A 113,974-nucleotide genomic window follows, 5' to 3' on the forward strand; every position below is an offset into this window, starting at 1 on the left:
CACCGGGCAGGCGTCACACCCTATACGTCCACTTTCGTGTTTGCAGAGTGCTGTGTTTTTGATAAACAGTCGCAGCGGCCTGGTCACTGCGGCCCTTCTCAGCTATGAACCAAAAAGGGCGCACCTTCTCCCGAAGTTACGGTGCTATTTTGCCTAGTTCCTTCACCCGAGTTCTCTCAAGCGCCTGAGAATTCTCATCCTGCCCACCTGTGTCGGTTTACGGTACGGTCTGCGTAAGCTGAAGCTTAGGAGCTTTTCCTGGAAGCGTGATATCGGCAGCTTAGTCCTAAAGGACTCGTCCTTAGTCTCAACGTTGCCCCCCCGGATTTGCCTAAGGGGACCGCCTCAACTCTCTCACCGGGACAACCAACGCCCGGCCTGCCTAACCTTCTCCGTCCCTCCATCGCACTTACGCGAGGTGCTGGAATATTAACCAGCTTCCCATCGACTACGCATTTCTGCCTCGCCTTAGGGGCCGACTCACCCTGCGTCGATTAACGTTGCGCAAGGAAACCTTGGGCTTTCGGCGTGCGGGCTTTTCACCCGCATTATCGTTACTCATGTCAGCATTCGCACTTCCGATACCTCCAGCGGACTTCTCAATCCACCTTCATCGGCTTACGGAACGCTCCTCTACCGCGCACACAAAGTGTGCACCCCAAGCTTCGGTTCCGTGCTTAGCCCCGTTAAATCTTCCGCGCAGACCGACTCGACCAGTGAGCTATTACGCTTTCTTTAAAGGGTGGCTGCTTCTAAGCCAACCTCCTGGCTGTCTGTGCCTTTCCACATCGTTTTCCACTTAGCACGAAATTTGGGACCTTAGCTGTGGGTCTGGGTTGTTTCCCTTTTCACGACGGACGTTAGCACCCGCCGTGTGTCTCCCATGCAGTCTGTCCTGGTATTCGGAGTTTGCCATGGTTTGGTAAGTCGCAATGACCCCCTAGCCATAACAGTGCTCTACCCCCAGGAAGATTCACATGAGGCGCTACCTAAATAGCTTTCGAGGAGAACCAGCTATCTCCGGGTTCGATTAGCTTTTCACTCCTAATCACACCTCATCCCCTACCTTTGCAACGGGAGTGGGTTCGGGCCTCCAGTTGATGTTACTCAACCTTCACCCTGGGCATGACTAGATCACCCGGTTTCGGGTCTACTGCCCGCGACTATGCGCCCTTATCAGACTCGGTTTCCCTTCGCCTCCCCTATACGGTTAAGCTCGCCACGAACAGTAAGTCGCTGACCCATTATACAAAAGGTACGCCGTCACCCTTGCGGGCTCCGACTGCTTGTACGCACACGGTTTCAGGGTCTATTTCACTCCCCTCTCCGGGGTTCTTTTCGCCTTTCCCTCACGGTACTGGTTCACTATCGGTCGGTCAGGAGTATTTAGCCTTGGAGGATGGTCCCCCCATGTTCAGACAGGGTTTCTCGTGCCCCGCCTTACTCGATTTCATCGAAAGAGCTCTTTCGCATACCGGGCTGTCACCGTCTATGGCCAACCTTTCCAGGTTGTTTTGCTAGAACTCAATCAACTTAAGGGCTGGTCCCCGTTCGCTCGTCACTACTTAGGGAATCTCGGTTGATTTCTTTTCCTCCGGGTACTTAGATATTTCAGTTCTCCGGGTTTGCTTCCAGCAGCTATGTATTCACTGCAGGATACCTATTGCTAGGTGGGTTTCCCCATTCGGACATTGCGGGATCAATGCTTGTTGCCAGCTCCCCCGCACTTTTCGCAGGCTGCCACGTCCTTCATCGCCTCTGACCGCCAAGGCATCCACCGTGTGCGCTTATTCGCTTGACCATATAACCCCAAGTCGCCTCAGGGTCGTCTGTGTTCGGGGGTACAAAGCCCAAACGCGAATTCAACGACTCAATTATAAGGTGCCTTTCGGCACCCGCCTTAGCCTCACGACACGTCATGGACATTCGTCTCAAAACGCTCGCTACTTTCCCAGTTTTCAAAGAACGCGATCCGGCCTCAGCGCCGTACCGCTTCAATTCTTGATGTGTGCGCAATCTAGTTTCGTTCGGGAGTGGTGGGTCTGGGAGGACTCGAACCACCGGCCTCACCCTTATCAGGGGTGCGCTCTAACCACCTGAGCTACAGACCCAAAAGTCGTGCACGGCTGGTTTGGTGGAGCTTGTCGGGATCGAACCGACGACCCCCTGCTTGCAAAGCAGGTGCTCTCCCAGCTGAGCTAAAGCCCCTTGTTCAAACGAGGGACGCTCCCGCGGACTTCCCCCTTGGGAGGTCCCGGAACTAGATGCAGGTCACTTGTGCGGACGTCCGGCCAGCAATTTGCTGTCTTTAGTCTCTAAAGGAGGTGATCCAGCCGCACCTTCCGATACGGCTACCTTGTTACGACTTCACCCCAGTCATCGGCCACACCGTGGCAAGCGCCCCCCCGAAGGTTAAGCTACCTGCTTCTGGTGCAACAAACTCCCATGGTGTGACGGGCGGTGTGTACAAGGCCCGGGAACGTATTCACCGCAGCAATGCTGATCTGCGATTACTAGCGATTCCGACTTCATGGAGTCGAGTTGCAGACTCCAATCCGGACTGAGATAGGGTTTCTGGGATTGGCTTGCCCTCGCGGGTTTGCAGCCCTCTGTCCCTACCATTGTAGTACGTGTGTAGCCCTGGCCGTAAGGGCCATGATGACTTGACGTCATCCCCACCTTCCTCCGGTTTGTCACCGGCGGTCTCCTTAGAGTTCCCACCATTACGTGCTGGCAACTAAGGACAAGGGTTGCGCTCGTTGCGGGACTTAACCCAACATCTCACGACACGAGCTGACGACAGCCATGCAGCACCTGTGTCACGGTTCCCGAAGGCACCAATCCATCTCTGGAAAGTTCCGTGCATGTCAAGGCCAGGTAAGGTTCTTCGCGTTGCATCGAATTAAACCACATACTCCACCGCTTGTGCGGGCCCCCGTCAATTCCTTTGAGTTTCAGTCTTGCGACCGTACTTCCCAGGCGGCGAACTTAACGCGTTAGCTTCGATACTGAGGGCCAAGTTGCCCCCAACATCCAGTTCGCATCGTTTAGGGCGTGGACTACCAGGGTATCTAATCCTGTTTGCTCCCCACGCTTTCGTGCCTCAGTGTCAGTGCTGGTCCAGGGTGTCGCCTTCGCCACAGATGTTCCTCCCGATATCTACGCATTTCACTGCTACACCGGGAATTCCACACCCCTCTACCGCACTCTAGTAAGCCAGTTTCCAATGCAGTTCCCAGGTTGAGCCCAGGGCTTTCACATCAGACTTAACAAACCACCTACGCACGCTTTACGCCCAGTAATTCCGAGTAACGCTTGCACCCTTCGTATTACCGCGGCTGCTGGCACGAAGTTAGCCGGTGCTTATTCTTCCGGTACCGTCATAACACCCGAGTATTAATCGAGCGCTTTTCTTTCCGGACAAAAGTGCTTTACAACCCGAAGGCCTTCTTCACACACGCGGCATGGCTGGATCAGGCTTGCGCCCATTGTCCAATATTCCCCACTGCTGCCTCCCGTAGGAGTCTGGACCGTGTCTCAGTTCCAGTGTGGCTGATCATCCTCTCAGACCAGCTACGGATCGTCGCCTTGGTGGGCCTTTACCCCGCCAACTAGCTAATCCGGCATCGGCTCATCTATCTGCGTGAGGCCCGAAGGTCCCCCACTTTCTCCCGTAGGACGTATGCGGTATTAGCGTAAGTTTCCCTACGTTATCCCCCACAAATAGGCAGATTCCGATGCATTCCTCACCCGTCCGCCACTCGCCACCCAAGGAGCAAGCTCCTCTGTGCTGCCGTTCGACTTGCATGTGTTAGGCCTGCCGCCAGCGTTCACTCTGAGCCAGGATCAAACTCTTCACTTAAAATTGCAGAACCCGAAGGTTCAATATCTTGAGTGCAGAGCCCGTTCCAGGCATCAATTACTCGCTTGCATTTGCATGCTTTGAATCATTAATGCTTGTTACAGGACATCTGCTGATGGACAACCATCCACTAGCCAGACGCCCGCACAAGTCACCTGCGCACACTGTCAAAGATCTCGGGGCCGGCCTCAGCGCCTTTCCCTTGCCTCACCCCGCCGCACCGAAGTGCCCGAGGGAGCCGACTACTATACAGCGAATTTCGATTCCGTCAACACCGTGTCGAGATCTTTTTCGCTGCCCCCGCCTCCCGTTCAGCGCCTCGTTTCAAGGCCGTCCCGTCAGCAGGGCCGCGCATCTTACAGCACCTTCGAAGTTCGTCAACCGCCCTTCGAACAACGCCGCTTCAACCGCGTCCCGCGTCAGTGATTCACCTCGGCGGGGCGCGCATTGTGCACACGCACAATCGGAATTGGAAGAGGTTTACGAAGAAATTTTTTGAAGCTTCATGAACGCCGCGCACAACATCGATGCGCGCGTTCAATAACGCATGGAATAAGACGTCAGGCCGCGATCAGGCGAACGCGCGCGAACGTGCGCTTGCCCACCGCAAGCACGCCTTCGAAGCCCGGCACGAACACACGCTGCACGTCTTCGATGACTTCGCCGTCGAGTCGCACCGCACGTTCCTTCAGCTTGCGGTTCGCCTCTGAATTGCTGGGCGTCAGGCCCGCCGCCGTCAGCAACGCCGCGATGCGCACGCCTTCGGCGGGCACGGCGACGTCGTTGATGGGCAGCGACGCGATATCGCCCTCGCCGCGCACCGCGGCATTCCACCCGGCGATCGCCAGTTCCGCAGCCGATTCGCCGTGGAAACGCGCTGCAAGCTCGCGTGCCAGGCGCAGCTTCAGGTCGCGCGGATTGAGCTGTCCGCCCTCGATATCGCGCTTCAACTGCGCGGCCTCGGCGATGCCGATCTCGAAGCTGAGCAGGTCGATCCAGCGCCACATGAGCACGTCGTCGATCTTCATCGTCTTGGTGACCATGTCGATGGCCGGCTCGTTGATGCCGATGTAGTTGCCCAGCGACTTAGACATCTTGTTGACGCCGTCCAAGCCTTCGAGCAACGGCATCGTCAGCACGATCTGTGGCGGCTGGCCGTAATGCTCCTGCAGGCCGCGCCCCATGAGCAGGTTGAACTTCTGATCGGTACCGCCGAGTTCTACGTCGGCCTTCAACGCGACCGAGTCGTAACCCTGCACCAGCGGATACAGGAACTCATGGATGGCGATGGACTGCTGCGCCGCGTAGCGCTTGGCGAAATCGTCTCGTTCGAGCATGCGCGCGACGGTGTGCTGCGCGGCGAGCTTGATCATGTCGGCCGCGCCCATCTGGCCGAACCATTCGGAGTTGAAGCGCACTTCCGTGCGCTCCTTGTCCAGCACCTTGAAGACCTGGTCGGCGTAGGTCTGCGCGTTGGCGAGCACGTCTTCGCGGGTGAGCGGCTTGCGGGTGACGTTCTTGCCGGTCGGATCGCCGATCATTCCGGTGAAATCGCCAATCAGGAAGATCACCTGATGCCCCAGGTCCTGGAACTGGCGCATCTTGTTCAGCAGCACCGTGTGGCCCAGATGCAGGTCGGGCGCGGTCGGGTCGAAGCCGGCCTTGATCCGTAGGGGGCGACCGAGCTTGAGGCGGGCCTCCAGCTCCTCGCGCTTGAGGATCTCGTCGGCGCCGCGGCCGATCAGGTCGAGGGCATCTTGGACAGGGGCGGAAATCTGGGGGGACAAAGTGAGACTCGCTGGTGAATGGTGAACGCGCAATGCGATCACGATCATGGATTCGGGTTAAATCATGGTTAAACATAACCGCCGGGGCACGTGAAGAAAAACCCTATTCAGTTCAAGGGTTTGACGCACACTGCTCGCGCCTCTATGGTAACGCCGCTACATGGCCTTCACACCTGCGCGCGGGACACACACATGACGACTTCCGAGACCGGTACGGATCGGCGCCAACGACTCAAGGCGCTGCGTGAAGCCGCTCTACACCGTCCGGTCGCCGCAAGCCAGGTGTCCCGGGGTTTCAATGGCCGCTGGACGCGCCGCCACTGGGCGCACGCAAGCCTGTTCGCCACCCTTGGAGTGCTTGTTGCTGCGATCGTGCCCGGCTTTGGCCCCACTTCCAATGTGCCGGTGCCGGTCCATGCCCAGCGCAGCTCGCTGGCGCTGGCGCTGCCGCCGCTCCCGCTGTCGCGCCTGAAGGGGCACAGCGGCGACAGCTGGCAGATCGTGCGCGTGGAGCGCGGCCAGACGCTCGGCGCGGTCTTCGAGGACATGGACCTTCCGGCCTCGACGATGCACCAGATCCTGGAGGCCGTCCCGGGCGACAAGTCCGTCCTGACGCGCCTGAAGCCCGGCACCGAGCTCGCCTTCGACCTGCCGGTCAGCGGCGAACTGCGCACCTTCCGCTACGACCGCGACGACAGCCACCGCGTCGAGCTGGCGATCGCCGGCGACAAGGTCACCGAGAAGGTGACCGTCCGCCCGACCGAAACCCGCACCGTGGTGATCAGCGGCAAGGTCGGCAAGTCGCTGTTCCGTTCGGCCCGCAAGCTGGGCCTGTCGGGCAACAACATCAACACCCTGACCGACGACATCTTCAAGTACGACATCGACTTCAACGAAGACGTCGGCGCCGACGACCGCTTCAGCGTGGTGGTCGAGCAGACCTGGCGCGAAGGCGAACTGCTGCGCACCGGTCCGGTGCTGGCGGCGACCTTCACCACCGGCGGCAAGCTGCACACCGGTTTCCGCTTCGAGCGCGACGGCAAGGCCGAGTACTTCACCGGCGACGGCCGCCCGCTGAAGAAGAGCTTCATCCGCATGCCGATCCCGTACGCGCGCCTGACCTCGAACTTCGGCACGCGCAAGCACCCGGTGCTGGGCCGCACGCGCATGCACAAGGGCGTGGACTACGCGGCGCGCACCGGTACGCCCATCATGGCCGCCGGCGACGCGCGCGTCGTCTCGGCCGGCTGGCAGGGCGGCTACGGCAACGCCGTCGTGCTGGACCACGGCCGCGGCTACAGCACGCTGTACGGCCACATGTCGCGCATCGGCAAGATCCGCCCGGGCCAGCGCATCGCGCAGGGCACGGTGATCGGCTACGTCGGCAGCACCGGCATGTCGACCGGTCCGCACCTGCATTACGAATTCCGCGTCAACGGCGTGCACCGCAACCCGCTGTCGATCACCATGCCGCCGCCGGAGCCGCTGTCGGGCAACGCGCTGGCGCAGTTCCGCGCGCAGACGTCCGTCGCGCTGGCGCGGATCCAGAAGGTCGAGAACATCATCTACGCCGACGCGTCCGAGCCCTCGCCGGCCGCGCGCAAGCCGGCCAAGACCGCGAAGACCAAGGCCTGACGTGCCGGCTTCCGCGGCCGGGTCTTCGGGCCCGCCGGTCGACGGACTCTTCGTCGGCCTGATCTCCGGCACCAGCGCGGACGGCATCGACGCCGCGCTCGTCCGCTTCGAACGACACCCCGACGGCCGCGACGCCGTCGAACTGCTGCTGGGCCGCACTTACGCCTGGGACGACGCGCTGCGCGCGCGGCTGGTCGCGCTAGGCCAGGGGTCCGATGCGCAGTCGCTGGACGAACTGGGCACGCTGGATGTGCAGATCGCTGAGTCCTTCGCCGATGCCACGCAGCGCCTGCTCGCCGAAGCCGGCGTGCCGGCCGGCGACGTGCGCGCGATCGGCTCGCACGGCCAGACGGTTCGCCACCGCCCGGAGGGGGCGCGCTTCGACGGCCGCCACCCCTTTACCTGGCAGATGGGCGACGGCGGGCTGATCGCCGAACGCACCGGCATCGCGACGGCCTCCGATTTCCGCCGCCGCGACGTCGCCGCTGGCGGCCACGGCGCGCCGCTGCTGCCCGCACTGCACGCGGCGCTGTTGGCCGACGCGGACGAAGACCGCGCGGTGCTGAACCTCGGCGGCATCGCCAATTTCACCCTGCTGCCGGTCGACGGCCCCGTGCGCGGCTTCGATACCGGCCCGGCGAACTGCCTGCTCGACGCGTGGTGCCTGCGCCACACGGGCGCCGCGTACGACGCCGGTGGCGCCTTCGCGGCGCAAGGCGAACTCGATGCCGAGCTGCTGGCGCGCCTGCTGGATGAACCCTGGTTCATGCTGCCGCCGCCCAAAAGCACCGGCCGCGAGCAGTTCCACCTGCGCTGGGTCGAACGCCGCCTCGATGGCGACGAGTCGCCTGCCGACGTGCAGGCCACGCTGCTGGAACTGAGTGCCATCACCATCGCCGACGCGTTGCGCGCGCACCAGCCGACGACGCGTCGCGTGCTCGCCTGTGGCGGGGGCGTGCATAACCCGCGCCTGCTGGAGCGTATCGGCGCGCATCTGCCGGAGGCGGTTGTCGAATCCACCGCGCGTCATCGCGTGGATCCGGATTTCGTCGAGGCGATGGGGTTCGCATGGCTGGCGCGGCAGACGCTGTCGGGCCTGCCCGGCAACCTCGCCAGCGTGACCGGCGCGCGCGGCCCGCGCGTGCTCGGCGTGGTGCATCCGGCCACCTGAGGCGGGGCTTTCCGCGAATCCGCGGGAATCAGCCCTTCTGGGCGTAGGCCATCAGGTCGCGGTCGACGTCGGTCAAGCCGGCACTTTCGAGCGGGGCGACGCTGACGTCCGAAGGCCGCTCCATTCGGCCGATCTTCGAGAAACCCGGATCGCTCGGAATGTGCTCCAGCGCGGCGATGGCGGCCTGCAGCGCCATGGCATCGGAATCGGTGAAACGCGCGGCGAGCTCGGCCTCGCACGCGAACAGGCCGTGCTCGAGCAGGTGCATCAGCGCCTCCTGCAACGGCCAGCTGCGTGCCTGCGCGACGCGCTTGACGCGGTCCAGCAGCAGCGGGTCGATGTCGTGAAGGATGATGTCGGTCATTCGGATTTCCTTCCAGGCCGGTGCCTGGTCATTCCACCGCAGATGCGCGGGCGCCCGTGCGGCGAGCGGCCAGGACCAGGCACAGTAGCAGTGCGGGTATCCCGATCAAGGCCGTTCCGGCGAAGAATAGCGAATACGCCTCGAGCAAACTGCGGCCCACTTCCAGTTGTTCGATCGTCCAGCCGGACATTCCCTTCAGTACCTTGCCCGGCAGCGCGTAGAACGAGCTGAGCAGGGCGTACTGCGTGGCCGTGTAGCCGGCGCTGGTCAGGCTGGACATGTAGCCGATCAGCGCCACGCCGGCGAAGCCCGAGCAGAAGTTGTCGATCACCATCACCGCCGTGAAGACGCCGGCATCGGCGCCGTGCAGCGCCAGGTACGAGAAGGCCAGGTTCGATCCCGGACCGAGCACCGCGCCCGCCATCAGGGTCGTGAAGAAGCCGAAGCGCACCGCGCACAGGCCGGCGGCGGCAATGCCCAGCGTGGTCGCCAGCAGGCCGAAGCTGCCGCGGACGGCGCCGACGGTTTCCTTGTCCATTCCGAGATCGGCGTAAAAGGGATTTGCCATCGGACCGAGGACGAAGTCCGGCAGGCGATACAGGCTGATCGCCAGCAGCATCACCAGCGCCCACTTGCCGTGCTCGCGGAAGAACACGACGAACGGGGCAACGATCGCGTCGTAGATCCCTTGCGCCGACAGCATCGAGCCATGCGATGCGGCCGCAGCCTGCACGCTGGCGGCGGGCTCGCGCGCCAGGAAGGTGGCGAGGATGCCGACGCCCATCAGCGCCGCCATCACCTCGTACGACAGCGACCAGCCGATGTGCGCGGCGAAGATCAGGATCAGCGAGTCGGTGACCAGCAGCGCGCCACGGTATCCGAGCGCGGACGTCGCCGTCAGCAGGCCCTGCTGCTCGTTGCTGGAGGCGATCTCGATGCGCCAGGCGTCGATCACGATGTCCTGCGTCGCCGACGCGAAGGCCACCACCAGCGCCAGCACGCCGAATACCACCAGCTGGTCCAGCGTCTGGCCCCACAGCACCAGCTGGCCTTCCTGCGGCTGCACGTTCGCCATGCCGAACAGTGCGATCGCCACGATGACCTGCGACAACAACATCCAGCCGCGACGGCGCCCCAGCCACTTGCCGAGCACCGGCGCGTCGAGCTTGTCGATGAGTGGCGCCCACAGGAATTTCAGCGAATACGCGAGGCCGACCCACGAGAGGAAACCGATCGTCGACAGCTCGATCGCGTTCTCACGCATCCAGTAGCCGAGCGTGTTGCCGACCAGGTAGATCGGGATGCCCGAGCTGAAGCCCAGCAGCAGCATCACCAGCACTTTCGGCTCGCGCAGGTTCGCGGCGACCAGGCGCCAGCCCTTCAGTTTCGGCTCGGCAGCCGGCGCGGCTTCAGAGGTCATAGTCGACGCTGAAAGGCGCGTGGTCAGAGAAACGCGGCTCGCGCAGGATCGAACACGCCTTCAGCTTCGAGGCGAGCGATGGCGTGCACAGCTGGTAGTCGATGCGCCATCCGACGTTATTTGCGCGCGCGGCGCCGCGGTTGCTCCACCAGGTGTAGTCCTGGCCCTCGGCGTGCAGCGCGCGGTAGGCATCGACCCAGCCCGAGGTGTCCACGCACAGCCCGTTGAGCCACTCGCGCTCCGGCGGCAGGCAGCCGGAATTCTTCTGGTTGCTCGTCCAGTTCCTGATGTCGAGCTTCGAGCGCACGATGTTCCAGTCGCCGCACAGCACATAGTCGCGGCCGCTGGCGAGCCATTGATCGAGATGCGGCTTCAGCCATTCCATCACTTCGAACTTGAAGCCCTGCCGCAGCTCGCCCGACGAGCCCGACGGGATGTAGAACGACACCACGCTCAGGTTGCCGAAGCGCGCCTCGATGTAGCGGCCTTCGTCGTCGAACGGCGCCCAGCCCATGCTCGTGCGAACTTCATCGGGCTCGCGCCGGCTGTAGATCGCCACGCCGCTGTAGCCCTTCTTCGTGATCGCGTCCTTGAACCACGCGCGATACCGCTCGGGCAAGAACTGCGGGCCAGCGAGCTGGTGCTCCTGCGCCTTTGTTTCCTGAACGCACAACACGTCGGCGTCCTGCGTGCGGAACCAGTCGAAGAAGCCCTTGTTGGCGGCCGAACGCAGGCCGTTGGCGTTGAAGCTGATGATGCGCATGCGCACTCCACGACGATGTGCCGGCGATCATAGCCCCTCGCGCGTCAGCGTCGGCCCGGCGTGCGGTAACGCCGCGGCAGGGCGGTTCAAATGGCCCCGGGGCTATCATTCCCGCCATGTCCGCCGTCACCGCCAGCGTCCGCGTCGAACCGATCGTGGATCCCGACTCCGCCCCAGCGCGCGCCGTGCGTGCGCTGCGCGTGGCGCCGGACCAGTACCGGTACGTCGGCGACACGGCCTTCAATCTTGGCGACACGCTGCGCGACCCGATGAGCGAAGCGATGGCGGTGATCGCCGAAGACGCGATCGTCGGCTTCTACCGTCTCGATTTCGCGCCCAATGCGGTCGTCGGCCGTTCGCTCGGCATGCCGAGCGTCGGCCTGCGCGCGTTCGTGATCGATCACCGCCAGCAGGGCCGCGGCTACGGCCGAATGGCGATGAACGCCTGCTGCGACGACCTGCGCGCGCGCCATCCCGGCCGCGAGGTGCTGGTGCTCACGGTCAACTGCATCAACGCGCCGGCGATCTCGGTGTACCTGAAGTCCGGTTTCATCGACACCGGCGAGCTTTTCCACGGCGGCAGCGCCGGCCCGCAGCACGTGATGCTGCAGTTCCTCCATCCGCACACGACGACATGACCCAAGACCACCGCGCCCGTTTCCTCGACCTCGCCCTGCGCGCCGACGCCCTGCGCTTCGGCGCCTTCACGCTGAAGTCCGGGCGCCAAAGCCCGTACTTCTTCAACGCGGGACGCTTCGATTCCGGCGCCGCGCTGGCCGGGCTGGCCGCGTGCTACGCCGATGCGATCGATGCGCACGGCGTCGCGTTCGATCTTCTCTTCGGCCCGGCCTACAAGGGCATTCCGCTGGCGACCGCGCTGGCGTGCGAGTACGCACGTCGCGGCCGCGACCTGCCGGTGGCGTTCAACCGCAAGGAAGCCAAGACCCATGGCGAGGGCGGCAACCTGATCGGTGCACCGCTCCAGGGCCGCCGCGTGCTGATCGTCGATGACGTGATCACCGCCGGCACCGCGATCCGCGAGGCGCTCGGACTGATTCGTGACGCAGGTGGCGAAACCGCCGGCATTGTCATTGCACTCGATCGACAGGAGGCCATCGACCCGGCCAAAACCCGACGCTCAGCGGCACAATCGGTCGCGGCCGACCATGGCTTGCCGGTCATCGCGGTCGCAACGCTGTCCGACTTGCTGGACTTCGCCGGCGGCAACGCGGAGCTGGCGGCGCAACGCGAGCGCCTGCTGGCCTATCGGCAGGCCTACGGCAGCGACTCGGCCGGCTGATGCCGGGCACTGTCGTCCCGGCCGGTGCTGGCGTGACTCTTGCATGATTCTGGGGGAATCCCGACAGATCCTTCGGACTTTGCTGACGTGACGAACCGCAACGTGATCCATCGCACCCTGATGAGCCGCACCGTGCCGCTGCTCGCCTGCACGCTGATGTTCGCCACCGCCGGCGTTGCGATCGCCCAGAAGGCGCCCGCCGCCGGCAAGAAGCTGTACTGCTGGAACGAGAACGGCGCCCGGGTGTGCGGCGATGCCCTGCCCGCCCATGCGGTGGACAGCGCGCGCACCGAGATCAATGCCAAGAGCGGCCTGGCCACCAAGCAGATCGCCCGGGCGCTGACGCCCGAGGAGCGCGCCGCCGCCGAGGCTCAGGCGAAGCTCGACAAGGAGAGCGCCGCGATCGCCGAAGCGAACAGCCGTCGCGAGCAGGCGATGGTCGAGTCCTACGCCACCGAGGACGACCTGCGCCGCGCATTCGGCGAACGCCAGGCGGTGATGGACGAGGCGATCAAGGCCTCGCGTCTGGGCGTCGTGGGCCGCCGCGACACGCTCGTCGCCCTGCTTCGTCGCGCCGGCGAGAACGAGCTGTCCGGCAAGCCGGTGCCCAAGCCCGCGCAGCAGAACGTGCGCATCCAGCACGACCAGCTGATCCGTCAGCAGGAACTGCTTGTCCAGCAGCTCGCCGAACGCGAAATGATCGACGAGGAACTCGCCGCCGCGCTGGAGCGCTACCACGCGCTGAAGCAACCCTCCAAGGGCTGACGCCGGACGGTCCAGGACCGGGATCGTTCAAACCAGCGCGGAAAGAAAAAGGCCGGCGGTTCGCACCGTCGGCCTTCTTCATTCCGGGGCGGCGGCCGCGTTAGAACGGCAGCGCCAGATCCGGCCGCAGCGCCAGCAGCTGGGTGCGGAAATCGGCCTTGATGCGCGCGAGCGCTTCGGGCGAATCCGCATCGAAGCGCATCACGAGCACCGGCGTGGTGTTCGACGCGCGCACCAGCCCCCAGCCGTCCGGGAAGTCCACGCGCAGGCCGTCGATCGTCGACAGGCGCGCGCCCTCGAACTTGGCCTCGTCGCGGAACCACTCCACGAAGCTGTGCGGGTCGCCATCGGGCGCGTCGACCTTGATCTCGGGCGTCGAGATGCCGTTGGGCAGCGCGCCGAGGGTTTCGCTCGGGCTGCGCGGCGACGCGGCCAGGATCTCCAGCAGGCGCGCGGCGGCGTAGATACCGTCGTCGAAGCCGTACCAGCGCTCCTTGAAGAAGAAGTGGCCGCTCATCTCGCCGGCCAGTTCCGCGTCGGTCTCGCGCATCTTGGCCTTGATCAGCGAATGGCCCGTCTTCCACATCAGCGGGCTGCCGCCGTGGCGCAGGATGTGCCCCGGCAGGCGACCGGTGCACTTCACGTCGAACAGGATGACCGCGCCCGGGTTGCGTTCGAGCACGTCGGCGGCGAACAGCATCAGCAGGCGGTCCGGGAAGATGTTCTCCCCCTCGCGCGTCACCACGCCCAGGCGGTCGCCGTCGCCGTCGAAGGCGATGCCGACGTCCGCTTCCAGGCGCTGCACCATGCGGATCAGGTCGGTGAGGTTGTGCGGCTCGCTCGGGTCCGGATGGTGGTTCGGGAACGTGCCGTCGATGTCGCAGTACAGCGGCGTCACGTCGGCGCCGATGGCGGCCAGCACGCGCGGGCCGATCTCGCCGGCCACGCCGTTGCCCGCATCGACGACCACGCGCAGCGGGCGGTCGATCTGCACGTCCGAGGCGATGCGCTGGACGTAGTCCTCGGAGATGTCGCGCTGGACGAGCGAACCCAGATCGCCCAGGTGCAGGCGGTCGTCGGCGATGCGCGCGTAGAGGTCGGTGATCGTGTCGCCGGAGAGCGTCTCGCCGCCGACCACGATCTTGAAGCCGTTGTAGTCCGGCGGATTGTGGCTGCCGGTCACCGACACGCAGGAGCCCGCGCGCAGGTGGTAGGCGCCGAAGTACACGACCGGCGTCGGCGCCAGGCCGATGTCGATGACGTTGCGCCCGGCCTTGCGCAGGCCGGCGATCAGGCCTTCGACCAGCGCCGGACCGGACAGGCGGCCGTCGCGGCCGACGACGATGTCGGTCAGGCCCTTCTCGTGCATCAGCGAACCGATCGCATGGCCGATGAGCTCGGCGACGCCGGCGTCCAGCGTCTGCCCGACCACGCCGCGGATGTCGTAGGCGCGGAAGATGCCGCGGTCGATGGCGATGGACGGAACAGGGGCGGCGGGCTTGGGCGGAGTCACGGGAGCGGTGGCCTGGACAGGGGGATTGGCCTCCATGCTCTCCGCAAGCGTCTGAACGGCTCCTTCATCTTCCTCAGCGGCCGCCTTGCCCCTGGCGGCGAATTTCGGCGCGCGCCACGCGAGGAAGGCCAGCAGCACGAACACCGCCGCGGCAATGAAGCATCCCAGCGCCTCCATGCCGAACGGGCCGCCAGCCACATCAGGCACTGCGGCGGCCACGCGCAGGTCGCTGCCCGGAACCTTGGCCGCCAGCGCCTCGGCGCCGCCGGACAGGCCCTTGTCGCCACGCTCGATCGCGCTGTAGCCGCCCTGGCGCAGGGCGAGGTAGCTGTCATCGGACACATCGACCTGCGACAGGCCGGCCCCGATACGGCTGATGGGCAGGCGCACATACGCCACGCCGACGGTCTTGTCGCCGACGTGCGCCGGCGCTGCCAGCGCCAACTGCGGGCCGCCGTTGTGCTGGACCAGGCCGGAGACCGGACGCCCCGCGGCGACCGCTGCTTCAATCACGCCCAGCCGACCGTAGCCGCCCTTCGGCAATGCCGCGTACTCGGCAGCGAGGTCCAGCGGCAACACCGCGGCATCGCTTGCGCCGTTCCAGCCCTTCCCCAGCTCCTGCGAAGCTGCCGCCAGATCGCCGGCAGCGAGCGCCGCCTGCAGCGTCGGCGACGCGAGACGATCGGTGAGCTGCCTCTGTTCCACGCCCAGCGCCTTCACGGCGCCTTCGACGGCGGCGTTGCGCGCCTCGGTGATCGACAGCCGGCGCGAGCCGTCCCGGTGAAGCTGGTAGCCGCTCCACGCGAAGAACGCCGCCAGCAGCGCGAACAGCGCGATCACCGCCGGGATCAGCACCTTGAGCTGCGCGGCGCCGGCGGCCAGTTGTCCCTTTTCCAGACCCTTCATTCCCATCCCCTTTGTCAGCGCACGCCCGTGTGGCCAAAGCCACCCGTGCCGCGGGCGCTGGTTTCGAATTCGTCCACCACCGCAAGCTCGGCCCGCACGATCGGCAGGATCACCAGCTGCGCGATACGGTCCCCCGGCTGGATCGTAAAAGCCTCACGGCCCCGGTTCCAAACGCTGATCAGCAGCGGCCCCTGGTAGTCGGCGTCGATCAGCCCCGTGCCGTTGCCAAGCACGATGCCGTGCTTATGCCCCAGGCCCGAGCGTGGCAGGATCACCGCGCACATCGTCGGATCGCCCAGGTGGATCGCCAGCCCCGACGGCACCAGCGCCGCATCGCCCGGCTGAAGCGCCAGCGGCTCCTCCAGCGCGGCGCGCAGGTCGAGCCCGGCGCTCGCCGGCGTGGCGTAGCTCGGCAGCGGCCATTCCCCGCCGAAGCGTGGGTCGAGGATCTTCAGTTCGAGCGTGTGGTTCATGCGGTCCGTCGTGAAGGTGCGCGCGGTATCGTACCCACGCGATGTCGTGTTGGAGACGCAAGCATCGTGCCAACGGCACGGTCAGGCGGGCATTCGCGCGGCGATCAGTTCCAGCAGGTCGTCGGCGAGCGACGTCTTCGGCGCGGGGCCGAGCACGTGGCTGGCACCGTCGACCGCGAAGACCGACAGCATGTTGTCGTCGCTCTCGAAACCGCTGCCCGATACGCCGACGCGGTTGGCGGCGATCAGGTCCAGGCGCTTGTTCTCGAGCTTGCCGCGCGCGTAGGCCTCGACGTGGTCGGTTTCGGCCGCGAACCCCACCACCAGCCGCGGCCGCTGCGCGTGCGAGGCGATGTCAGCCAGAATGTCGCGCGTGCGGACCAGCGTCAGGTTCAGCGTGTCCTGTCCGGCGGTCTTCTTGATCTTGTTCGACGCCGCCTGCGCGGGCGCGAAATCCGCGACCGCCGCGGCGCCGATGTAGATGTCGGCCGGCAACTGCGAAAGCACCGCCGCGTGCATCTGCGCGGCCGAACGCACGTCGATTCGCGTCACGCCCGCAGGCGTCGGCAGCGACACGGGGCCGGCGACCAGCACGACGTTGGCACCGAGCCGCGCGGCCGATTGCGCCACGGCGAAGCCCATCTTCCCGCTGCTGCGGTTGCCGATGAAGCGGACCGGATCGATGTCCTCGTAGGTCGGACCGGCGCTGACGACGATGCGCAACCCGCGCAGGCGTTCGGCCGCGCTCATGCGAGGGCCTGCCCGATTGCAATGAGGATTTCCGCCGGCTCGCTCATGCGTCCCGGCCCGGACTCGCCTTCGGCGAGCGGCCCGTCGTTCGGTCCGACGATCTGCACGCCGCGCTCGCGCAATGTCGCGATGTTCGCCTGCGTGGCCGGATGCAGCCACATGCGGTGGTTCATCGCCGGCGCTACGGTGATGGGCGCGGTTGTCGCCAGGCACAACGTCGTGACGAGGTCGTCGGCGAATCCGTGCGCGAGCTTGGCGAGCGTGTTCGCCGTTGCCGGCGCGATGACGACGCGGTCGGCCCAGCGCGCCAGTTCGATGTGGCCCATCGCGGCTTCGGCCGCGGCATCCCACAGCGAGGTGCGCACCGGCACGCCCGAGAGCGCCTGGAAGGTCGTCGTGCCGACGAACTGCTGCGCGTTCTGCGTCATCGCCACGGTCACCTCGCAGCCGGCCTCGCGCAGGCGGCGTACCAGTTCGGCCGACTTGTAGGCGGCGATCCCGCCGCACACGCACAGCAGGATCTTGGTTCCGCTCAGGGAGCGAGGCTCGACCATCTGGAAAATACCTACCGCCGAATCAGCGTTTAGCTTACCCGAACGACCTGCCCAGCCCGCCTGTGCGCGCCGCGACGACGCGATGGAATACGCATACGGCGGGCGGCCGTCACACGAACGCGGTGGTGCGGGTTCGGCGTGCGGCGCCGCGGGTGGTGCTCAGTGGTGCATCGCCTGCAGCGGCGCAACGGCGGCCGCCCGCCCACTTCCGCGCAGCACTGCCGGTCTTTCCCAGCATTCGGTCACCATGGACGCATCCATCCGCCCCCTCCACATCCGCGAATGGCCGACGGACGAACGTCCGCGCGAACGGCTGCGCGCCTATGGCGCCAAGGCGTTGTCCGACGCCCAGTTGCTGGCGATCTTCCTGGGCTCCGGGCTGCGCGGCCGAGATGCGGTGACTACCGCACGCGACCTGCTGCACGCGCATGGACCGCTGCGCACGTTGCTGGAACAGCCGGCCGATGCGTTGTCGAAGCTGCCGGGGCTGGGGCCGGCGCGCGCGTGCCGGCTCGCCGCGGCGCTCGAACTCGGGCATCGCTTCCTCGGCGCGGAGCTCGAACGGGGCGCGGTGCTGAGCGATCCGCATGCGGCCGGTCGCTATTTCGCGCAGCGCCTTCGCGGCCGGCCACATGAGGTCTTTGCCGTGCTGTTCCTGGATACCCGCCATCGGGCGATCGCGTTCGAGGAGCTGTTCCAGGGCACCATCGACGGCGCCCAGGTTCATCCGCGCGAAGTGGTGCGTCGCGCGCTTTCCCTCAACGCGGCCGCCGCGATCTGCGGACATAACCACCCCAGCGGCAATCCCGAGCCCAGCGCGGCGGACCGCACCATCACCGCGCGCCTGAAGGAGTCGTTGGCGCTGGTCGACGTGCGGCTGCTCGATCACATCGTGGTCGGCGACGGGACGCTGGTCTCGCTGGCGGCGCGAGGCTGGGTGTGAACGGCCGGCTCCGCGGGCCCGCTCGCGTACAATGCCCGGTCCCGCAGCACCCCGCAGAATCCCGTGAAATCCACTCTCCGCGCCCTCGTGGCGCAGGCGATCGACGCCCTCCGCGCCGCCGGCACCCTGCCGGCCGACCTCGTCACGCCCGAGTTCGTCATCGAGCGTCCCAAGAACGCAGGTCAAGGCGATTTCTCCACCAACGCCGCCATGCTGCTCGCCAAACCCGCGCGCTCGAATCCGCGCGCGATGGCGCAGGCGCTGGTCGATGCGCTGCCGGCGAACGCCGACCTGGCCAATGTCGAGATCGCCGGCCCCGGCTTCATCAACTTCCACGTCGACGAAGCCGCGTGGCGGCGCCAGATCGGCCAGGTGCTCGAACAGGGCGCGGCCTACGGTCGCAACGAGAGCGGCAAGGGCCATCGTGCCGGCGTGGAATACGTGTCGGCCAATCCGACCGGTCCGCTACACGTGGGCCACGGTCGGGCGGCGGTGATCGGCGACTGCATCGCGCGCGTGCTCGATGCCAACGGCTGGAACGTGGCGCGCGAGTTCTACTACAACGATGCCGGCGCGCAGATCAACAACCTCGCCATTTCGGTGCAGGCACGCGCGCAGGGCCACGGTCCGGAACATCCCGACTGGCCGGAAGACGGCTATCGCGGCGACTACATCAAGGACGTCGCGGCGGCCTACCTGCGCGGCGACAGCGTCGAGGTGGAAGGCCACGTCGTGACGGGCGCGAAGGACGCGAACGATCTCGATGCGATCCGGCAGTTCGCCGTCGCATACCTGCGTCGCGAACAGAACCTGGACCTGGAAGCCTATGGCGTCTCGTTCGACGTCTACTTCCTGGAGTCCTCGCTCTACACCGACGGCAAGGTCGAGGAGACCGTGCGCGAGCTCGTCGCCCACGGCCACACCTACGAGGAAGGCGGCGCGCTGTGGCTGCGCACCACCGACTTCGGCGACGACAAGGACCGCGTGATGCGCAAGTCCGACGGCACGTACACCTACTTCCTGCCGGACGTCGCCTATCACCTCAGCAAGTGGCAGCGCGGCTACGAGCGCGCGATCACCGAGCTGGGCGCCGACCACCACGGCTCGCTCGCCCGCGTGCGCGCCGGCCTGCAGGCGCTGGATTGCGGCATCCCGACCGGCTGGCCGGAATACGTGCTGCACCAGATGGTCACTGTCATGCGCGGCGGCGAGGAAGTGAAGCTGTCCAAGCGCGCCGGCAGCTACGTCACGCTGCGCGACCTGGTCGACGAAGTCGGCCGCGATGCGACGCGCTGGTTCCTGATCGCCCGCAAGCCCGATTCGCAGCTGACTTTCGACATCGACTTCGCGCGCAGCCAGTCGCTCGACAACCCGGTGTACTACGTGCAGGTCTCGCATGCGCGCATGTACGGCCTGATGCGCCAGCTCAAGGAGCGCGGATTGTCGTTCGACGCGGCCAACGGCCTCGCCCAGCCACTGGATCTGGACGACGTCGCCGCGCGCGAACTCATCGCCACGCTGCTGCGCTATTCCGACGTCGTCGAGACCGCCGGCCGCGACCTGGAACCGCACCAGATCGCTGCCTACCTGCTCGAACTGGCGCAGACGTTCCAGACGTACTACAACGACCACCAGTTCCTGGTCGACGACGCCAACACCCGCGATGCGCGTCTCGTGCTCGCGATGGCGACGCGGCAGGTACTGGCCAACGGTCTCGAACTGCTGGGCGTCAGCGCCCCCGAGGTGATGTAAGTGGCGGCGAAACGAGGCAAGTCCCAGGCACGACGCAATTCCGGCGGCGACAGCGGCCTGCCCGGCTGGGCCTGGATGGTGCTGGGCATCCTGCTGGCGGTGGTCGCGATCCTAGTCGCGCCGAAGTACTTCAAGTCCGGCGGTGACGGCTTCTTCCGCCCGCAGCCCAACCCCGACGCGCAGCCGGCCACGGCCAGTGGCGCGGACGAGGAGGCCATCGCCGAAGACGCCACGCCTGTCCCGGCCAAGGGGAAAGGAAAGAGCACGCAGGACGAAGCGGCGAAGAAGGACACCGACTACGACTTCTACACGCTGCTGCCGGGCAAGGAAGTGCCGATGACGGATGCCGAGCTCGCGGCCAGCGAAAAGGCCGAGGCGAAGCGTGCCGCGGAGCGCGAGAAGCAGGCGCGCCCGTCGGCCGATGACGCCGACGCCGCGGCGACGCCGGCAACGACTGCGCAGACCGCTGCGCTGCCGCGCCCTGTCGAGACCGACACCGTCCCGTCGCGGACGCCGACCACGGGCAGCGCCGCCACGCCGGCGGCCACGGCGTCGAGCGCGCCGTCCGAGGCGAAGGCCGCGACGACCGCCGCCACGCCGGCCACGTCCTCAGCGGCTACCGACGACGGCACCCGCTACCTGCTGCAGGCCGGTGCGTTCCAGGCGTCGGGCCAGGCAGAGGAAATGAAGGCGCGCATCGCGATGCTCGGCCTCAGCGCGCGCGTCGAATCGGCGGCCATCAACGGCAGCACGGTGTACCGCGTTCGCATGGGACCGTACGGCACGGCGAGCGATCTCGCGGATGCCAAACGCAAGCTCGCCGGCGGTGGCCTGCAGGCGATGGCCATCAAGGTGAAGTAGCACCTGCCATCGGCCGCGGCCCATCCGCGCCAATGACGAATCGGGGGCCCGCGCACGCGGGCCCTTTTTTCTCCAGGAGCTTGCCGTTGACGGAAGTGGCGGCGCCTTCCCGCGCGGGCGAGGGGTTGGGGTTTAGGGCCGGGGCGTTCGCGCTGCTCTCCACGCTCGCGCGGATGGCAGAAGCAAAATGGATTCCAGCGTTCGCTGGAATGACGCTGGTGTTTCGGCTGGCCGAACAGACGGCCCCAAACCGATCAGCCACCACAAACCACCGTTGATCCGGTCAACGCGTGCACAAACCGGCGAGGCGCGACCGCGGTCACCGCCGTCGCGTCATTCCGCGGCTAGACTGCCGGCCGCGACGGGATCTCTGGGGAACGGATGGACAAGCGCACTCTGTCGGGCTGCATCGCCGCGTTGGTCGGCTTGATGCTGTTCACGCTCATCGGCTACGTGTTCGGCGCGAAGCTGCAACACGTGCAGGCCACGCCGTGGGGCCAGTTGCCGCTGCTGGACGTAATCGGCGTATTCGTTTCGATGGTTGCAGGCGGCGTCCTCGCCGGCCGCCGCTTCGCGTGGTTCGCCGTCGGCCTGATCGCCCTGATGTGGTTCGCGATCGTGTTCGTGCTGGTGTCGGTGCAACCGGAAATGACGCTCGCGAAGGTGCTGCGCTTCAATCGCCTGGCGATCGGATCGAGCCTGCTGCTCGCATGGCTCGGCGCCTTCGTGGGCGCGCGCCTGAAGGAACGGCCCAGCGCCCGGCGCGGGACCGCGTAATCGAGCGCCTCAGCCGCCGCGCTTGAGCGTGATCAGCGCGGACGTATCCGATTCGCCCTGTCCGCGTTCGATCAGTTCGGCGTAATCGGCCAGCGCCTGTTCGACCGTGCTCATGCGCACACCGGTATCGCGGGCGATCGCCGCGACGATGCGCAGGTCCTTGAGCATGTGCGCGCACTTGAAGCCGGGGCTGAACTCGTCGCGCAGCATCGTCGCGCCGCGTTTGTCGAGGAACCAGTTGTTCGCCGCGCCAGCCAGCAGCGTCGGCAGCAGCTTTTCGGGATCCAGCCCCAGCTTCTCGCCCAGCGCCAGGCCTTCGCAGACGGCTTCGTTGATACCTGCCACGAGCACCTGGTTCACGGCCTTCGTCGCCTGGCCGGCGCCGGTCGCGCCCATGTGGCTGATGCGCGCCGCGTAGCTTTCGATCACCGGGCGTGCGACTTCCAGCACGTCCGCGTCGCCGCCGACCATCACCGACAGCTTGCCGTTCCGCGCGCCTTCCACGCCGCCGGACACCGGCGCGTCCAGGAAACCGATGTTGTGCTGCGCCAGCTGCGCGGCGCAGCGGCGTGCGGTATCCACGGCGACGGTGGAATGGTCGATTACGATCGCGCCCGGCTTCAGCACGTCCGCGAGCGCGGCGACGTTTTCCAGCACGTCGGCATCGAGCGACACGCACAGCACCACGACATCGCAATCGGCGAAGTTCGCGCCGGAGCGCGCCGCGCGCACGTTCAGCTCCGCGGCGAGCGCGTCGGCCTTGGCCTGGGTGCGGTTGCCCACCGCGGTGAGCAGGCCCTTGGCGTGCACGTAGCGGGCCATCGGGGCGCCCATCGCACCGAGGCCAATGAAGCCAACTTTCATCTGCTTGTTCCGTTGATTGATTGAGAAGAGCGCCGGCCGTTCAGGGCGCGGCGTTCCATTCGTGCACGGTCACTTCCGAGGAACCGCGGACGTGGAGCGGATCGGCGAACGCGATGGCTTCAGCCTCCGCCAGACTACCCGCCCGGACGATGTACGCGCCGCCACTCCTGTCGGAAAACGGACCGGCCAGCTCCAGCCGGCCTTGCCCGCGCAGCGCGTCCAGGTGCGCGTGGTGCGGGCCGATCACCGCCTCGTCGAAGGCCGCCGTGCGGCGTGCCAGGACGAGGTACCGCCTTCGTTCCCCGCTCATGCCAGCGGCACGTCGTCGAGGTAGGTGTAACCGGTGAGACCGCTTTCCAGCGCGGCGTCCAGACGCGCCGACTCGTCGGACGGCAAGCTGGCGGCGGCGACCTTCTCGCGATACGCCGCGCGCAGGTCGTCGAGCCGGTAGCCGACGTAGTCGAGCATCACGTCGGTCGTGTCGCCGCGACGCTGCTGCGTCAGCCTGTAGCCCTTGCCCTGCGTGTCGCCGTCGCCTTCGATACGCACTTCCACGGCGTCGGTGTCGCCGAACAGGTTGTGGATGTCGCCCAGGATTTCCTGGTACGCGCCGACGAGGAAGAACCCGATGCGGTACGTCTCGCCCGGACGCTGCGCGTGCAGCGGCAGCGAGGTGTCCAGGCCCTCGTTCTCGACGTAGGTCTTCACCGTGCCGTCGGAATCGCAGGTCATGTCGGCCAGCACGCCGCGGCGCGTGGGTTCCTCGTCCAGGCGTTCGATCGGAACGATCGGGAACACCTGGTCGATCGCCCACACGTCCGGGATCGATTCGAACACGCTGAAGTTGACGAAGTACTTGTCGACGAGGCGGTCGTTGAGTTCGTCCAGCAGCTCGCGGTGGCTCTTCTCGTCGTAGCTCAGGCGCTTACGCACCGAGTGCGCGATCGCGTAGAACAGGTCGTCGATGCGCGCGCGATGCACCAGGTCGAGCTGGCCCAGCGCGTACAGCTGCAGGCCTTCGGCGTGGTGGTGCTGCGCCTCGTGGAACAGCTCCACCGGCGGGCGCTGCTCCAGCTCGCTGTAGACCTCGCGCAGGTGGCGGATCACCGCCGGCTCGTCGTCGTGCACGTCGGGGATGCGGCCTTCCGGCGCTTCCTCGACTTCGGCCACATTTGCCACCAGCACGGCGTGGTGCGCGGTCATCGCGCGGCCGCATTCGGTGACGATGCGCGGCGGCACCAGCCCGTGCTCGGCGCAGGCGTCCGACAGCGGCTGCACGATGGAGTTGGCGTACTGCTGCACGCCATAGTTGATCGAGCAGAAGCCGCGCGAACGCGTGCCTTCGTAATCGATGCCCAAGCCACCGCCGACGTCCATGTAGCGCACGTTGGCGCCCAGGCGCGAGAGCTCGACGAAATAGCGCGTCGCCTCGCGCATGCCGTTGGCGATGTCGCGCACGTTGGAGATCTGCGAGCCCATGTGGAAGTGCAGCAGCTGCAGCGAATCGGTCATGTCCGAATCGCGCAGCTTCTTCCACAGATCCAGCACCTGGCGCGGCGAGAGGCCGAACTTCGCCTTGTCGCCGCCGCTGTTCTGCCACTTGCCCGCGCCAAGCGAGGCGAGGCGCATGCGCACGCCGAGGCCCGGCTTCACGCCGAGCGCCGCGGCTTCATCCATCACCAGCGCCAGTTCGGAGGGCTTCTCGATGACGATGAAGGTCTCCAGCCCGAGCTTGCGGCCGATCAGCGCCAGGCGGATGTATTCGCGGTCCTTGTAACCGTTGCAGACGATCAGGCCGCCCGGCCGCGACAGCGCGAGCACGGCCATCAGTTCCGGCTTGCTGCCCGCTTCGAGGCCGAAGCCTTCGCCGGTGTGCGACGCGAGCGTGCCGGCGACGCCGCGATGCTGGTTCACCTTGATCGGATACACCGCCGTGTAGCCGCCGGCGTAGCCCCAGTCGGCCTGCGCCTGCGCGAAGGCGCCCTGCAGCTTGCCCAGGCGGTCGCCGAGGATGTCCGGGAAGCGCACCAGCAGCGGCAGCTTGGCGCCGTTGGCCTTGGCGGCGTCGACGACCTGCGGAAGCGAGATCGCCGGGCCCTTCTCGCCGCGCGGCCGCACGACGACCTGCCCGTTCGCGCCCACGTCGAAATAGCCTTCCGACCAGTGCGGGATCGAGTAGGTCTTGCGGGCCTGATCGAGCGACCAGTGGGACATCGGCGCGGTTCCGGGGGAGGCGGGGGGACGCGCATTCTACAGCCCGGGGACGGACGGTCCCGTCGCCCGGGCCGATCGGCGACGAATCCGGCCCGTAACACGCTCTCCGCTACAATGCCGCCCCTTTTCCCGCCGCCCCGGCCCGTCGACGACGGCGTTCGGACGGCCTTTCCCCTGGGACGCGCGCATGAGCACCAACACTTCCTGGCATTACGAGAACTTCGACCCGACCGGTTCGGCGATCGGCTACCGCATCACCCGGAAGCTGGACGAAGTGCAGTCGCCGTTCCAGAAGATCGAGATCTTCGAGAGCACCGACTGGGGCAACCTGATGCTCATCGACGGCGCGATGATGCTGACCACGAAGGACAACTTCTTCTATCACGAGATGATGTCCCACCCGGCGTTGTTCACGCACACCAACCCCGAGAACGTGGTGATCATCGGCGGCGGCGACTGCGGCACGCTGCGCGAGGTGCTCAAGCACAAGGGCGTGAAGAAGGCCGTCCAGTGCGACATCGACGAGCAGGTCACGCGCATGGCCCAGAAGTGGTTCCCGGAACTGTGCGACGCCAACGACGACCCGCGCGCGACGCTGCTGTTCGACGACGGCATCGCCTACATGAAGAACTGCGAACCGGGCTCGCTGGACGTGGTGATCGTGGACTCCACCGACCCGGTCGGCCCGGCCGAGGGCCTGTTCAACAAGGCCTTCTTCGAAAGCTGCTTCCGCGCGCTGAAGGACGACGGCATCCTGGTCCAGCAGTCCGAATCGCCGCTGATGCTGCTCTCGCTCATCAAGGAAATGCGCGCCGAGATGGGCAAGGCCGGCTTCACCACGTTCCAGACGCTGCCCTTCCCGCAGCCGTGCTACCCGACGGGCTGGTGGAGCTGCACGCTGGCGCGCAAGGGACAGGGTTTCGATTTCCGCGTGGCGGACGCCCGCGCGAAGGACTTCGACACCAAGTACTACACCGCCGACGCGCACCAGGGCGCCGCGGTGCTGCCGCCGTTCGTGGCGGCGGAGCTGGACGGCCGCTGAGGTTCCCGCTCCGATCCATCCAAGGCCCCGCTCCGGCGGGGCTTTTTTATTGGCGCGAACCGATGCGTGCCTTGTGCCAAATGTGGTGCGGCCGCGGAACGGTGAGTGCCGCAGGGGCGCGTCGACGACTTCGGTCGCGTCATTAAAATTTCAATAACTGAACCGTCCGGTTCAGAGAACCGCCGCGCCGCCCTCCCCCGAGCACGACGCGCGTCGCCGGATCCCCCGATGAACGCCTCCACCCTGCCGCGCGACCCCCGGTCGCTGCCGCCCGATGTTCGCCTGCTCAAGCGTGGCGAACGTTTCCTCGAACCCGACGTCTACGTGCTCGACGTCGACGGACGCCCCGCCGTGGTCAAGGACTACGGGCGGTATCGCCGCACGCCACTGTCGCTGCCCGCGCGGCTGCTCGTGCGGCGCGAGGCGCGCGTCCTCGACCGCCTGCGCGGCTGGCGCCATGCGCCGGCGCTGCTGGGCACGATCGGTGGCCTCGCGCTGGGCATCGAGTTCATTCCTGGCCAGACGCTGGGCGAGGTCGCCCTCGACGCCGGTTCGCACGTGTTCCAGCAACTGCGCGGCGCGGTCGCCTCGCTGCACGCGGCGGGGATCACGCACAACGACCTGCATCCGGCGAACGTGCTGGTTGCCGGCTCGACACCAGTGCTGATCGATTTCGCCTCCGCCATGCGCACCCCGCGGTGGCTGCGCTGGTTGCCGCTCGCGCGCGAGCTGCGCCGCAGCGACCTGGCCAACGTCGCGAAGATGCGCCAGCGCCTGACCGGGCAGGGCCCCAGCGCGCGCGAGGCCGAACTGCTCGCGCCGCCGCGCTGGGTCGACGCGATCCGCCTGGGGTGGAAGCGCGTCTACCGGCGGATCAAGGGCGGCTGACTCAGGCCGCCGCGTCGGCCAGCCGCAACCGTGCGGCGTGGCGACGACGTTCGCGCAGGCGCAGGAAGGGGCGCTCGACGGCGTAATGCAGCGCGGCGCCACCGGCGAGCGTCGCCACCGCATATACGGCGAACGTCGCGAAGCCCTGTCCCACGAGCGCGTCGCCCCACGTGCGATCCACCGCGGCGAACACGAGCTTGTGGCTCAGGTAGAGGCTGTAGGAGATCGCGGCTATCCACCCCGCGCCGGGCAGCGCGCGGCGTCCGATCCAGCTTCGCGAACTCGCGCCGGCCACCACGAGGCAGGCAATGGACCACGACAGCACCGGCCAGCCGACCGCATTGCCCACCAGACCGGTGCGCTGCGCGAACAGCCAGAACGCCAGCGCCATGCCGGCCAGGCCGAGCATCAGGAACGCGTTGCCCGAGCGCGTCAGGCGCTCCCACGTGGCCGGGCGGTACACCGCGATCACGGCGAGCACCACGCCCGCGAGCAGCCCGTCGAGGCGGCACCACGTCGGGTAATACAGGTCCTCGACGAACCACGGCCGGTCGGGCTGCACGGCGTCGTAGTGAAGCCACGTGCCGGTACGCACCGCGATGCCGGCGACCACGACGAACGCGCACAGGCCGACGAACTTCGCGACCGAAGGCCGCTTCGCCATGAATACGGCAAGCGCGGGGAACACGAGATAGAAGTGCTCCTCCACGCAGAGCGACCACGCGTGCGAGAACGCCTGCTGGGTGCCGTAGTCGACCAGCAGGTTGAAGGTGAAGGTCGCGAACATCCACCACGGCGCCAGGCCGTCGGCTTCACGCCATTGCGGCAACGCGACGTAGATCGCGAGCACCACGACGAACGCCGGCAGGATCCGCCAGGCGCGCCGCGCGTAGAAGTCGCCGAAGGAGAGGCGCTCGCCGCGCGCGAGCGGCGCCAGCACCTGGCGGCCGATGAGGAAGCCGCTCAGCACGAAGAAGATGTCCACGCCCATCCAGCCGTAGCGCTCGAGCCATTTGAAGTCCGGCCCGAGTCCGCCGACGAGGAAGGAATGGAACAGCATCACCCACACCACCGCGATCGCGCGGAGCAGGTCGAGTCCGGGAAGGCGCGTCATGACGTCCTTTTCGATGGATGGCCTGCCGGCGTCGCCGGCGTACGGCGGAGTGGAGTTACAGCGCGTCGCCGTCCAGCTCGCCGGTGCGGATGCGCACGGCGCGTTCCAGGTCCCAGACGAAGATCTTGCCGTCGCCGATCTTGCCCGTGCCGGCGGCCTTCATGATCGCCTCGACGACGCCGTCGACCTGCTCGTCGGTCACGGCGACTTCCAGCTTGATCTTGGGCAGGAAGTCGACCACGTACTCGGCGCCGCGGTAGAGCTCGGTATGACCCTTCTGGCGCCCGAAGCCCTTCACCTCGGTCGCGGTGATGCCCGCCACGCCGGCCTCGGCGAGCGCTTCGCGCACGTCGTCGAGCTTGAACGGCTTGATCACCGCCATGACCATCTTCATCGCTACGTTCTCCTGCGATCGCCTTCGATCGTGGCGGGAGGATAACGAAGACGGTGCCGCCCCGGGTGGGGTCTCGGGTAGAGTGACGCCACTTTCGGACTTCCCCCACATTCCGCCGCGGCCCATGCCGACGGCGTCCTCACGGCCGACCCCCCACTCTGGCGGGAACACCCGAGGACCATCCCTCACCATGATCGACCTGAATCCCATCGACGATCTCGCCCGCCGCCTGAGCACCCTGGTTCCCCCGAGCGTCCGCGAAGGGCGCGAGGAACTGCAGCAGAACTTCAAGGCCGTGCTGCAGTCCGGGCTGGCCAAGCTCGATCTGGTGACGCGCGAGGAGTTCGAAGTCCAGCGCGCGGTCCTGCTGCGCACACGCGAGAAGCTCGAAGAGCTGCAGCGCACCGTCGCCGAACTGGAGACGCAGCTCTCGCAGTCCGAGCCGCCGTCCTCGCAGTCCGGGACGCTTTCGCAGCCGCACCACTAAGCGGCCAAATCCCATGAACCTGGCACTCGTGCACAGCCGTGCACGATCGGGCGTCCGTGCGCCCGCGGTACGCGTTGAAGTGCATCTGGCGGGCGGATTGCCCGCGATGTCGATCGTCGGATTGCCCGAGGCGGCGGTACGCGAATCGAAGGATCGCGTGCGCGCGGCGATCCTTTGCGCGCAGTTCGAATTCCCCGCGCGCCGCATCACGGTGAACCTCGCGCCGGCCGACCTGCCCAAGGACGGAGGCCGCTTCGACCTGCCCATCGCGCTGGGCATCCTCGCGGCCAGCGGGCAGATCCCGCTGGAGGCGCTGGCCGACGGCGAATTCCTTGGCGAGCTCGGACTCACGGGCGAACTGCGCGCGGTCGACGGCGTGCTGCCGGCCGCGCTGGCCGCCGGCGATGCCGGACGCCAACTGATCGTCCCGGCCGGGAACGGCCCCGAGGCCGCGCTGGCCAGCCGCGTCGAAGTCCGCACGGCGCGCACGTTGCTGGAAGTCTGCGCACACCTCACGGGTCGCAAGCCGCTTCCGTTCGCCGAAGCACCCGCACTTGAACGCACGCCCGGACCGGACCTCGCCGACGTGCGCGGCCAGTCCCAGGCGCGACGCGCGCTGGAGATTGCCGCGGCCGGCGGTCACCACCTTCTTCTGATCGGCCCGCCCGGTTGCGGCAAGACGTTGCTGGCGTCTCGCCTCCCGGGCCTGTTGCCGGAGGCGACCGAAAGCGAAGCGCTGGAAGCGGCGGCGATCGCGTCCGTCAGCGGACGCGGGCTCGATCCGGCGCGTTGGCGCGAGCGGCCCTTCCGATCGCCGCACCACACCGCCAGTGCGGTCGCGCTGGTCGGCGGTGGCGCGCAGCCGCGGCCGGGCGAGATCTCGCTTGCGCACCAAGGCGTGCTCTTTCTGGACGAATTGCCCGAATGGGATCGCCGCGCACTGGAAGTCCTGCGCGAACCGTTGGAGTCCGGCGTCATCACCGTGTCGCGCGCGGCGCGCAGTGCGGAATTTCCGGCGCGATTTCAGCTCGTGGCGGCAATGAATCCCTGCCCCTGCGGCTGGGCCGGCGACCCGTCCGGGCGATGCCGCTGCAGTCCGGACGCGGTGCGACGCTATCGAGGCCGCGTGTCGGGGCCGCTGCTCGATCGCATCGACCTGCATGTCGAAGTCGCGCGCCTACCGCCCGCCGCGCTGCGACCCGACGCGCCCGCCGGCGAATCCACCGGCACCGTCCGCACACGCGTCGTCGAAGCCCGCGCGCGGCAGCATGCGCGGGCAGGCAAGACCAACGCCGTGCTCGACCAGCCCGAGACCGCAGCCGCGTGTCGGCTCGCCGACGCCGATCGGCTGCTGCTAGAACGCGCCGTGGACGCCCTGCAGCTGTCGGCACGCTCGATGCACCGGATCATGCGTGTCGCACGAACGATCGCCGATCTCGATGGCGCGGACGCCATCGGTACGGCGCACCTGACGGAAGCTATTTCGCTACGGCGCGCAACGCGCGCGATCGAAGCCGCGGTGGCGTGAGCCGCGATCGTGTGGAATTGCTGGATCGATCGCACCGCGGCTGGCGGGCAACAGCGCCCACCCGAACCCGCTCATGGACGTATCGCGTTGCGTCGGCTAGAACCCCTGGCGGTGATCAGCCGCAGCGATCGCCGCACACCTTCGGGCGATCCAGGTAGTCGCGCGCGCCTTCGCGTGCCTCGCGCTTCTCGGCTTCGGTGCCACAGCGGGTCACCTTCATCGTGGTACCGGACGCGCGCTCACGCCAGCAGACCTGCTTTTCATCGTAGCCGGCGCGTGTGTTCTTCACTTCGGCGTTGATCCGCTCCAGTGCGTTCTCGAGCCGGACCTTGTCGTCCATCGACAGTTGATCGAGCGTGGTCTTGCCTTCCGTTACCGCGAAGACATCCACCTGCGCCTTGCGGATCGCGTTGACCTGGCGCGTCGTCAGGCCGTCGGTCTTGCCAGCGTCGAGATCGCGCTTGAGTTCCTGCTGCTGCGCGAGGATGCGTTCGAGCTTCTGCGGTGGCGGCGAAGCGTCGTCCTGTGCGATCGCTGCGAGCGGCGACGAGCACGCGATCGCCAAGGCCAGCCACACTCCCCAGTGCGCTTGCTTGTTCATGCAATCCCCCTGCCGATGCCGCAGGAGCCGGCGGGCCGGCTCCGGTTACGACGCCAGATGCGTCGCGATCAGTTGCTCTTGCAGTCCATGCAGCTGCCGCGGGAATCCATCATGTTGCGTGCCGCTTCGCGCTCTTCGCGCCACTGGGTAGCGGTCTTGCAGACGCGCTCCTTGCGGGTGCTGCCGAGCACCGGGCGACGTTCGCAGACCATGCGGTCTTCGCCATCGTTGTTCACAACCGCTTCGATCCACTCCAGCGTGTTGAAGACTTCGGTCTTCTGCTGGTCGTTCAGTTCGGCCGTGGAATGCTTGCCTTCGATGGTCTGCAGCATGCGCGCCTGCTTGGTCAGCAGCTCGTTGCGCTGCGAGCTCGACAGGTCCTTGTAGCGACCGGTGCGCGCTTCCACGCCGTCGCGGATCTCGGTCTGCTGGGTACGGATGTCGTCGAGCATCAGCACGCGGCTGTCGACGGACGCGAACGCGGCCGGGGCGACGAGCGCCAGGCTCAGGAGGGCGGCGGAAACGAAGCGGATGGCACGCATTGCGACAATCCTTGTGGTGGGCCTCCAAACATAGCGCGCCAGATTTGGCAATGTCGACTGCCTAGACCCGCAAAATCGGCCATTCAGCCGCGAAGCGCCGGCTTTTGATAGTCGCCCGGCGCCGCAGCCTTCGGCGTCAGCCGTCCGCCCGTTGCCAGACACGCTCTGCCGGGTCCAGCTCGGCCGTCTCCATCACGGGCCCGCGCCAGCCGAAACCGCAGATCGCCAGGGCGCCCTGGTGGATCGGGTCCAGGCCGAAAGCCTGCTCCAGCTCGACCTCGTTGATCGCGCCGGTGATGAACGCGCCGAGTCCGGCGTCGGTCGCGGCCAGGTACAGCGTCTGCGACAGGTGACCGCCCTCCAGCGCGATTACGCGATAGCCCTTCGCGTGGTGCCGGTATTTCCAGAAGGTTCGATCGAAGCGCGGAGAGAGCAGCACCACGACGTGCGCGTCGGCGAACCAGTGCTGCTGCGCGACCATGTCCATTACGAACTCGCGCAGCGGCTTGGCAGGCGACGGCAACGGTTCGAGCGCGTGCTCCTGCGACTGGTAGTGATACAGGCCGGGCGCGACGCCGTCGACGTGCTGCACGATCAGGTAGCACTCCATCGGGTGCAGGCCGCCGCCGGACGGCACGTTCTTCTTCAGGAACACCGTGTCGTCGGTGACGCGCACTTCCGCCTGCGCGGCGAACACGCGCTGCAGCACCTGCGCGAACGTGTCGAACGGCAACGTGCGCGACGCATCGAAATTGCGGCAGGTCGCGCGACGCGCCAGCAGGTCGTCGAACGAGGTCGGCGCGATGCGCGGAAGCCGCACGCGCGCATCGTCATCGACGCGGCGCGCCGCTTCCACCGGCGGCGCACCCAGCACCTGCCGCATTGCGACCGCGGTTTCGGTGCCGCTGTCCTTCTGGTTCTGCACGGTGTCCACGCCGCTCCATCGCGTGAACGCGTGCAGCGTTGCGGCGAGCGGATGCCAGTACGTGCGACGCAGCGATTCGTCGCGTCCGCGCAGGTCGGCGTGTTCGGGCGCGTCGCTGACCACCAGGCCTTCGCGCAGCAGGCGCGCGAGCGTATCCGCCTCGGCCTCTATCGAATCCGCGTCGATCCATTGACCAGGGCTAAGCACGCCGAGCAGTTCGCGCTCGTCGCCATCGACCTCGACTTCCTGGCCCAGATGCGGCGCGAGCGCGAGCCAGCGCCGCTCGCGATTGAGCCCATCGCCGCCGGTCAACAGGAGGGAAAGATCGAACTCGACCTGTTCCCGCGGCTCGAAATACACCACTCCACAACGACGGATACGCATGCCTGGTTCCCTTCGGCGAAGCCGCTACTGTGCGTGCGCGCGCTGTTCCGCGGAAGGGGGAGCGCACCGTCGAAACGCAAGCCGACATGCAGAGTCGGCGAAACCTGTTAGCGCTCCCTGGCCGGGCATTTGCCTTCCGCACGTCGGACGCCATACGTCCGCGGTTGTGACAGCACGCACATACCGGTTAGATTTTGCCGGATTGGCCCGCAACGGGCTCTTTGACGGGGAAGATTGGGGATGAACAAGCCGCTGACCGCACCGCTGGACCCGGCTCTGGCCGACCGGCTCCTGGATCTGCTGAGCACCGATGACCTGTTCCGCGAGCGCTTCCAGCGCGACCACCTCGCCGCGCTGCGCACGATCGGCTACGAATCGCCGACGCCGGGGCAGATGACGGCGTGCGGCGAAGTGTCGCCGGCGGTCGCGATGGAGCCGTTCCGGGACTGCAAGGTTCGTGATCTGGTGTCGAAGGAAGTGGTCAAGGCCGCTCGTGAGGAGATCCGCACGATGCTACTGCGCGGCTTGAATCAGACGGTTCCCAATCTGGACGTGGTCACCGCTGACTCGCGCTGGGTGCGCAAGTAACTCGGAAGGGCTTCGGTCGCCCACCAGGCGTCGAAGCTCTTCAGTTTGGCATCGGCCTCGTTCGCCTTGCCCATTTTTTTCAGGAACTGCGCTTCCAAAAGCGCAGCGATGTTGCTGTCGGCCACATTCAGCGCTTGTAGGCACTGGCCGCACTTGAGTTCCATGAAGGCCGCGCCGCGCTTACGTTGCAACCACTGCGCGTGTTCGACGGCTTCGGCGAACTCGCCGGCATCCGCCGCAGCGTGCATTAGAACCACCCTCGTCTGATAGCGCTCATTGCCGGTCAAATACGGCCGCAGCAGCGCCAGTGCTTCATTGGGCTTCTTCTGCGCACGCAGTCGGGCGGCGCGCATCACTTCGGAGAGCTCGCGCAGGCTCGTCGCAACCATAAGGGAAGATTGGCGCTGCAACGCTTCCTCCACCTTCGCCGCCACGGAATCGTCACCGACACGCAATGCAATCAGCGCGGCCCCAATGGCGAGCGCAGCGTCATCTTCCGCATACGGGTTGGCGCTGTCGTTCAAGGCCAAGATGGCCCGCTCCGCGGCCTGCCGAGCCATTCGTCGTGCACCGGATTCGTCATCGGCCAGCCAGCTTGCGGTCGCAGCAGGGATCAGGAAGGCGCGAGCATCGAAGCCGCCAGCCTCCTCTGCCATTCTCAGTGCGGTTCGAGCCGACTTTTGCGCTTCGTTCCAGTCAGCCCTGTCGACTGCGACCGACACCTTTTCAATGTAGCCGTGGAGATCCTGCAGCGGGACCTTCTGCAGGGCCTTTTCGGCGCTGTCGTAGCGTCGTTGCGTGGCGCTTAGTGCAGCCTGCCTGCGAAGACTGCCTTGGCGCCCCAGCGCTACTGCACGGTCGAACGAGGCGGAAGCATCGGCGTATTTTTCAGTCGCCAATTGGAGGCGCCCGAGAATATCGAGGTTGCTGCCGATGTATTCATATTGTTCGGAAGTCGCTGCCTTCGCATAAGGCAATGCTTCTTCGTACCGGTTGTCTTCGTAGAGCCATAGGGCAGCATTGCCCTGGGCCGGGTGGTAGTCAGGATAGACCTTCGCCAGTTCGATCCACTTCGCTGCGGCCTTTGCCGGTGCGTCAAACCGTGCTGACCACGCATCGAGGTACATGCGTTCGCGCGGTGCTAGGTGGTCGCGGAATTTTTGAGCCTCACGGAGGGGCACGAGCGCCTTGTTCAGGTCCTCCCGGCCGAAGGTGACACGCACCTGACCCAGCCAAGCCAACGCGAACTTCGGGTCGAGGGCCGTCGCGCGTTCGAAGAATTGCTGGGCCTCGTCGTAGTCGCCGCGCGAAAGCGAGCGCTGACCGAGACCGAATGCCCGCAATGCGTCGAGGCTTCCCGTGGTGACGGTTGGCAGGGGCGCCGAATCATCCTTTATAGAGGCAAGCTGCTCTCCGAGTCGCTCGCGTAGAACACTGGTCACCGCATCGATGGATGTCAGCGTCGAGTCGGCTCCAACACCTTCGTTTGATTCGGCATAGATCGTCGTCTGCGTATGCGGATCGATGATCTCCGCGCTCACGCGCACCTTGCCGCCCACTTCGGCGACCGTCGGCAGGATCACCGCACGCGCTCCATCACGCAGCGCGATTTCCGATGCGATGGCGCGGTCGAGGATGGTGTCGGGCTTGAGCTGCATGCGCGCGAGCGTGTCGCGTGCCTTCAGGTCGCTCAGCACGTTGACGTAGCGCGACTGCTCCAGGCTGATGCGGAACGCCTGTTCGAGCGAGTCGTCGAGCACGCTCTGCCCGGTGAGGTTGCGAAGGTCCGCAACGACGACCCAGTCACGCTGGTTGAAGGCGATCGCCGGCGCCGGGCGCGTGGCGAACCAGACGCCCACGCCGATGCCGGCGATTATCGCGGCCTCGGCGGCGAGCGCGGCGGGGCGACGCCACAGCGGCAGGTCGCGCCAGGCCTTGGGCGTGTTCGGCGGCATGCGCAGCGGCGCAATGCCGGGTTCGCCGACTTCGTAGATCTGCTGCCCGTCGGGCACGCCCTTGAAGCGCCAGCGGCCGTGCGATTTCCACAGCAGGTGCTGGCCGCGTTCGCCCAGTTCGCGCGCGGCGCGATGCGCCAGCGGTTCGGCGACGGCCGACAGCAGGATCTGCCCGGGGCGCGCCATCGCCATCAGGCGCGCGGCCATGGGCTTGGCGAGGCCTTCGACTTCGAGCGGCTTGGCGCCGACCTGCACCGCTTCGTCGCTGTTGCGCCAGGTGAGCACTTCGCCGACATGCAGGCCAGCGCGCGCGCGCAGCTCAAGCCGGCGCGCGTCGCCCATCTCGCGCAGTTCGCGCACGTAGTCGAGCGCGAAGCCCAGCCCGTCGATGGGGCGTTCGAACAGCAGCAGCAGGCCGTCGGACCGGTCGATCAACCGTCCGCGCCAGCGCTGCTGCAGATCCAGCACCAGTCGATCGTGGTCGCGGAACAGCGTGGCCGCCTGCACGTCGCCGATGCGCTCGACCAGCGTGGTCGAATCGCACAGGTCGGTCAGCAGCAGCGTGCGCAGCTGTGGCGCTTCGATCGAGGGGCGATGGGTCATCTCGTTCATCGCGTCCTTCCGCTCCGTCGGCTCAGGCCGAAGTCAGTTCCATGTCGTGCCAGTGCACGCGGTTGCCGCCCAGGCGCTTGGCCTGGTACAGCGCCGCGTCGGCGTGGGCGTATCCATCGTTCCAGTCGCGCGCGGGGTCGATGAGGCAGGCACCGACGCTCAGCGGGCACATCAGCGGCGTGCCGTGCGACATCTGCATCAGGCCCTGCGCGGTGGAGACGATGAAGTCGCCGAAGCGCATCACCTCCTCGCGCTGGTCCGACACCACCAGCAGGCAGAACTCGTCGCCGCCGATGCGGCAGGCGAGATCCTCGGGCCCCGCGACCGAGCGCAGGATGTTCGCCACGCCCTGCAGCACGCGATCGCCGATCAGATGGCCGTGGTCGTCGTTGACCTGCTTGAAGCGGTCGCAGTCCACCAGCAGCAGGCCCATGCTTCGCTGGGCGCCCTGTTCGCGACGTTCCTGCAGGTGCAGCGTGAGGCCGCGACGGTTGTACAAACGCGTGAGTTCGTCCGTGCGGACGAGCTCTTCGGTCTGGTTGAGCTGATGCGTCGCGGCGTACAGGCTGTCGAGCGCGGACTGGAGCTCTTCGTTGCGACGACGCAGGCGGCGGATCAGGCTCTGCTCGTTCAGCACCACGCGCAGGATCGCGCGGCGCAGGAAATACGACACCAGCCCCGGGTCGCGATCGACCAGACGCTGGAATTCCTCGTGGCGCAGTTCGATCAGCAGGCCGTCGCTGGCGGCCACGGCGTCGGCGCTCCGGACGTGGTCGCCGATTAGCAGGCCGAGTTCGCCGAAGAATTCGCTGGGGCCCAGGCGCTTGCCGACGAGGTCGTCGCCGAAATCCAGGTCCACCACGCCGCGGGCGATGACGAACATCGTCGTGCCCAGTTCACCCCGGCGGAACAGCAACTGGCCGGCTTCGACACGGCGCGGGCGACCCAGTTCGGCGAACAGCTCGTATTCCGCTTCGGTGAGCACCGCCGTCGCCACGTCCGCAGGCGCCGAGCCGTACTTGCCGGAGTTGATGGAATCGCGCGTCCGGAGAGACGCCGCGCTGTCACGAGTCATCCAACGAGGGCCCAGTCCCTGGGGAGGCTGGAGAATAGCACCGGAATCCAGTGTGAAACGGACTGGGCCGCCGGGACCGGACGCGTGGGCCTGAATGCGCTGGAGCGCGGGGTCGACCGCTGTCTTGAAGCCCCTCTCCCGCTTGCGGGAGAGGGGTTGGGGCGAGGGGCGACGCCCGCCCTCATCCGCCCTGCGGGCACCTTCTCCCGCGCGCGGGAGAAGGGAAGCGTTACGCAGCCGCAGCCCGCTTCTCGTGGAACTGCTCTTCCTCGGTCGAACCCTTCAGCGCGACGGTCGAGGACTGGCCGCCCTGGATGGTCTGCGTCACCGCGTCGAAATAGCCAGTGCCGACCTCGCGCTGGTGCTTCACCGCGGTGAAGCCCTTCTCGGCCGCGGCGAACTCCGCTTCCTGCAGCTCGACGAAGGCGCTCATCTGGCGGCGCGCGTAGCCGTGCGCCAGGTTGAACATGCCGTAGTTCAGGCTGTGGAAGCCGGCCAGCGTGATGAACTGGAACTTGTAGCCGTAGGAGGCGATTTCCTTCTGGAACTTCGCGATCGTCGCGTCGTCCAGGTTCTTCTTCCAGTTGAAGCTCGGCGAACAGTTGTAGGCCAGCAGCTTGCCCGGGAACTTCGCGTGGATCGCCTCGGCGAATTTGCGGGCGAATTCCAGGTCCGGCTTGCCGGTCTCGCACCACACCAGGTCGGCGTACGGCGCGTAGGCGAGGCCGCGGCTGATCGCCTGGTCCAGGCCCTTGCTGGTCTTGTAGAAGCCTTCGATCGTGCGCTCGCCCGTGCAGAAGGGCTTGTCGTTGTCGTCGATGTCGGAGGTGATGAGGTCGGCGGCTTCGGCGTCGGTGCGGGCGACGATCAGGGTCGGCACGCCCATGACGTCGGCGGCCAGGCGCGCGGCGACGAGCTTTTCCACCGCCTCGCGCGTGGGCACCAGCACCTTGCCGCCCATGTGGCCGCACTTCTTCACGCTGGCGAGCTGGTCTTCGAAGTGAACGCCCGCAGCGCCGGCCTCGATCATGCCCTTCATCAGTTCGAACGCATTGAGTACGCCGCCGAAACCGGCTTCGGCGTCGGCGACGATCGGCTGCAGGAAGTCGACGTTGCCCGTGCCTTCGGCGCACTGGATCTGGTCGGCGCGCAGCAGCGTGTTGTTGATGCGGCGCACGACCTGCGGCACGGAGTTGGCCGGATACAGCGACTGGTCGGGGTACATCTCGCCGGCGATGTTCGCGTCGGCCGCGACCTGCCAACCCGACAGATAGATCGCCTTCAGGCCGGCCTTCACCTGCTGCATCGCCTGGTTGCCGGTGAGCGCGCCGAGCGCGTTGACGAACGGCTCGCTGTGCAGCGAATTCCACAGCTTCTCCGCGCCGAGCTTGGCGATCGAATGCTCGACCTGCACCGTGCCGCGCAGGCGCACGACGTCCTGCGGGCAGTACGGACGCGTGATGCCGGCCCAGCGCGGGTTGGTCGCCCAGTCGTGGCGGAGTTGTTCGGCGGTCTGCAGCGTGGTGCTCATGGCGGTGTTCCTTTCGGTATCGATGATGGAAAAGCGGAACAGCTCAGGCGTGTTGCGAATGAGGAGTCAGTCCAGGCGCGCGTACGCCGGCAACGTGAGGAAGTCCTCCAGCTCGTCGGCGTGCGTGAGGCGATCGAGCACGCCGATCGCTTCGTTGATGCGGCTTCCGCCTGGAATGCGCGTGCGATCGCCGAGGCGCGAAGGCAGGTTCAGGAAAGCGCGCTCGAGCAGCGCGAAGTCGACCGGCGTGCCATCGTCGAGGAACAAACCGTCGCTATGCAGCCACTGCCACAGTTGCGTGCGGGCGATTTCCGCCGTCGCCGCGTCTTCCATCAGCCAGTGGATCGGCACGCAACCGTTGCCGTCGAGCCACGCGGCCAGATAGCGCACGCACACCTCGACGTTGCCTTCGAAACCGGCACGCGTGATCGTGCCGAGCGAGGGCTTGATGAGATCGTCGCGCGTGACCCACACGTCCTCGCGCAGCACGTGGCGCTGGTTCGGCGTGGGCATGCGTTCGTCGAAGATCGCCTGCGCCAGCGGAATCAGCGCCGGATGCGCGACCCACGTGCCATCGTGGCCGGCGGTGACTTCGCGCAGCTTGTCGGCGCGCACCTTCGCGAGCGCGGCTTCGTTTGCCTCTTCGTCGCCGCTGATCGGGATCTGCGCCGCCATGCCGCCCATCGCATGCGCGCCGCGCTTGTGACAGGTCTGGATCAGCAGTTCCGAATACGACTTCAGGAACGGCTGCGTCATCGTCACCTGCGCGCGCTCGGGAAGCACCTTGTCGCGATGCGCGCGGAAGGTCTTGATGTACGAGAACACGTAATCCCAGCGGCCGCAGTTCAGGCCGGCGATGCGCGTGCGCAACGCGTGCAGGATCTCGTCCATCTCGAACACCGCCGGCAGCGTCTCGATCAGCACGGTGACCTTGAGCTGGCCCGGCGGCAGGCGCAGTTCGCGCTCGATGTGGTCGAGCGCGTCGTTCCACAGCTGCGCCTCTTCCATCGACTGCAGCTTGGGCAGGTAGAAGTACGGGCCGCGGTCCTTCGCCATCAGCTCGCGCGCGTTGTGGAACGCGAACAGGCCAAGGTCGAACAGACCGGCGGACATCGGCGTGCCGTCGACGAGCACGTGCTTCTCGTCCAGGTGCCAGCCGCGCGGCCGGACCATCAGCACCGCCTGCTCCTCGAACGGACGCAGCGCGTAATGCTTGCCGGTGTCGGCCGTGAATTCGAGCGTGCCGCGCACCGCATCGAACAGCGCGCGCTGGCCGGCGACCAGGTTCGACCACGTCGGCGAGGTGCTGTCCTCGAAGTCGGCCATGTAGACCTTCGCGCCCGAGTTCAGCGCGTTGATCACCATCTTCGGATCGACCGGGCCGGTGATCTCGACGCGGCGGTCGAGCAGCGCCTTCGGCAGAGGGGCCACCTTCCACTCGCCCGCGCGGATGGCCCTGGTGTCCTCACGGAAGTCCGGCAGCCCGCCGGCGTCGAAGAACGCCTGGCGTTCGCGGCGGGCGGCAAGGCGCGCCTGGCGGACGGGTTCGAACCGCGCGTGGAGCCCGGCGAGGAACGACAGGGCGGCCGGCGTCAGTACGTCGGTCTGGCCGGGGGCCTGTGCGATGACCTCGATGCGGGCCTGCTCGAAATCCGCCTGCTGGGGATGCGCCATGACTGCCGACATGCTGTAACTCCGTGGTAACCGTGGGGAGCCACCATGCGCTGGCGTTTGTTATTTGACAATGAAGGTTTGTCAATGCATATCATTTGCTCAGCTAATACGGGATTGAGGAAATGGGCTCGAACGCCGCCGGCACGCCGCGCTTCGCCTACAAGGGCGATCGCCTCAAGCCCCTTCGTGCCTTCTGCCAGACGGCGCGACTGGGTTCGGTCTCCCGCGCGGCCGAGGCGCTGTACCTCAGCCAGCCGGCCGTGACGCTGCAATTGCAGGCGCTGGAACGGGAACTGGGCGTGCGGCTGCTCGAACGGACCGGCCGCCGCATCGCACTCACCCGCGAAGGCCAGGAGCTGTACGACCTCGCCCGCCCGCTGGTCGAAGGCCTCGATGGCCTCGACGCGGCCTTCCACGAGCGCATCCGCGGGCTGGATGCCGGCGAGCTGAACGTCGCCGCGGGCAGTTCGACGATCCTCTACCTGCTGCCGCGGATCGTCGAAGCCTTCCGCGCCGCGCACCCGGAGGTCCGGCTGAGCCTGCACAACGTTACCGGCGCGGGCGGCCTCGACCTGCTGCGTTCGGACGGCGTGGACCTGGCCGTGGGCTCGATGCTCGACGTCCCGGCCGACCTCAGCTACGAGCCGGTCTACCGCTTCGAGCCGATGCTGATCACGCCGCGCGACCATCCGCTGGCGCAGAAGGCGACGATCGCGCTCGATGACCTCTCGCCCTACGGCCTGATCCTGCCGCCGCAGCGGCTCACGACGTATCGCCTGATCGACCTCGTGTTCCAGCAGAACCGCGTGCCCTACACCGTGGCGCTGGAAGTCGGCGGCTGGGAGGTCATCAAGCAGTACGTGGCGATGGGCCTGGGCATCAGCATCGTCACGGCGATCTGCCTCACGGAAGCCGATCGCGAGCGGCTCTGCGCCCGCTCGCTGGCCGAGTATTTCCCCTCGCGCACCTACGGCGTGGTGGTCCGGAAGGGGAAGTATTTGTCCCCGCAGGCGCGGGCATTTGTGGAGCTTATAAAGCCCGCGCTATTCGAACGCGGGGATTATTACTCGACCGGTCAGTCCGAGCGCTGACGTTCAAGCAGCGATCAGCGACCTCACGCGCACGTGAGCGTCAGGCGTCGTGGTTCTTGCCGTTGGACACGCTCCGGTACCACTCACGGATGCGGGCCACGTCGGATTCGTAATGGTCGGTCAGCTCGAACGGCGCGCCGATGCCGATGGTGCGGCGCCCGTAGTGGAAGTACGCCGGCACGACCGGCACCGCGGCGGCCTTGGCGATGCGCCAGAAGCCCGGCTTCCACTTCTCCACGACCTTGCGCGTGCCTTCCGGCGCCAGGCCGTACCAGAACTTGTCGGCGCCGCGGATCATCTGCGCGGCCTGTTCGACCACGCCCTGCGCCGCCTTGCGGTCCACCGGGATCACGCCCAGGCGCTTGAGGATCGGCCCGACCACCGGCGCCTTGAGCAGGGTGTCCTTGCCGAGCACCTTCAGGTCCAGGCCCGTGGCCATCACCACCGCGAAGCCCCACACGCCATCCCAGTTGGACGAGTGCGGCGCGCCGATCAGGACCAGTTTGGGCAGGTCGGGGAACGCGCCTTCCATGCGCCAGCCGCCGAGTCGGAGGATGGTCCGCCCGATCCAGCGGACAAGGGCGTTGCGGTGGATGCGCGGCGCGCTGGGCGGCAGCGGCAGCACCGGAGAAGCGGCGTCGGACATGTCCCCTCGTTGGATCCTGCGGTGGTTCGGTGCGTCGATCAGTCCCAGTCCCGCCGGGTCCGCTCGCGCTTGATCGTACCGCGTTCGCGCTTTCCGCTGAGCCGGCGCTCCTTTGACGCACGGGTCGGACGGGTCGCGATGCGCGGTGCCGCGACGGCCAGGCCGCCCGCGATGAACGCCGCGAGCCGCTCGCGCGCGTCCTCGCGATTACGGTCCTGCGTGCGGAACCGCTGCGCGCTGATCACCAGCACGCCCTCGTCGGTGATGCGGCGGTCGCGCTTGGCCAGCAGCCGCTCACGCAACGGCTCGGGCAGCGACGGCGAGGTGGCGATGTCGAAACGCAACTCGACCGCCGTGGCGACCTTGTTGACGTTCTGCCCACCCGGACCGGACGAACGCACGAAGCGCTCGACCAGTTCCGAGTCGGGAATCGACAGACGGGGCGTGATCTCGAGCATGGGGCGCGACTTTAGCCGAATCGGGATGACGCGGGCTTCGGCAACGCCTTATGCGGCGGTGAATCCGTCGAACAACGCCAGCGCCTTGGCGAATTCCGCATCGACCGGCGCTACCGCTTCCACGCGCGCGCCGCTGCCGGGATGCACGAACGCGAGCCGCCGCGAGTGCAACAGCATCCGGTGGATTCCCATCATGCGGAAATTGCGGTTGTGGCGACCGTCGCCGTGGCTGGTATCGCCGATCAGGTGATGCGACAGGTGCTTCAGGTGGCGCCGGATCTGCCGGAATCGCCCCGTATCGAGCGTCGCGCTCAACAGCGCATATCGCGAGGTGTCGAAGCCCGCCGAGGGCATCGACAGCTCCGTGGTCGCCAGCCGCCGGAAGTGCGTGATCGCCGGCTTCTTCTGCGGCTTGCCCGGGCCGCCGTCGAGCGGATGGTCGACGGTGAACGCCTCCTCCGGCCAGCCGCGGCACACGGCCCAGTATTCCTTCTCGACCTCGCGCGACATCAGCACCTTGCCGAGCGCCGATGCGGTTTCGCGATCGAACGCCAGCAGCAGGCAGCCGCTGGTGGCGCGATCGAGGCGATGCACCAGGAAGATGGGCTTGCCGAACTGCTCGCGAAGACGGTCCGCCGCGAAGTCCGTCTCGCCGCGCGCCAGCGCACTGTCGTGCACCATCAGCCCCGCGGGCTTGTTGACGATGGCGAGCGTGTCGTCGGCGTGGATGACGTCGAGCGCTTCGAATGCATCGCTCGCGCCTTCGACGCTCGTTGCTTCTGCCTCCTCCCCTGCTTGCAGGGGAGGGTTGGGGAGGGGTGAAGTGTTCACCGGGAGCGCTCCCGCAGATGAATCAGCACTTCTTCAAGCACGAGGTTTGTCCTCAGCAGTACATCGTCGTTCCAGAAGCGCAGTACGTGATAGCCGTTGGTGTTCATGCGTTGCGTGCGCCGTTCATCGTAGTGCTGTGCTTGGAGATGCTGTCCGCCGTCCAGTTCGATGACGAGCTTGCCTTCGACACAGGCGAAGTCGGCGATGTAGCCGGCGATGGGGAACTGGCGGCGGAATCTGTGGCCATCGAGTTGCCGCCCTTGAGGTGATACCAGAGCAAACGCTCGGCGTCGGTAGCGGCTCTACGCAGGCGGCGGGCGTTTCGCCAGATGGGTTCCACATGCGCTCTGCGGAAAGGATGCGGGTACCCACTTCACCCCTCCCCAGCCCTCCCCTGCAAGCAGGGGAGGGAGCAACAGCGCGTCGGCATTCTTCACATCTGCGCGTAAGTCTCAGCGCCCACGCGGCCACGCCGCGAGCAGCGCCCAGAGGCCGCCGAGGCCCGCGATCCACGCCGACGCCGGTACCGACCAGAAACGCGGGCCGCCGGCTTCCAGGCCGTAGAGCACGGCCGCGCAGATCAGCAGGCCGACGCCGAGCACGGCCGCCACGGTCTTTCGCTGCGCGGTGTGGATCGTGCGGTTGAGTTCGACCAGGTCGCGCGAACGCAGGTTCAACTCATGCCTGCCTTCGACCTGCTGCGTCAGCCACGCGTGCAGCAGGCGCGGCATTTCCGGCGCGTGCGTCACCAGTTCCGGCAGGCGCTTGCGGAATTCCGTCGCCAGTCGCTGGGGGCTGTAACGCTCGACGAGGATCCGCTGAAGCACCGGTCGCGCCACCGCCCAGATGTCCAGCTTCGGATCGAGCAGGCGGCCGACGCCCTCGATGTTCAGCAGCGTCTTCTGCAGCAGGATCAGCTGCGGCTGCAGCGTCAGTTCATAACGCTGCGCCGTGCGGAACAGCTTCAGCAGCACCTCGGCCAGCGAGATCTCGCTCAGCGGCCGTGTGAAATACGGCTCGCACACGGCGCGCGCGGCGGCTTCGAGTTCGTCGATGCGGATGTACGACGGCATCCAGCCGGCACGCACGTGCAGCTCGGCGATGCGACGGTAATCGCGGTTGAAGATCGCCATGAAGTTCTCGGCGAGGTAGTACTGGTCCTCGTCCGAAAGCTGGCCGACGATGCCGAAATCCAGCGCGATGAAACGCGGGTTCGCGCGGCGCGCGGGATCGCTGTCGACCCAGATGTTGCCGGCGTGCGCGTCGGCGTGAAAGAAGTTGTCGCGGAAGACTTCGGTGTAGAACACGCGCACGCCCTTCGCGGCGAGCGCACGACGGTCGATGCCGGCCGCGTCCAGCGCGGCGATGTCGTCCGACGGAATGCCGTACACGCGCTCGAGCGTCAGCACGCGCTCGGCGGTGTGCGACCAGATCACCTCCGGCACGTAGAGGTCGTCGCTGTCCTGCCAGAAACGCCGCAGCACGCTCGCGTTGGCGCCTTCGCGCTGCAGGTCGAGTTCGGCGGCGAGCGTGTTCTCGATTTCCTCGACGATCAGGTGCGGGCGGATCTTGTCGGCCGCCGGATGCGTGCGATTGACGACGCCCGCGACCGCCTTCAGCAGCGCGATGTCGCCGGCGATCTGCTTCTCGATGTCCGGACGCAGCACCTTCACCACGATCTCGCGCGAGACGCCGTTGGCGTCCGGCGGCAACGTCGCCGCGTGCACCTGCGCGATCGACGCCGACGCCAGCGGCGTGGTGTCGAACGTCGCGAAGGCCTGGCTCACCGGCATCTGCAACGCGTTCTCGACGATCGCGCGCGCAGTCTCACCGTCGAAGGGCAGCACGCGATCCTGCAGCAGCGCGAGTTCCTCGGCGACATCCGGCGGCACCAGGTCGCGTCGCGTCGACAGGATCTGGCCGAACTTGACGAAGATCGGCCCGAGCTCCTGCAACGCCATGCGCAGACGGGCGCCGCGCGAGAGATTCGCGACCTCGGCCGATGCACGCGGCACGAACGGGCGCGCGAGCTTCAGCCAGCCTTCGACGGGCGTGTCGTCGAGCAGGTCGTCCAGGCGGTAGCGCAGCAGCACGCGGCCGATGCGCCAGGCGCGGAAGACCGGCTTCATGCGGCGCCCCGCGCGCGCGTGCGCAGCCGCGATACGCGCGCGGCCAGGCGCTCGACGTCGTCGCGCAGCGTGTCGACGTCGTCGTGGAAGGCGTTGAGTTCCTCGCGCGGCACGACGTCGCGCGATTCCTCGGTCACGAATTCGGCGGCATTCGTCGCGAAAGCACCGGCCGCGCCGCGCGCATGGCGTAAGCCGGCGGCGACGGCATTGGCGACCTGCACGCCGACGATCTCGCCGAACACGCGCACGAAGGGCTGTTGCCAGTCGGGATCGAATCGTTCGGCGAGGCGTTGCAGGCGCCGCGCGAGGTCGGCATCACCTTCGATGCGGAGCTTGCCGACGGGCGGCGCGTCGTCGTTGCGAAGGAACGGGAGCTGCGACAACAGCCCGCCGAGCGTGGCGCGCACGGACAGATCGGGTTCGTCTTCGGCGACGGGGCCGACTTCCAGCCGTTCGCCGGCCACACGCACCTGCAGGGCGAGCGCGGGCGCGGACAGGCGCAGCACGACGCGGCGCTCGTCGAGGGCGCGCAACTGGTCGCGGGTGTCGGGATCGAGCGCAAGGGCGCGGTTGAGGGCGGTTTCGAGGGCGCGCCCGGCCAGTGGCTTCAGAGCGGCCAGCGGCGAGGAAGTCGGGTCGGTCATGCGGTCATTGTAGCCGCGGCCCGAACCCGGTCCCCGCACCGGCCGCTCGCGCCGGACGGCCCCCTCGAGGCAGCCGTCCGGCGCGGGTGTTGCAGGGTTGGATCAGCAGGTCAGATCAGCAGGTTCGATCGATGGATCGATCCGCCGGTCAGACCCTGCGGCCGCGCAGCATCGAGATGACGGCCAGCACCAGGAACACGACGAACAGGATCCAGGCGATGTTGCTGGCAGCGCCGGCGATACCACTGAAGCCGAGGACCGCGGCGATGATCGCGATGACGAAGAAGATGACAGCGTAGCTAAGCATCGGTGCACTCCGTGGCGCGGTGCGCCTGACTGGGTGTAATCGATGCTAGGCACGGGGCAGTCGGCAAAAAGTGACGATCCGAACGCCTGCGCGCCTCTACGCCCGTCCCATGCAGGCCACCTTCAGTCGGGTGAGCCCTTCGTGAATGCTGACCGATGGCACGTAGCCGAAATCGCGTCGCGCCGGCGCCATGTCGTACCAGTGCGTCGTGCTGAGCTGTTCGGCGAGGAAGCGCGTCATCGGTGGCTCGCCCTTCAGCGGCAACGCATGCCACAACCCTTCGCACAACACGCCCGCCGCGTATGCGACGCCGAAGGGAATCGTCTTGTCGACCTGCGGTGCGCCGGCGGCATCGAGCAGGCCGTTGAGGATCTCGCGCACCGTGCGCGGTTCGCCATTGCTGATGAAGTATGCGCGGCCCGCGCATGCGGCGCCGGGTGCGAGATGTTCGAACGCGTCGAAGTGCGCCTGCGCGGCGTTGTCGACGTAGGTCGTGTCGATGCGGTTGTTGCCGTCGCCGACGATACGCAGCCGGCCCGCGTGCGCGCGTTCGACCAGACGCGGCAGCAGCTGGTTGTCGCCCACGCCCCAGATCAGCCGCGGTCGCAGCGACACGGTGGCGAGCGCGGTGTCGTTGGCGGCGATGACGAGCTTCTCGGCGATCTGCTTGGTTGCCGCGTACGGCGCCTTGAGGTGGTCGCCGTACGGCACGGTCTCGGCGGTGCCGCCTTCGACCGGATGCGTCTTGCGGTGCGTGACGCTCGGCGTGGAGGTGTAGACGAGCCGGCCGATGCCGTGCGCGCGGCAGGCGTCAATGACGTTCTGCGTGCCAACGACGTTGGCGAGGTGGTAGCTCTCGTAACTGCCCCAGGCGCCGGCCTTGGCGGCGTTGTGGAAGATCGCCTCGCAGCCCGCGGCCGCGGCGATGACGGCGTCGCGCTGGGCGAGGTCGCCCTGCACCTGCGTCACACCGAGGCGGTCGAGTGCGTCGTAGCGGCCGCGGTTGAAGCTGACGACCTCATGGCCGCGTTCTCGCAGGCCACGGCAAAGCACCTGCCCGAGGAAGCCGCCGCCGCCGGTCACCAGGATCTTCATCGGCCGTCTCCGTGCGAAAAGGGGTCACACCATAACGGGGCCGGCGGCAGGTTCCAACGCCCTGCCGGCGGGGGCAAAAGCCGCCCGATAGCGGGCTTCACAATTCTTCATTCGCATTTCAGGCACTTCATCGAGGCCCGGCAGCCAATGGCCGCTCCAACCAAGGAGCCTGCCGATGCGTCGCCTGTTCGCCCTGCCCCTGCTTGTCCTGTTCGCCACCAGCGCCGTCACCGCGGCCCCGCCGGCCGCGCGCGATGATGGATGGCCCGTCGCCGACGCCGCGAGCGCAGGCTTCGACGCCGCGACCCTCGCCGCCATGGACGCTGCCATCGCCGCCGGGCAGGCCCCCGACACGACCAGCGTGCTCATCGCCCGCGACGGCCGCCTGGTCTACGAACGCTATTTCGGCACGGGCGGGCCCGATGTGCTCAACGACACGCGCTCGGCGACCAAGTCCGTCACCGCGTTGCTGGTCGGCGCGGCGGTCGACCGCAAGCTGATCGACGGCGCGCAGGCGCCCATCTACGGCTACTTCGCCGACCGGACGTGGCTTCATCCCGATCCCCGCAAGGCGCGCTTCACCGTCGAGGACCTGCTGACGATGAGCTCGCAATGGGAATGCGACGACGACAACCAATTCTCCGCCGGCAACGAGGAGCGCATGTACGTGGCCGAAAACTGGACGCAGTTCGCGCTGGACCTGCCGATCAAGGGCTACGCACCGTGGATGAAGCGTCCGGAGGATAGCCCGCACGGTCGCGCGTTCTCGTATTGCACCGCGGGCTCGTTCCTGCTGGGCGCTGCGGTCGAACGCCTCAGCGGCAAGCCGCTTGCGACGTTCGCGCGCGAGACACTGGAAGCACCGCTCGGCATCCGCGAGAGCCAGTGGCAGCGTTCGTCCGAAGGCATCGGCATGGGCGGCGGCGGCACGCGTTACCGCAGCCGCGATCTGGCGAAACTCGGGCAGTTGCTGCTCGACGGCGGACGCTGGAACGGCAAACAGGTGATCGCCGCCGACTGGATCCGCGCGATGACGACGGTGCATGCGCAGGCGCGCGACGATGCGGACTACGGCTACCTGCTGTGGCGCTTCCGCTTCGACGTGCGCGGCGAGGAGGAAGCGGCCTGGGCGATGTCGGGCAACGGCGGCAATTACGTGTTCGTGGTTCCGTCGCAGCGACTCGTCGCGGTGATCACGCGCACGCGCTACAACCAGCGCGACATGCACGCGCAGTCGCAGCGGCTGATGTCGGACTACATCCTCAAGGCGCTGCCCTGATATCGAGCTTGCGCGAACGCACGGCCTCGCGTTCGCGCGCGATGGCCGTGTCGATCGCGACCAGCGCCTCGTCGAAACCCGGCGACTCGCGAAGTCCTGCGAACAACGGCGATGCACGCAGGTACGCCGCGTCGCGATAGCCCATCGCGATGGCGTCACGCACTGCGGCGATTGCGGCATCGCGGTCGCCCGCCGTGTCGAGCAGCAAGGCGGCGTCGATACCGTCGATCGGATCGCTGCCATCGCGCAGACCCGCCCGCAACGATTCGGCCTGCGCGCGCAGCATCGCCGGCTGCGGTTGCACTTGCGCGAAGGCGTACTGCACGCTGCGCGGGAAACTGCTGTGCGGTCGCAGCGCCACGGCACGCGCGGCTTCCTCGCGCGCGGTGTCGCGATCATCGCGCGACCACGCGAGTTCCGCCGCCAGCACGTGCAGGCCTGCGTGATCCGTGCCGCGCTTCATCGCTTCGTCGAGCGCCGCTTGAGCTTCGGCATGACGCCCGTGCCGCATCAGGAACGACGGCCACGCCAGGTTCGAGAACACGTTGTCCGGATAAAGCTGGAAACTGCGGCGATAGCGCGATTCCGCTTCGGCCGTGTAACCGAGCAGGTCGAGATTCGCGGCGATCTGGATCTGCAGGAAGCGCACACGCGACGGATCGCGAACGGCGAGGTTCGCTGCGAGCGCATCGGCCAGCCTCCCGCGCCGTTCGTACAGGTACGCCGCCGAGGCACGCGCGCCGTCGTTCGATGGATCCAGCGACAGCGCGCGCTCGTAACCGCGAAGTGCGTCGTCGATGCGTCCGCGGCAATCGAACGAATAGCCCAGCGCCGCGTGCGCCGCAGCATTGCGCGGATCGGCGGCGATCACGCGTTCGGCCATCGCCTGCGCACGGTCGAGTTGCGTGGCGTCGCCGTTATACAGGCACGCGTCCGCGCTGAGTGCGCGGCTCAGCCCGATCATCGCGTCGCGATCGTCCGGCGCTTCCTGCAGCCGCTGTCGATACAGCGCGATCGCGCGCTCGTTGTCGTCGCGCTGGCCGATGCCGGCGTAGTACGCCGCGCGCTGCAGGAGCGGCGATTGCGGCTTCTTCGTTTCGTCCGGCCGCTGCATCCACCAGGCGATGACGCCGATGACGAGCGCGATGAGCGCCATCCCTACAAAGGCAATGTGGCGCTTGCGTCGCGCGGGCGGCATTGCGTCGCCGCGCGTTTCATCCTCGCGCTGCGGCGCGACGCACAACTGGTAACCACGCCCGCGCACCGAACGCAGGTAGCGCGAGTTCCGTCCGTCGTCGCCCAGCGCCTGCCGCAGCAGCCGCACGCGCTGCGTGACGGTTTCCTCGTTCACCACTGCCGGCGCCCACACACGCTCGATCAACTCGTCGAAACCGACGACGCGCTGGCCCTGTTCGAGCATGAATTCCAGCAGCCGGAAGCTCAGCCCGCCGACGTCGAGCGGCGCGCCATCACGCTCCACGCGCTGGCGCGGCACGTCGATGATCAGATCGTCGAGCCGGTAGCGCGCCGTCATGCGTCAGCGCACCCGCGTCGCCGCCCAGACGGCGAGTTTCTCGCGGCCGATCTTGGCGTTGTGGCGGATGTCGACCGGGAATTTCGGATGGCGCAGGAACGTGTCGATGCCGGACGTATGCGCGTGCGCCGATGCGATCCAGCGCAGCTCACGCTCGATGCGTGGCCATTCGCTCGCGTCGACGCCATGGGCCAGCTCGACGCACAACACCGGCCGTTGCGCGCCCATCGCGCCGATGCCGACCAGCGCGGTGCGGCGCACGTTCTCGTGCACGTTGAACACCGGCTCGACCTGTTCGGTATACAGCGGGCCCTGCGCGGTTTCGACGCGATGCGTCTTTCGCCCGCAGAACCACAGGCGACCCTGCGCATCGAGATAGCCGACATCGCCCATGCGATGCACGACGCGTTCGCTGCCGTCGGCAACGCGTTCGCGGATCTTCGCAGCCTTCGTCTGCGCAGGACGGTTGAAGTAGGTGTCGGTCGCGGTGGGACCGGCGACGGTGATCTCGCCGACGACGCCTGCTTCCACGATGCGCGCGTCGGTCCAGTCTTCGATCGCCTCGTCCGTGATCGCGATGATGCGCACCTCGTTCGGCGCTACCGCGCGGCCGACGCAGGTGCCCGCGCCGTTTTCCGTCGCCGCACGCGTGGATTGCAGCTCGCGGCTTTCGATGACCGCGACAGGCAGGCATTCGGTCGCGCCGTAGGGCGTCCAGAAACCGGCGTCCTCTGGCAGCAGTTCGCGCATCTTCGCCACGACGTCGGCCGGCACCGGGGCGCCGGCGGACGTCACGCGCTTCACCGTCGGCAACTTCGCGCCGAAGTTCGCCAGCACCGCCATCAGCGCGGGCGAGCCGAACAGCTGGTCCACGTCGAATCGCGCGATGGCTTCGTGCAGCTTGTGCGGGTCGGCCAGCGCGGGCTTGGTCGGATCCATGTCGGGAATGATCGACGTCAGCCCCAGCGCGGGATCGAACAAGGCGAACGGCGGGAACGTCGGCAGATCGACGCCGCCGGCCTCGATGCCCAGCGCATCGCGCAGCATCGCGATCTGCGCGACGAAATGCCGATGCCGGTACACCACGCCCTTCGGCACGCCGGTGGAGCCGCTGGTGAACAGGATTGCGGCAACCTCGTCGGGCTGCGTCGCGGCGAGCTGCGAGCCGGCGTTCGCGCCGTCGCGTTCGACCTGCGCGAGCGTCGCGTCGCTGAGCCACGCGCGCGTGCCGGTGGTGATGCGGATGCGCGCCGATCTTGCCCAGCGCAGCACGACGCGGGCGATGTGCGCCAGCGGGATGCCGATGAAGGCCTCCGGTTGCGCTTCATCCAGGCACTGCTTCAGCGCGCGCTTGTCGATGCCCGGATCGACGAGCACCGGCACCGCGCCGGCCTTGAACAGCGCGAACATCAGCAGGAAGAACTCCGGCGACGGCCGCACCATCACCACCGTGCGCGTGCCGCGGACGATGCCGCGACGCGCCAGGCCGGCGGCGATCGCGTCGCTGCGCGCGTCGAGCTCGCGGTAGGTCAGGGTGAGGTCGAAGCGGGCCATGCCGTCCGGCCCGCGCGTGCCGGGGCAGCGCATGGCGATGCGGTCGGGAAAGCGGGCGGCCAGCCCGGGGAGGGTCGCGGCGATGTTGCACACGTCGGTCATGCCTCATTTTCGCCTGAACGGGCGGCGCTGCGTCCGGCCTGCTTGCACGGGCCGCGCAAAGCCTCAGAATTCCGCACCCGGCGCCGTTTCGCCGGACCTCGTGACGGTCCTTCCATGCACCACCCCTGCCTGACCTGCGGCGCCTGCTGCGCCTTCTTCCGCGTGAGTTTCCACTGGTCGGAAGCCGACCCGGAACTCGGCGGGCAGGTGCCGCCCGAGCTGACCGAATCGCTGCGCACGCACGAACGCGTCATGCGCGGGACGTCGCAGTCGAACCCGCGCTGCGTCGCGCTCGACGCCGACATCGGCCGCTACAGCCGTTGCACGATCCATGATCGGCGCCCGTCGGTGTGCGCGCTGGTGCCAGCGTCATGGGAGTTCGGCCAGGCGAGCGCGCAGTGTGACAAGGCGCGCCTCGCGCACGGCTTGCCGCTGCTCACGCCGGACGACTGGATCGGCGTGGGCGAGGACGAGAAGAATCCGTTGCCGGAGGTTTGAGGGTGCGCTGCTTTCGATGCGAGGGCGCATCGCAAGTGCGAGCTTGATCGCGCGTCCCGACCCTCACCCCAACCCCTCTCCCGCAGGGAGAGGGCCAAATCCCCGACTTAGAGCGGGTTCGCGTCCAGGAACGCCCGCATCTTCGGCACGAGGACATCGGCCTTGTCTTCGAGCACGTAGTGGCCCGCGTCCTCGAACGCATGCACCTGCGCGTTCGGCAGCGCGTCGGTGAAGCCCTTCAGGAAGTGCCTGTCGAAGACGAAGTCGCGCAGGCCCCAGGCGATGAACGCCGGGCGGTCGGCGTACTCGGGCAACTTGCGACCCATCGCCTGGACCAGCGGCCATGCGGCGTCGCCTTCGCCCAGCGGGATGTCCTGCACGAAGCGCGAGGTCGCGATGCGGTTGGCCCAGGTGTCGTACGGCGCGACGTAAGCGCGTCGCACGTCGGCGGGCATGCGGTTCTCGACGCCGACGTACGAGGCGACCGACGAGAACGCGTTGACGCCGCGGATCAGAAGCGTGCCCAGACCCGAATCGCGGCCGAACTTCAGCGACTTCGGCAACGGCTTGCTCGCCGGCAGCGGGAACGAACCGGTGTTGGTGACGATGAGCCGGCGGATGCGCGACGAATGCCTGAGGCCCCAGCCGAAGCCGATGCCGCCGCCCCAATCGTGCACGGCGAGCGTGACGTCGCCTTCGATTCCGAGGCGGTCGAGCAGCGTCTCGACGTCGTCGATGCGCGATTGCAGCGTGTAGCGGTAGCGATCGTCGGACGGCTTGTCCGACAGGCCCATGCCAACGTGGTCGGGGACGATGCAGCGGTAGCGATCGCGCAGGCCGAGCACGAGCTTGCGCCAATAGAAGCTCCACGACGGATTGCCGTGCAGCATCACCACCACTTCGCCGTCGCGCGGGCCTTCGTCGAGGTAGCTCATCGCGATGCCGGGGCGCACGTCGAAGCGCTGCGGCGTGAAGGGGTAATCAGGGAGCGGCAGGTGGATCGTCATCGTTGGTTTCCTGCTCATCATTCCCGCCAGCGTGGGAATCCGGCGCCTTTCGCTACGTCGCTTGGAGTGGCTGGGTCGCCGCTTTCGCGCGGATGACGGAGTGGGTGTATTCGGGTCGTGGTGCCGGGCGGGCCGCATTCGCGTCGCCCAAGAAAAACCCGGCACGCGGCCGGGTTCTTCGATGTGACGCGGGCGGCGCTTACCAGACCACTTCGGCCATCGAGCAGTTCAGGCCCGAGCCGATGCCCAGCAGCGCGATGCGCGTGCCCTTCTTGACGCGGCCGCCTTCGCGCAGCTTGCTCAGCACGATCGGCACCGACGCCGGGCCGATGTTGCCGTGCTCGCCGAAGATGGTCAGCACCTTCTTCGGATCGATGCGGAAGGCCTTCAGGAAGGCCTTGGTGTGCGCCTTGCTGACCTGGTGGATGACGAATTCGTCGAGCTCTTCCACCACCCAGCCGAGCGCGGCGCGCGCGGCGGCAAAGGTCTTCTGGCCGAGCTTGAGGCCTTCGATCATCAGCATGCGGCCGTCGGCGATCATGCGGTCGTGCACGAGGTCGCCGCGGCAGAGCTGGTTCCACTCGGTCGCCGAGCGCGTGACGCTGCCGCGGTAACGCGGCGCGCCCGGGGCGAGTTCGCTGCGCGCCAGGACCATCGCGGCGGCGCCGCTGCCCAGCGTCAGCGTGGCCATTTCATCGCGGAACTGCTCTTCGGTGACGTCGTCGCGGCTGAGGCGGTCGAGCGTCTTCTCGTAGGCCAGCTCGGCGGTCTCGCCGTTGACGACCAGCGCATAGTCGATCTCGCCGCGCTCGATCATCCGGCTGGCGATGTCCATGCCGTTGAGAAACGCGAGGCACGCGTTGGCGACGTCGAAGTTCTGGCAGGTGTCGGGCAGGCGTAGGTTGCCGGACACGATGGAGGCCGTGGACGGCTCCAGGTAGTCGCGGCTGACGGAGGTGTTGACCAGCAGGCCGACGCGGTCGGCATCGATGCCGGCATCGGCCAAGGCCTTGACGCCCGCCAGCGTGGCGGCGTCGGAGGCCTTGACCTCGCCGTCCCACAAGCGGCGTTCGCGAACGCCGGCGACTTCCTCAAGCACGTTGTACTTGATGCCGAGGCGATCGAGCGTGGGCTTGAGACGGGCGTGGATTTCGTCCGAGGTCAGCCGGCGGGGTGCATCGATATGAGCAAGACCGGCGATGGCGACGTGCTGGAACAACATGGGCGGCTGACCGGAAACGGAAAAGAACACGCCATGTTAACGCTTAAATCCCGCCCTCCGCCATCCGGCCCCGTATGGTTGGGGCGTTCGGACGACGGACGGCGCGAATCGATTAAGCGCTGTGAAGCTCAGCCGCCGATCGGATAGGTCTGGGCGCTGCCGGTGGCCGGCTGGACCGCCGGCGCAGTCGCGCCACGACGTGCCCCGCAACGCCAGGCGGCGAAGCGCTGCGAGCCGTTCATCGGCCCACCCATCGGCTGGACGGTGTCGGCCTGCAGGCCGATGGCCTCGTTGCGGGCGAGGGTTTCCAGCTCCTCACGGACGCGCAGCTGGTTGCGCTCGTAGAAGGCCACCTTGTTCTTGACCGTCACCTCGACCTCGCCGCGCTTCTCGCAGCCGGCCGGCGGACCGCTGCCGTCGATCACGCGCACCGACGACGCGCCCGGCGCCATGTCGACCCACGTGCAGCCGCCAGCGACCAGCGCCGAGACCATAACCATCCCCACCATCGACTTGCGCATCGTGACCCCTGATTCGCGCGACGCCGTCGCCGCGCATGAATGGACGGGCGCGATTGTCGCCGCACCCGCCATCGTTGTGAACGCCGGGCGGTGAACCACGACTGAGGCGGTTGTCGCGGTTTGCCGCTTCTGTCGGACAGCGCGTTCTGACAGAGGCGGCGTCACGAGCGGGCGATGGCGGCGGGTACCGGGGTCAATGGCGTGCGCTTCAAGGCGTGCCCGTCACCGCGTTGCCGTCGGCGTCGAGCACCTGCACGTCGCCCAGCTTGAGCGCGCGCACCGGCTTCTCGATCTGCTTGAGGTCGCCGACGACCACCCAGGTCAGCGCATTGGGGTCGATCGTCGACGCGGCGGCCTTCACCTGTTCGGGCGTGAGCGCTTCGATCTGCGCCTTGCGCTTGAACACGTAGTCGTCCGGACGGTCGTAGCGGACGATGCCGCTGATGGCGCCCATCACCGACGAGGCCGTCTCGAACGCGCCCGGCAGGCTCAGGATTTCGGTCGCCTGGATCTTCGCCACTTCTTCCGGCTTCGGCGGCGCCTTGCCGGTGGCGTAGTCGGTGATCTCGCGGTTCAGTTCCTTGAGCGAATCGGCCGTCTTGTCGATCTGCACCGGCGCGAACGCCATCCACGGGCGCTGGCCCAGCGCGTTGGCCGAGAAGCTGTAGGCACCGTAGGCCCAGTGCTTGTTCTCGCGCAGGTTCATGTTGAGGCGCGAGGAGAACTCGCCGCCCAGGACGGAGTTGGCGATGTCGAAGCGGACCGAGTCGGCGTCCTTCGTCGAGGGCACGACTTCGCCCGCGAAGATGTTGGCCTGCACCGCGCCGGGCTGGTCGATCAGGTACACGCGCGGCTTGGCCGGGCGCGCGACCTCGCCGATCTGCGGACGCGCCGGCGCATTGCCGGCTGGCTTCCAGTCTCCCAGGTGCTTGTCGAGCAATGGGACGATCTCCTTCAGCGTCGTGTCGCCCACGACGATCAACGTGGCGCCTTCCGGGCGCACCCAGTCGCGATGGAAGGCGAGCAGGTCATCGCGCGTCAAAGACGCGATGGAGGCCTCGGTGCCGCTGCCACTGAAGGGAATCGCGTACGCGTGGCCGGCGCCGTACAGCAGCGGCGGCAGTACGCGCATGGCGGCGCCATTCGGACGCGCCTTCTCCTGCTTGATGCCGGCGACCCAGCTCGCCTTTACCCGGTCGATTTCCTTCTGGTCGAAGCGCGGCTCGCGCAGCATCTTGGCGAACAGCCCGACCGACGGATCGAGGTTCTGCTTCAGCGCCGAGAGGTAGGCCTTGCCGCCGTCGAGCGACGCGCCGGCGCCGAGATTCGCACCCAGCGATTCGGCGCGATCGCCGAACGCGAGCGAATCCAGCTCGCCCGCGCCCTCGTCCATCATGCCCATCGCGAAGCTGGACGTACCCAGCTTGCGGCCCTGGTCGGCGCTGAAGCCGCCGGCGAACTCGTAGCTCATCTGCACGACGGGAACGTCATGGCGCTCGGCAAGGATCACCGTCGTGCCGTTCTTCAGCGTCGCACGTTGCAGCGAAGGGAAGCGAAGGTCCGGGAACTGGCTGGTCTTCGGCGGCCCCGCACTGCGGTCGACGGTGCTCGCCGTGGTGGTGAACCTGGGATCGACCGCGGGCAGCTTCATCGGTGCCGGCGTGACCGAGGGATCCTCGGCAACGAGGGTGCGATCGCCCGGCACGACGACGAGCGTGTGGCTGCCCTTGGTCAGCCAGTTGTTCGCAACGGCCGTGAGGTCGCGCGCGCTGGCGGTGTCGATGATCTTCAGGCTGTCGCGGAAGCACCCCGGATCGCCGGTGTAGACCGTGCACTCGGCGAGCGCGTCGGCCTTGCCGCCGGAGCCGCCGATGCGTTCGATGCCGCGCACGAAGCCGGCCTTGAAGACGGTACGCGCCTGTTCCAGTTCGGCCTTGGTCGGGCCGTCCTTCAGCAGATTCTGCAGCTCCTCGTCGATGATCGCCTCGACTTTCGCCGGGTCCACGCCCTGCTTCACGTCGGCGGTAATGACGAAGTTTGAACTGAGCTGCATGGAGTACGCCGCGGCGGACACGTTATCGACCAGCTTCTCCTCGTGCAGCAGGCGCTTGTCCAGGCGCGAGGACTTGCTGCCGCCCAGCACCTGCGCGAACAGCTGCAGCTTGTCGAGGTCCGGCGTGCCGGCCTGCGCGACGTTCCACACGCGATGCACGCGCGCCTGCGGCACCTTGTCGGTCATCGTGCTGCGGGTGGACTTGGCCAGCGGCGCGACGTCGACCTGCGGCTGCGCCATGGTCGGCGTGGCGGGAATGTCGCCGAAGTACTTCGTCACCTTTTCCTTCGCCGTCGCGACATCGATGTCGCCGGCCAGCACGAGCACGGCGTTGTTCGGCCCGTACCACGTGCGGAACCAGCCCTTCACGTCGTCGAGCGAGGCGGCGTCGAGGTCGGCCATCGAGCCGATGGTGCTGTGGTGGTACGGGTGCGTCTTCGGATACAGCGCCTTGCCCAGCGCGTCCCAGACCTGGCCGTACGGCTGGTTCTCGCCCTCGCGCTTCTCGTTCTGGACGACGCCGCGCTGCTCGTCGAGCGTCTTCTGGTCGATCGCGCCGAGCAGATGGCCCATGCGGTCGGATTCCATCCACAGCGCCATGTCCAGCGCGGTGGTCGGCACGTTCTGGAAGTAGTTGGTGCGGTCGGAATTGGTGGTGCCGTTCATGTCGGTGGCGCCGACCAGTTCGAACGGTTCGAAGTACTCGCCGCGGTGGTTTTCCGAACCGTTGAACATCAGGTGTTCGAACAGGTGCGCGAAGCCGGTGCGGCCGGCCGGTTCGTCCTTGCTGCCCACGTGGTACCAGAGGTTCACCGCGACGATCGGCGCCTTGCGGTCCGTGTGCACCACCACCCGCAGCCCGTTGGGCAGGGTGAATTCCTCGAAGGGGATGTCGACCGTCGTCTTGGGTGCGGCCATCGCGGCCACCGGCGTGAGCGCGGCGACCCCGCCGAAGGTGGCGGCCAGGGCCAGGGCAAGCGCGGCCAGGCGCGGGCGGGACGAAGCGGACATGACGGACTCCTGTGATTCGAACAGGCATCCTAGCCGTCGCCCGCGAGGCGGAGCACTAGGCCACAAGTCCCATCGGGCGTAGGAGTTTGGCTCGTGTTCGGGTCGGGCGGCCGTCGTCGGACGCTCACATGAACGCCCCTACACTGCCCGCCCGACCTTCCGGAACTCGTGCGATGACGTCCCGACAGCCGCCACGTCGCAGTCTGGTCACCGGCGCCAACCGCGGGCTGGGCCTGGAATTCGCGCGACAACTGCTCGCGCACGGCGACCACGTCGTCGCCACCTGTCGCCATCCCGGGCGCGCGAATGCGCTCAACCAGCTGGTCGGCGAACACCCCGGCCGCCTGCACGTATTGCCGCTGGACGTCGGCGATCCCAAATCGCACGCCGAACTGGCGCGCGAGCTGCCGCTGGTAATGGACGGCATCGACCTGCTGATCAACAACGCCGGCGTGCTGCATTCGGGCGAGCGTTTCGGCCACGTGCCGCCGGCCAATCTCGACGACAGCCTGCGCACCAACGCGAGCGGCCCGTTCCTGCTCACGCAGACGCTGGCCGAGCGCCTCGTCGATGGCGCGACAGTCGCGAACCTGTCCTCCGTGCTGGGCTCGATCGCCTCGACCACCAGCTTCAGCACGCCGAGTTACGCGATGTCGAAGGCCGCGCAGAACATGGCGACCGTGCTGCTCGCCTCCGCGCTGCGCGAGCGCGGGATCGCCGTGATCGCGCTGCATCCGGGCTGGGTGCAGACCGACATGGGCGGCAGCGGCGCGCAGATAACGCCGGTCGATTCGGTGCGCGGGCTGCTCAAGGTCATCGACGGCGTGCGCATCGGCGACAGCGGAACGTTCCTGGATTACCGCGGAAAGCCCGTGCCTTGGTGACGCCGGCGCGCGCGAAGGCGATCATGGGCGCATGTTCGACGTCATCCTCTTCCAGCCGGAAATCCCGCCCAACACGGGCAACGTGATCCGCCTGTGCGCCAACACCGGCGCGCGGCTGCATCTCATCGAACCGCTCGGCTTCACGCTGGAAGACAAGCAGCTCAAGCGCGCGGGGCTGGACTACCACGAGTACGCGACGCTGCAGGTGCATGCGGACCTGTCCGCGGCGCTGGCGTCGATCACCGCCGCGAACCAGGCGCCGCCGCGGTTGTTCGCGCTGAGCACGCGCGGCACGGTGCGCTTCGACACGCCGCGCTACCAGCCGGGCGATGCGTTCCTGTTCGGGCCGGAAACGCGCGGCCTTCCGGCCGACGTGCTGGAAAGCGTGCCGGCCGCGCAGCGCCTGCGGCTGCCGATGCGACCGGACAACCGCAGCCTCAATCTTTCGAACGCGGTGGCGGTGTGCGTGTTCGAGGCGTGGCGGCAGCGGGGGTTCGAAGGGAGCGCGTAAGCGTTACGCCATCCCCACCCAACCCTCCCTTGAAGGGGAGGGCTTTTAGGCACGTGACCTAGCGCGCGTCGGCAACCGCGGCGGCCGACGTCGGCGAATGCAGATAGTCCAGCGTTACCTGCAGCAGCGCGCGCAGGCCGAGGTCGAGCGACGCTTCGTCCAGCGCGAACTTCGGCGAATGGTTGCTCGGCGCGGTGACCGGATCGATGCCCTTCGCGGTCGCGCCGACGAAGAAGAACATCGACGGCACTTCCTTCGCGTAGAACGAGAAGTCCTCCGCGCCCATCTGCAGCGGCGGTTCGATGACGTTGTCGGCGCCGGCCACGGCCTTCAGGCTCGGGATCATGCGCGCGGTCAGCGCCGGGTCGTTCACCGTCACCGGGTTGCCGTCCTGGTCGGGAACGCTCGCTTCCGCCGTCGCGCCGTTCGCGGCGCTGACGTGTTCGGCCACGTTCTTCAGGTCGCCGAAGATCTTCTGGCGCATGCCTTCATCGAAGGTGCGGATGGTGCCGACCAGTTCCACTTCGTCGGGAATGATGTTGTAGCGGATGCCGCCCTTGATCGCGCCGAAGCTCACCACCGCCGGCAGTTTCGCGATGTCGGTGCGACGGCTGACGATGGTCTGCGCGGTGCCGATCACGTCGGCGGCGGCGACGATCGGATCGATGCCGCCCCACGGGCGCGAACCGTGCGTCTGGCGGCCCTTCACCTTGATGGTGAACTTGTCGGACGCGGCCATCAGCGGTCCCTGGCGCACGCCGATCTGGCCGACGGGCAGCGTCGAGAACACGTGCAGGCCGAACATCGCGTCGGGCTTGAAGTCCTTGAACAGGCCCTCTTCGAGCATCAGCGACGCACCGCCTTCCTCGCCGTCCGGCGCGCCTTCTTCCGATGGCTGGAACACCAGCATCACCGAGCCCGGAAGATCGGCCTTCATCTTCACCAGCGCGTCGGCGATGCCGAGCAGGATGCTGGTGTGCGCGTCGTGGCCACAGGCGTGCATGACGCCGACGGTCTCGCCGCGGAAGGTCGCGGTGGCCTTCGATGCGAACGGCAGGTCGACCTGCTCGGTCACCGGCAGAGCGTCCATGTCGGCGCGCAGCGCGACCTTCGGGCCGGGCTTGCCGCCCTGGATGATGGCGACCACGCCGTGGTGCGCGATGCCGACCTTCGGCTTCAGGCCCAGCGCGCGCAGGTGTTCGGCCACCTTCGCGGCGGTGCGCTCCTCGCGGTTGGACAACTCCGGATGCTGGTGGAAATCGCGTCGCCACGTGACGACCTTCTGCTGCACGGACTTCGCGGCGGCGGCGACTTCCGGCCGCTCGCCGGCAGGCGCGGCCTGCGCGTGGGCGCCGTGCGAGGTCATGAACAAGGGCGTGGCAAGCAGTGCGCTGCTCAGCAGCGCGGGCATCAGGCGCATCGACGGTGACTCCCCGGAGTGATGCGTCGATCCTAGCCGAAGCGGCTGTGCCGGATCGGGCCGCGTCCGCTCTTTCGTGCGCTCGCGCGGCCGCCGGCGTCATCCGGCGCTACTTCGCGCCGAGGTAATCCAGCGCCACCTGCAGCATCGAGCGCACGCCGACGTCGAGCGCGCCTTCGTCGAGCAGGAACTGCGGCGAATGGTTGATCGGCGCCTTCGCGGGATCGGTGCCCTTCGCGGTGGAGCCGACGAAGAAGTACACGCCCGGCACGACGTTGGCGAACTGCGCGAAGTCCTCGGCGACCGTCTGCAACGGCATCTCGACGACGTTCGACTCGCCCACCGCGCGTTGCAGCGACGGGCGCACGCGCGTGGTGAGCGCGGGATCGTTGACCGTCGCCGGCGCGTTCGCGGCGACATCGAGCTGCGCCGTCGCGCCACTGGCATGCGCGAAATCCTCGGCCGTCCGGCGGAAGCGGGCGATGATGTCCTCGCGCTGCGCCGCATCGAACGTGCGCAGCGTGCCGACGAGCTTCGCCTCGTCGGGAATGATGTTGAAGCGCACGCCGGCATTGAACTGCCCCGCGGTGAGCACCGCCGGAGACGCGGCGACGTTGACCTGGCGTGCGATGACGCTCTGCGTGCCGAGCAGGATCTGCGCCGCGACGGTGATCGGATCCACGCCATCCCAGGGACGCGAGCCGTGCGTCTGCGCGCCGCGCACGGTCAGGCTCCATTCGTCGGCTGCGGCGAGCATCGGCCCGCTGCGCACGCCGACCTGGCCCACCGGCAATCCCGCCCAGACATGCAGGCCGAAAACGGCATCGGGCTTGAAATCGCGGAAGACGCCTTCGTCGAGCATGAGCTTGGCGCCGAAGGTTTCGCCAGCGTTCGGCGGGCCTTCCTCCGACGGCTGGAAGACGAACATCACCTCGCCCGGCAAGGTCGCCTTCTGCGCGGCGAGCGCGGTCGCGACGCCGAGCAGGATCGCGACGTGCGCATCGTGGCCGCAGGCGTGCATGACGCCGACGTCCTGTCCGCGGTACGTCGTGCGCACTTTCGATGCGAACGGCAGGCCGGTCTGTTCGGTCACCGGCAGCGCGTCCATGTCGGCGCGCAAGGCGATGCGCGGACCGGGCTTGCCGCCCTTCAGTACCGCGACGACGCCCGTGTGCGCGATGCCGGTTTTCACCTGCAGGCCGAGCTTGCGCAGCTGGTCGGCGACGACCTTCGCGGTGCGGACTTCGTTGTTGCCGAGTTCGGGATGCTGGTGGATGTCGCGACGCCACGCGACGACGTCCTTCTGCACCGCCTGTGCGGCGGCGGCGGTGTCGGGCGGGATCTGCTGGGCGGATTGCGCGAAAGCCGGCGCGGCGAGCAGGGAAGCGGTCAGGAGAGCGAGCAGGTTCGGGCGCATGGCGGGCGACGGTCAGAGAGACCCGGCGATCCTAGCCCGACCCGGCGCGGCGCACGATGCGGCATCTGGCGCGCGTTCTGCGATGCGCGACTGGCCTCATGCGCAATCGTCATGTGTCGGGAGCGAGCGTGAAGACTGAAACGTCAGCGGCACCCTGCCCTCATCCGTCCCGGATCAAGCTCCGGATCAAGTCCGGGGCAGGCTCCGCCGGGACCTTCTCCCGCGCGCGGGAGAAGGGATCGCCCTGAACGACGGCGCGGGAACTAGCTCTTCTTCGCCTTCGCGAAGGCAGCCGCGAGCGCGTTGTTCATCGGCGGCGGGGTGTTCGCGCGCGCGGCGTTGAAACCGCCACCGCGCGCGTCGCGGCCGCCATCGCGTCCACCACGCGGCGCATTGCCACGCGGCGCGTTGCGGTCATCGCGATCGCCACGCGGTGCAGGCGCGGTGTCGTCGAGGCGACGCGTCAGCGCGATGCGCTTGCGCGGCACGTCGACCTCCAGCACCTTCACCTTGACGATGTCGCCCGCCTTCACCACTTCGCGCGGATCCTTCACGTACTTGTCCGACAGCGCCGAGATGTGGATCAGGCCGTCCTGGTGCACGCCGATGTCGACGAAAGCGCCGAACGCGGCGACGTTGCTCACCACGCCTTCCAGGATCATGCCTTCGCGCAGGTCCTTGATGTCTTCCACGCCGTCGGCGAAGCGCGCGGCCTTGAACTCCGGACGCGGGTCGCGGCCCGGCTTTTCCAGTTCCTTCAGGATGTCGCGCACCGTCGGCACGCCGAAGGTTTCATCGATGAACTGCTCGGCCTTGAGCGAACGCAACAGCGACGCGTCGCCGATCAACTGCTTCACCTCGCGGCCGCACTGCTTGAGGATGCGCTCGACCACCGGATAGGCCTCCGGATGCACCGACGAAGCATCCAGCGGCTGGTCGCCATCGGCGATGCGCAGGAAGCCCGCGCACTGCTCGAACGTCTTGTCGCCCAGGCGCGGCACCTTCAGCAGTTCCTTGCGCGACTTGAACGCGCCGTTCGCATCGCGATACACGACGATGTTCTGCGCGATCGTCGACGACAGGCCCGACACGCGCGTGAGCAACGCCGCCGAGGCGGTATTCACGTCGACGCCGACGGCGTTCACGCAGTCCTCGACCTTCGCGTCGAGTGCGCGCGCGAGCTTGAACTGGTCCACGTCGTGCTGGTACTGGCCGACGCCGATCGCCTTGGGTTCGATCTTCACCAGTTCCGCGAGCGGATCCTGCAAGCGGCGTGCGATCGACACCGCGCCGCGGATCGACACGTCGAGGTCCGGGAACTCCTTCGCCGCGAACTCCGACGCCGAATACACCGACGCACCGGCCTCGCTCACGACGATCTTCTGCATCTTCAGCTCCGGCGCGAGCTTGATGAGATCGCCGGCGAGCTTGTCGGTCTCGCGCGAGGCGGTGCCGTTGCCGATGGCGATCAGTTCCACCGAATGCTTCGCGCACAGCGCGCGCAGGATCATCAGCGACTGGTCCCACTGGCGCTTGGGTTCGTGCGGATAGATCGTCGCGGTATCGACGAGCTTGCCGGTGCGATCGACCACCGCGACCTTCACGCCGGTGCGCAGGCCCGGATCGAGGCCGAGCACGGCCTTCGGGCCGGCGGGCGCGGCGAGCAGCAGGTCCTTGAGGTTGTCGCCGAAGACGTCGATGGCCTCGGCCTCGGCCTTTTCGCGCGCTTGCGAGAACAGGTCGAGCGTGAGGTGAAGATGCAGCTTCGCCTTCCACGTCAGGCGGCACGAATCCATCAGCCACTTGTCGGCGGCGCGACCCTGCGCCTTGATGCCGGCGTGGTGCGCGACGCGGCCTTCGCCCTGCAGGTGACCGGCGTCGGCATCGGTGCCGGGATCGAGGTCGATGAACAGGAACTCCTCGCGACGACCGCGGAACAGCGCGAGCAACCGGTGCGACGGGATCTTCGACAGCGGTTCGGCGTGGTCGAAGTAATCGCGGAACTTCTCGCCGGCCGCTTCCTTGCCTTCGGCCACGCGCGAGCGGATCACGCCGACTTCGGCCAGCCAGTTGCGCAGTTCGCCGACGAGCGCGGCGTCCTCACCCCAGCGTTCCATCAGGATCGCGCGTGCGCCGTCGAGCGCGGCCTTCGCGTCGGCGACGCCCTTCTCGGCATCGACGTAAGTCGCCGCAAGCGTTTCGGGAACCTGCGTCGGATCGGCCAGCAGCCCGTCGGCGAGCGGCTCCAGGCCGGCTTCGCGCGCGATCTGCGCACGCGTACGGCGCTTCTGCTTGTACGGCAGGTAGAGGTCTTCCAGGCGCGCCTTGCTGTCGGCAGCGATGATGTCGGCGCGCAGCGCGTCGGTCATCTTGCCCTGCTCCTCGATGCTGGCCAGCACCGCGACGCGGCGATCTTCCAGTTCGCGCAGGTACGTCAAGCGCGTTTCGAGGTTGCGCAGCTGCGTGTCGTCGAGGCCGCCGGTGACTTCCTTGCGGTAGCGCGCGATGAACGGAACGGTCGCGCCCTCGTCGAGCAGCGCGATGGCGGAGAGCGCCTGCTGCGGTTGTGCGTTGATTTCCTCGGCGATGAGGCGGGCGATCTTTGCGGCGACTTGCGGGGTGTGCTGCATTGCTTCCAATCGTCAAAGCCCGGCAATCCGGGAGAAGGCCGATTGTCGCAATGTGCACCGCGGCGCGGTACCCGTTGACATCGCGGCGCACTTCATTCGGCGAAGTCGAGCACCGGAAGGCCGGATTCGGCGCACCAGGCCTCGTATGCGCGCCGTTGCGAATGCGCATCCGCGCGCGAGGTCACCACGCCGCCCGGCCCGAGGAACTCCACTGCGCCGATGACGACCACCAGCGCGGTCATTTCCGCGTCGCCCGTGACGCGCCACCAGTCGGTGTTGCCAGGCGGCTCGTAGACGTAATCGCCGGGGCCGATCACCTCGCCGGTGCACAGCGTGCGCGTGCCGGCGAGGTTGTAGGCGTGGATTTCGCCGGTGTGGCGATGCAGCGGCATGATCGCGCCCGGCGCCATGCGCAGCAGTTCGACAAAACCCCGGCCGTCTTCGAGAAATCGCAGCGGCGTCCAGGACTTTTCGGCCGACATCGGAATCCACGGCGTGTCGCCGGCGGCAGCGACGCGGGCGGGCAGGAAGTCGTCGATCGGTCGATGGCGTGCGGTCATGGCGGCGCTCCGGGTGCGGGGTCGATGGCCATACCGTAGGCTTGGGCTGGACCCACGCGCAGGCCAGTTGCCATGACTTCGATGGAACCAGTTTTCGAGTTCCCGCTGGACCTGGCGGCGGTCGCCACGACCGGCCGCACGCGCGCCCTGCATGAGGCGCTGCGCGAGGCGATCCTCGATCGCCGACTGCGCGCGGGCGCCGAACTGCCCTCGACGCGTCGCGTCGCCACCGCCTACGGCCTGGCGCGCAACACGGTGATCGCCGCGTACGACCTGCTGGTCGCGGAGGGCTACGTGATCACGCGCGCGGGCGCTAAGGCGGTGGTCGCCGACGTCGCCACGCGTCCGGCGGCGCGCACGCCGCGTCTGGCCGACGGTCATTTGCGCACGCGATGGCAGGCGCCGTCGTGGAGCAGCGCCGTCGCGAGCGACGACGCGTGGACGTCGAACTTCCGCCTCGGCGTGCCGGACCATCGCGAGATTCCATTCGACGTGTGGCGGCGCCTGCTGTCGCGCGCGTTCCACCCGCGCAACGGCGCGGCGTTCGCGTACCAACCGCCGCATGGGCGGCCGCGCCTGCGCGAGGCCATCGCCGGGCATGTGTTGTTCGCGCGTGCGGTGGCGTGCCGCGCGGAGGACGTGATCGTGACCTCCGGCGCGCGGCAGGCGTTCGCCCTGCTCGCGCGGTTGCTGGTGACGCCCGGTCGCACGGTGGTCGCGGTCGAAGATCCCGGCTATCCGACCGCGGGCGCGGCGATGACCGCGGCCGGTGCGGACGTCGTACCGGTGCCCGTGGACGACGAAGGCCTGCGTGTGGATGCATTGCCGCGCGAGGCGCGCATCGTCTACGTGACGCCATCGCACCAGTATCCGACGGGCGTTGCGATGTCGATGGCGCGTCGGCGCGCATTGCTCGAGTTCGCGCGCGAACGCGACGCGCTGGTCATCGAGGACGACTACGACGGCGAGTTCCGCTACGGCGCGCGTCCGCTCGACGCACTGCAGACGCTCGATCGCGACGGGCGCGTGGTCTACGTCGGCACGTTCTCGAAAAGCCTGTTTCCCTCGCTGCGCGTGGGCTACGTGGTGGCGCCGGAATGGCTGCGCGACGCGCTCGCCGCGGCGAAGGAAGGCGCCGACACCTGCGGCAACGCGCAGGTGCAGGACGCGCTGGCGGACTTCATCCTCGAAGGCCATCTCGCGCGCCACGTGAGGCGCATGCGGCGCGTGTATGCCGGCCGGCGCGCGGCGTTGTTCGAGATGCTCGACGGACCGCTGTCGCGCTGGCTTTCAGCCATTCCGTCGGAAGCGGGGATCCATGTCGCGGCGCGGTTCGTCGATGCGGAGGCCGCGGACGTGCTGCTGCCGCGCGTGCGCGAGCATGCTATCGGTGCGATGCCGCTGCGCGCGTTGTCGCGGCGCGAGGATGGAGTGTGTGGCGTGGCGTTCGGGTTGGGGTGCGTGGGCGAAGAGGAGATTCGCGAGCGCCTGGCGTCGCTGGAGAAAGCGTTGCGGCGGTGAGTGCTCGAGCTGAACGATTGGGGCGTCGCGAATGTGGGCGTGGTCGCATGCCCCGACCCTCACCCCAACCCCTCTCCCGTGGGGAGAGGGGCTCAAGCCGCGAGGTCGAGAGAGTTATGCGGCCACGGCCGCCAGATGCCGCTCGAACGACGCGTCCACCGCGGCGCGCCCGCCTCCGAGAATGTTGCGGCCCCAGGTGAAGCCGTACACGTCGGCGAAATCGAGGCCGTCCAGCAGCGCGCGCATCGCGTGCACGTCGCGCGTCTTCATCGGGATGTAGTTCGGGTAGCTGTACATGAAGGTCACGTGGCGGCGATCGAGCACGACCTGCAGCGCGTCGCCCGGGAACAGGGCGCCGCCGTCGCGCGGGCCGTCCTTCCAGTGCAGCGCGGTGCTGCCGTCGAAGTGGCCGCCCACGCGCAGCAGCGTGACGTCGTCGGACAGCCGCAACGCATCGCCGCGCCAGAATTCGATGCGATCGGACGGACGCTGCACCCACTGTCGATCGGCCTCATGCAGCAGGATCGGAATGCCGCCGAGCGCGTCGCTCCATTCCACCATCGCGCTGTAGAAATGCGGGTGCGAAATGACGATGCGATCCACGCCGCCGCGCGCCTTCAACGCGGCGACGGCGGCGTCGGTCACCAGGCTCACGCATTCCCACATCAGGTGGCCGGCGCCCGTCGGCAGCAGCAGCGCGCGCTGCGGGATGGCGAAATCGCCGTCGATGCCCATGCCGAGCAGGCCGGCGTCCTCTTCGACGCGAAGGCTGAAGCGTTGCGCGAGTTCGCCGTGCGTGGTCCAGCGCTGACCGTTCCAGCCGACGTACTGGCGCTCGTCCTCGCAGATCGGGCAATGTGGTGGCGGCGATGCGCGTTCGGCGAACTGGGTGCCGCAGGTCTCGCAGATGAAGCAGGGCATGGTCGTGGCCTCGAGGGAGTCGAAGCCAGCGTAGAGAGCGTTCGGTACGACGCGTGGTCCGGTTTCGGCGGATCCGGAGGAACCAGTCCGGCGCGCCCCGCTACTGCGGCGGCGCCAGTAGTTCCTGCGCGTCGAGATAGCCGTCGCGGTTGCGATCCTGGCGCGCGAAGCGCTCGGCCACCGTCTGGCGATGGTCGGCCAGCATGACGGGCTTGCCGCGGCCGCCGGGAAGTTCATCGGCCGAGAGCACGCCGTCGCGGTTGGCGTCCATGCGCGTGAAGGCGTAGCTCAGCCAATCCTGGTATTCGGCGAGCGAGACGCGGCCGTCGCGGTCGGCGTCCATGCGCGCGACGTAGTCGGTGCTTGCGTCCACCGCGCCGAGGTTCGTTTCCACTGGCGCCGGGGCGGGCTCCGGTGCGGGTGTCGTCGCCGTCGCGGGCGCGCGGTTGAGGCGAAGCGGAATCGACTGGGCGGATGCGCTGCCGATGCCGGCCAGCGCGAGGAGCAAAACAAAGCCCGCGCGTTTCGGCGCGGGCTTGTGCGTGGCGATGCGATCCGTCGCGACCATCGGCGATGTCAGGCGATGCGTGCGGGCGCGATCGCGTAACCCTTCAGGCGCGCGGAGAACTGCTGCAGCGCATGGATGCCGCTGGCTTCGGCCTCGGTGCACCACGCGTGCAGCTTCTGCAGCGTCGCCTGCGCGTCGTGCGAACGGTCGTCGAGCACCTGCGCAAGGCGCTGGCGGAACTCGGCGAGCGTCGCCATCTTCGGGCGCTCGGCCAGCCAGGCCTGCAGCTTCGCGCGCTTGTCGTCGTCGAGCCAGCGGCCGTCGTCGGCCAGGCCCTGGCGAAGGTTGCGCGGCAGCTTCAGCTTGGCTTCGCGCAGCGCCGGCAGCGTGACGTTGCGGTAGTAATCGGTCATCGCCTGGAAGCGGATGGCCAGCAGCGCCTTCAGCGTTTCGCCGTCCGGCATGGCGATGTTCGGACGCACGTCCAGCGTCGGCGCCACGCGCAGCACCTTCGCCAGGCGCACCTTTTCCAGCAGCTTGATCGCGCTCCAGCCGATGTCGAATTCCCACTTGCGCAGCGCGAACTTCGCCGACGACGGGAACGCATGGTGGTTGTTGTGCAGTTCCTCGCCGCCGATCCAGAAGCCCCACGGCGTGAGGTTGGTCGCGGTGTCGGTGGTTTCGAAATTCCGATAGCCCCACCAGTGGCCCAGGCCATTGACGACGCCTGCGGCCCAGAACGGGATCCACACCATCTGGATGGCCCACAGCGCCACGCCCCACAGGCCGAACAGCGCGGTGTTGATCACCAGCATCAGCACCGGGCCCATCGTCGCGTGCGGCGTGTACAGGTGGCGCTCGATCCAGTCGTCCGGGCAGCCCTTGCCGTACTTTTCGATGTCCTCGCGCTGGCCGCGCGCGTCACGGTACAGCTCGACGCCGCGCCACATCACCGTGTCGATGCCCTTGAACTGCGGGCTGTGCGGGTCTTCCTCGGTCTCGCACTTGGCGTGGTGCTTGCGATGGATCGCGGCCCACTCGCGCGTGATCATCGAGGTGGTGAGCCAGCTCCAGAACCGGAAGAAGTGCGCGAGCACCGGGTGGAAATCCACCGAGCGATGCGCCATCGAACGATGCAGGTAGAGCGTGACGGAGAAGATCGTCAGCTGGGTGACCACCAGCAGGTAGATCAGCAGTTCACCCCAGCTGGCCTGCAGCAAACCGCCAGCGATGAGGTCGAGCACGGACAGGGACATTCTTCGACTCCGGAAACGCCGGTGCAGCACATTGCCGGCAGGAAGTGACCGGCTTTCGCGCGGTACGAACCGGATCATGCCAGCCCGGACGCACCCTTCGCGCCGGTATGGCGTGGTTATGTGATGGGGTCGTTCAGTCGGTCGGGCAAGCGTCGCGGCGTTCAGCCACCTGGCGCGCAATGCGCCGCCTCGCGCGCTGCAGCGGCGGTCGCGCACGCGCACGAAGGGCGTCGCGATCGTCCTTGCTGAATGGGGAGTCGCGGCGGCAGTGATCGAGCAGCAGCGCGAGATCCTGCGCTTCGCCCAGCCGGTGTGTGGTGCGTTTGTCGAAGCGGTCCGAATCCTCGGGAGCCGCCAATCCCACGGCCTCCATCGCGCGGCGCTGGTGCGAGGCGCGGCGGACGCGACGGCGCCAGCGATGCCAGTCGTCGTCATCGCCGCCCTCGCATGCGCGAAGGCGCGCTTCGTGCGAGCGAAGGTCGCTGTCGGCGATGGCCATGCGCAGCCCGGCCGGCGTCGGGCGCGACCAGTCCAGTGCGGTCAACGCGGCGCGGAGCACGTCGAGCATCCCGCGGCGCGAGACGAGGCCGGGGTCCGACCGCGTCGCGACGTTGGCGACCTGCGTGCGCGTGGCGACGGCGGCCTCGCGGGCGCGCTGGAGCACCTCGCGCGCGTCGTCGCGGCGTTCGCGCTTGAGCAGCCGGTCGATCACCTCCACCAGCGCGTGCGCATCGCGCAGGTTCGACAGGCCGTCGTTGAGCGCGCGCAGTTCGCGGTCGACCAGGCCGGCACCGGGCCCGAGCAGGCCGTCGCCCATCGCGAGCACGGCGCGGGCGCGGCGGATCGCCTTGCGCGCCTGGTGGACGCCTTCGTGCAGGTCGGGATCGCCCAGCGCGGCATGCGCGAGGTCCAGCTCGCCACGCGTGTAGTCGCGCAGCGCCGCACCCAGCGCGGGCTGGAGCACGGACGTCGGGGTGGCCTTGTCGTTGCCCGTTCCCGAACCCATCCCTCGGTCTCCGGTCGCCAAACCCGACCTTCGCCAGGATGACGGCGAAAGCCGGAGGGAACGGCCCCGATAGTACGCTCGCCCCATGCCCGAACTTCCCGAAGTCGAAACCACCCGTCGCGGACTTGCGCCGCATGTCGAAGGCCGCCGCGTCTCCAACGTCGTCCTGCGCCGGCCGGACCTGCGCTGGCCGATCCCGTACGAGGTGGTGAGCCTGCTTCCCGGCCAGCGCGTGACGGCGGTGCGCCGCCGCGCCAAGTACCTGCTGCTGGACACCGCCGCCGGCAGCGCGCTGCTGCACCTGGGGATGTCCGGCAGCCTGCGCGTGCTGCCCGCCGACACGCCGGTGCGCGCGCACGACCACGTGGACATCGCGCTGGAACCCAGCGGGCGGCAGGGCGCGCGCGTGCTGCGCTTCAACGACCCGCGCCGGTTCGGCTGCCTGCTGTGGCAGCCGCCGGGCGAGACGCACGAACTGCTCGCCGACCTGGGTCCGGAACCCCTGTCGGACCAGTTCGACGGCGACTACCTGTTCGCCCTGAGCCGCGGCCGCAGCGCGCCGGTGAAGACTTTCCTGATGGACCAGCGGGTCGTGGTCGGCGTCGGCAACATCTACGTGGCCGAGGCGCTGTTCGCCGCCGGCATCTCGCCGCTGCGCGCCGCCGGCAAGGTCTCGCGTGAGCGCTACCAGCGGCTGGCGGAGGAAATCCGCCGCATCCTCGGCCACGCGATCGAACGCGGCGGGACGACGCTGCGGGACTTCCTGGCGCCGGATGGCGCGCCCGGGTACTTCGAGCAGGAACTGTCCGCCTACGGCCGCGGGGGCGAACCCTGCCCGCGTTGCGGGCGGCCGCTGAAGCAGGCGTCGATCGGCCAGCGCACCACCGTCTGGTGCGGGCACTGTCAGAAATAACTCCGGATCGGGACGCTTTTTTCCGGAGCGTGTCGGAAAAAACTGAAAGCCATCGCGCGCTATCCCTACACGACTATTTCGTGGTGACAATCACGGAAAAGCGTATAGTCCGGAGCACTGCGCACGGGGCGTCCCATGGCCGATACCGCCGATATCACGCTGCTGCTGGATGCCGCACGGGAAGGGGACCGGGGTGCCCTGGACCGCGTCCTGGCGACGCTCTACCAGGAACTCCACACGATGGCCCGCCGGCAACTCGCCGGACAGCACGGCCAGACGCTCGATGCGACGGCGCTGGTGCACGAGGCCTACCTGAAGCTCATCGGCCGCCGCGAGGCGCAGTTCGACGATCGCGCCCATTTCTTCGCCTATGCCGCCTCCGCGATGCGCAGCGTCGTGGTCGACTACGCGCGCCAGCGGCTGGCCCAGAAGCGTGGCGGCGACCTGCATCGCGTCACCGAGTTGCCCGACGACGTCGAGGGCGGCCTGCGTCTGGACGAGGACACCCTCGGGCTCGACACCGCGCTGACCAAGCTCGCCGCGGTCGATCCGCGCCTGGCGCAGGTCGTCGAACTGCGCTATTTCGCCGGGCTGTCGGAACTGGAAATCGCCGCGCTGCTGGAACGCTCCGAGCGCAGCATCCGCCGCGACTGGCAGAAGGCGCGGCTGTTCCTGCTCGCGTCGTTGAAGGAGTGAGGCCGGAGGCCGCGCGCCGACCGCTCTCCCGATCCCTGGCCCCCGGACCCTGACCGATGGATCCCGAGCGCTGGCAACGCATCTCCCCGCTGCTCGACGCGCTCTTCGAACTGGAGCCGCCGGCGCGCGAGCTGCGCCTGGCGCAGTTGCGCGAGGAAGATCCCGCGCTCGCCGATGAGCTGCAGACGCTCATCACGCTGGACGAAAGCCACGAGGATTTCCTTTCCGAACCGCTGATCCCGCCGCTGTCCGCGCTGCGCGCCGGTGGCGAGGTCGGGCCGTATCGCCTGGAACGCCTGCTCGGCGAAGGCGGCATGGGCCAGGTGTGGCTGGCCGCGCGCGCCGACGGCCTGTACCAGCGCCGCGTCGCGCTGAAACTGCTGCGCCCGGGCTTGGCCGACAGCAACCTGCGCCTGCGCTTCTCGCGCGAGCGGCAGATCCTCGCGCGGCTCGCGCATCCGCACATCGCGCGCCTGCTCGATGCCGGCATCAGCAGCGACGGCCTGCCGTACCTCGCGCTGGAATACGTCGAAGGCGAGCCGATCACCGATTACTGCCGCAACCACCAGCTGCCGCTGGAACAGCGGCTGCGCATGTTCCACCAGATCTGCGACGCGGTCAGCCACGCGCACGCGAACCTGATCGTGCATCGCGACCTCAAGCCGTCGAACATCCTGGTGACGCCCAGCGGCGACGTGCGCCTGCTCGATTTCGGCATCGCGAAACTGCTCGACTCCGACGCGCCGATGATCGAGCAGACGCGCACCGGCGTACGCGCGTTCACCCTGCACTACGCGGCGCCCGAACAGGTCCGCGGCGAACCGGTCACGACGATGACCGACGTCTACGCGCTGGGCGTGGTGCTGTTCGAGCTGCTCACCGACACCAAGCCGTATCGACTGAAGCGGCAGACCGATGCGGAATGGGAGGAAGCGATCCTCGCCGCCGATCCGCAGCGTCCTTCGCACACCGTGCTGCGTCGCGCCGAAGACGCCGGCGCCGACGTGCACGCGCTGCGCCGGCACGCGCGGATGCTGTCGGGCGACCTCGACAACATCGTGCTCAAGACGCTGTCCAAGCGGCCAGAACATCGCTATCCGTCGGTCGAGGCGCTCGCGCTGGATCTGAGCCGCTACGAAGCCGGGCGCCCGGTGCAGGCACGCCCGCAGAACCTCGGGTATCGCTTCGGCAAGTATCTGCGGCGTCATCGCTGGGCGCTGGCGACCGGCACGCTCGTCGCGGTCGTGCTGACCGCAGCGCTGGCGATCGTCGCGTGGCAGGCGAGGCAGGCGGTCGCGGAAGCCGGTCGCGCACAGGCGATGCAGGACTTCATGGTCGGCGTGTTCGAGAGCGCGCGCGGCACGCCGGAAGGACAGGCGCTTGATCTGCGCGGATTGCTCGACGACTCGCTCGATCGCGGCAACCGCGAACTCGCGCTGCAACCCCGCGCGCGCGCCGAACTGCTGGGCGTGATCGCGCGCCTGCGCATCGGCCTGGGCGATTACCGCGAAGCACTGGTGCTGCTCAACCGGCAGGCGGGCGTGCTGGAAACCGCCGCCGATGCGCCGGTGAGCCTGCAGCTGGAATCGCTCACGCAGCGCGGCCAGGCGCTGCGGCTGCTCGGCGAGCCGCGCCAATGCATCGGCCTGATGCAGCCCGCGCTGCCGACCGCGCGCCGCGAACAGGCGCAGCTGCCGCCGCAGGTCAGCGAGTTCTACTCGCAGCTCGGACGTTGCCGCCGCGACAACGGCGAACGGCAAGGTGCGCGCCAGTTGTTCGAACGCTCGCTCACGTTGCGACGCGACGATCGCGACGACGTCGGCACGGTCGAAAACCTCATTGATCTCGCGAACCTGCAGGCCGATGCCGGGCAGTCCGGCGCCGCGCTGCAGGGCTACCAGCAGGCGCGCACGCAGCTGCAGCAGAAGGTCGGCGCGCGGCACGCGCTGATGGTCGAGATCGGCTCGCACATGGCGTCGCTCCAGCAGGGCCTCGAACAGATCGATGCCGCCGAGCGATCCGCTGCGAATGCCTTCGCGCTCGGGCTGGAGGTGTACGGCGCGCAGCACCCGGCCACGCTGTCGCTGCGTCGCCAGCTCGCGGGGCTGCATATCGAACAGGGCCGTTACGCGATGGCCGATCGCGAGCTGCGCGGGGCCATCGCGTTGCAGCAGGGGCGCGTGCACGCCGGCGGCGATCCTGCAGAAACGAAGCGCGGTGCAAGCGAGCTCGGACGCCTGCAGCGGCAGCTCGGCCTCGTCGCATGGGAACGCGGGGACAACGCGACGGCGCTGGCGTCGATGCAGCATGCGGTCGCGCTCGCACGTCGCGAAGAGGACAACGCGCGGCTGGCCGACGCGTTGTTCGACCAGGCGCGGCTGCTGCACGCCATCGGGCGCGATCGCGCCGCGCTCAAGTCGCTGACCGAAGCGCGCGATTTGCGCATTGCGCGTTTCGGGCCGCGTCATGCGTTGATCGGCGACAGCGACCGGCTGCTGGGCGTGATCGAACTCTCGCTCGGCCAGCACGACCAGGGCATGGCGCATCTCGCGCAGGCCGTGACGCTGACGCGCAGCGGTTACGGCAGTACGCATCCGAACACGCGCGAAGCCGAACTCTCGCTCGCGCACGCGCAGGCGCTGGAAGGCGACGACGGCGCACTGACGCGACTGGATGCGCTCGCCGGCCTGTCGCACGGCGACCTGGATCTGCGCCGCACCGCGTGGCGCGCACAGGCTTATGCGGCGCAGCTGCGTTGCCACGGGCCGGATCGCGATACGGCCATGGCGCGTCTGGAAACCCTGCAGGAACAGCTGCGCGAGGCGCAGCCCGACGGCGGCGCGATCCCGCGAGAGGTCGCGGCGATCGTGCGCGGCTGCGGTTGAACTACAACGGCAGCGGCGGCTGCACCGGCTCGATCGTGCCCTCGCCGCTCATGACCTTCTTGTACTCGGCGCGCGACACCGACACGTAGCGGTCGTTGCCGCCGATCTCGACCTGCGGCCCTTCGCGCACCGCGCGGCCCTGCGCGTCGACGCGCACGACCATCGTCGCCTTCTTTCCGGTGTGGCAGATGGTCTTGATCTCGGTGAGCTCATCCGCCCACGCGAGCAGGTACTGGCTGCCTTCGAACAACTCGCCGCGGAAATCCGTGCGCAGGCCGTAACACAGCACCGGAATGCGCAGCGCATCAACCACTTCGCTGAGCTGCCACACCTGCGCCTTCGTCAGGAACTGCGCTTCATCGACCAGCACGCAGTTCAGCGGGCCGTGTTCGGCGATGTCGCGCCGCACGATGGCGTCCAGGTCGTCGGTGCGTTCGAACGCGATGCCCTCCGAGCGCAGGCCGATGCGCGAGGCGACCACGCCTGTGCCGGCGCGATCGTCGAGGCGCGGCGTCAGGATCGCCACGCGCATGCCGCGCTCGCGGTAGTTGTGCGCCGATTGCAGCAGCGTCGTGGTCTTGCCGGCGTTCATCGCCGAATAATAGAAATAGAGCTTCGCCATGCGTGCAGTGTACGGCGCGCACGGCATGCGCCACAGGCTTGAAATCAAGGCCGGAATGCGTCTCCGGCGCTGGTCAGCCGCGACGCTCCGCCCGCAACCGCACGGCGGCCGCCCAGCGGGTCGCCACCGCCGGCGAGGTGATGCACACCGCGTCGAAGGTGACGGTGGTGACGGCGCGTTCGAGCAGCTGGATGTCGGCCTCGTGCTGCCGCGCGACGTGCGGATCCTCGAAGAAGATCGCGCGCTGGCACTGGCGCTCCAGCACGAGGTCGGCGATCTGCGCGTCGCCGCCCATCGGGCCGCTCTCGAACCGCTGGACCCAGGCCTGGCCCTGCGGCCAGCCGCGGCTCCATGCGAGCTCGTTCAGGCGCTGGCCCGTGGTGCCCGTGGCGACGCGGCGCTGGAAGCGCGACAGCACGTCGAAGTGCTCGGCGGCGTAGGCCATCATCTGCGGCTTCATCGCGTCGTGCGCGATCAGCGCCAGCGTCTGCGTTTCGAATGCGTGCAGCGGGTCGGCCTTCGGATCGGGCGCGAAACCGGCGTGCATGCGCTCCACCTCGATCCAGTCGCGTGCCGACGCCACGGTCGAAATGAACGGCTTGCCGTGGATCACGCACTGGCGCTTGAGCGCGATCGCTTCGGGAAACACCGACGACGGATCGACTGGATCGATGAGGTAGATCGCGCCATCGAGCGTGCGTTCCGGGCTGCCGAGGCCGACGACTTCGGCCACCAGCTTCATCAAGCCGCCGTCGCGTCCGTACGGATAGCGGCGAAGCCCGGTGTAGCCGGGCAGCAACCCCGCCGAGGCGATCGCGTCGAACGTGCGCCCGACGGTGTGCAATTCCAGTCCGAGTTCGCGGATGCCCGGCTCGCAGGCCTGCAGCCAGCGGAACAGTGCGGCGTCTTCGCGAAGGTGGTGCAGGCGGTTGGCGGCCAGGCCCAGGCGCATGGCGGATCCGTTCGAGGGGCGAGCGCCGAGTCTAACCGCGGCCGCGCCGCCTTCAGGGGAACGGATCAGTCATCGTCCCGGTCGCGTGCGTGCGCCTTGCGGGCCGGGCCGACTTCGACCGAGCCATCCTTCCAGATCGCGTCCTCGACGGCCCAGTACCGTTCCGGATCGAGTCGCCACGGCGCGTACATCGCGCGCAGATCGAACCCGCCCTGGGTGTCCTCGATGGTGTTCGCGCCCGGCGGCGGCGCGTGCACGTAGAGGCGGCCGTCGGTGTAGCCGACGCGGCTCCCGGTGATCTGCGTGTTCTGGCGCGTGATCTCCGCGGCGAGCCGCGGCTTGGCGACCTGGTCGCCGAATCGCGCGTAGAGCGCCGCGCCTTCGTGCAGCGCGCGCTCGCGCTGCGCCGCGTCGAGTTCGAGCCACATCTTCTCGCGCAGCACGACGAAGCTGGGATACATGCGCTCGGCCGCGAGGTCGGCCCACGCGTAGGCGAGCGCGGGATCGCGCTCCACGCCCACGCCGTGCCAGTACATCAGGCTGATGCGGTGCTGCGAATACTTGTCGGCGTAGCGAGCGGCGGTGGTGAACAGACGCAGGGCATCGTCCCAGCGGCCCTGCGCCGCGGCCTCGCTGGCGAACAGGCGGTTGCGTTCGTTCGGGAAATTCGCCGCCAGGCGCGTGCGTTCGTCGAGGTCCGAGGCGTTCATGCGATCGCTGGGCGCGACGACGGCGTCCAGTGCCTCCGGCGAGGGCGTCGTCGGCCCGGCGGCCAGCGCCGTGGCGAAGAGGATCGAGGCAACCAGTTCCATGGCGTTCTCCGCGGTCATTGGGGTGTCGTGCGTCAGCGTTCGCGCGGATCGAGCGGCCCGCGGCCGCCGCGTCGCACCGTTTCGAGCTCGCCCACTTCGACCGTGCCGTCGAGCAGGCGATCCTGTTCCTGCCAGTATCCGTCCAGGCGGCGCAGGCCGCCTTCCCTGCCATACAGCTCGTCCGGCGAACCCGCGACCGAGACCGCGTAGGCCGCGGCGTTGCTGCCGACCTCGGTGAGGAACACGCCGTTCACCGGACCGCCGCCGGTTTCGATGCGCTGGTTCCGATAACCCACGCGGCTGCCGGTCATGTCGCGCGCGAAGCGGCGCATCTCGGCTTCGGCGCGCGGCTTGGCGATGTCGTCGCCGTATCGTGCGTAGTACGCCTCGCCTTCGCGCGGAACACGCGCCTGCTCCTGCGAGCTCAACTGCGCCCACATTTTCTCCCGTATCGCGAGCAGGCGCGGGTTGCCGCGCTCGGCGGCCAGGTCGCTCCAGATGTAGGCCTGCACGCGATCGACCGGCGTGCCGACCCCGTGCCAGTGGATCAGGCTGAGATAGTGCTGCGAATACTTGTCGGCATAGCCGGAGGCCAGTTCGAACCGGGCGATCGCCTCGTCGAAGTGGCGCTGCTGGTAGGCCTTCAGACCCTGCACGCGGAACTCCTCGTTCGGGCGTCCGCGCAGCGACGGCAGCATCGCGTCCAGCTCCATGAAGCTGGCGCCGGTGAGCGGCGGCGCCTCGTCGGCGCGCGCGTCGGTCGCGAACACAAGCGCGAGCAGCGCCGGGATCAGGAAACGTGCGGTAGGCATGGCGATCCTTCCTTCCGTCGGGACTTCCACTCGGATATGGAACATCGGCACGGCGGCCACCGGATCATCCCACGGCGTGTTCAGCCTCGCGCCGCGCCCATCCGAAAGGCGCTTCCGGCACAATACGCGGCCGCCCCAGCGGCAGCAAACGCGCCCCATGCACGGTCTCAATCCTCCTCAACGCGCCGCCGTCCTGCACACCGACGGCCCCCTGCTCGTGCTCGCCGGCGCAGGCAGCGGCAAGACGCGCGTGATCGTCGAGAAGATCGCGCACCTCATCGCCTCTCGCGCGATGCCGGCCAAGCGCATCGCGGCCATCACCTTCACCAACAAGTCGGCGAAGGAAATGAAGGAACGCGTCGCCAAGCGCATCAAGGGCGACGCCGCCGAAGGCCTGACCGTCTGCACGTTCCATGCGCTGGGACTGAAGTTCCTGCAGATCGACCACGCCAAGGCCGGCCTGCGCCGCGGTTTTTCGGTGTTCGACAGCGACGACAGCACGGCGCAGATCAAGGACCTGATGCCGCCGGGCAGCAAGCCCGACGCGATCGACGACATGCGCAATCTGATCTCGCGCGCGAAGAACGCGGGGCTGTCGCCGGAGGAAGCGCTGGCGGTGTCAAAAAGCCCGCGCGAGATGGAAGCGGCGCTGATGTACCAGCGCTACCAGGCGCGGCTTTCCACGTTCAACGCGGTGGATTTCGACGACCTGATCCGCCTGCCGGTGCAGATGCTCGAAGGCGACGAAACGCTGCGGCTGGCGTGGCGCGAACGCATCGGCTACCTGCTCGTCGACGAATGCCAGGACACCAACGACGCGCAGTACCGCCTGCTGAAGGCGCTGGCCGGCGAGAAGGGCCTGTTCACCTGCGTGGGCGACGACGACCAGTCGATCTACGCCTGGCGCGGCGCGAATCCGGACAACCTGCTGCAGCTGGGCAAGGATTATCCGTCGCTGCAGATCATCAAGCTGGAGCAGAACTACCGCTGTTCCAACCGCGTGCTGCGCGCGGCCAACGCGCTGATCGCGCACAACCCGCACGAACATCCCAAGACGCTGTGGAGCGACCAGCCCGACGGCGAGCGCATCCGCGTGTGGGAATGCCGCGACAGCGCGCACGAAGCCGAGAAGGTCGCCGCGGAGATCCACTTCCTCGCCGCCGCCAAGCAGGCGCCGTGGAGTGATTTCTGCATCCTGTTCCGCGGCAACTTCCAGAGCCGAGTGCTGGAGAAATCGCTGCAGCTGCTGCGCGTGCCGTACCACCTGAGCGGCGGCACGGCCTTCCTCGAACGCGGCGAAGTGAAGGACGCGCTCTCGTGGCTGCGCCTGATCGCCAATCCCGACGACGACGCCGCGTTCCTGCGCGCCGTGCAGTCGCCCAAGCGCGAAGTCGGCGCGACGACGCTGGCGAAGCTCGCCGAACTCGCGCAGCAGGCGCACATGCCGATGTCGCGCGCGGCCGAGCAGATCGGCGTGCTCAAGCAGTTGCAGCCGCGTGCGGCGAACGCGCTCGACGGTTTCGTCAGCATCGTGCGCCATCTGCGCGGCGAGGCTTTCAAGATCTCGCCGGCGGAACTGGTGCGCGTGCTCGCCGAAAAGAGCGGCCTGCTCGCGTCGATCCGCGCGCAGTGCAAGGACGAGGCGAGTTTCCAGCGCCGCAAGGAAAACCTGGAAGAGCTGTCGGAATGGTTCGACGGCGGCAAGGGCTCCGGCCCGGGCGAACTCGCCGCGCAGCTCGCGCTGCTGTCGCACGCCGACAAGGGCGAAGCCGGCAACCAGGTACGCATGATGTCGCTGCACGCCGCCAAGGGCCTGGAGTTCCGCTACGTCTTCATCGTCGGCATGGAAGACGGCACGCTGCCGCACGAAATGGCGCTGGAGGAAGGCTCGCTGGAAGAAGAGCGCCGCCTGCTCTACGTCGGCATCACGCGCGCGAAGGAACAGCTGTGGCTGTCGCATTCGCGCGAGGCGTCCAAGTGGGGCGACAAGCTGCGCCTGAAGCCCAGCCGCTTCTTCGACGAGCTGCCGGCGGCGGAGATCCAGCGCGACGGCGCCGATCCGGTCGCCGACGCGGCACGCAAGCAGGAACGCGCGGCGGCGGGGTTTGCGGCGATCAAGGCATTGCTGGGCGAATGACTCCGCGAGTCGCGCGGATCGCTTTCGATCCCCGCGCGCGCGGCGCAGAATGCGTTCCAGCTTCCGTGGAATGACGAACCACATGCATCTCCGCCGCATCCACCACGTCGCGATCATCGCCTCCGACTACGCGCGTTCGAAGGATTTCTACACACGCGTGCTCGGCCTGCGCGTCGTCGCCGAGGCGTACCGCGAAGCGCGCGACTCGTGGAAGCTCGACCTCGCGCTGCCAGACGACACGCAGATCGAACTGTTTTCGTTCCCGTCGCCGCCGCCGCGCCCGTCGCGACCGGAAGCGCGCGGTCTGCGTCATCTCGCGTTCGAAGTGACCGACGTGGCCGCCAGCGCGGCGGAACTCGAATCGCACGGCGTCGAGGTCGAACCGTTACGCGTGGACGAATACACCGGTCGGCGCTTCACCTTCTTCGCCGATCCGGACGGATTGCCGATCGAACTCTACGAGGCCGCCGCGTGAGCTTCTCCATTCGTCCAGCCACCGCGGCCGATCACGCACGCATCCTCGCGCTGAACCTTGAATCGGAAGAGATGCTCAGTCCGATGGACGCCTCGCGCCTGCGCGAACTCGATGCGATGGCCGCGTACCACCGCGTCGCGTGCGAGGGCGAGGAGGTCGTCGCGTTCCTGTTGGCGTTCCGCGAAGGCGTCGCCTACAACAGTCCCAACTACGTGTGGTTCGCGCAGCGTTATCCGCGCTTTTTGTACGTCGATCGCGTCGTCGTCGCCGGCACGCACCAGGGGCGCAAGCTCGGTCCGCTGCTGTATCGCGACCTGTTCGACTTCGCGCGTGCGGCCGGTGTGGATACCGTGACCTGCGAGTTCTACACCGTGCCGCCGAACGAGGCGTCGCGGCGTTTCCACTCGGCCTTCGGCTTCAGCGAAGTCGGCTCGCAATGGGTTGCCGACGGTCGCAAGCAGGTGTCGCTGCAGGTCGCGGCAACCTGAGCAGACGCTGGGCGCGCGGGCGCGCGCACGGCTAGAATTCGCGCGCCCGGAGCGGGCCGGGGCGCGGGGAGCGCCCTGTCAGTCACAGGAGCAGGGTTTAGATGATCAAGCATGGATACGCGGCGCTGCTGGCGCTCGCGTGCGGCGCGCTGTCGCCGATGGCGCACGCGCAGGGGCAGTTCTTCCTCGCCGGCAACTTCGGCGAAGCGACGTACGAGGATATCGACACCGGCGAGGACAGCGCCGACACGCAGGCCTTCAGCCTGGGCTACCGCTGGCAGGCAGGTCCTTACGTCCAGGTCGGCATCGAGGCCGGCACGGGCCGCGTCGATGCGATCGGCAACGTGGAGGAGTACTCCGATTCCTTCATCCGGAGCCGTTACGAAAGCAGCCTGGAAACGCGCTACAACCACATCGGCGCGAACGCGCGTTTCGCCTTCGGCAACAGCCGCTGGTTCGCGATCGCGCGCGCCGGCTACGCCGATTTCCGCGCCGATCTCGACGAGCGCTACGAGGAGCAGGTGCTGACGTTCCCGCGCGAGACCTACACCAGCTCGACGCAGCTGGACACCGATGGCGCGTACTTCGGTGCGGGCGTCGGCGTGGATCTCACGCGCTACCTCAGCGTCAACGTGATGGTGAACGGCTACGCGTACTCCGACTTCGACGATGCAGACTACGACGAGGACATCGGCACGGCCTCGACCACGACGCTGGGTGTCGAACTGCGCTTCTGAAGCATCCTTTCGAAGCACCGTGACAGGGTCGGCCTTGCCGGCCCTGTCGCATTGCCGCTGCCATGCGGCTGAAACCGGACATGCCGGCGACGTCGGCTAAACTCGCGGGCCTAATCGTCAACGGCCCCACGCCATGTCGCACCGCGTACTCACCCTGACCGTCCTGGCCTGCGCGCTCGCGCTGGGCGCATGCAAGCGGAGCGACACGCTGGCACCGGCCGCCGATGCACCCGCGCCCGCAGCGTCCTCGGCTGCGACCGCGAAGCCGACCGCGCCGGCCGACGACAACCTCAACGCCGTGCTCTGGGTGCAGACCAGCGCCGAATACCAGGCCGCGACCACGACCGTCTATCGCGCCGCGGCGGACAAGCTCGATGTCGCATTGAAGGAAAAGAACTGGGACGCGCTGGTCACCGGTGAGCGCGGCAACGCGGCGACCGGCCTGCCGCCGGCGGTGGTCATGGACGTGGACGAGACCGTGCTCGACAACTCGCCCTACCAGGCCCGCCTGGTCAGCCAGGGCAAGGAGTACGACGAGGTCACCTGGGACGCCTGGGTCGCCGAGAAGAAGGCCAAGGCGGTGCCGGGCGTGGTCGAGTTCGCCAAGGCGGCCAGCGCGAAGGGCGTGACGATACTCTACCTCTCCAACCGCGCGGTGCACCTGAAGGACGCGACGATCGCCAACCTCAAGGCCGTCGGCATGCCGGTGAAGGACGACAGCGTGTTCCTCGGCCTGGGCACCGTGGTGGAAGGCTGCGAGCAGAACGGCAGCGAGAAGGATTGCCGTCGCCGCCTCGCCGGCCAGCAGTACCGCGTGCTGATGCAGTTCGGCGACCAGCTCGGCGACTTCGTGCAGGTCACGGCGAACACGCGCGACGGCCGCTCGCAGCTGCTGGACGAATACGGCGACTGGTTCGGCGAGCGCTGGTTCATGCTCCCCAACCCGACCTACGGCAGTTGGGAGCCGGCGCTGTTCAACAACGACTGGGCCCAGCCGCGCGAAGCGCGCCGCGAGGCCAAGCGCGCGGCGTTGAACCTCGCGCCCTGATTTCGTTATTTGAAATCAATGAGTTGCAACGTGTTTCTTGAGAGGTTGCATTAGGTTTGGAGGGCAGGTAGTCTGCCGTCCGTCCGGCGCGAGCCGGAGCCATGCCACAACTCGAAGTCCTCCGGCCCCGGCCGGATTTGAAGGAGGCCCCCGGCCTCCTTTTTCTTCGCCCGCGCGCCCACGCCGGCGACGGACGGTTGGTCTTTCCTTCGCCAGAACACATCGCCGTGATCCCGGATGCGCTTCGCTGTCCGGGCGGCACGATGCCGCTTGAACTGTGACGTCGGTTGCAATTCTCGGACGCCGACCGGGCAAAGCCCTTCAGGAAGCTTCAGCCCGGCCGATGGAGCGAACAGGCGAACTACGCGCATAGAGGCGCAAGGAAAGGCCATGAAGCGAGTCAGAGTCACGGTGGGCGCCGTGCTCTGCGCAATGGTGGTAACGGCGAATGCGCATGCGTCCGGCGGACGCATCTCGTTCACGGGCAGCGTGGTGACTCCCACCTGTGCTCCCGCCGCGATCCCAACCCCTGCACAGAACGTGCCGCAACACCTGCGCGTGAGTTGTCCGGGAATGTCGGTTCCCACGACCTATACCCTGCGACTGGAACCCGCCGCCTCGCATGCACGTTCGCAACTGGTCGCGTACTACGACCAGTACGTGCGCGACGCCGGCGGCACGGCCGTGTGGGTCGCGACACAAACCTACGATTGACCTGCGCGACGTGCGTTGCGCGACGCACGTCCCATTTACGACCCCGAGGCGCCAGGCTTTAGCGCCTCGCGCGAATCGGGGGTCATTGGTAGGTCATGGTGAAGGTCAGCGTGCCGCGCACGTTGCCCGCGGCGATCGCGGCGGTGCTGGTGCGGTAGTACTGCACGTGGAACGGCAGCGACAGCGGGCCATCGGGCGTGGCGCCCATCGACTTCGCCGTATTGAATGGCACCGGCGCCGAGGCCGTCGCATCGAGCAGCTGGATGCCGACGTTGGTGGCGTTGCCGGTCGCCGCGGTGCGCGCGATGACACCGGTCGAGTTGTTGAAGGCGTTGGTCGTCGCGAACGAGATCGACGCGGTGGTGCCCGACTCGCACGTCAGGTTGATGTTGAAGCGCGTGCGCCCCGCGACCGAGCCAATCGCGGCCGGCAGCAGCGCGGCGGTGCTGACCGGCGGCATCGCGACCGTCATGTTCTGCGATCCCGTGTCGACAGTGCAGCCGACGCGACCCACGGTGGCGCCGCCGTTGAGCGTCAGCGCGGTGGACATCGGGCCGCTGCTGGGCGTGTAGCCGTACTCGTACCACCAGAACTGCATGAGCTGCACGCCCTGAAGCACGCCGGCCGTGACCGGGCCGGTCTTGATGAACTGCGCGGTGAAGGTCTGCGTCAGGCGGCCGGTCGAGCGCGGCACCGCGCCCATTTCGAAGCCTGCGGTGCTGCCAGGGCCGCAGCGGAGGCAGGCCGATGCCGACGCCTGGTCTTCCGTCGCGGTGAGCTTCAGGCCGATGCCGGGAATCGACGTGTCGAAGATGATGCCGTTCGCGCCGGTGTCCATCGGGTCGCGGGGCGCCAGGTTGCCGGCCTGGATGAAGAGGTTGTTGCCGCCGTTGTTGGCACTCGGGATGTTCGAGCAATTGAACTGCACGCTGACCGAGACGGGCGTCCCCAGCAGCGTGCCGACGGGCGTGTTGGGCTGCACGGTCACGCTGCCCATCGTCAGGCTCGCGGCCGAACTGGTGGAGCAGTTGGACACGGCCGCGACGGCATGGCCGGGCATCGCCACCGTCGCAGCGAGCAGCGCCAGCACCGCGATGCGCAGGAACCACGCGATCACCCCGCCGGGCGAGCGGGACAGGATGGCGGCGCAGAAGCGGGCGATGGACGAGTTCATGTGCGGTCGCGTCGTGTCGTAAGCCGGCCGGTCACAGGCTGGCCGCGGCGAAGGTGACGGTGGGAATGCAGCGCGCCTCGACCGTCGGCAGGTCCGCCGCGGTCTCGCCGGCCTTCGGCTGCGGCGACTGGTACGTGAAGGTGCACTGCATCGGCTTGTCGGATTCGTTCCAGGTCAGCGAAACCGTGCCTTCGCGCGCCGCGCCACGCAGCAGCAGGCGGCCGCCCTGCGCGACGGTACCGAGCGCCTGGCCCTGCATGTCGGTGACTTCGGCGCCGAACGGCACCGGCCGGCCATCGTCCATGCGCACGCGCAGCATCAGCGCGCGACCGTACTGCGTTTCGTACTTCAGCATGGTCACGCCGCCGGCGCGCGGCGCCACGCGGGCGCTGGTCGACTGCAACTGCACATCCAGCGGCAGGCCCTTGGGATCGAGCTCGACGGTGTTCATCGCGTACGGCGCGAGGTACGGCACCAATGCGTAACCGAAGCGATCCACCTTGACGCCCGGCGCGTTGACCACGCGGGCGCCCTTGGCGTTCGGGGCCGAGACGATGGCGATGGTGTCCCCGGCCGACTGGCCCAGCGTGACGCCGCCCGGATGCGCCACGATCGTGCCGCTCAACCCAAGCGACGCCTGCGAGAACCCGTCGCCCTGCCCGTAGCTGGCGTTGGCGGCGCCGAAACCGGCGCGATAGCCGGCGTTGACGCTGCTGGAGGTGCCCGCGTCGTCGTCGTGCGCGACGCTCGCGCCATAGGTGAACTGCGCATCGCGACCGGCCGTGCCGGCCAGGCTGAGCTGGGCCTGGTTGCGGCCGTCGGTGTCGTGCATCGCGCCGGCGGTGAGCATCGGCGCGCGCGGGCTGCCGCCCAGCGGCACGCTGACGTTGAGGAAGAACTGGTTGCTGAGCTGGCCGTTGAAATCGCGCACGCGATTGGCCGACACGCTGTAGTTGAACCAGCGGTAATGGTTGTTGTATCCGAGCTGGAACTGCAGGTCGGTGCCTTCGCGGGTCCAGTAGTCGCGCGCCGAGACGGTCGCGTAGACCGAACCGCCTGCGCTGCCCAGGCGCTGGTTGAGGTTGAGGTCGAAACGATTGCGCTGGCGATCCAGCGCGCTGCCGGTGCCGAAACGCGGATCGCGCTCGCCTTCCAGCGCGGCGCGCTGCTCCGGCGTCAGCACGCCGGGCAGCTCGTTGTTGTCGTCCAGGTTTTCGTCCACGTCGAAGCCGAGCGCCAGGTCGCGGGCGGCGAGCGCCTCGCGCAGGCTGTAGAAGCCGCTGGTGGAATAGCGGTACGACGCCAGGCTGAAGGACGTACCCGAGTCCGGGAACATCTTGCTGTAGGTCGCACGCACGCTCTGGCCGGTCTGCGCGTGTTCCGTCGGCAGCTTCGTACGCGCAGCGGTGACGTCGACCGCGAAAGCGCCCGCGCGCGTGTTGAGCGCGACGCCGCCGAGCGCCGAAACGTAACCGTCGGTGGTCACGCCGCCGCCGTAACCGGTGATCATGTTGCTCAGGCCGCGCTGCAAGGTGGCCTGCACCATCACCGGCTCGTCGAGCGAAGCGTCGTCGCGCACGGCGCCGGCGACGACCGAGAAGCGCGTCGAGCCCGGACGCAGCTGCTGCGGCACGGCTGCGTACGGCACGGAGAACTGGCGCACGCGGCCATCGGCCTCCGTGACCGTGACATCCAGGTCGCCGCCGTAACCGGTGGCGAAGAGGTCGTCGATCAGGAACGGGCCCGGCGTGACCGTCGTTTCGTACAGCATCACGCCGTTCTGGCGGATGCTGACGCGCGCGTTGGTTTCGGCCACGCCCCGCACCGTCGGCGCGTAGCCGCGCTGCGACTCGGGCAGCATGCGGTCGTCGGTGGCGACCTGCACGCCGCGCACGCCGACGCTGTCGAACAGTTCGCCCGTGGTGTAGCTGTCGCCCAGCGTGAGCTGCGCGCGCCACGGCGTGATGTCGCGGCGCACGTACGTGGAGATGGACTGGTAGTGATGCGTGGACGGCACATCGCCGACCGACGAGGTGCCGATGTAGGTGCCGTCATGGCGCAGGCGCCACGCACCCAGGTTCAGGCCGGCGTTGAGGCCGACGAACGTCGTGGTCTGTTCCACGCCGCCGCTGCGCGTGCGGTAGGCGTTGGCGTTGTAGCTCAGCAGGCCGGCGGTGACGCCCTGGTCCCACTGGTCGGGGCTGACGTAGCCGCGCGCGCGATAGCCCTGCCATGCCTGCGGCACGGTCACGTCCAGGCGCAGCTCGCCCTGGTCGTAGGTCGCGGTTGCGTCCGGGATCAGGTCCGACAGCGCGACGCAGCCGTCCTGCGCGGCGAGGCGCGCACGCGCGGCGTCGTCGAGCTTGTCGGTCGGCAGGCCGAGCTTGTCGAGCATCTCGGCGGTGAAGCACGGCACGGCGCTGGCCTCGCCCTGCGGCGCCTCGAAGCGCACGTCGGCTGCGCCGCTCCACTGGCCGTCCAGGTAGAGGTCGACGCGATACACGCCGGGCATGATCACGTTGCCGCGCTCGAAGCGGGACAGGTCCACCGCCTGATCCGAGCCGCCGGCGAGCAGCGTCATGTCGAACTGCGCGTCAGCCGGCGCGGCCGGGGCGGCGTACGCGCCCGACCAGGCGAGCAGTGCGCAGGCGATCGCGGTGCCGAGCACGGCACGGCCCGGCACACGCCGAAGTGCCGGCGACAGCTGGCCGGCACGAAAGGTCACGGAGCGACGACGCCCGTGAAGGCGGAAGAGGCGCCGAAGTCGTTGATCGCGCTGAAGCGCACGGCGGCGCCGGCGGCCGGCGGGGTCGTCAGCCCGGTCACGCGCAGGCGCAGTTCGCCCTTCGGCTCGACCATGCCGGTTTCGGCGGTGTACGCCTTGCCGCCCATGTCCACGGTCACTTCGTTGAAGGTGATGTAGTACGGAGTCGGGTTCTTCACCACGAGCACGGCGCCGTTGTCGGACACCGCGCGGAAGGTCACCAGGCCCGGGGCCTTGAGCGGATCGCCCTCCAGGCCGGCGGGACGGAAGAACAGCTTCAGGCGCGAACGCACCGCCAGCTGCATGTAGTTCTTGCCCTCGGCCTCGAGGTCGGCGGGCTTGGGCGGCACTTCCAGCACGTTGAGCCAGAACAGCGACTCGCGGTCGGCCGGGAGCGGCTCGCGGGTGTAGAGGATGCGCAGGCTCTGGTCGCGCTGCGGCTCCATGCGGAACATGGGCGGCGTGACGAGGAAAGGCGTGTCGACCGAATCGGGCGTCGCCTTGGGATCGCCACGATCGATCCATGCCTGTACCAGGGCCGGCAGGGTGTTGTCGTTGGTCAGGCGCAGGGTGACTTCGCCTTCCTTCGCCGGCAGCACGACGCGGGTGCCGCCGACCAGCACGTTGGCTTGGGCCACCGGGGCGAGGGTGCACGCTGCGAGCAGCGCCACGCACGCGGCGCGAATGAGGAGGTTCATGGGCGAAATCCTGGGAAGAAGGTCGGCCGGGGCCGAGGCGGGCGCGGCGACTGCCGCGCCCGCGATGCAGCGCTGGTGCTTAGTTGTAGACAACCGAGAACGTGACGTTCGAGGTGACCGCACCGGCGCCGGCGGCGGCGCCGTTGGCGACGTACTGCGCGAAGTAGTTCAGGGTCGCGCCGTTGTTGGCGATGGCGACCTGCTGCGAGCTCTGCGAGCCGGCGGCGTTCTGCAGGCTGATCTTGGTGGCGTCGGCGTTGAGCAGGCTGACCTGCACGTTGGCCGCGCCGCCCGAGGTGGTGTTGCGCAGGTTGCCCGTCGCCGTGTCGATGGTCGGACCGGCTTCGAAGTAGGTCACGGCATTGTTGATGCCGGCGCTGCAGTTCGACAGGACGATCGCGAACGGCGTCGTGCCGGCGGTGCGGCCGGCGGCGTTCAGGGCGGCGGTCGAGACGGACGGCAGGGTCACGCTGATCGTGGCCGGGCTGTTGGCGCCGTTGATGCGGCAGGTCGTCGAGGTGACGGCGCCGGTGATGTTGATCGTGCCGTCGGCAGCGAAGGCCGGGGCGATGGAGACGAGGCCGGCGGCAGCGGCGGCGACGAGGAGGATCTTCTTCATGAGTGCTAAGCCCTTGGAGTGAATAAGGTCCGGCGCGTGGCAGGACGCTTGCGCCGGCGAAGTGCCGGGTCAGGGCTTGGAAAGCAGAATCTGTGCCAACGGTCTCAAAACGGGTTTCGACCCGTTAGGAATGCGTGAAGCGGCCGATTTCGCCAATCCTGAACGAGATTTCGATCACATTTTCCGAGGCTGAAGACGCATTTCGACGGTTCGCGTCACTTTTTGACCCAAAGAATGTGACGCCATGCCGGTATTTCGACGCGCGCATCCACATTTCCAATCCGGGACGGCCTTGGCTTGCCGGCTTCCAGTCACGCCGCCAAGATGCCGCGAGCGACTTGGGGGAAGCCGCATCCGCATGAGACCGATCACCCGCGCCACCGCCGCGCTGACGCTGCTGGCCGCCCTCATGGCGGGCGGGTGCCAGCGCGCGCCCGCGCCGGTGGTCGAGCCGACTCCGACCGAACCCACGCAGGCGGTCGAGCAGCTGATCCGCGACCTGCGCCGCAACGACCTGGTGAGCTACTCGCGCCACGCCGTCCCGCCGGAGCTGCACGCCCGGCTCAACACCGCCTGGAACGAAGGCCGCACGCGCTGGCCGCTGACCGACCTCCCGCTCGACGACCGCCTGCCCGCCTTCATCGACGCGCTGTCCGCGCCCGGTGCGGAGAAGCAGCTGCTGACCGTCTACCGGCGTCAATTTTCCGGCGCGAACGCCGAGCTCCGCTCCGCTGCGGCCACGCTGGGGCTGTTCGCGACGCAGTACCTGCGCGCGGAAGGCGATTACAGCGACGACGAACGCGCGCACTACGTGCAACTGGTGAGCGCGATCAGCCGCTGGGCGCAGAAGGCGCCGCTGGGCGACGTGCAACTCGCGCGCCAGACGATTCCCTCGCTGGTCGCCGGCGCCCGCCAGACGGGCCTGGCCGGCGGGCCGGACCGCTTCCGCCAGCTGGGCATGCGCCACAGCCTGGAGCGCATGGGTCCGTTCTTCGAGCGGATGAAGCGCGTGGTGAAGGTGTACGGGCTGGATGTCGATGCCGACCTCGCCACCGCGCGCGCCAGCCTGATCGCACGCGAGGGCGAGCGCGCCCGGATCCGCCTGCAGTACACGCTGGCCGGCAAGGCGATCGAGGCCGAACTCGCGGTCGAACGACGCGACGGCCACTGGTACCTGACCGACGCCCTGCGCCACGCCGAGGCCGAAGCCGCGCGCTCGGCCAACGGCTCGCCCCCCAAGCCGGCGACCGACGAGAATGCGCCCGTCGCCGCCGCCGACAAGGTCACGCAACCGGCGCCGCCGGCTGCCACGAACGCCCCGCCCGCCGCCACCGCGCCCTGAACGCGCAAGGCCGCAAGGGCATAATGCCCGCGATGCCGAACCAGACGCCCCTGCCTTTCCCGGACGCCGACAAGGACGCGACGACCGCCGCTTCGCCCGCCCGAGAGGACGCGGCGACATCCCAACCTGCCCCGGCGGACGGCGCCGAAGCACCGCGCGAGCCCGATGCCGCGCAGGCGTCCCGCCGCGAATCCGAACCAGAAACCGAACCCGACCCGGCCCAGGCCGAACTTCCCATCGACGCCGCCGGCCACGTTCGCGATGACGACCGCGGTCGTCGCCCGGGCGGCCCGCGTCGTCCGTCCGTGCGTCGCCCGTGGTGGGCGAAGCTGCTCGGCCGGATCATGGCGCCGTGGGTGCAGGTCACCGTCGAACCGCGCAATCCGGCGGCCGAGATACCCGAGGAATGGAGCGGCCGCCCGGTCTGCTACGTGCTCGAGGACTACGGCCTGTCGAACGCGCTGATCCTCGAACGCGCCTGCCGCGAGGCCGGCCTGCCCTCGCCGCTGCAGCCGCTCCCGGGCGATCCGCTCAAGCGCAAGCGCGCCTACCTCGCGCTGTCGCGCCGCAACGTCAACACGCTGACCCAGCTGCAGCAGTCGCTGGGCACCGCGCCGCCGTCGCGCAAGACGCATTCGGGCTCGCTCGCGCACCTGCTCGACGCGCACCGCGCCGATCCGTCGATGGACGTGCAGCTGGTGCCGGTGTCGATCTTCGTCGGCCGCGCGCCGGACAAGAACAGCGGCTGGTTCTCGGTGCTGTTCTCGGAAAACTGGACGCTGGTCGGCCGCTTCCGCCGCTTGCTGGCGATCGCGCTCAACGGTCGCGACACGCTGGTGCGCTTCGCCCCGCCGGTGAGCCTGCGCGCGATCGTCGACGAAGGCCTGCCGCCCGAGCGCACGGTTCGCAAGCTCTCGCGCGTGCTGCGCGCGCATTTCCGCCGCATCCGCGCGGCGGTGATCGGCCCGGATCTTTCCACGCGCCGCCTGCTCGTCGACCAGGTGCTGGCTTCGCCCACGGTGAAGGACGCCATCGCCGACCAGGCCGCGCGCGACAAGAGTTCGCTCGCCGATGCGTGGAAGAAGGCGCACGGCTTCGCCTACGAGATCGCGGCGGACTATTCGCACCCCGTGGTGCGTTCGGCGAGCTTCCTGCTCACGCCGGTGTGGAACCGCATCTACCGCGGCGTGCTCGTCCACCACCTGGACAAGCTGAAGGACGACGCGCCCGGTTTCGAAGTGGTCTACGTGCCCTGCCACCGCAGCCACATGGACTACCTGCTGCTGAGCTACCTGCTGTACACGCGCGGCATCGTGCCGCCGCACATCGTGGCCGGCATCAACCTCAACCTGCCGGTCGTCGGCACGCTGCTGCGCAAGGGCGGTGCGTTCTTCATCCGTCGCAGCATCCGCGGCAGCGCGCTGTATTCGGCGGTACTGAGCGAGTACGTCGCGCAGCTGGTCGCCGGCGGCTATTCGATCGAGTACTTCGTCGAAGGCGGACGCTCGCGCACCGGCCGCCTGCTGCCGCCGAAGGGCGGCATGGTCGCGATGACGGTGCGCGCCTTCGTGCGCCAGCCCACACGCCCGGTGCTGTTCCAGCCGATCTACATCGGCTACGAGAAGCTGATGGAAGGCAACAGCTACCTCGACGAGCTGTCCGGCAAGCCGAAGGAAAAGGAATCCATCTGGCAGCTGCTGATGGGCATCCCGAAGGTGCTGCGCAGCAACTACGGCCAGGTGGTGGTGAACTTCGGCGAACCCATCCGCCTGGGCGACGTGCTGGCCGAGCACGCGCCGGACTGGGACGGCGCGCCGGTCAGCGACGAGGAAAAGCCGGCGTGGCTGTCCGACACCGTGGACGCGCTCGCGCAGCGCATCCAGGTGAACGTCAACCGCGCCGCCGACGTCAATCCGATCAACCTGCTCGCACTCGCCCTGCTGTCCACGCCCAAGCACGCGATGGGCGAGGCCGACCTGCGCGCGCAGATCCAGCTGAGCAAGACGCTGCTGGCCGAGCTGCCCTACTCCGACCGCGTCACGGTGACGCCGCACCCGGTCGAGGAGATCATCGCGCACGGCGAGGAAATCAACGTCCTCACCCGCACCAAGCATCCGCTCGGCGACGTGCTGGGCGTGAGCGGCGACAACGCGGTGCTGCTGAGCTACTTCCGCAACAACGTGCTGCATCTGTTCACGGCGGCGTCGTGGATCGCCTGCTGCTTCCAGAACAACCGCCGCATGAGCATCAACGGCGTGCAGCGCCTGGGCCGCAGCGTGTACCCGTTCCTGCAGGCCGAGCTGTTCCTGCCGTGGACGGAGGAGCAGTTCGCCGAACGCCTCAACCGCACCATCGACGTCTTCATCCGCGAAGGTTTGCTAGAAAAGATCAGCGACGACGAAGGCGGCATCCTCGCGCGCAATTCCGGCCAGAGCGACGAGGTGTTCCGGCTGCGCGCGATCGGCCATTCGCTGCAGCAGGCCTTCGAGCGCTACTACATCGCCATTTCGGTGCTGGTGAAGAACGGCCCGGGCACGCTGACGGCGGCCGAACTGGAAAGCCTCTGCCAGTTGGCGGCGCAGCGCCTGTCGCTGCTCTACGCGCCGGCCGCGCCGGAGTTCTTCGACAAGACGCTGTTTCGCGGCTTCATCCAGAAACTGCGCGAGATGCGCCTGGTGTGGCCGGACGAGAACAGCAAGCTCGCCTTCGACAGCCGCCTGGACACGTGGGCGAAGGACGCCAAGTTCATCCTCGGCCGCGAACTGCGCCACACGATCGAGAAGATCAGCCCGGAAAGTGCGAAGCCGGCGGCTGCGGTTGAGGTGGGGGGCGGGGCGGCGTAAGCGGAGCCTTAGTGGCTTGCGTTGCTGCTGTCGCTGTTGTTGCCACTGCTCTTGCTGTTGCTGTTGCTGTTGCTGTTGAACAGCCTTCTACGTTGCTAGCCCCGAAGGGCGCCGCACAGGATGTGCGGCGGTGAGCGCTGAGCCATGGATGGCGAATCGCGAACGCGCCCTTTTGCTTTCCGGTCGTGGGACTGGTTTGGACTTGTACGCACTTTCTTTGGGTTACTTTTCTTTGTGCGAGCAAAGAAAAGTGACCCGAGCGCCGTAGGCGATCGGAAGCTTGGATCGTGATTCTTCTTTGCTCTTCGACGCTGCGGGTAAAGCGTGAAAAGTCCATGGATTCCCGCCTTCGCGGGAATGACGAGCAAGGGCAAGGGTGACGGCAGCGGCAAGATCAGGACGGATTCCAGCTTTCGCTGGAATGACGGTGAGGTGGCTCACCGTGATCAGAGTGCCCGAACATTACGGGCCTGGATCCCGGCTTTCGCCGGGATGACGGAGAGGTTGTTCACCCGCCGTGGAGTGCCCAGACGCTGCGGGCCTGCGTCCCGGGCTGCGCCGGGATGACGGTGGAGTGGAAGTCACCGCACGAGAGTGCCCGTGCGGTACGGGCCTGGGTCCCGGCCTTCGCCGGGATGACGGAAAGGTGGTTCACCGGCCGTGGAGTGCCCCGACGGTGCGGGCCTGGGTCCCGGCCTTCGCCGGGATGACGGAAAGGTGGTTCACCGGCCGTGGAGTGCCCCGACGGTGCGGGCCTGGGTCCCGGCCTACTCCGGGATGACGGTTGGAAGGGTTCCAACGTCAGCGGAAACGACGGTTGCGAAAGAACCACCGCCGCGCGACAAACCTCACGCCAGCGCCGCGCGCCCCTCATCCGGGCAATGCACGAAATTCACCGGAATCCCGTGCGCGCCCAGCACGGCGGCGATCTGCCGCTGGCGTGCCTGGAAATGACGGTGCTGCGCTTCCAGCTTCGCGCGGCATTCGGGCGTGTCGCAGGGCGCTTCGGTGGCGTAGCGCGTCTTCCACGCGCGCGGCTCGAACATCGCGATGCGTGCCTCGCCGCTGGTGTAGTGCACCAGCGGTTCCGGCGGCGCGTCGAGCCAGTGCTCGCCTTCCGGCTGCAGCAGCGCGGTTTCCAGCAGCGGCCACAGTTCGGCAAGGCCCGCATGGTCGTACTGCATCGCCATCATCGCGGCCAGGTCGTGCACCGTGAGGTAGCGCGCGTGTTCGACCTGCACGCCGAAGGCCTGCTGCGCCGCCAGCGCGGTCGCCGCGCCGGCCATGCCGCGTTCCAGCAGTTCGCGTTCGAAGGCCTCGCCCACGCGCGCCGCGACGGCTTCGCTGCCGCCGAGCACGAACGGAACGAGGCGGAACGGGCCGCCCAGGTGATCGGTCGACGGCGTCAATGCGCCAGGCAGCTGCGCGTCGTGCGCGCCGAACGCGATGACCCGCCCCGCATCCGGCGCGACGCCGGCGCGCGGGGCGCGGGCGGCCAGCTGGTCGAGTTCGCGATGCAGCGGCCAGCCCGGACGCAGCAGCTCGACCGGGTCGTAATGCGCGCCGACGGTGATCAGGTCCAGCGACGCGGCTTCGGGCACGAAGCCGGCCAGGTCGGCCGCGATCAGCTCCGCCAGCGCGCCCACTTCGGCCTGCGCCAACGCCTGCCGGTGGACCGGCGAATCGCCGCGCAGTTCCAGGGCGAGTGCCCCGAGCACGTGGAGGGTGGCGGGCGGCGTGGGCATGGCGATCTGCGCTGGAGTCATGGCTTCCGTTATCGAGGATACGGTGGCGTGTGGTCGCCCGCGGGAGCCGGCGGTACACTTCAGGGCCATTATGCCCGCCCGGGTGTAAAGGCCCCGGCGACTTCCCCCTTTCCGAGTTTTTCGCGAGGTGTAGCGATGCGTCCTGCCCGTCCCGTTGCCGTGCTCGGCGGCGTCCGTATCCCGTTCTGCCGCCAGAACACCGCCTATTCGGACGTCGGCAACCTCGGCATGTCCGTGCGCACGCTCGGCGCGCTGGTCGAGAAGTTCGGCCTGCACGGCCAGCAGCTCGGCGAAGTCGCGATGGGTGCGGTGATCAAGCACTCCAGCGACTGGAACCTCGGCCGCGAAGCCGCGCTGTCCTCGGGCCTGTCGCCGCTGACGCCGGGCATCACCCTGCAGCGCGCGTGCGGCACCTCGCTGGATTCGATCATCACCATCGGCAACAAGATCGCCGCCGGCCAGATCGATGTGGGCGTGGGCGGCGGCTCGGACACGACGTCCGACGTGCCGATCGTCTACGGCCGCAAGCTGCGCCACCGCCTGCTCGAAGCCTCGCGTGCCAAGACGCCGCGCGACAAGCTGGCCGCGTTCAAGGGCTTCCACCTGCGCGAACTCAAGCCCGAATTCCCGGGCGTGGCCGAGCCGCGCACCGGCAAGTCGATGGGCGAGCACTGCGAGGACATGGCCAAGCAGTGGAACATCTCGCGCGATTCGCAGGACGAGTGGGCGCTGTCCTCGCACCTCAAGCTCGCCGCCGCCTACGAGCGCGGCTTCTTCAACGACCTGGTCGTGAGCTTCCGCGGCGTGGCGCGCGACAACATCCTGCGCGCCGACAGCACGCTGGAGAAGCTGGCCTCGCTGAAGCCGGCCTTCGACAAGACCTCCGGCCGCGGCACGCTGACGGCGGGCAATTCCACGCCGCTCACCGACGGCGCGGCGGCCTGCCTGCTGTCCTCGGACGAATGGGCGCGTTCGCACGGCCTGGAACCGCTGTGCTACCTGCGCGACGCGCAGGTCGCGGCGGTGGATTTCGTGCACGGCGAAGGCCTGCTGATGGCGCCGACCGTCGCGGTGCCGGAGATGCTCAAGCGCAACGGCCTGACCCTGCAGGACTTCGACTTCTACGAAATCCACGAGGCCTTCGCCGCGCAGGTGCTGTGCACGCTGCGCGCGTGGGAGAGCGAGGACTACTGCAAGGCCCGCCTCGGCCTGGATGCGCCGATGGGCCGCATCGACGTGGCGAAGATCAACCCGAACGGCTCCTCGCTGGCGGCAGGTCACCCGTTCGCGGCAACTGGCGCGCGCATCGTCGCCACCGCCGCGAAGGAGCTGAAGCAGCGCGGCGGCGGCCGCTGCCTGGTGTCGATCTGCACCGCCGGCGGCATGGGCGTGGTCGCTATCCTGGAGCGCTGAGCTTCCTTGCTGGCCGCCCGGCCGTGTCGCGGTCCGGGTGCGCCAGTGTCGGGACGTGGCGCGGCAGTCTTTTCGTCTCGCGCGCCAGTGCGCGGGACTCGCGTCCCAGTCTTTTTGCCTCGCGTGCCAGGTTCGAAGAGTCGCACGCGAGTGTTTTTTACTGGCGTGCCAGTCTTTCTGGCTGAAGCGCCAGCCGTTTTACCTCGCGCCCCACTCTTTTCGACTCGCGCGCCAGTGACCTGGCCTGATGCGCCAGTGTCTGCGACTCGCGCGCCAGTCTTTCTGGCTGGCGCGGTCGTTCCGGCCCGTCGAACTGGAATGGAGTTTGCACAATCTGTCCTTTCGGGCCTAGGATCGGCGCGCGGGCCAGGCGGTGTGGGGACACCGTCGGCGATGCGGTCCGCGAACGCTCCCAGCGGGCGTGTGCGCTGGCACTGCGGTTCGAGGGGAAATCGATGGGGACGTTGAATCCGTACCAGCCGCCTGTGTCGCGGCTGAGCGAAGCGCTGTCCGCGGAACTCGGTGGCGACTGCTGGCGCGACGGCAAGGACCTGGTCGTCCGGCCGGGCTGCACGCTGCCGGGCCGGTGCATCAAGTGCAACGAGCCGGCGGAACTGCCGCTGCGACATGCGCGCTTCTACTGGCACCACCCGGCGCTGTACCTGGTGGTGTTTGCCGGCCTGCTGCTCTACCTCGTCATCGCGTTGTTCGTGCGTCGCCGCACGCCGGTGACGCTGGGCCTGTGCGCGCGCCACCTGCGGCGGCGGCGCGCCAACCTCGCCGTGGCGTCGGTGGGCGCGACGCTGGGCCTGGGCGTCATCGCGATGGGCGTGCAACGCGACGTGTTGCCGGTGACCTTCGCGGGCATCGCGTTGATGCTGGCGAGCCTGATGTTCGGCATTGTCGGCTCCCGCCTGCTGGTGGTGACGCGTATCGGCGAGAACTACACACGCTTCCGCGGCGCCGGCGCGGACTTCCTGGCAACGCTGCCGGCGTTTTATCGGACGCGGTAGGGCTGCCGCCGGCGGCCCTCACCCCCAACCCCTCTCCCGCAGGCGGGAGAGGGGCTGAAGCGCACGCGTCGTTATTCCGGTGACGGCTGGAATCCACTTTTCTTCTGCGCGTGACGCGCCGAGCAACAGCGCAGCGCTGTGCGGCAAAGGTCGTTCGCCGTTGACGCTTCGTTGCCCCTCACCCCAACCCCTCTCCCGATGGGAGAGGGGTTAAAACGAGCGCTGTGCGGCAAAGGTCGTTTGCCGTTGACGTTTCGTTGCCCAACCCCTCTCAGCTCTGCACTCCCTTCGCTCGCCCATGGGAGAGGGGCTAAAGCGCACGCGGCGTCATTCCGGCGAAAGCTGGAAACCATTTGCCGTTGCTGTTGCTGTTGCTGTTGCTGTTGCTGTTGAACAGCTTATTCGTCGCTAGCCCCGTAGGGCGCCGCACAGGATGTGCGGCGGTGAGCGCTGAGCCATGGATGGCGAATCGCGAACGCGCCTACTCGCTTTCCGGTCGTGGGATTGATCTGGGCAAATGGAAGGCCCTTTCTTTTGGTTACTTTTCTTTGGGCAAGCAAAGAAAAGTGACCCGAGCGCCGCAGGCGATCGGAAGCTTGGATCGTGATTCTTCTTTAGCTCATAAGCGTTGAAAGGAAAGCGTGGAAAGTCCCTGAATTCCTGCCTTCGCGGGAATGACGAGCAAGAGCAACAGCGACGGCAGCGGCAGCGGAAAGATCAAGATGGATTCCAGCTTTCGCTGGAATGACGGTGAGGTGGGTCACCGACCCGAGAGTGCCCGCACGTTACGAGCCTGGGTCCCGGCTTTCGCCGGGATGACGGTGGGAGCGAAGCCAGCCGTCGCTGGAAAGACGCTCATGCGGTCGCGAATCGACACCCGCGGCGAACGTCGCCACGAAGCACACCGCGGCGCCCATCACTCCCGCAGCCGCGGCACTCCATGCGCGTCGCGCTCCTCCACCACCGCTTGGTCGAAGATCGTCTGCCGCATGTCGCGCCCCGGCAGCGGCTGTGTCGCTTCGCCGCGCGCGGCGCGCAATGCGTTGGCGTAGCAATGGCGGGCGAGCTTCTCCTCGCCAGACGCCGCGAAGCCATCGCCGAGTTCCTCCCACGCCTCGCTGTTGCCGCCCTGCGCCAGCGCGCGATGCAGGTATTGCTCCGCCTGCGGCCACTGGCCGTGCGCGCGCGACAGGCGCGCCAGCGTAAGCAGCAGCGCGGGGCTCGCCGGATGCGCGGGCAACCAGCGTTCCGCCGTGGCGCGGCGTTGTTCGAATCGGTTTACCGGCAACCGTCCGTACAACGCGGCGAGCGATTCGTCCCACTGTGCGTCCAGCGCCTGCTCGATGCTTTTCGACGCCGCTTCGTCCCAGCGCATTGCCGCGGCGCGCTCGGCATAGGCGGCCACGGCGGCGGGATCGTTGCGAAGCGGCTTGGGCAAGGCCTCCCAGCGATCGGCGAGCACGTTCGCATCGGCCGCCTCGCGCAACGACGCGGCGGCCCACTGCGCTTCCAGCGTGCCGAGGCGCTCGTTCGACAATGCCTGCTGCTGGCGCAGCGCGCCGAGCGTGCCGTAGGCCTCGCCACTGCGGCCGAGCAACGCCAGCGCTTCGCCGCGCAGCACGAGCCCGCGCGGCGGCAACGGCGTCGCCGACGGCGCATCGAGGATCGACAGCGCCTCGCTCGCACGGCCCTGCGCCAGCGCGAATTCGGCTTCGGCAATCGCGCGCGAGGCCGGGTTGGCCGTGCCGATCGCGGTCAGGTGCACACGCGCCGCGGTTTCGTCGCCGCGCGCCATCGCCGCACGTGCCGCGCCGATGCGACCGACGGCCAATGCGTCGGGTTCCTGCGCGGCCTGCTCCAGCAGTTTTTCCGCGCGCGTCCATTCGCCGCGATGCACGGCGTCGACGCCGTCGATCAATCGCGCGCGCGACTGCTTGCGCCGATGGCGGCGCATCGCAACGAACGGCAGCGTCGCCAGTTTCCACAGCAGCCACAACACGGCGAGCACGACGACCAGCAGCGCGATCGCCTTGGGAACATTCGTCGTGTAGTCGTTGCCGCCGTAGCGCACGAGCACGTAGCCCGGATCGAGCACCAGCAACTGCGCGACCAGCGCGCCGACCAGCGCCAGGACGATCCAGAACAGCACGTTGCGGAACAGGTTCATGGGCGGCTCCTCGTCGCGGGGTCGTCGATGTGTTCGTGCGTGCCGGGCCATCCGGCTCTGCGCGCGGGCGAGGTTGCGATCAACCCGCGGCGCGCAACTGGCGCAGCTGCTGCAGTGTGCTGCCCAGCGTCGGAAGCGTGAGTGAAAGCTCGCGGCCCGCGATCTCGCGCAGCTTCGCGCGCTGCTGGTCGAGCATCGGCGACGGCGGCCACAGTCGCGTCATCCAGCCTTCGGCGCGTTGCAGCGCCTTGCGGAAACCGGCTTCGTCGCGACGTTCGGCGGCGGCACGCGCCAGCGAGATTTCCAGCTGCAAGCCCGACGCCGCGGCGATGCGATCGGCGGGCTGCACGGCGACGGTGCGGTCGCTCGGCTGCACGTCGATCAGCGTCGCGAACGCGCGGCGCCACCACGGCGCGTCGGACGGCAACGTGGACTGCGCTTCGACCGGCGCGGTGCTGATCGTCTGCGCGAACGCATCCAGTTCGGCCATCGCACGCACGCGCGGTTCGACGCCGAGGGCATCGACACCCGCGCGTTCCTGCTGCAGCGTCTGGCGCAGGCTCAGGTACGCCGGATCGTCGATGCCGTCGAGCACGTTGCCCGCAAGCACGTAGGCACGACGCGCGCCTTCCAGGTCGCCGGCGATCAGCAGGCGTTGCTGCGCCATGTTGAGCAGCAGCTCGGCTTCGTCCAGGCGCAGCGCCTGTTCGCCGTGGCGGTTGGGATCGGCGAGCTTCGACACGGTGTCCTCGATCAGCGACGAACGCTGGCCGATACCGAGCACTTCATCGCGCAACACGCGATTGGTCGCGTCGGCCTGCTGCAGTCGCTGCAGCTGCGAGCGCTGGTCGCGACGGATCGAATCGATGCGACCTTCTACCGCGTCCAGGCGCTGGCCGGCATCGAGCTGCTGCTCGCGGTCGCGCTCGTTGCGCGCCTGCCACTGCGTCCATCCCCATGCGCCGGCGATGACGGCGAGCACGACGACGATCAGCCACGCGATCCAGCCCCGCGAGCGGCGGGCGGGCGGCGGGGTCGGGGCGGGAGGGGACACGGTCGACACGGCTGACTCGGCAAAGCGCGGAGGGCGCCATGCTACCGGATGGCGACGCGCGTCACTCCGCGGGCGTGCCGGCCGCCGCAGCGACGAGGTCGGCTGGACGCGCGCTGTGCGCGATGACCACGTCGGTGAAGCCGTGCGTACGTGCGATGTCGGCCAGACGCTCGCTCGCGGCGATGACCTGCGCGCGGCGCAGACGATCGAGCAATGGCTCGGGAAGCGCATCGACGACGAGCTGCAGCGCTTCGGCGCTGGAGAGCGCGAGCTTCGCCGGCGCGTCCAGTTCGGCCAGACGGGCGAGCGAGCGCGGGGAGGGCGCGACGGCAATGCGTTCGTACACGTCGGCGCGGATCACCCGTGCACCACGCGCTTCGAGTGCGGGAACCAGCACGCCGCGTCCACCGGGCGCGGTGATGAAGCCGACCGTTTGCCCGGTCAGTTCCGCCAGTCCGGGCAGCGACAACAGCCCTTCGCTGTCCATGCGACGCGGCGCTTCCACATCGGCGACACCCGCGCGGCGAAGCGCGATCGCCGTGCCTTCGCCGACCGCGAACCAGCGCTGCGCGGGCAGCGCGCGCAACGGTTGCAGGCGTCGCGCGGCACGCACCGCGACGGGACTGGTGACGACCACGCGCGGTGCGGCCAACGCTTCGTGCAATCGTTCTCGTGTGGTTTCGTCGTCGCGCAGATGGAGGCGCCAAGGCGAGATCGCGATCAAACCCGCACCCGCGGAAGCGGCCGCAGCGCGCATCGGCGCATGCTCGCCGCGTGCGCGCAGCGAGATCACGTACCATCCGGGCGTCGCGGGAGCAGGCATCGCACCAGCATAGCCGTCCCGCGCGTCCCCATTTCCGGCCCTCGCATGACTTCCGATCCACGCGCCCTGCATCCGTACGCCGACGCACTCGCCCGCCTGCATCACCATTACCAGTCGATGCCGCCGGTGGCGGCGATGGACGTGTCGGTCGCCGATTACGACGGCTACCGCCTGCGCCTGCACGCGCCGCTGTCCACGCACGTCAACGACAAGGGCTGCGCGTTCGGCGGCAGCCTGGCGTCGATGATGACGCTGGCGTCCTGGGGCCTGGTGTCGCTGCACGTCGAGGAAGCGGGGCTGGAGGCCGAGGTGTTCGTCGCCGACAGCCAGATCCGCTACCTCGCGCCGCTGTTCGCCGACCTGGACGTCGAAGCCGAACTGGCGCCGGAGGCCGCATGGCCCGGCTTCATCGCCACGCTGCGCGAACGCGGCCGGGCGCGCATCGGCCTGGTCGCCCGCGCGAAGCTGCCCGACGGCGGAATCGCGACGGAGTTCACCGCCCGCTATGTCGCCATCGCCAAGCCGCGCGCGACGGGCGCGATCAGCGGCTAGCATGGGCGCTCGAATCGAGGGGAACGCGATGCGCCTGACCAAGACCCTGCTGCTGGCCGTGCTGGCGCTGCTGCTCGTGGCCACCGCGCCCGCCTTCGCCCGCGGAAAGATGGACCAGCTGCAGGCCAACCAGTACGCATGGTCGGGCGCGATCCGCTGGGGCGACTTCGAGGGTGCGCTGAGCCTGATCGAACCGGGCTACCGCGAGGCACACCCCGTGTCGGACCTGGAGCTCAAGCGCTACGAGCAGGTCCAGATCACCGCCTATCGCGAGCGCAACAGCTCGGCCGACAAGAAGGGCGGCATCGCGCTGCGCGACATCGAGATCGGCGTGGTCAACCGCCACACGCAGGCCGAACGCACGGTCCGCTACCGCGAGGAATGGCGCTGGGACGAGGCGTCCAAGAACTGGTGGCTCGTGTCCGGCATGCCGGACCTGTGGGATGGCGAGTAGCAAAACGCGCGGTTTTGCGCCGCCGTCGCCACTGGGCGACAATCCCGGCCCCGTTTCCTGCGCCGTGATGCCGTGACTTTCCAAGACCTGCTGGCCTTCGCCGAGCGCCACCTCTACCTCTCGCTCGGCCTCGTCGGCCTGACGGTGGCGATCCTCTACACCGAAGTCGCGCGCCTGTTCCGCGGCTACAAGGCGCTGCGCCCGGCCGAGCTGACGGGCCTGATGAACCGCGAGAACGCGCTGGTGGTCGACCTGTCGGCCAGTGCCGACTTCGAGAAGGGCCACATCGCCGGCAGCAAGTCGGTGCAGCCCAGCCAGTTCGATCCGGAGAGCAAGCTGCTCGCCGGCGCGAAGGAACTTCCGGTGGTGGTCGTCTGCCGCAACGGCCAGGGCTCGGCCGATGCCGCCAAGCGCCTGAAGAAGGCCGGCTTCAAGCACGTGTACTGGCTCGACGGCGGCATCGGCGCCTGGCAGGCGGCCGACCTGCCGCTGGTGAAGGGTCGCGCCTGACGCGCGATTCTTGCCGCGCTCGGCGGGGTTGATCGCCGTCGCGCACGCCCCAACACCGTCCTTGGGGACCGGCCTTGGTGGCTCGTCGGGGCGCCTTCGCCCACGCATTCTGAACAGCCGGGCACGTCGTGAACGCGTGCCATAATCGACCACTTACCGCTATTTCAACGCTTGGAGCACGAGAGATGTCCGAAGAAAACGTCAACGGCAATGCCGCGTCCGCCGAAACGAACGGCCCGGCGTTCACCGTCGAGAAGATCTACGTCAAGGACGTCTCCTTCGAGGTTCCGGGCGGTCCGGCGATCTTCAACGAGCAGGCCCAGCCGCAGCTCCAGATGAACCTCAACCAGAGCGTGCAGCGTCTCAACGACAACGCCTTCGAAGTCGTCCTGGGCATCACGCTGACCTGCTCGGCCAACGAGAAGACGCTGTACGTCGCCGAAGTGAAGCAGGCCGGCGTGTTCGGCCTGGCCGGCTTCGACGCGCAGACGCTGGACGCGATGCTCGGCACGCACTGCCCGAACGTCCTGTACCCGTACACCCGCCAGCTGATCAGCGACCTCATCCAGGCCGGCGGCTTCCCGCCGTTCTACCTCCAGCCGATCAACTTCGACGCGCTCTACGCCGAAGGCCTCCGCCAGCGCGCCGCGCAGCAGCAGTCGGGTCTGGCCGACGCCGAGACCGCCGGCAACGCCTGATCGCGCCGCGGCATGGAAGCGAACGCACTTCCTAACGTCGCGGTGCTCGGCGCGGGCTCCTGGGGCACCGCCCTGGCAGCCCTGATCGCACGGCACGGTCACCCGACCGTGCTGTGGGGTCGCGATGCCGACGGCATCGAGGCCATCGAAACCCGCCACGAGAACCCGCGCTACCTCCCCGGCATCCCGCTGCCGGCGTCGCTGCGCGCGACCACCGATCTCGAGCATTCGCTGAAGGGGGCCGACTTCGTCCTCGTCGTCGTGCCCTCGCACGCCTTCGCCGAAACGCTGCGCAAGCTCGCCCCGCATCGCCCGGCGCACGCCGGCGTGGCATGGGCGACGAAGGGCTTCGAGCCGGGCAGCGGCCGGTTCCTGCATGAAGTCGCCGAAGAGGTGCTCGGTCCCGACGTGCCGCTGGCCGTCGTGACGGGCCCGTCGTTCGCGAAGGAAGTGGCGCAGGGCTTGCCGACCGCACTGACCGTGCACGGCAACGACGCCCCGTTCGCTCAGGCCGTCGCCGACGCGCTGCACGGTCCGGCGTTCCGCGCCTACACCGGCAACGACATGCTCGGCGCCGAACTCGGCGGCGCGATGAAGAACGTCCTCGCGGTCGCCACCGGCGTCGCCGACGGCATGCAGCTCGGCCTCAACGCGCGCGCGGGGCTGATCACGCGCGGGCTCAACGAAATGCTTCGCCTCAATCACGCCATTGGCGGCAAGGCCGAGACGCTGATGGGCCTGGCGGGCCTGGGCGACCTGGTGCTCACGTGTACGGGCGATCTTTCGCGCAACCGTCGCCTGGGCCTCGCGCTCGGCCGCGGCCAGTCGATCGAGGACGCCGTGCGCGAGATCGGGCAGGTGGTCGAATCGGTGCAGACGGCCGACGAGGTCATGCGCCAGGCGGAGCGCCACGGCATCGAACTGCCGATCTCCAGCGCGGTGCAATGCGTGCTGCATGGCGACCTGACGCCGGCCGAGGGCCTGAAGCTCCTGCTCTCGCGCGAACAGAAACCGGAATACCCGCGCAACCTGTTCGGCTGAGCGTTCCGGATGTCCAAAAGAGAAAACCCGGCCGAGGCCGGGTTTTTTGTTTCCCGCGTGATCGCTTCGTCAGAAGCTCGCGCGCACGCCCACGCCGAACATCGACGTGTCGCCACCGCCTTCGGCTTCGGCCACCAGGCCCCACGTCTGCGTGAGCTTGTACTGCACGCCGGCGCTGGCGCTGAAGGCGCCGTCGTAGAGATCGCCGTCGGTGTAGTTGCCCTTCACCCACAGCTCGACGTTGTCGGCGATGAGGTGGCGCACGCCCACGGCGATGCGGACATCGTCGCCTTCGTCCGCGCCTTCCTCGTCGTCCTTGACGTCGATCTTCGTGCGAAGCCAGCTCAGTTCGGCGACCAGGTCGGTGCGATCGCGCAGGTCGTGGTGCCAGCCGGCGCCGAGTACGCCCTGCGACATGTCGATGCCCGCGCTGCCGATTTCACCGCCGCCCATCGGCAGCGAGACGCTGACGTCGTCGTCGCCCTTGCGGTAGGCGCCGAACAGATGGATGGACGGCGCGATCTCCGCCGAACCGGCCACGTAGAAGCCGCCGGCCTCGATGTCGTCGATTTCGAATCCTGCCGGCGCCGGCAGTTCCTGATTGAGTTGCGCGTACCCGGCTTCCAGGTACGTGTAGCTGTGTCCGCCGGCGAGCGCGGCGAACGGCGCGGCCGCCAGCGCGGTCGCGAGTGCAAGTTGCTTCTTCATCCGATCCCCAAAAAAAGGCGCGTGCAAACCAGGCCGCACTTTGGCACGAAAGCGCCCGCGCGGCATGAGGCGGGCATCGCAAACGAAAGACCCGGCCGGAGTCGGGTCTTTGGTGGTTGCGTTGCAGCGCGGTCAGAAGCTCGCGCGCACGCCGACCATGTAGCGGGACAGGTCGTCGAACACTTCCACTTCGCCCACCAGACCCCAGGTCTGGTTGAACTTGTACTGGCCGCCGACGCCGCCGACGAAGTTGCCGTTGAAGTCGCTCGCATCGAGGTAGCCGATCTTCGCCCAGCCTTCGACCTGCTCGTTGCCGCCACGGATGCCGACCGAGGCGCGGCCGCCGTTGACGTGCCAACGGTCGGTGAAGGTGCCTTCGTCGTCGTGGACCTTGAAGTCTTCTTCCATGCGGAAATAGGCCAGCTCGCCGATGAAGTCCACGCGCTCGCCCATGGCCGAGTGGAAGCCCACGCCGATTTCGCTGATCGTCAGCTCGTCGTCGACCTTTGCTTCGTACGGATCCGGCAGGCCGATGTCGAGGCTGACGTTGTCGCTGTCTTCGCCACTGGCGTAGCTGCCGAACAGGTAAACCGACTTGCTCACGCCAAACGAACCGCGCAGATAGCCGCCGTCGGCGTCGAAGTCGCCCAGAATTTCGTCGTCGTGATCGATGCGGGCCTGGTTGTAGCCGCCTTCGATGTAGGTGTAGCTGACACCGTTGTCCGCAGCGGAGGCGACGAACGGCGCGGCCGCCAGCATGGCAGCCAGAACAAAACGCTTCTTCATGAGTCCCCTGATCCTTTTGGTATTGGTCCCTGACCGCCATTGCAGCGGCCGGCGCACCATATCGTGAAGAAATCGTTAATACAAGGGTGCCTGTAGTCACAAAAAGAAGCCCGGCGTGGGCCGGGCTTCCAATCACGACATGGGGGAGAGAGAACGCTGTCGTGTAACTCGTTGTCCGCCAGTGGCGGGATCGGACGCTGCGATCAGAAGCTGATGCGCGGGCCGACGAAGTACTCGGTGTAGCCGTCGACGAACTTCACTTCGCCGTTGATGCCCCAGGTCTGGTTGAACTTCACCTGCGCACCGACGCGGCCGTAGAACTCGCCGTCGACGCCCTGGTCGTAGTCCTCGTAACCGGCCAGCGCGAAGGCTTCGATGTTCGGGGTCAGGCCCGCGCGCACGCCGGCTTCCACGCTCCAGCCGTCCAGGTCGATGGCATCGAACTCGGCCTTCTCGTAGGCAACGCGGGTGAGCAGGTCGACGCTGGAGTTGATCTCGTGGTTGTAGCCCACGCCCAGGCGCCAGCGGTCCAGGTCGCCGAAGTTGTGGTCGAACTCCTGGCTGCTGTAATTGCCGAAAAGGTGGAAGTTCGGCGCGATGGCGCCGGAACCACCGACCGACCAGCCATCCGAATCCGGCGTGTCGTTGAAGCCGCCGATGGTGTCGGTGCTGGTGCCGACGTAGCCGCCTTCGATGTAGTTGTACGAGACGTTGTCGGCAGCCGACGCGGCGAACGGCAGCGCGGCGAGCAGGGTCAGGGCAAGCAGGGAACGCTTCATAAGGTCTCAGCCTCTTTATTAGGTGTCCGGCGCCGGTTTGGGGGGAAACGCGAGTGGCGCCGGTGCCGTGGAGTATCCGGAGCTAACCGAAATTTAACCTGAATACTGTACTGGAAGGTGCAGGAACTTCATCGAAACGTGACGGTCCCCCGCCGCGATCGTGGGCACGCCACCATAGTTGGGCACCATTTGTCAGAACTATGGTGGCGGCGCAGCGGCGGAACTTTGGTGACAATCTATTGCCAGCCGGCGGTGAAGGTCACCCCATTTCAGATAGCCATTGCCCCCAGTTGCACCTGCTCCGCAAACGACACCGAGTCGTTCAGATGGCTGTGGTTGAATTGATGCCCAGCGTTAGTCTGAATAACATCGCTCCAGTACGAAGCACGGAGCGCGCAGGGATGCAACAGGAAGACGGCGGCGTCGGGCGACAGGTAGCAATTGGGATTCTGGCTTCGGCGCTACGCCGAGTATGCGAAATGCCGATCGCAGGCCTGGTAGCTAGGTTGAAGGCGATCCACGCTTCGGAAGCCCAAGCGAGAACCTCAAAGCCGAAGGTGGTTGGTGAGTGGCAGAGACTGAAAGAAGTTCACATTCGGAACTTCAAGACAATTGATGAAGCAACGATCCCTCTTGGAGCCGTAACCATCTTGGTTGGGCCAAATAGCTCCGGGAAGACATCGGTTCTTCAGGCTGCTCATTGGGCGGCACGGGCCGCTAGCTACATCTCGCCCAAGAACACTAAGGAAGTAATCGCGTTCGACCGAATAGACTACCTGCCGTCGAGTCGCCCTCTGTCGACTGGATACTTCAGTGACCTTGGCTCAGGAGTCTCGCAGCCCCATTCGGCAGTCTCATTCGTTCACGACACTTCAGGGATCACACCGCCCCCACGCGCGACGATAAAGATTTGGGCTGCGCGAAATCGCGGCGCGATATCAGCGCACATCGAGGGCGGATCGGCAGTGACGCCATTCAAGCAGCGCAGTCACTTGATCACCGCCTACATTCCTGGCCTCGCCGGTCTGGCGGAACGGGAGACAATCCTGGCACAACCGCTCATGCGGCGACACGCAGCAAGTGGTGATGCAGGAGGAGTACTCCGAAATGTTCTCTACAACCTTGCGAGCCGGCAGGGGGACGAGGAGCCTGGAGCGCCCGGAGGGCGCCTAAGGCGCCTCAATGAGCTCCTTGCAACGATCCACCCGGGATTCTCTGTCCAAGTGTCCTTCGACGAGCGGGAGGACATCCACATCAATGCCACGTACATGAGGGATGGCGTCGACAATGGCCCAAAGCCACTTGAAGATCTCGCCACCGGAATCCTTCAAGTGCTGCAAATCTTCGCGTACCTCATTCTTTTTCGGCCGCGACTACTCCTCGTAGATGAGCCAGATGCACACCTTCACCCCGACAAGCAAGAGAGGCTAATTGAAGCTCTAGAGGCCGCTTCCGAGGAGTTTGGCGCACAGGTTGTACTTACTACGCATAGCCAGCACGTAGTTCGAGCAGCGTCCCCGTCGGTTCAGCTCGTTTGGATGAAGGAAGGTCGAGTTGTTTCTGACGAAGAAAGGGGGATCCGTACCTTGATGGGATGGGGGGCGCTTGATAAGAGCGCGATCTTCTTTGTCGAAGATGAAGATGACACAGCAATACGCTCAATCCTCCGCCAATGGCCAAGCATCGCCCGCCAAATATCCGTCTGCCGGTGCTTCGGTGTAGACAACCTGCCTAGGAAGCCGTTGGTCGATGGGTTCGTCAGAGAGGGCGACATCCAACTGAGCATGATCCTCCACCGCGACCGGGATTTCATGACGGAAGCGGAGTCAGGGAAATGGGTGGCCCAGTATGCTTCGTCGTTCGCGTGGGTTACGCGACATGTTGATGTGGAGGCCTACTTTTGCCAGCCGGAGTATCTTGCTGAACTTTACAAGGTCTCCGAATCCACGGCGAAAAGCTGGGTTGTGGAAGCGGCAGCATCCATCGGTGGGGCGAAGAAGCTATTCATGGAGAAGCGTCGAGTCATCAATCGCCTTCTGTACCCTGATGGCGGAAGCCCGAATAGCGACGAGCTTTGGTTGCATTTGGGAGAGCAAGGGCCGCACTCAGTCTTAGGGAAGGGTCTCTTAAAGGCTATCAAGGTCATCGTCAGGCGCGAACACAAGGACGATCGCAAGCTCGGGAACTTTGCTATTCCAGATTCAATTGAGGTCGCGCCAGACCTCCGGGAAGTCCTCGAAAGGTCATTGCAGCGACAAGCGGCTACCGGGTAAGCCGAGCGGCAGCAGCTCGCAGCGACGCTTGAGGAGGGCTGCGATGACGCGCTGTACGCTGCTAGGATTGTCGCCGAATGCCACGGAACGGGAATTGACGTTGAATCGGTGCCCCTCGAGTACTCTCGCAATCATTCCGCAAGCAGAGAACGACTTTCGCTTCTCTGTGCCTCGGTGAGGCAAGCAGGAAGACGGAGGAGGCATGCGAAGGTGTTCGCCAACCGCCCATTTCTTGATCGATCAACGACTTGCTTTGCCCTGAATTCACCTAGCATGAGCTGAGGATCCGGGAAGGCTCTCCAAGGCCGTGGCGCGGGCGCGTGAGCCTTCGACAAGTTACTAAGGCTCCCAGACTTCATAGCAGCTCAGTAACCGTGGAGTCCGGCGACGCCATCGGGGGAACGCCTTTCCTTGCCTTCCCCGTCCCCCTATCTTCCCTCTCTGACCCGCCGGTGTTCCGGCACCTTGGCGCAAGGATTGCATTGTGGCGTATCAGACCGACTGGCCCGAAATTCTCGAATGGCTCGGAAAGAGCCGCACGGTATGGATCAAAAAGCTCGCCCGTAATGACTGCTCCTGGGCTGAAGACTCCATGAAGCGTCAGTACGGCTTCTATGTGCCGTCGGATGTCCGCAACGCGAACTTCTTCCCCCCCTTGCTCGCTCTCAGTCCGGACCGGGCCCACATTCGCGAGACCGAGCTGCGTACGTTCTGGCCCACGACCGGTGAATGGCGAATCTCGCGCGTAGTCCATTACCTGCGCAAAGGGTCTGAGACACACTTCACCGGGCTGCCCAAGGACCAGTTCGCAGGCCTAACACCTGCCTCGCTCCTTCTCATGGGAGCCTTCGACCTGCCAGACGGCTTGGCGCATTGGATCCTCATCGTCGATTCTGCTTCCGAAGCCGCCGCGATCGTGGAAAGCGTGTTCGACTTGGGCAGCGACTTCCACACCGGTCTTTTTCTGCCGGCCGACTACCTGCTGCGTGCACGCGATGAATACAGCCAGCTCATCGAAGAGCTCTCGCATGCACTAGCGCAAGGGACGCTGCCGGCATTCATCGCCTCTGCCGCGCTGCCCTCAACCGACGCGCTTGCACAGATGGCGCAAACCCAGTTCATGCGCGGACGCCGGCTGTCGTCACTCAGTCCCTTCGCCCTCGCCGCGCCCGGGGACGCGGTCATGACCATCAGCCGGGATATCGAGTACGCTCTCTATCGTCAGGCCGAAATGCGCCATCGCGCGGCCGAGGTCCTGCGCATCCTTACCGGTCAGGGCGGAGGCGTCGACATTGCGACTGCCGTGGTGCGCGGGTTCGGAGCACTCGATGCGACCTTCCTCAGTGCCAGTCAGCATCGCAAATCGCGCGCAGGCATGTCGTTTGAGCACCATATCCGGCGGTTGCTCGAGGATGGCAACATCCGCTACGAGGCTCAGGCCGTAACCGGCGGCCGACGACCCGATTTCGTCATGCCCACCTCCGCATCCCTGGCAAACAACGCGGCCGAGCATCACGTCTCCATGGTGCTTTCTGCCAAAACCACGCTCCGGGAGCGCTGGAAGCAGATCGCTCTGGAACGATTTGCCAGCCCGATCTTTCTGGCGACCGTGGATGACCGCATCTCCGATGAGGCCATCCGCGACATGTCCGGGCACAATATCTGCCTGGTCGTACCGGAGTCACTGAAGGAAAGCGACTACGACGTGCACCCAAACGTCATCACGTTTGGCGATTTCTTCCGATATGAAGTTGGCCAGAAGCGGCCGACGTTGCTGGCGGCGCCGGCCTTCAGGCTGACCTGACCGACGGTGGTACTGCAAGGCAAAGGTCTGTGATGAAGCCAAGCCGAAAAGTTTGAGGGCCATGCTCCCGATGCATGCGCACCCCGGCCTTAATGACCCATCAAGTTCCGCCAGCCTGCGGACGAGGTAATTCGGCGCAAAGACGCTCCGGAAACGCACGGAACCGGCGTCGTACCACTCGCCCGCGTTTGCCCCTGAGCAGTTTCCCGTCAGTTTCCGCCTGACTGCCCGTCTCCCTGACTGCCTTAACAAACTGCGATGGCTGCCGCAGAATCGGGACCGGCCTGACGGGGCGACCTTCCCGGCGTCGCCGGACATTTTTAGAAGCGCCCAGCGCAGAGGCGGGCACGAGGAGTAAACATGGACGACAAGGAACTCAGGTCTGCCCGGCAGTCGGTTCCGCCGAATGCTGAGCAGCTGATCAACGCTCTGCGCCAGATCGGCTACAGCTTCGAGCAGGCGGTATCGGATCTGGTGGACAACTGCGTCAATGCGAAAGCGAAGAACGTCCTGATCCGCCTGCAGTACGACGACCAGGCCATCGTGCAGTTGCTGGTGGCCGATGACGGGCACGGCATGACCGAGTCCCTGCTTCAGCGCGCCATGCGTTTCGGCGCCCATGAAGACATCGGCGATCTGTCCTTGGGCAAGTTCGGCATGGGTATGAAGCTGGCCTCCTTCAGCCATGCCAAAACGCTGTCTGTACATACGGTCTCCGGCGCCAGCGCCTGCGGCCGTCGCTGGACGGTGGAGGGCATCTCACGAAACTGGCTCCTCGAGGAGATCCCGTCCGAAGAAGCACGCGAGGCCACCGCCGGGCCGTTCCCATCGATGGACCTCGCCCGGTGTGGCAGCGTCATCGAGTGGAGCCGCATCGACCGGCTCGCCACCAGTAAGAACGGCGTGGATGCCACGCTGAGCCAGCTGTTCAACCGCCTGCGCGTCCATCTCGGCCTGCACTTCCATCGATTCCTCGAATCCCGGCGCCTGTCTATTCGCCTTGATTCGCAGCATGTCGACGGTAGCGAGGCCGATCGTGCAACCGAGATCGCCGCGCTTAACCCGTTTCGCTACGACGAGAGCGGCGCACCGGAATTCCCGCAGAACTTTCCGGTCACGATCCCTGAGATCGGCAAAATCAAGGCCATCGCTCATATCTGGCCGCCCAACAGCAAGAGCCCCGAGTACAAACTCGGCAACCGGGCGGCCTCCCGGCAAGGCTTCTACTTCTATCGCAATGACCGCCTGATCCAAGCCGGCGGCTGGAACGGCGTGGTCGAGCATGAAACGGAGCCGCATACCTCGCTGGCTCGCATCGCCGTGGATCTGCCCGAATCCATGGATGAGCACTTCGGCCTGAACGTTCAGAAGTCACTGGTCATCGTTCCGCCGCCCTTTGCCGAGTCGATGCAGGCCGCGACCTCAGCGTCGGGCGTGCAGTTCTCGAAGTACCGCAGCCTCGCCGAACGCGTATACCGCAAGAAGGACGTCCGGGCACAGACAGACTATCCGTTGGTTCCTGACGGCGCCCTTCCGGCGGAACTCGCCCGGCGTGCTCGCGACGTGCTCGGTGATGGAAGCAAGACCCGCCCGGTGAAGATTGTCTGGGACGAGCTCTCCGATCCTGGCGCGTTGTTCGAGGTGGATCGCGAGGAAATGTGTTTGCGCCTAGACAAGCGCATGCGCCGCAAGCTCCTGGGTGGCAAGCGCGGAACGCAGACCGATCTTCCTGTCGTCAAATTGCTGCTCTTCCTGCTGCTTGAGCAGGACTTTGACAAGGCGCGACACTCAGCACAGCGCCGCAAACAGCTCGACGCCCTGTCCGAGTTGCTGTCCACTGCACTGCGCTTTGAGTAACGACTATGACTAGGACAGCACCGGAAGTGATGGAGTGGCGAGTGCTTGAGGAGCACTACATCTCAGCGGGCCTGCCGATTGAGCAGCCGATGCTGAGTGAGCCGGATCTGCGGCTGGTGTTTGCTCTGAATCCGGCCAGACTGGGGCTTCGAATGCGTGTCCCTGAGGGCCGGCTCCCGTCGCACTCCTGGGTACTGCGGAACATTACATTCCGCACCGTCCAGCTGGCGGGAACCCGGTTTGTCGAGGTGCTGACGGATACGCCGGAACTGTTCCGGGCGATCTATGCGCTCATCAACGACGTTATGGCCCGTATCCGCGACGGACAGAGTGACGGGCTGCTTGCGCTGGAGTCCAGTCTGGCGGACTTTCGACTACTGGTGGCTCAGGTCACCCAGCTGTCTAAGGAAAGGGCCGTTGGCCTGCTGGGTGAACTGATGGTACTTGAGGAGCTGCTAAGGAACGGTGCGACGGACACCGTCTGCTGGATCGGTGGCGAACGCGAGTCTCACGACTTCCGCCTCGGTCTGCACGAACTGGAGGTGAAGGCTACGACGGCGAATGTCCGGGAACATCAGATCCACGGCCTCAACCAGCTGACGCCTTCGCCGGGGCACACGCTGTCTCTCATCAGCATTCGGCTGGGTCACCCCGGCGCTGGGCCCGGGCGCTCCGTCAACGACTTGGTGACCACCATTCGGCAACTCCTGCCCGGACAGCCGGCACGAAAGCGATTCGATCATTCACTGACACAGGCCGATTACGACGAGCGGCACACGGAATGTACGGTGCGCTATCAGCCCAGTGCTGCGGTCACGGACATCTTCATTGGACGCGACTTCCCGGCCATGAGCCATGAGTGGTTGCATGGAGTGCTCGCGGTCGATGCTGCACCAAGGATTCGCAACGTTACCC

At 67.5% G+C, this 113,974-nt stretch carries 97 protein-coding genes, 2 tRNA genes, 2 rRNA genes and 3 pseudogenes (2 of these 104 only partly in view); 44 read left to right on the forward strand and 60 right to left on the reverse strand.

Annotated elements, in window-relative coordinates; all coding sequences use genetic code 11:
* The 5 genes from GOY17_RS17810 to tyrS all read right to left on the reverse strand — a co-directional run.
* A 23S ribosomal RNA gene (locus GOY17_RS17810) occupies positions 1-1,801 on the reverse strand; it reaches 1,063 nt to the left of the window's first position.
* Between the two features lie 233 nt (positions 1,802-2,034).
* A tRNA-Ile gene (locus tag GOY17_RS17815) sits at positions 2,035-2,111 on the reverse strand.
* Positions 2,112-2,132: 21 nt separating this feature from the next.
* Positions 2,133-2,208, reverse strand: a tRNA-Ala gene (locus GOY17_RS17820).
* A 109-nt stretch (positions 2,209-2,317) separates the two neighbouring features.
* Positions 2,318-3,862: ribosomal RNA gene (locus tag GOY17_RS17825) — 16S ribosomal RNA — on the reverse strand.
* The 16S and 23S rRNA genes sit together here with 2 tRNA genes alongside, the layout of an rRNA operon.
* Before the next feature lie 560 nt (positions 3,863-4,422).
* On the reverse strand, positions 4,423-5,649 hold the full coding sequence (gene tyrS, locus GOY17_RS17830; RefSeq protein WP_232338479.1) for a tyrosine--tRNA ligase: 1,227 nt from the start codon (positions 5,647-5,649) through the stop codon (positions 4,423-4,425).
* A 192-nt stretch (positions 5,650-5,841) separates the two neighbouring features.
* On the opposite strand from tyrS, the gene GOY17_RS17835 reads away from it, so the two are divergent.
* Together GOY17_RS17835 and GOY17_RS17840 are read left to right on the forward strand one after the other, a co-directional pair.
* Positions 5,842-7,284 carry a M23 family metallopeptidase gene (locus GOY17_RS17835; RefSeq protein ID WP_157031368.1) on the forward strand — a complete coding sequence of 481 codons (1,443 nt, stop codon included), beginning with the start codon at positions 5,842-5,844 and terminating at the stop codon, positions 7,282-7,284.
* A 1-nt stretch (position 7,285) separates the two neighbouring features.
* Positions 7,286-8,455 (forward strand): anhydro-N-acetylmuramic acid kinase, encoded by a 1,170-nt coding sequence (locus GOY17_RS17840; RefSeq protein ID WP_157031369.1) that lies wholly within the window; start codon positions 7,286-7,288, stop codon positions 8,453-8,455.
* A gap of 28 nt (positions 8,456-8,483) precedes the next feature.
* Here GOY17_RS17840 and GOY17_RS17845 read toward each other — a convergent pair whose 3' ends face one another.
* Genes GOY17_RS17845 through GOY17_RS17855 form a run of 3 tightly spaced genes read right to left on the reverse strand, consistent with a single transcriptional unit; the run spans position 8,484 to position 11,002 of the window.
* Positions 8,484-8,819 carry a hypothetical protein gene (locus GOY17_RS17845; protein ID WP_198173739.1) on the reverse strand — a complete coding sequence of 112 codons (336 nt, stop codon included), beginning with the start codon at positions 8,817-8,819 and terminating at the stop codon, positions 8,484-8,486.
* 28 nt (positions 8,820-8,847) lie between these two features.
* Positions 8,848-10,239, reverse strand: coding sequence for an AmpG family muropeptide MFS transporter (locus GOY17_RS17850; RefSeq protein ID WP_157031370.1), 1,392 nt, complete (start codon positions 10,237-10,239; stop codon positions 8,848-8,850).
* Positions 10,229-11,002: an exodeoxyribonuclease III gene (locus GOY17_RS17855; RefSeq protein ID WP_157031371.1), complete on the reverse strand. Its 774-nt coding sequence runs from the start codon at positions 11,000-11,002 to the stop codon at positions 10,229-10,231. The genes GOY17_RS17850 and GOY17_RS17855 overlap by 11 nt, the downstream gene beginning before the upstream one ends.
* A 116-nt stretch (positions 11,003-11,118) precedes the next feature.
* Between GOY17_RS17855 and GOY17_RS17860 the strand changes: the two genes are divergently transcribed.
* From GOY17_RS17860 to GOY17_RS17870, 3 genes are all read left to right on the forward strand, one after another.
* Positions 11,119-11,640, forward strand: a complete 522-nt coding sequence (locus tag GOY17_RS17860; RefSeq protein WP_157031372.1) for a GNAT family N-acetyltransferase — start codon at positions 11,119-11,121, stop codon at positions 11,638-11,640.
* Positions 11,637-12,302, forward strand: a complete 666-nt coding sequence (pyrE, locus tag GOY17_RS17865) for an orotate phosphoribosyltransferase (RefSeq protein WP_157031373.1) — start codon at positions 11,637-11,639, stop codon at positions 12,300-12,302. Before GOY17_RS17860 ends, pyrE begins: the two co-directional genes overlap by 4 nt.
* 102 nt (positions 12,303-12,404) lie before the next feature.
* On the forward strand, positions 12,405-13,067 hold the full coding sequence (locus GOY17_RS17870) for a hypothetical protein (RefSeq protein WP_157031374.1): 663 nt from the start codon (positions 12,405-12,407) through the stop codon (positions 13,065-13,067).
* Positions 13,068-13,167: 100 nt separating this feature from the next.
* On the opposite strand, the gene GOY17_RS19075 is transcribed toward GOY17_RS17870, so the two are convergent.
* The 3 genes and pseudogenes from GOY17_RS19075 to coaBC form a co-directional block, all read right to left on the reverse strand.
* A complete protein-coding gene (locus GOY17_RS19075) occupies positions 13,168-15,486 on the reverse strand; it encodes a phosphomannomutase/phosphoglucomutase (RefSeq protein ID WP_157031375.1) in 2,319 nt (772 codons plus the stop codon).
* A gap of 14 nt (positions 15,487-15,500) precedes the next feature.
* Positions 15,501-15,959, reverse strand: a complete 459-nt coding sequence (gene dut / locus GOY17_RS17880; RefSeq protein WP_157031376.1) for a dUTP diphosphatase — start codon at positions 15,957-15,959, stop codon at positions 15,501-15,503.
* Between the two features lie 81 nt (positions 15,960-16,040).
* Positions 16,041-17,263 (reverse strand): annotated as a pseudogene (gene coaBC / locus GOY17_RS17885) (bifunctional phosphopantothenoylcysteine decarboxylase/phosphopantothenate--cysteine ligase CoaBC).
* Between the two features lie 247 nt (positions 17,264-17,510).
* Here coaBC and radC point away from each other — a divergent pair.
* The 4 genes from radC to GOY17_RS17905 all read left to right on the forward strand — a co-directional run bounded on the left by radC (position 17,511) and on the right by GOY17_RS17905 (position 21,596).
* Positions 17,511-18,206: a RadC family protein gene (gene radC / locus GOY17_RS17890; RefSeq protein ID WP_157031377.1), complete on the forward strand. Its 696-nt coding sequence runs from the start codon at positions 17,511-17,513 to the stop codon at positions 18,204-18,206.
* A 63-nt stretch (positions 18,207-18,269) separates the two neighbouring features.
* Positions 18,270-19,958, forward strand: coding sequence for an arginine--tRNA ligase (gene argS / locus GOY17_RS17895; RefSeq protein WP_157031378.1), 1,689 nt, complete (start codon positions 18,270-18,272; stop codon positions 19,956-19,958).
* A complete protein-coding gene (locus tag GOY17_RS17900) occupies positions 19,959-20,819 on the forward strand; it encodes an SPOR domain-containing protein (RefSeq protein WP_157031379.1) in 861 nt (286 codons plus the stop codon).
* 381 nt (positions 20,820-21,200) lie between these two features.
* On the forward strand, positions 21,201-21,596 hold the full coding sequence (locus GOY17_RS17905) for a hypothetical protein (protein WP_157031380.1): 396 nt from the start codon (positions 21,201-21,203) through the stop codon (positions 21,594-21,596).
* Between the two features lie 9 nt (positions 21,597-21,605).
* On the opposite strand, the gene GOY17_RS17910 is transcribed toward GOY17_RS17905, so the two are convergent.
* The 3 genes from GOY17_RS17910 to speA are packed head-to-tail and all read right to left on the reverse strand — an operon-like array spanning position 21,606 to position 24,674.
* Positions 21,606-22,460: an NAD(P)-dependent oxidoreductase gene (locus GOY17_RS17910; protein ID WP_157031381.1), complete on the reverse strand. Its 855-nt coding sequence runs from the start codon at positions 22,458-22,460 to the stop codon at positions 21,606-21,608.
* Between the two features lie 40 nt (positions 22,461-22,500).
* The gene (locus GOY17_RS17915; RefSeq protein WP_157031382.1) at positions 22,501-22,770 is read right to left on the reverse strand and encodes a YciI family protein; all 270 of its coding nucleotides are present in this window, start codon (positions 22,768-22,770) and stop codon (positions 22,501-22,503) included.
* On the reverse strand, positions 22,767-24,674 hold the full coding sequence (speA, locus tag GOY17_RS17920) for an arginine decarboxylase (protein ID WP_157031383.1): 1,908 nt from the start codon (positions 24,672-24,674) through the stop codon (positions 22,767-22,769). The genes GOY17_RS17915 and speA overlap by 4 nt, the downstream gene beginning before the upstream one ends.
* A gap of 187 nt (positions 24,675-24,861) precedes the next feature.
* On the opposite strand from speA, the gene speE reads away from it, so the two are divergent.
* Together speE and GOY17_RS17930 are read left to right on the forward strand one after the other, a co-directional pair.
* The gene (gene speE, locus GOY17_RS17925; protein ID WP_157031384.1) at positions 24,862-25,716 is read left to right on the forward strand and encodes a polyamine aminopropyltransferase; all 855 of its coding nucleotides are present in this window, start codon (positions 24,862-24,864) and stop codon (positions 25,714-25,716) included.
* 228 nt (positions 25,717-25,944) lie between these two features.
* Positions 25,945-26,604: a phosphotransferase gene (locus GOY17_RS17930; protein WP_157031385.1), complete on the forward strand. Its 660-nt coding sequence runs from the start codon at positions 25,945-25,947 to the stop codon at positions 26,602-26,604.
* A 1-nt stretch (position 26,605) separates the two neighbouring features.
* On the opposite strand, the gene GOY17_RS17935 is transcribed toward GOY17_RS17930, so the two are convergent.
* Positions 26,606-27,718: an acyltransferase family protein gene (locus GOY17_RS17935; protein ID WP_157031386.1), complete on the reverse strand. Its 1,113-nt coding sequence runs from the start codon at positions 27,716-27,718 to the stop codon at positions 26,606-26,608.
* A gap of 55 nt (positions 27,719-27,773) precedes the next feature.
* Entirely contained in the window at positions 27,774-28,112 is a 339-nt protein-coding gene (locus GOY17_RS17940) for a P-II family nitrogen regulator (protein ID WP_115844333.1), read from the reverse strand.
* A gap of 190 nt (positions 28,113-28,302) precedes the next feature.
* On the opposite strand from GOY17_RS17940, the gene ubiK reads away from it, so the two are divergent.
* A complete protein-coding gene (ubiK, locus tag GOY17_RS17945; protein WP_115844335.1) occupies positions 28,303-28,599 on the forward strand; it encodes a ubiquinone biosynthesis accessory factor UbiK in 297 nt (98 codons plus the stop codon).
* Between the two features lie 13 nt (positions 28,600-28,612).
* Positions 28,613-30,127: a YifB family Mg chelatase-like AAA ATPase gene (locus tag GOY17_RS17950; RefSeq protein WP_157031387.1), complete on the forward strand. Its 1,515-nt coding sequence runs from the start codon at positions 28,613-28,615 to the stop codon at positions 30,125-30,127.
* A gap of 115 nt (positions 30,128-30,242) precedes the next feature.
* Here GOY17_RS17950 and GOY17_RS17955 read toward each other — a convergent pair whose 3' ends face one another.
* The 3 genes from GOY17_RS17955 to GOY17_RS17965 form a co-directional block, all read right to left on the reverse strand.
* The gene (locus GOY17_RS17955) at positions 30,243-30,728 is read right to left on the reverse strand and encodes a hypothetical protein (RefSeq protein WP_157031388.1); all 486 of its coding nucleotides are present in this window, start codon (positions 30,726-30,728) and stop codon (positions 30,243-30,245) included.
* 68 nt (positions 30,729-30,796) lie between these two features.
* A complete protein-coding gene (locus GOY17_RS17960; RefSeq protein WP_157031389.1) occupies positions 30,797-31,270 on the reverse strand; it encodes a hypothetical protein in 474 nt (157 codons plus the stop codon).
* 136 nt (positions 31,271-31,406) lie between these two features.
* Positions 31,407-32,579, reverse strand: a complete 1,173-nt coding sequence (locus GOY17_RS17965; RefSeq protein WP_157031390.1) for a putative peptide maturation dehydrogenase — start codon at positions 32,577-32,579, stop codon at positions 31,407-31,409.
* A gap of 240 nt (positions 32,580-32,819) precedes the next feature.
* Between GOY17_RS17965 and GOY17_RS17970 the strand changes: the two genes are divergently transcribed.
* Positions 32,820-33,167 (forward strand): NHLP-related RiPP peptide, encoded by a 348-nt coding sequence (locus GOY17_RS17970; protein WP_157031391.1) that lies wholly within the window; start codon positions 32,820-32,822, stop codon positions 33,165-33,167.
* Here GOY17_RS17970 and GOY17_RS17975 read toward each other — a convergent pair.
* The 4 genes from GOY17_RS17975 to aceB form a co-directional block, all read right to left on the reverse strand.
* Complete coding sequence (locus GOY17_RS17975; protein WP_157031392.1) at positions 33,110-35,734, reverse strand: putative peptide modification system cyclase; 2,625 nt, start codon at positions 35,732-35,734, stop codon at positions 33,110-33,112. The genes GOY17_RS17970 and GOY17_RS17975 overlap by 58 nt on opposite strands.
* 22 nt (positions 35,735-35,756) lie before the next feature.
* Complete coding sequence (locus tag GOY17_RS17980) at positions 35,757-36,809, reverse strand: GGDEF domain-containing protein (protein WP_115844355.1); 1,053 nt, start codon at positions 36,807-36,809, stop codon at positions 35,757-35,759.
* 229 nt (positions 36,810-37,038) lie between these two features.
* Positions 37,039-38,340: an isocitrate lyase gene (aceA, locus tag GOY17_RS17985; RefSeq protein WP_157031393.1), complete on the reverse strand. Its 1,302-nt coding sequence runs from the start codon at positions 38,338-38,340 to the stop codon at positions 37,039-37,041.
* 66 nt (positions 38,341-38,406) lie between these two features.
* Positions 38,407-40,026 (reverse strand): malate synthase A, encoded by a 1,620-nt coding sequence (aceB, locus tag GOY17_RS17990; protein ID WP_157031394.1) that lies wholly within the window; start codon positions 40,024-40,026, stop codon positions 38,407-38,409.
* Between the two features lie 110 nt (positions 40,027-40,136).
* Here aceB and GOY17_RS17995 point away from each other — a divergent pair, with 110 nt between their 5' ends.
* Positions 40,137-41,105, forward strand: coding sequence for a LysR family transcriptional regulator (locus GOY17_RS17995; protein WP_157031395.1), 969 nt, complete (start codon positions 40,137-40,139; stop codon positions 41,103-41,105).
* Between the two features lie 40 nt (positions 41,106-41,145).
* On the opposite strand, the gene GOY17_RS18000 is transcribed toward GOY17_RS17995, so the two are convergent.
* The 8 genes from GOY17_RS18000 to oleD form a co-directional block, all read right to left on the reverse strand.
* Positions 41,146-41,751, reverse strand: coding sequence for a lysophospholipid acyltransferase family protein (locus GOY17_RS18000; RefSeq protein ID WP_115844364.1), 606 nt, complete (start codon positions 41,749-41,751; stop codon positions 41,146-41,148).
* Positions 41,752-41,789: 38 nt separating this feature from the next.
* Positions 41,790-42,209 carry an alternative ribosome rescue aminoacyl-tRNA hydrolase ArfB gene (gene arfB / locus GOY17_RS18005; protein WP_157031396.1) on the reverse strand — a complete coding sequence of 140 codons (420 nt, stop codon included), beginning with the start codon at positions 42,207-42,209 and terminating at the stop codon, positions 41,790-41,792.
* A 48-nt stretch (positions 42,210-42,257) separates the two neighbouring features.
* Positions 42,258-42,938, reverse strand: a complete 681-nt coding sequence (locus GOY17_RS18010) for a pseudouridine synthase (protein WP_425482315.1) — start codon at positions 42,936-42,938, stop codon at positions 42,258-42,260.
* Positions 42,939-43,036: 98 nt separating this feature from the next.
* Complete coding sequence (locus GOY17_RS19020) at positions 43,037-43,315, reverse strand: endonuclease domain-containing protein (protein ID WP_332310585.1); 279 nt, start codon at positions 43,313-43,315, stop codon at positions 43,037-43,039.
* Between the two features lie 177 nt (positions 43,316-43,492).
* Positions 43,493-45,169: a ubiquinone biosynthesis regulatory protein kinase UbiB gene (ubiB, locus tag GOY17_RS18020; RefSeq protein WP_115844371.1), complete on the reverse strand. Its 1,677-nt coding sequence runs from the start codon at positions 45,167-45,169 to the stop codon at positions 43,493-43,495.
* A complete protein-coding gene (locus GOY17_RS18025; protein WP_157031397.1) occupies positions 45,166-45,813 on the reverse strand; it encodes a ubiquinone biosynthesis accessory factor UbiJ in 648 nt (215 codons plus the stop codon). Before GOY17_RS18025 ends, ubiB begins: the two co-directional genes overlap by 4 nt.
* Before the next feature lie 148 nt (positions 45,814-45,961).
* Complete coding sequence (locus GOY17_RS18030; RefSeq protein ID WP_115844375.1) at positions 45,962-46,120, reverse strand: DUF1328 domain-containing protein; 159 nt, start codon at positions 46,118-46,120, stop codon at positions 45,962-45,964.
* A 96-nt stretch (positions 46,121-46,216) separates the two neighbouring features.
* A complete protein-coding gene (gene oleD / locus GOY17_RS18035) occupies positions 46,217-47,215 on the reverse strand; it encodes a 2-alkyl-3-oxoalkanoate reductase (RefSeq protein WP_157031398.1) in 999 nt (332 codons plus the stop codon).
* Positions 47,216-47,390: 175 nt separating this feature from the next.
* On the opposite strand from oleD, the gene GOY17_RS18040 reads away from it, so the two are divergent.
* On the forward strand, positions 47,391-48,494 hold the full coding sequence (locus GOY17_RS18040; protein WP_332310573.1) for a serine hydrolase domain-containing protein: 1,104 nt from the start codon (positions 47,391-47,393) through the stop codon (positions 48,492-48,494).
* Here GOY17_RS18040 and GOY17_RS18045 read toward each other — a convergent pair.
* Both GOY17_RS18045 and oleC read right to left on the reverse strand, forming a co-directional pair.
* A complete protein-coding gene (locus GOY17_RS18045; protein WP_157031399.1) occupies positions 48,478-50,028 on the reverse strand; it encodes a winged helix-turn-helix domain-containing protein in 1,551 nt (516 codons plus the stop codon). The genes GOY17_RS18040 and GOY17_RS18045 overlap by 17 nt on opposite strands.
* A gap of 3 nt (positions 50,029-50,031) precedes the next feature.
* Positions 50,032-51,684 carry an olefin beta-lactone synthetase gene (gene oleC, locus GOY17_RS18050; RefSeq protein WP_157031400.1) on the reverse strand — a complete coding sequence of 551 codons (1,653 nt, stop codon included), beginning with the start codon at positions 51,682-51,684 and terminating at the stop codon, positions 50,032-50,034.
* Positions 51,685-51,798: 114 nt separating this feature from the next.
* Here oleC and GOY17_RS18055 point away from each other — a divergent pair, with 114 nt between their 5' ends.
* Positions 51,799-52,182: a YkgJ family cysteine cluster protein gene (locus GOY17_RS18055; RefSeq protein WP_115844383.1), complete on the forward strand. Its 384-nt coding sequence runs from the start codon at positions 51,799-51,801 to the stop codon at positions 52,180-52,182.
* Positions 52,183-52,289: 107 nt separating this feature from the next.
* Here the strand turns inward: GOY17_RS18055 and GOY17_RS18060 are convergent, their stop codons facing one another.
* The 4 genes and pseudogenes from GOY17_RS18060 to GOY17_RS18075 form a co-directional block, all read right to left on the reverse strand.
* The gene (locus GOY17_RS18060; protein WP_157031401.1) at positions 52,290-53,189 is read right to left on the reverse strand and encodes an alpha/beta fold hydrolase; all 900 of its coding nucleotides are present in this window, start codon (positions 53,187-53,189) and stop codon (positions 52,290-52,292) included.
* Between the two features lie 199 nt (positions 53,190-53,388).
* Positions 53,389-54,411 (reverse strand): 3-oxoacyl-ACP synthase III, encoded by a 1,023-nt coding sequence (locus GOY17_RS18065; RefSeq protein ID WP_115844387.1) that lies wholly within the window; start codon positions 54,409-54,411, stop codon positions 53,389-53,391.
* 197 nt (positions 54,412-54,608) lie between these two features.
* Positions 54,609-54,917, reverse strand: a pseudogene (locus tag GOY17_RS18070) (DUF4156 domain-containing protein); the annotation flags it as partial.
* Between the two features lie 223 nt (positions 54,918-55,140).
* Complete coding sequence (locus tag GOY17_RS18075) at positions 55,141-57,996, reverse strand: M16 family metallopeptidase (RefSeq protein ID WP_157031402.1); 2,856 nt, start codon at positions 57,994-57,996, stop codon at positions 55,141-55,143.
* Positions 57,997-58,169: 173 nt separating this feature from the next.
* Between GOY17_RS18075 and GOY17_RS18080 the strand changes: the two genes are divergently transcribed.
* Positions 58,170-58,880 (forward strand): SDR family oxidoreductase, encoded by a 711-nt coding sequence (locus tag GOY17_RS18080; protein ID WP_157031403.1) that lies wholly within the window; start codon positions 58,170-58,172, stop codon positions 58,878-58,880.
* 31 nt (positions 58,881-58,911) lie between these two features.
* Entirely contained in the window at positions 58,912-59,391 is a 480-nt protein-coding gene (locus tag GOY17_RS18085) for a tRNA (cytidine(34)-2'-O)-methyltransferase (protein ID WP_115844393.1), read from the forward strand.
* Positions 59,392-59,449: 58 nt separating this feature from the next.
* On the opposite strand, the gene GOY17_RS18090 is transcribed toward GOY17_RS18085, so the two are convergent.
* The 4 genes from GOY17_RS18090 to GOY17_RS18105 all read right to left on the reverse strand — a co-directional run bounded on the left by GOY17_RS18090 (position 59,450) and on the right by GOY17_RS18105 (position 65,418).
* Complete coding sequence (locus GOY17_RS18090) at positions 59,450-60,802, reverse strand: M20 family metallopeptidase (protein ID WP_425482316.1); 1,353 nt, start codon at positions 60,800-60,802, stop codon at positions 59,450-59,452.
* Between the two features lie 118 nt (positions 60,803-60,920).
* Complete coding sequence (locus GOY17_RS18095) at positions 60,921-62,228, reverse strand: M20 family metallopeptidase (protein ID WP_157031404.1); 1,308 nt, start codon at positions 62,226-62,228, stop codon at positions 60,921-60,923.
* Between the two features lie 263 nt (positions 62,229-62,491).
* Entirely contained in the window at positions 62,492-64,858 is a 2,367-nt protein-coding gene (locus GOY17_RS18100) for a Tex family protein (RefSeq protein ID WP_157031405.1), read from the reverse strand.
* Positions 64,859-64,950: 92 nt separating this feature from the next.
* Positions 64,951-65,418: a cupin domain-containing protein gene (locus tag GOY17_RS18105; protein WP_157031406.1), complete on the reverse strand. Its 468-nt coding sequence runs from the start codon at positions 65,416-65,418 to the stop codon at positions 64,951-64,953.
* An 81-nt stretch (positions 65,419-65,499) separates the two neighbouring features.
* Between GOY17_RS18105 and pdxR the strand changes: the two genes are divergently transcribed.
* Positions 65,500-66,939 (forward strand): MocR-like pyridoxine biosynthesis transcription factor PdxR, encoded by a 1,440-nt coding sequence (gene pdxR / locus GOY17_RS18110; protein WP_157031407.1) that lies wholly within the window; start codon positions 65,500-65,502, stop codon positions 66,937-66,939.
* Positions 66,940-67,053: 114 nt separating this feature from the next.
* Here the strand turns inward: pdxR and GOY17_RS18115 are convergent, their stop codons facing one another.
* The 4 genes from GOY17_RS18115 to GOY17_RS18130 all read right to left on the reverse strand — a co-directional run bounded on the left by GOY17_RS18115 (position 67,054) and on the right by GOY17_RS18130 (position 70,630).
* Positions 67,054-67,860 (reverse strand): MBL fold metallo-hydrolase, encoded by an 807-nt coding sequence (locus GOY17_RS18115; protein ID WP_157031408.1) that lies wholly within the window; start codon positions 67,858-67,860, stop codon positions 67,054-67,056.
* Positions 67,861-67,960: 100 nt separating this feature from the next.
* On the reverse strand, positions 67,961-68,254 hold the full coding sequence (locus GOY17_RS19025) for an EF-hand domain-containing protein (protein WP_232338629.1): 294 nt from the start codon (positions 68,252-68,254) through the stop codon (positions 67,961-67,963).
* Positions 68,255-68,436: 182 nt separating this feature from the next.
* A complete protein-coding gene (locus GOY17_RS18125; protein ID WP_157031410.1) occupies positions 68,437-69,624 on the reverse strand; it encodes a DesA family fatty acid desaturase in 1,188 nt (395 codons plus the stop codon).
* A gap of 133 nt (positions 69,625-69,757) precedes the next feature.
* Entirely contained in the window at positions 69,758-70,630 is an 873-nt protein-coding gene (locus GOY17_RS18130; protein ID WP_198173741.1) for a CHAD domain-containing protein, read from the reverse strand.
* 85 nt (positions 70,631-70,715) lie between these two features.
* On the opposite strand from GOY17_RS18130, the gene mutM reads away from it, so the two are divergent.
* The 3 genes from mutM to GOY17_RS18145 all read left to right on the forward strand — a co-directional run bounded on the left by mutM (position 70,716) and on the right by GOY17_RS18145 (position 75,124).
* Entirely contained in the window at positions 70,716-71,543 is an 828-nt protein-coding gene (gene mutM, locus GOY17_RS18135; RefSeq protein ID WP_115844415.1) for a bifunctional DNA-formamidopyrimidine glycosylase/DNA-(apurinic or apyrimidinic site) lyase, read from the forward strand.
* Between the two features lie 135 nt (positions 71,544-71,678).
* Positions 71,679-72,239, forward strand: coding sequence for an ECF-type sigma factor (locus GOY17_RS18140; protein WP_115844418.1), 561 nt, complete (start codon positions 71,679-71,681; stop codon positions 72,237-72,239).
* Between the two features lie 56 nt (positions 72,240-72,295).
* On the forward strand, positions 72,296-75,124 hold the full coding sequence (locus tag GOY17_RS18145) for a serine/threonine-protein kinase (RefSeq protein WP_157031412.1): 2,829 nt from the start codon (positions 72,296-72,298) through the stop codon (positions 75,122-75,124).
* Between the two features lies 1 nt (position 75,125).
* Here the strand turns inward: GOY17_RS18145 and GOY17_RS18150 are convergent, their stop codons facing one another.
* From GOY17_RS18150 to GOY17_RS18165, 4 genes are all read right to left on the reverse strand, one after another.
* Positions 75,126-75,746: a thymidine kinase gene (locus tag GOY17_RS18150; protein ID WP_115844458.1), complete on the reverse strand. Its 621-nt coding sequence runs from the start codon at positions 75,744-75,746 to the stop codon at positions 75,126-75,128.
* Between the two features lie 73 nt (positions 75,747-75,819).
* Positions 75,820-76,698, reverse strand: a complete 879-nt coding sequence (locus GOY17_RS18155) for a methylglyoxal synthase (RefSeq protein ID WP_157031413.1) — start codon at positions 76,696-76,698, stop codon at positions 75,820-75,822.
* 65 nt (positions 76,699-76,763) lie between these two features.
* A complete protein-coding gene (locus GOY17_RS18160; protein ID WP_157031414.1) occupies positions 76,764-77,510 on the reverse strand; it encodes an SEL1-like repeat protein in 747 nt (248 codons plus the stop codon).
* Between the two features lie 32 nt (positions 77,511-77,542).
* Positions 77,543-78,322 (reverse strand): SEL1-like repeat protein, encoded by a 780-nt coding sequence (locus tag GOY17_RS18165; protein WP_157031415.1) that lies wholly within the window; start codon positions 78,320-78,322, stop codon positions 77,543-77,545.
* A gap of 157 nt (positions 78,323-78,479) precedes the next feature.
* Between GOY17_RS18165 and GOY17_RS18170 the strand changes: the two genes are divergently transcribed.
* From GOY17_RS18170 to GOY17_RS18195, 6 genes are all read left to right on the forward strand, one after another.
* Positions 78,480-80,459, forward strand: a complete 1,980-nt coding sequence (locus tag GOY17_RS18170) for a UvrD-helicase domain-containing protein (RefSeq protein WP_157031416.1) — start codon at positions 78,480-78,482, stop codon at positions 80,457-80,459.
* Positions 80,460-80,541: 82 nt separating this feature from the next.
* Positions 80,542-80,934: an SMU1112c/YaeR family gloxylase I-like metalloprotein gene (gloA2, locus tag GOY17_RS18175; RefSeq protein WP_157031417.1), complete on the forward strand. Its 393-nt coding sequence runs from the start codon at positions 80,542-80,544 to the stop codon at positions 80,932-80,934.
* Positions 80,931-81,422: a GNAT family N-acetyltransferase gene (locus tag GOY17_RS18180; RefSeq protein WP_232338480.1), complete on the forward strand. Its 492-nt coding sequence runs from the start codon at positions 80,931-80,933 to the stop codon at positions 81,420-81,422. Before gloA2 ends, GOY17_RS18180 begins: the two co-directional genes overlap by 4 nt.
* Before the next feature lie 101 nt (positions 81,423-81,523).
* The gene (locus tag GOY17_RS18185) at positions 81,524-82,159 is read left to right on the forward strand and encodes an outer membrane protein (RefSeq protein WP_157031418.1); all 636 of its coding nucleotides are present in this window, start codon (positions 81,524-81,526) and stop codon (positions 82,157-82,159) included.
* 133 nt (positions 82,160-82,292) lie between these two features.
* On the forward strand, positions 82,293-83,207 hold the full coding sequence (locus tag GOY17_RS18190) for an HAD family acid phosphatase (RefSeq protein ID WP_157031419.1): 915 nt from the start codon (positions 82,293-82,295) through the stop codon (positions 83,205-83,207).
* A 573-nt stretch (positions 83,208-83,780) separates the two neighbouring features.
* Positions 83,781-83,921 carry a hypothetical protein gene (locus GOY17_RS18195; protein WP_157031420.1) on the forward strand — a complete coding sequence of 47 codons (141 nt, stop codon included), beginning with the start codon at positions 83,781-83,783 and terminating at the stop codon, positions 83,919-83,921.
* A gap of 82 nt (positions 83,922-84,003) precedes the next feature.
* Here the strand turns inward: GOY17_RS18195 and GOY17_RS18200 are convergent, their stop codons facing one another.
* The 4 genes from GOY17_RS18200 to GOY17_RS18215 form a co-directional block, all read right to left on the reverse strand.
* Positions 84,004-85,095: a fimbrial protein gene (locus tag GOY17_RS18200; RefSeq protein WP_157031421.1), complete on the reverse strand. Its 1,092-nt coding sequence runs from the start codon at positions 85,093-85,095 to the stop codon at positions 84,004-84,006.
* Between the two features lie 31 nt (positions 85,096-85,126).
* Positions 85,127-87,820 (reverse strand): fimbria/pilus outer membrane usher protein, encoded by a 2,694-nt coding sequence (locus GOY17_RS18205; RefSeq protein WP_157031422.1) that lies wholly within the window; start codon positions 87,818-87,820, stop codon positions 85,127-85,129.
* Positions 87,817-88,557 carry a fimbrial biogenesis chaperone gene (locus GOY17_RS18210; RefSeq protein WP_157031423.1) on the reverse strand — a complete coding sequence of 247 codons (741 nt, stop codon included), beginning with the start codon at positions 88,555-88,557 and terminating at the stop codon, positions 87,817-87,819. Before GOY17_RS18210 ends, GOY17_RS18205 begins: the two co-directional genes overlap by 4 nt.
* A 79-nt stretch (positions 88,558-88,636) precedes the next feature.
* Entirely contained in the window at positions 88,637-89,176 is a 540-nt protein-coding gene (locus tag GOY17_RS18215; RefSeq protein WP_157031424.1) for a fimbrial protein, read from the reverse strand.
* Between the two features lie 358 nt (positions 89,177-89,534).
* Between GOY17_RS18215 and GOY17_RS18220 the strand changes: the two genes are divergently transcribed.
* The gene (locus GOY17_RS18220; protein WP_157031425.1) at positions 89,535-90,518 is read left to right on the forward strand and encodes a hypothetical protein; all 984 of its coding nucleotides are present in this window, start codon (positions 89,535-89,537) and stop codon (positions 90,516-90,518) included.
* A 23-nt stretch (positions 90,519-90,541) separates the two neighbouring features.
* Positions 90,542-93,361, forward strand: coding sequence for a glycerol-3-phosphate 1-O-acyltransferase PlsB (plsB, locus tag GOY17_RS18225; protein WP_157031426.1), 2,820 nt, complete (start codon positions 90,542-90,544; stop codon positions 93,359-93,361).
* A gap of 848 nt (positions 93,362-94,209) precedes the next feature.
* Here the strand turns inward: plsB and GOY17_RS18230 are convergent.
* On the reverse strand, positions 94,210-95,106 hold the full coding sequence (locus GOY17_RS18230; protein WP_157031427.1) for a hypothetical protein: 897 nt from the start codon (positions 95,104-95,106) through the stop codon (positions 94,210-94,212).
* Between the two features lie 156 nt (positions 95,107-95,262).
* On the opposite strand from GOY17_RS18230, the gene GOY17_RS18235 reads away from it, so the two are divergent.
* The 3 genes from GOY17_RS18235 (at position 95,263) to GOY17_RS18245 (ending at position 98,185) form a co-directional block, all read left to right on the forward strand.
* Positions 95,263-96,540 (forward strand): acetyl-CoA C-acetyltransferase, encoded by a 1,278-nt coding sequence (locus GOY17_RS18235; protein WP_115843283.1) that lies wholly within the window; start codon positions 95,263-95,265, stop codon positions 96,538-96,540.
* Between the two features lie 455 nt (positions 96,541-96,995).
* The gene (locus GOY17_RS18240) at positions 96,996-97,553 is read left to right on the forward strand and encodes a hypothetical protein (RefSeq protein ID WP_157031428.1); all 558 of its coding nucleotides are present in this window, start codon (positions 96,996-96,998) and stop codon (positions 97,551-97,553) included.
* A 353-nt stretch (positions 97,554-97,906) separates the two neighbouring features.
* The gene (locus GOY17_RS18245) at positions 97,907-98,185 is read left to right on the forward strand and encodes a hypothetical protein (protein WP_157031429.1); all 279 of its coding nucleotides are present in this window, start codon (positions 97,907-97,909) and stop codon (positions 98,183-98,185) included.
* Between the two features lie 284 nt (positions 98,186-98,469).
* Here GOY17_RS18245 and GOY17_RS18250 read toward each other — a convergent pair whose 3' ends face one another.
* The 3 genes from GOY17_RS18250 to GOY17_RS18260 all read right to left on the reverse strand — a co-directional run bounded on the left by GOY17_RS18250 (position 98,470) and on the right by GOY17_RS18260 (position 101,567).
* Positions 98,470-99,720, reverse strand: coding sequence for a heme biosynthesis protein HemY (locus GOY17_RS18250; protein ID WP_157031430.1), 1,251 nt, complete (start codon positions 99,718-99,720; stop codon positions 98,470-98,472).
* 79 nt (positions 99,721-99,799) lie between these two features.
* A complete protein-coding gene (locus GOY17_RS18255) occupies positions 99,800-100,774 on the reverse strand; it encodes a uroporphyrinogen-III C-methyltransferase (protein ID WP_157031431.1) in 975 nt (324 codons plus the stop codon).
* A 61-nt stretch (positions 100,775-100,835) separates the two neighbouring features.
* On the reverse strand, positions 100,836-101,567 hold the full coding sequence (locus GOY17_RS18260) for a uroporphyrinogen-III synthase (RefSeq protein WP_232338481.1): 732 nt from the start codon (positions 101,565-101,567) through the stop codon (positions 100,836-100,838).
* A gap of 75 nt (positions 101,568-101,642) precedes the next feature.
* Here GOY17_RS18260 and GOY17_RS18265 point away from each other — a divergent pair, with 75 nt between their 5' ends.
* The 5 genes from GOY17_RS18265 to GOY17_RS18285 all read left to right on the forward strand — a co-directional run bounded on the left by GOY17_RS18265 (position 101,643) and on the right by GOY17_RS18285 (position 104,852).
* Positions 101,643-102,149 carry a YiiD C-terminal domain-containing protein gene (locus GOY17_RS18265; protein WP_157031433.1) on the forward strand — a complete coding sequence of 169 codons (507 nt, stop codon included), beginning with the start codon at positions 101,643-101,645 and terminating at the stop codon, positions 102,147-102,149.
* Positions 102,150-102,177: 28 nt separating this feature from the next.
* Positions 102,178-102,603 (forward strand): hypothetical protein, encoded by a 426-nt coding sequence (locus tag GOY17_RS18270; protein ID WP_115843277.1) that lies wholly within the window; start codon positions 102,178-102,180, stop codon positions 102,601-102,603.
* Between the two features lie 72 nt (positions 102,604-102,675).
* The gene (locus tag GOY17_RS18275; RefSeq protein WP_115843274.1) at positions 102,676-103,113 is read left to right on the forward strand and encodes a rhodanese-like domain-containing protein; all 438 of its coding nucleotides are present in this window, start codon (positions 102,676-102,678) and stop codon (positions 103,111-103,113) included.
* A 185-nt stretch (positions 103,114-103,298) separates the two neighbouring features.
* The gene (secB, locus tag GOY17_RS18280) at positions 103,299-103,811 is read left to right on the forward strand and encodes a protein-export chaperone SecB (RefSeq protein WP_115843272.1); all 513 of its coding nucleotides are present in this window, start codon (positions 103,299-103,301) and stop codon (positions 103,809-103,811) included.
* A 12-nt stretch (positions 103,812-103,823) separates the two neighbouring features.
* Complete coding sequence (locus GOY17_RS18285; RefSeq protein ID WP_157031435.1) at positions 103,824-104,852, forward strand: NAD(P)H-dependent glycerol-3-phosphate dehydrogenase; 1,029 nt, start codon at positions 103,824-103,826, stop codon at positions 104,850-104,852.
* A gap of 69 nt (positions 104,853-104,921) precedes the next feature.
* Here the strand turns inward: GOY17_RS18285 and GOY17_RS18290 are convergent, their stop codons facing one another.
* From GOY17_RS18290 to GOY17_RS18300, 3 genes are all read right to left on the reverse strand, one after another.
* The gene (locus GOY17_RS18290) at positions 104,922-105,560 is read right to left on the reverse strand and encodes an outer membrane beta-barrel protein (protein ID WP_157031437.1); all 639 of its coding nucleotides are present in this window, start codon (positions 105,558-105,560) and stop codon (positions 104,922-104,924) included.
* Positions 105,561-105,692: 132 nt separating this feature from the next.
* Entirely contained in the window at positions 105,693-106,346 is a 654-nt protein-coding gene (locus tag GOY17_RS18295) for a hypothetical protein (protein ID WP_157031439.1), read from the reverse strand.
* 203 nt (positions 106,347-106,549) lie between these two features.
* Positions 106,550-107,125 (reverse strand): outer membrane beta-barrel protein, encoded by a 576-nt coding sequence (locus GOY17_RS18300; RefSeq protein ID WP_115843263.1) that lies wholly within the window; start codon positions 107,123-107,125, stop codon positions 106,550-106,552.
* 479 nt (positions 107,126-107,604) lie between these two features.
* Here GOY17_RS18300 and GOY17_RS19165 point away from each other — a divergent pair.
* The 5 genes and pseudogenes from GOY17_RS19165 to GOY17_RS18320 form a co-directional block, all read left to right on the forward strand.
* Positions 107,605-107,781 (forward strand): annotated as a pseudogene (locus GOY17_RS19165) (hypothetical protein); the annotation flags it as partial.
* A gap of 336 nt (positions 107,782-108,117) precedes the next feature.
* The gene (locus GOY17_RS18305; RefSeq protein ID WP_232338482.1) at positions 108,118-109,398 is read left to right on the forward strand and encodes an ATP-dependent nuclease; all 1,281 of its coding nucleotides are present in this window, start codon (positions 108,118-108,120) and stop codon (positions 109,396-109,398) included.
* A 484-nt stretch (positions 109,399-109,882) separates the two neighbouring features.
* On the forward strand, positions 109,883-111,202 hold the full coding sequence (locus GOY17_RS18310; RefSeq protein WP_198173743.1) for a type II restriction endonuclease: 1,320 nt from the start codon (positions 109,883-109,885) through the stop codon (positions 111,200-111,202).
* Between the two features lie 360 nt (positions 111,203-111,562).
* Entirely contained in the window at positions 111,563-113,059 is a 1,497-nt protein-coding gene (locus GOY17_RS18315) for an ATP-binding protein (RefSeq protein WP_157031441.1), read from the forward strand.
* A gap of 41 nt (positions 113,060-113,100) precedes the next feature.
* A protein-coding gene (locus GOY17_RS18320) for a PD-(D/E)XK motif protein (RefSeq protein WP_198173744.1) crosses the window boundary here: on the forward strand, positions 113,101-113,974 show its 5' portion. It continues 68 nt past the right edge of the window; 874 of the gene's 942 nt are visible here — the first part of the coding sequence; it begins with the start codon at positions 113,101-113,103; its stop codon lies off the right edge, out of view.

The organism is Lysobacter soli (assembly GCF_009755585.1).
Classification (GTDB): domain Bacteria; phylum Pseudomonadota; class Gammaproteobacteria; order Xanthomonadales; family Xanthomonadaceae; genus Lysobacter_J; species Lysobacter_J soli.

What these genes read in the sequence shown, in the direction of transcription:
- GOY17_RS18060 (WP_157031401.1), bottom strand. Translation starts at nt 53,189, where the DNA reads ATGACGATCCACCTGCCGCTCCCTGATTACCCCTTCACGCCGCAGCGC.
- GOY17_RS17960 (WP_157031389.1), bottom strand. Translation starts at nt 31,270, where the DNA reads ATGCGTGCCATCCGCTTCGTTTCCGCCGCCCTCCTGAGCCTGGCGCTC.
- GOY17_RS18315 (WP_157031441.1), top strand. Translation starts at nt 111,563, where the DNA reads ATGGACGACAAGGAACTCAGGTCTGCCCGGCAGTCGGTTCCGCCGAAT.
- GOY17_RS18200 (WP_157031421.1), bottom strand. Translation starts at nt 85,095, where the DNA reads ATGAACTCGTCCATCGCCCGCTTCTGCGCCGCCATCCTGTCCCGCTCG.
- speE (WP_157031384.1), top strand. Translation starts at nt 24,862, where the DNA reads ATGAGCACCAACACTTCCTGGCATTACGAGAACTTCGACCCGACCGGT.
- GOY17_RS18150 (WP_115844458.1), bottom strand. Translation starts at nt 75,746, where the DNA reads ATGGCGAAGCTCTATTTCTATTATTCGGCGATGAACGCCGGCAAGACC.
- dut (WP_157031376.1), bottom strand. Translation starts at nt 15,959, where the DNA reads ATGAACCACACGCTCGAACTGAAGATCCTCGACCCACGCTTCGGCGGG.
- GOY17_RS18290 (WP_157031437.1), bottom strand. Translation starts at nt 105,560, where the DNA reads ATGAAGAAGCAACTTGCACTCGCGACCGCGCTGGCGGCCGCGCCGTTC.
- gloA2 (WP_157031417.1), top strand. Translation starts at nt 80,542, where the DNA reads ATGCATCTCCGCCGCATCCACCACGTCGCGATCATCGCCTCCGACTAC.
- GOY17_RS18185 (WP_157031418.1), top strand. Translation starts at nt 81,524, where the DNA reads ATGATCAAGCATGGATACGCGGCGCTGCTGGCGCTCGCGTGCGGCGCG.
- GOY17_RS17845 (WP_198173739.1), bottom strand. Translation starts at nt 8,819, where the DNA reads ATGACCGACATCATCCTTCACGACATCGACCCGCTGCTGCTGGACCGC.
- GOY17_RS17955 (WP_157031388.1), bottom strand. Translation starts at nt 30,728, where the DNA reads ATGAACAAGCAAGCGCACTGGGGAGTGTGGCTGGCCTTGGCGATCGCG.
- GOY17_RS17965 (WP_157031390.1), bottom strand. Translation starts at nt 32,579, where the DNA reads ATGCGTATCCGTCGTTGTGGAGTGGTGTATTTCGAGCCGCGGGAACAG.
- GOY17_RS18265 (WP_157031433.1), top strand. Translation starts at nt 101,643, where the DNA reads ATGACTTCCGATCCACGCGCCCTGCATCCGTACGCCGACGCACTCGCC.
- ubiK (WP_115844335.1), top strand. Translation starts at nt 28,303, where the DNA reads ATGATCGACCTGAATCCCATCGACGATCTCGCCCGCCGCCTGAGCACC.
- pdxR (WP_157031407.1), top strand. Translation starts at nt 65,500, where the DNA reads ATGGAACCAGTTTTCGAGTTCCCGCTGGACCTGGCGGCGGTCGCCACG.
- GOY17_RS18195 (WP_157031420.1), top strand. Translation starts at nt 83,781, where the DNA reads ATGTCGGTTCCCACGACCTATACCCTGCGACTGGAACCCGCCGCCTCG.
- pyrE (WP_157031373.1), top strand. Translation starts at nt 11,637, where the DNA reads ATGACCCAAGACCACCGCGCCCGTTTCCTCGACCTCGCCCTGCGCGCC.
- GOY17_RS18190 (WP_157031419.1), top strand. Translation starts at nt 82,293, where the DNA reads ATGTCGCACCGCGTACTCACCCTGACCGTCCTGGCCTGCGCGCTCGCG.
- GOY17_RS18065 (WP_115844387.1), bottom strand. Translation starts at nt 54,411, where the DNA reads ATGTTGTTCCAGCACGTCGCCATCGCCGGTCTTGCTCATATCGATGCA.
- GOY17_RS18115 (WP_157031408.1), bottom strand. Translation starts at nt 67,860, where the DNA reads ATGCCCTGCTTCATCTGCGAGACCTGCGGCACCCAGTTCGCCGAACGC.
- GOY17_RS17860 (WP_157031372.1), top strand. Translation starts at nt 11,119, where the DNA reads ATGTCCGCCGTCACCGCCAGCGTCCGCGTCGAACCGATCGTGGATCCC.
- GOY17_RS18080 (WP_157031403.1), top strand. Translation starts at nt 58,170, where the DNA reads ATGACGTCCCGACAGCCGCCACGTCGCAGTCTGGTCACCGGCGCCAAC.
- GOY17_RS17915 (WP_157031382.1), bottom strand. Translation starts at nt 22,770, where the DNA reads ATGAGCGGGGAACGAAGGCGGTACCTCGTCCTGGCACGCCGCACGGCG.
- GOY17_RS18295 (WP_157031439.1), bottom strand. Translation starts at nt 106,346, where the DNA reads ATGAAGAAGCGTTTTGTTCTGGCTGCCATGCTGGCGGCCGCGCCGTTC.
- GOY17_RS18235 (WP_115843283.1), top strand. Translation starts at nt 95,263, where the DNA reads ATGCGTCCTGCCCGTCCCGTTGCCGTGCTCGGCGGCGTCCGTATCCCG.
- GOY17_RS18130 (WP_198173741.1), bottom strand. Translation starts at nt 70,630, where the DNA reads ATGGGTTCGGGAACGGGCAACGACAAGGCCACCCCGACGTCCGTGCTC.
- GOY17_RS17930 (WP_157031385.1), top strand. Translation starts at nt 25,945, where the DNA reads ATGAACGCCTCCACCCTGCCGCGCGACCCCCGGTCGCTGCCGCCCGAT.
- GOY17_RS18170 (WP_157031416.1), top strand. Translation starts at nt 78,480, where the DNA reads ATGCACGGTCTCAATCCTCCTCAACGCGCCGCCGTCCTGCACACCGAC.
- GOY17_RS18270 (WP_115843277.1), top strand. Translation starts at nt 102,178, where the DNA reads ATGCGCCTGACCAAGACCCTGCTGCTGGCCGTGCTGGCGCTGCTGCTC.
- plsB (WP_157031426.1), top strand. Translation starts at nt 90,542, where the DNA reads ATGCCCGCGATGCCGAACCAGACGCCCCTGCCTTTCCCGGACGCCGAC.
- GOY17_RS18055 (WP_115844383.1), top strand. Translation starts at nt 51,799, where the DNA reads ATGCACCACCCCTGCCTGACCTGCGGCGCCTGCTGCGCCTTCTTCCGC.
- GOY17_RS18145 (WP_157031412.1), top strand. Translation starts at nt 72,296, where the DNA reads ATGGATCCCGAGCGCTGGCAACGCATCTCCCCGCTGCTCGACGCGCTC.
- GOY17_RS18155 (WP_157031413.1), bottom strand. Translation starts at nt 76,698, where the DNA reads ATGCGCCTGGGCCTGGCCGCCAACCGCCTGCACCACCTTCGCGAAGAC.
- GOY17_RS18095 (WP_157031404.1), bottom strand. Translation starts at nt 62,228, where the DNA reads ATGCGCCCGAACCTGCTCGCTCTCCTGACCGCTTCCCTGCTCGCCGCG.
- GOY17_RS18085 (WP_115844393.1), top strand. Translation starts at nt 58,912, where the DNA reads ATGTTCGACGTCATCCTCTTCCAGCCGGAAATCCCGCCCAACACGGGC.
- GOY17_RS19075 (WP_157031375.1), bottom strand. Translation starts at nt 15,486, where the DNA reads ATGAAGGGTCTGGAAAAGGGACAACTGGCCGCCGGCGCCGCGCAGCTC.
- aceA (WP_157031393.1), bottom strand. Translation starts at nt 38,340, where the DNA reads ATGAGCACCACGCTGCAGACCGCCGAACAACTCCGCCACGACTGGGCG.
- GOY17_RS18040 (WP_332310573.1), top strand. Translation starts at nt 47,391, where the DNA reads ATGCGTCGCCTGTTCGCCCTGCCCCTGCTTGTCCTGTTCGCCACCAGC.
- GOY17_RS18240 (WP_157031428.1), top strand. Translation starts at nt 96,996, where the DNA reads ATGGGGACGTTGAATCCGTACCAGCCGCCTGTGTCGCGGCTGAGCGAA.
- GOY17_RS17995 (WP_157031395.1), top strand. Translation starts at nt 40,137, where the DNA reads ATGGGCTCGAACGCCGCCGGCACGCCGCGCTTCGCCTACAAGGGCGAT.
- secB (WP_115843272.1), top strand. Translation starts at nt 103,299, where the DNA reads ATGTCCGAAGAAAACGTCAACGGCAATGCCGCGTCCGCCGAAACGAAC.
- GOY17_RS18075 (WP_157031402.1), bottom strand. Translation starts at nt 57,996, where the DNA reads ATGTCCGCTTCGTCCCGCCCGCGCCTGGCCGCGCTTGCCCTGGCCCTG.
- GOY17_RS17850 (WP_157031370.1), bottom strand. Translation starts at nt 10,239, where the DNA reads ATGACCTCTGAAGCCGCGCCGGCTGCCGAGCCGAAACTGAAGGGCTGG.
- GOY17_RS18000 (WP_115844364.1), bottom strand. Translation starts at nt 41,751, where the DNA reads ATGTCCGACGCCGCTTCTCCGGTGCTGCCGCTGCCGCCCAGCGCGCCG.
- GOY17_RS18215 (WP_157031424.1), bottom strand. Translation starts at nt 89,176, where the DNA reads ATGAAGAAGATCCTCCTCGTCGCCGCCGCTGCCGCCGGCCTCGTCTCC.
- GOY17_RS18250 (WP_157031430.1), bottom strand. Translation starts at nt 99,720, where the DNA reads ATGAACCTGTTCCGCAACGTGCTGTTCTGGATCGTCCTGGCGCTGGTC.
- ubiB (WP_115844371.1), bottom strand. Translation starts at nt 45,169, where the DNA reads ATGAAGCCGGTCTTCCGCGCCTGGCGCATCGGCCGCGTGCTGCTGCGC.
- GOY17_RS17975 (WP_157031392.1), bottom strand. Translation starts at nt 35,734, where the DNA reads ATGAACGAGATGACCCATCGCCCCTCGATCGAAGCGCCACAGCTGCGC.
- GOY17_RS17940 (WP_115844333.1), bottom strand. Translation starts at nt 28,112, where the DNA reads ATGAAGATGGTCATGGCGGTGATCAAGCCGTTCAAGCTCGACGACGTG.
- GOY17_RS17855 (WP_157031371.1), bottom strand. Translation starts at nt 11,002, where the DNA reads ATGCGCATCATCAGCTTCAACGCCAACGGCCTGCGTTCGGCCGCCAAC.
- GOY17_RS17905 (WP_157031380.1), top strand. Translation starts at nt 21,201, where the DNA reads ATGGACAAGCGCACTCTGTCGGGCTGCATCGCCGCGTTGGTCGGCTTG.
- GOY17_RS17835 (WP_157031368.1), top strand. Translation starts at nt 5,842, where the DNA reads ATGACGACTTCCGAGACCGGTACGGATCGGCGCCAACGACTCAAGGCG.
- GOY17_RS18100 (WP_157031405.1), bottom strand. Translation starts at nt 64,858, where the DNA reads ATGCAGCACACCCCGCAAGTCGCCGCAAAGATCGCCCGCCTCATCGCC.
- GOY17_RS18220 (WP_157031425.1), top strand. Translation starts at nt 89,535, where the DNA reads ATGAGACCGATCACCCGCGCCACCGCCGCGCTGACGCTGCTGGCCGCC.
- GOY17_RS18285 (WP_157031435.1), top strand. Translation starts at nt 103,824, where the DNA reads ATGGAAGCGAACGCACTTCCTAACGTCGCGGTGCTCGGCGCGGGCTCC.
- arfB (WP_157031396.1), bottom strand. Translation starts at nt 42,209, where the DNA reads ATGCTCGAGATCACGCCCCGTCTGTCGATTCCCGACTCGGAACTGGTC.
- GOY17_RS18140 (WP_115844418.1), top strand. Translation starts at nt 71,679, where the DNA reads ATGGCCGATACCGCCGATATCACGCTGCTGCTGGATGCCGCACGGGAA.
- mutM (WP_115844415.1), top strand. Translation starts at nt 70,716, where the DNA reads ATGCCCGAACTTCCCGAAGTCGAAACCACCCGTCGCGGACTTGCGCCG.
- GOY17_RS18230 (WP_157031427.1), bottom strand. Translation starts at nt 95,106, where the DNA reads ATGCCCACGCCGCCCGCCACCCTCCACGTGCTCGGGGCACTCGCCCTG.
- oleD (WP_157031398.1), bottom strand. Translation starts at nt 47,215, where the DNA reads ATGAAGATCCTGGTGACCGGCGGCGGCGGCTTCCTCGGGCAGGTGCTT.
- GOY17_RS18090 (WP_425482316.1), bottom strand. Translation starts at nt 60,802, where the DNA reads ATGCCCGCGCTGCTGAGCAGCGCACTGCTTGCCACGCCCTTGTTCATG.
- radC (WP_157031377.1), top strand. Translation starts at nt 17,511, where the DNA reads ATGGACGCATCCATCCGCCCCCTCCACATCCGCGAATGGCCGACGGAC.
- GOY17_RS18045 (WP_157031399.1), bottom strand. Translation starts at nt 50,028, where the DNA reads ATGACGGCGCGCTACCGGCTCGACGATCTGATCATCGACGTGCCGCGC.
- GOY17_RS18210 (WP_157031423.1), bottom strand. Translation starts at nt 88,557, where the DNA reads ATGAACCTCCTCATTCGCGCCGCGTGCGTGGCGCTGCTCGCAGCGTGC.
- oleC (WP_157031400.1), bottom strand. Translation starts at nt 51,684, where the DNA reads ATGACCGACGTGTGCAACATCGCCGCGACCCTCCCCGGGCTGGCCGCC.
- GOY17_RS17935 (WP_157031386.1), bottom strand. Translation starts at nt 27,718, where the DNA reads ATGACGCGCCTTCCCGGACTCGACCTGCTCCGCGCGATCGCGGTGGTG.
- GOY17_RS18160 (WP_157031414.1), bottom strand. Translation starts at nt 77,510, where the DNA reads ATGGAACTGGTTGCCTCGATCCTCTTCGCCACGGCGCTGGCCGCCGGG.
- speA (WP_157031383.1), bottom strand. Translation starts at nt 24,674, where the DNA reads ATGTCCCACTGGTCGCTCGATCAGGCCCGCAAGACCTACTCGATCCCG.
- GOY17_RS18105 (WP_157031406.1), bottom strand. Translation starts at nt 65,418, where the DNA reads ATGACCGCACGCCATCGACCGATCGACGACTTCCTGCCCGCCCGCGTC.
- GOY17_RS17980 (WP_115844355.1), bottom strand. Translation starts at nt 36,809, where the DNA reads ATGACTCGTGACAGCGCGGCGTCTCTCCGGACGCGCGATTCCATCAAC.
- GOY17_RS17950 (WP_157031387.1), top strand. Translation starts at nt 28,613, where the DNA reads ATGAACCTGGCACTCGTGCACAGCCGTGCACGATCGGGCGTCCGTGCG.
- GOY17_RS18025 (WP_157031397.1), bottom strand. Translation starts at nt 45,813, where the DNA reads ATGACCGACCCGACTTCCTCGCCGCTGGCCGCTCTGAAGCCACTGGCC.
- GOY17_RS18300 (WP_115843263.1), bottom strand. Translation starts at nt 107,125, where the DNA reads ATGAAGCGTTCCCTGCTTGCCCTGACCCTGCTCGCCGCGCTGCCGTTC.
- GOY17_RS17910 (WP_157031381.1), bottom strand. Translation starts at nt 22,460, where the DNA reads ATGAAAGTTGGCTTCATTGGCCTCGGTGCGATGGGCGCCCCGATGGCC.
- GOY17_RS18030 (WP_115844375.1), bottom strand. Translation starts at nt 46,120, where the DNA reads ATGCTTAGCTACGCTGTCATCTTCTTCGTCATCGCGATCATCGCCGCG.
- aceB (WP_157031394.1), bottom strand. Translation starts at nt 40,026, where the DNA reads ATGTCGGCAGTCATGGCGCATCCCCAGCAGGCGGATTTCGAGCAGGCC.
- GOY17_RS17970 (WP_157031391.1), top strand. Translation starts at nt 32,820, where the DNA reads ATGAACAAGCCGCTGACCGCACCGCTGGACCCGGCTCTGGCCGACCGG.
- GOY17_RS18125 (WP_157031410.1), bottom strand. Translation starts at nt 69,624, where the DNA reads ATGTCCCTGTCCGTGCTCGACCTCATCGCTGGCGGTTTGCTGCAGGCC.
- GOY17_RS18165 (WP_157031415.1), bottom strand. Translation starts at nt 78,322, where the DNA reads ATGCCTACCGCACGTTTCCTGATCCCGGCGCTGCTCGCGCTTGTGTTC.